This window comes from Micromonospora sp. NPDC049151 (assembly GCF_040648395.1).
Classification (GTDB): domain Bacteria; phylum Actinomycetota; class Actinomycetes; order Mycobacteriales; family Micromonosporaceae; genus Micromonospora.
The window spans coordinates 1-112,534 of the sequence record NZ_JBEZDP010000017.1 but is presented as its reverse complement, the minus strand read 5'-3'; the positions used below and the strand labels follow the sequence as shown (position 1 = coordinate 112,534).

The window sequence follows — 112,534 nt, the reverse complement described above, 5'->3', positions numbered from 1 at the left end:
CCGATTGTGCGATCGGAACCCGACGGTGATGCTGCTGCGCGGGGGACCGGTCGGGGGGTCGGCCGGACGCGGAGGGAGCGGACATGGCGGGGGACGCCGGCTCAAGTGGAGCGCGGGAAGTGGTGCTGGTGCTCGCGGTGGCGGCAGCCGGTCTGGCGCTCGCCGCGGTGGCCGCGTTCGGGCCGTGGCAGCCGTCCGACGGCGGCTCGCCGGATCGCGGCGCCGCCCGCAGCTTCACGCCCGGGATGAGCGCCCCGCAGACTCAGTAGACGCCCAGAAAAGGGGCGATGCCGGAACGGCCGGCCGCCTACGATGCGGCGGTGGACCCGTCGGTGACCGTTCGCAAAGCCCGGGCCGAGGACGCCGCCGGTATGGCGCGCGTCCACGTGCGGTGCTGGCGGGAGACGTATCGCGGGCTCATGCCGGACACGGTGCTCGACGATCCGGGCCTCCCGGCCTTTCGGGAGCGGTTCTGGACCGCCGCGTTGACCGACGAGCGCTATCGCGAGAATCGGGCAGCGGTGGCCGAGCGGGCAGGCGAGCTGGTCGGGATCGCGATGGCGGGCCCACCGCTCGACGCCCAGGCGGCGTGGGCGCGGCAGTTGTACGTCCTCTATGTGCACGCGACCGATCACGGCACCGGCGTCGGTCCGGCGTTGTTGCGGGCCGTCCTCGACCCGGCCGAGCCGGCGGCGCTGTGGGTCGCCGATCCCAACCCTCGTGCCCAGGCGTTCTACCGCCGGCACGGCTTCGTCGCCGACGGGACGACGCAGGTCCAGGACGGTGTGCGCGAGATCCGGATGGTCCGCGAGGCACAGCCGTCGGCCCCGTGACCGGACGCGCGTCAGGGTGCAGTCGCCCTGTCGCTCAGCAGGTCGGCGAGCGTGGTCCGGTCCACTACCAGCGCGATCGCCCCGTCCACCGCCAGCCACACGTCCCGAAGGCCGGTCGCCACGCCGTGGTAGCCGGCCCGGTCGGCGGGGATGCCCCGCACGCTCGTGATCGCGCCGCCGACCGCGCGCAGCACGTCACCGACGCTGATCTCGGCCGGCGGGCGGGTCAGGGCGTACCCGCCCTCGGTGCCGCGGTGGCTGTGCAGCAGGCCGGCCCGCCGCAGGTCGAGCAGGATCCCCTGAAGGAAGCTGAGCGGGATGTCCTGGCTCTCGGCCAGGCTCGCCGCCTTGACCAGCTCGCCGCCGCCGGCCGCCGGGTCGGCGGCGGACCCGGCGGCGTCGGCGACGGCGAGCATGGCCCGGAGCGCGTAGTCGGCGCGCGCGGAGATGTACACGGCGTCAGTTGCCGGCCTGGTCCAGCACGCCCCAGCGGCGGCGGATCGCCTTGTCGGCGGCACCGAACGCGGTGTCCACGAGCAGGCCCACCACCAGGATGACGATCATGATGGCCATCAGTCGCGGCGCCTCGCTCAGCTCGCGTGCGTAGGTGAGCTGGGCGCCGATCGAGGTGCGGGTGGCGATGACGACCAGCAGCTCACCTGCCATCAGGCTGCGCCACGCGAACGCCCAGCCCTGCTTGAGCCCGGCCACGATGGCTGGTAGCGCGGCCGGCGCGATCACGTACCGGTAGAGGTTGAGCCCTCGGGCGCCGAGGTTGCGGCCGGCGCGGACCAGCAGCGGCGGCACGTAGTCCACGCCGTGGATGACGCCGTTGGCTACCGACGGCGCGGCGCCGAGCACCACCACGAAGAAGATCGCCTGCTCGCTGAGCTGGAAGAGCAGGATGGCCAGCGGGAACCAGGCGATCGACGGCATCGTCTGCAACGCGGTGATCATCGAGCCGAGCGCGGCCCGGAGCACCTTGACCCGGGCCACCGCCAGGCCGAGCAGCAGGCCGACCGCCACTGCGGCGGCGAAGCCGACCGCCGCCCGCCGGGCGGTGGTGGCCAGGCCCTCCCAGAGCGCCGAGCTGAACATGTAGTCGCCGAGGTCGCCGAAGACGACTGCCGGGCCGGGCAGCGCCCACGGCTCCTTCCACCCGGACCAGACCACCGCCTGCCAGATCGCGACGGCCAGGGCGAGCGCGGCGAACTTGGGCCAGGTGGCCGACCACAGGCGGCGTACCCGGGACGGTCCCTTCTCCCGGCCGGCGATCTCCAGCGCGTCGAGGCCGGAGATCTCCGCGTCGGTACGCGCCGACCCGGCGAGGGTGTCACTGGCCATGCCGGCCCACCTCCTTGCGCAGCCGGTCGGTGACCTCGGCGGCGATGGCCGAGACCTCCGGCGAGTCGATCCGCCGGGGGCGCGGCACGGCGACCTCGGTGGAGTAGATGATCCGGCCGGGCCGGCTGGAGAGCAGCACGATGCGGTCGGCGAGCCGGGCCGCCTCGCGGACGTTGTGCGTGACGAACAGGACGGTGAGCTCGCGCTCGGTCCAGATCCGCTCCAGCTCGTCGTGCAGGATGTCGCGGGTCATCGCGTCCAGCGCGCCGAACGGCTCGTCCATCAGCAGCACCGGGGTCTCCAGCGCGAGCGTGCGGGCCAGCGCGACCCGCTGCCGCATGCCGCCGGAGAGCTGGTGCGGCCGCTTGCGGCCGAACTCGGACAGGTGGACCGTGCGCAGCAGCTCGGCCACCCGTTCCTTGCGCTGGTCGCGGGGGAGCCCGCGCAGCTTCAACGGCACCTCGACGTTGCCCTCGACGGTCAGCCAGGGGAACAGCGCCGGCTCCTGGAACATCAGGCCCGGGTTGACGCCCTCGCCCAGTTCGATCGCGCCGCCGCTGGCCCGGTCCAGCCCGGCGACGAGGTTGAGCAACGTGCTCTTGCCGCAGCCGGACGCGCCGACCATGCAGACGAACTCGCCCGGCGCGATGTCCAGCGACAGCCCGTCCAGCGCCAGGACCGCCTGCTCGCCCTGGCCGTACACCTTCGTCACGCCGCGCAGCGCGACCGAGCCGGTCGCGCTGCGCGGGGTCGTGTCCGTCGACGTCACGGCTGGCTGACCTCGGCCTTGCCCTGCGCCTTGAGTACCTCGTTGAGGTACTTCAGGTCGTAGAGGCCGTTGAGGTCGACCGGCTGGGTCAGCCCGACCGCGACGGCGTGGTCCAGGCCGGCCTTCAGCGAGGCCGGGATCGGGTCGTTCGTGAATTCCAGCGTCGGCCAGGCCTGCTTGATCAGCTTGAGGTCCAGCGGCTTGCCGGTGATCTTGCCGATGTGGTCGGAGATGGCCTGCTGCGCCTCGTCCGGCTTGGTGTTGACGAACTCGTTCGCCGCGACCTGGCCCTCGACCAGCTTCTTCACCACGTCCGGGTGCGCCTTGAGGAACTTGGTGCTGACCAGCAGGTTGGTGATGACGAACTTCTTGTCCGGCCAGAGGTCACGCTCGTCGACGAGCACCTTGCCGCCGGCGTTGACCAGCCGGGAGACGAACGGCTCGGGCACCCACGCGCCGTCGATGGCGCCGCTGCCGAAGGTCTCGATCGTCTGCGCGTTCTCCTGCGGGACGATCTTGACGTCGCCGCCGCCCTCCTTGGTGGTCTCCAGGCCCTTCTCCTTGAGCCAGTAGCGCAGCGCCACGTCCTGGGTGTTGCCGAGCTGCGGGGTGGCGATCTTCTTGCCGCGCAGCTGCTCCACCGATGTGATGCCGGGCTTGACCACGAGCGCGACGCCACCCGACGCGGCACCGGAGATGACGCGGACCGCCTCGCCCTTGGACTTGGAGAAGGCGTTCACCGTCGGGTTCGGGCCGATGTACGTGGCGTCGAGCGCGCCGGAGAAGACGGCCTCGATGGCGGCCGGGCCCGCGTTGAACGTCTTGGTGTCCAGCTCGACGTCGCTGCCGAGCTTCTCCTTGAAGATCCCCTTCTCCACGCCGACCACTGCCGGTGCGTGCGTGATGTTGGGGAAGTAACCCAGGCGCAGCGTCACCGGGCCGGATCCGGCGCCGGCGTCGCTGTCCTCGCCGCAGGCGGCGGTGGTGCCGAGCGTGGCCGCGCCGAGGGCGGCCAGGGCCGCCACGGTGGCCAGGCGGCGCAGGGGAAGCCGTCTCATCGAATGTCCAATCCGCAGTATTCCTATTTAGTTGGTAGGAAGACTGGGGCAGCTCTCGGGCGGCGTCAAGCCCCGTTTCCCGGCCGGGCCCCGCGACCTGGGATTTCCCGATAATTCCCACCTGTTCGGTGGAGAAGGCGTGGCCGGTCGGCCAGCCGCCGGCACCGCCGTACGGTGGGCCACGGCACACCGGCGGTGGAGCCGGTACCGAGGCGCTAGTGTCGATCTCGTGCCGACGCGGAGAGCGAAGATCCCAGCGACGAAGTATCCGGTCGAACGGTTCACCCTCGACAACGGCCTGCGCGTGGTGCTCACGCCGGACCGCAGCGCCCCGGTCATCGGGGTCGCGGTGGTCTACGACGTCGGCATCCGCTCCGAGCCGGAGGGACGCACCGGTTTCGCGCACCTCTTCGAGCACCTGATGTTCCAGGGCTCGGAGAACCTGGAGAAGCTGGCCCACTTCCGGCACGTCCAGGGCGCGGGCGGGACGTTCAACGGCTCCACCCACCTGGACTACACCGACTACTTCGAGACGCTGCCGGCGAACGCCCTGGAACGGGCGCTGTTCCTGGAGGCCGACCGGATGCGCGGCCCCCGGCTGACCGAGGAGAACCTGCGCAACCAGGTCGACGTGGTCAAGGAGGAGATCCGGGTCAACGTGCTGAACCGGCCGTACGGCGGGTTCCCCTGGCTGACGCTGCCCCCGGTCATGTTCGACACCTTCCCCAACGCGCACGACGGCTACGGCTCCTTCGTCGACCTGGAGTCGGCCACCGTGGCCGACGCCGCCGACTTCTTCCGCCGCTACTACGCCAGCGGCAACGCGGTGCTCGCGGTCAGCGGCGACATCGACGTGGCCGAGGCGACCGAGCTCATCGAGCGGCACTTCGGGGACGTGCCGGCCCGGCCCGCCCCGCGGCGGCCCGACTTCGCCGAGCCCGACCTGACCGCCGAGCGGCGCAGCACGTACACCGACGCGCTGGCCCCGATCCCGGCGGTGGCCGGCGCGTGGCGGGTGCCCGACCCGATCAGCGACTTCGCCGGTTACCTGCCCTACGTGGTGCTGGCCGAGGTGCTCACCGACGGCGACGCCTCCCGGCTGGTCGAGCGGCTGGTGCAGCGCGACCGGTCGGTGACCAGCCTCGGCGGGTACGTCGGGTTCATGGGCGACCCGTTCGACGTGCGCGACCCCACCGCGCTGCTGCTCCAGGCGCACCTGCCGCCCGGCGGCGACGTGGACAAGGTGCTGCGCACCATGGACGAGGAACTGGACCGGCTGGCGACCGACGGGCTGACCGACGGGGAGCTGGCGCGTACCCAGGCCCGGATGGCCACCCACCTGCTGCGCGACACGGACGCGGTGCTCGGCCGCGCGTTGCGGATGGCGGTGCTGGAACAGCAACGCGGCGAACCCGGCCTGCTCAACGACCTGCCCCGGCTGGTCGGCGAGGTGACCGAGGAGCAGGTCCGCGCCGCCGCCGCCACCCTGCGGCCCGAGCGCCGCGCGTCCGTCGAGGTCGTCGCCGGAGGTTCCCGATGAGTACGCCGACCACCACGACCACCACCGTCCGGCCGCTGCCGGCGCTGGGCCCGAACCGCCGCCTCAAGGTGCCGAAGCAGGCCGAGCGCACGCTCCGCAACGGCCTCACCGTGATCGCGGTACGCCGCTCCTCCGTACCGCTGGCCGAGCTGCGACTGTGGATGCCGTTCGGGCGTACCCACCTGGCCCGTGGCGCGATGCTGGCGCAGACCATGCTCTCCGGCACCGAGGCGCACAGCGCCACCGAGCTGGCCGCCGAGTTGCAGAAGGTCGGCGGCGGGCTGACCGCCGGTCTCGACCCGGACCGGCTGATGCTCTCCGGCGCGGCCCTGGTCACCGGGCTGGACCGGATGCTGGAGCTGCTGGCCGAGGTGCTCACCGGCGCCACCTACCCGGCCGACTGGGTGGAGACCGAACGGGATCGGCTGGTCGACCGCATCCAGGTCGCCCAGAGCCAGCCGTCCCACCTGGCCCGCACCGCGCTGCTCAAGCGGGTGTACGGGCGGCACCCGTACGCGGTGCAGACGCCCGACCCGGACCAGGTCCGGGCGGTCCGCCCGGCCGCGTTGCGCCGGCTGCACGCCGAGCGGGTGCACCCGGCCGGCGCGGTGCTTGTGCTCGTCGGCGACGTGGCGCCGGAGCGGGCGCTGGACGCGGCCGAGAAGGCGCTCGCCGGGTGGCGCGGTGACGGCCACGTCGCCGAGCTGCCGCCCGCGCCGCCGCTGGAACCCGGGCCACTGCTGCTCGTCGACCGGCCCGGCTCGGTGCAGTCCTCGGTACGCCTCGCGCTCCCGGCGGTGCCCCGTACGCACCCGGACCACGCCGCGTTGCAGCTCGCCAACCTGATCTTCGGCGGCTACTTCTCCTCCCGCTGGGTGGAGAACATCCGCGAGGACAAGGGCTACACGTACGGGCCGCACTCGCTGGTGGAGCACTCGGTGGCCGGTTCGCTGCTCGTCGCCGGCGCCGAGGTGGCCACCGAGGTGACAGCGGCGGCGCTGGTGGAGACGACCTACGAGCTGGGCCGCCTGGCCACTGTGCCGCCGAAGCCCGACGAGCTGGAGCAGGCCCGCCAGTACGCGCTCGGCACGCTCCAGCTCGGCATGTCCACCCAGGCCGGTCTCGCGTCGCTGACCAGCGCGTACGCCGGCAACGGGCTGCGGCTGGACTTCCTCGCCGAGTACGCCGCCCGGCTGGCCGCCGCGACTGTGGACGACGTGGCCGAGGTGGCGTCCCGCTACCTGGCGCCGGCGCGCGCGGTCACCGTCGTGCTCGGCGACGCGGCGCGGGTGGCCGGCTCGCTCGCCGCGCTGACACCGGTGCGTACGGAATCGGCATGAGCGGCGAATCCGCGCCGCCGCTGGCCCGGTCGACGCTCGACCGGGCCGCGCACCGGCGTGCCGACCCGGCCTGGCTGACCGAGGCGTGGGAGCGGGCCCGGGTGCTGGTGCTCGACTCCGCCGCCGAGGGGCGGGCGCTGGTCCGGGGCGCGGCGGCCCCGCCGGAGCTGGTCCTGGTGGCTCCCGGTGAGCTGCCCGAGGTGCCCCGGTCGGTGCCGATGTTCCTCGGTGTCGAGCCGGACGGCGTACCGGTCTTCGCCGTGGACGGGCCGCTGCCGGCGCTGCCGGACACCCGTCCGGCTCACCTGCGCGAGGTCGGCCATCTGATGACCGACCGGGACGCGGGCCTGTTCACCACCGCGCTGGCGCTGCTCAACTGGCACCTGCGGCACGGCTACTCGTCGACCACCGGCAAAGCGACCCGCGCCGACGAGGCCGGCTGGTCGCGGATCGACCCGGGCGGCGACCGGGTCTGGCCGCGTACCGACCCGGCCATGATCGTGCTGGTGCACGACGGGGTGGACGGCCCGGACGGCCGCTGCCTGCTCGGCAACAACGCGGCCTGGCCGCGCACCCCGGGCATGCGCCGCTACTCCTGCCTGGCCGGATACGTCGAGCCCGGCGAGTCGGCCGAGGCCGCCGTGCTGCGCGAGGTGCGCGAGGAGGTCGGCGTCCCGGTCGACGAGATCGCGTACGTGGGCAGCCAGTCCTGGCCGTTCCCCGGCTCGCTGATGCTCGGCTTCCTGGCCCGCGCCGACGCGGACGCGCCGATCCGGGTCGACCTGGCCGAGATCGCGCACGCGCGCTGGTTCACCCGCCGGGAGATCGGCGCGGCGCTCGCGGACGAGCCGGTGCCGGTGGGCGGGGGAGACCGGCTGGTGCTGCCGCCGCCGTCGTCGATCGCGTTGTTCCTGGTGCACCGCTGGCTCGACGGGCACTGCTGACCACCCGGCCGGCCGGACGCGGCCCCGACCCGGGTCGCCGTTGCCGCGACGGCCACGGGTCGGGAACACGTGCCGTCGCGGCCGGATGTGGCGGGATGACGGCGGGGGAGGCCGGTCCGGCCGCGACGGACGTCAGCGTCCGGTCATCCACCGTCCCAGCGGTACGGGTGCCCGGCGGCGGGCTCCTCGATCGGCAGCACCTTGACCCGGTGCCGGCCGGTGCGTACCGCCCCGACGGCGGACAGCGCGCGGGCGAGCAGGAGGGCGGCGTCCCGATCCTCGGCGTGGACGACCTGGCGGCGGGGTTCCGGCGTGCTCTTCTCGTCCCGCAGCCGGCGACCGCCGGCCCAGGCGGCGGCGATGTCGGCGTCGGCGGCGGTACGGATCTCGGTGCGGACGATCAGGAACCGCATGGTGTCCCCCGGACAATCGGCGGTTACACGCTGGAACTTCCACGTCACTCCCGCGTCATGTTACGCCGATGTGTCTGCCCGGCAAGGGGAACGCGCCACCTCGACCGATCGGGGGATCCCAGGTCAGTGCCGTTGTCGAGGGCGGACAGGTGAGGGGGCCGCCGGTTCGCGCCGACGGCCCCCGTGGTTCGCCGGATCAGTCCAGATCGAACTGACCGCTCTTGGTGCCGGCGAGGAAGCCGAGCCAGCCGGCCCGGTCGAACAGCAGGACCGGCCCGTTCGGGTCCTTGCTGTCCCGCAGCGCCACAGTCGCCGGCCCGGGGTCGAGCGGCGCGACCTCCACGCAGTTGGAGGTCTGGCTACGGGTGCTCTTGCGCCAGGCGGCACCGGCGAGCCGTGCCGAGAGGGCGGTCGTGCTGGTGTGGATCTCGTTCATGGTGCTTGCTCCTGGTGAGGTGCTCCGATGGGGACGAGCGACGCCCGCGCGCGGGCGGCGTCCCGGTCGGATCACCGCTCCGTGGTGAGGCGTCCCGAGTCCCGGCGACGTTGGGTCGGCGCCGTTGCCGGCCCGTACGCCACCGTGGACTCGACTGCCGTGCCGGTCAGCCGTCCCGTCGCCTCGATCAACCAGGAGAGGGTGTCCGATGCGGAGAGCGCCGACGAGCATAGCCACTCGAACACCACTTTATAGCGATTTAGAGTGTTTATCTCGGTCGACATGACGTCGGTGAACCCACCTTCGATGGCGAGCGTCTCCGGATCGAGGGGATCGGCGAATCGGTAGACCGAGAACGCGGTCGGCGGAAGGTACCAGTCACCGACCCGGGTGTCCCGTAGCAGCAGACGCAGCGTCACGTTCGGCAGCAGCGCCATCTCGCACAGGTGGACGAGCTGCTCGTGCAGCACCTCCGGCGGCCCGGCCCGGCGGCCGAGCGCGGCCTCCTCCAGCACCGCCGTGTAGCGGGGCACGTCGGGGGAGCGGGTCAGCAGCGACTGGCGGGCCTGCCGGGCGCGTACCTCGGTCTCGGGATCCTCGCTCTCCGGGTCGCCGGCCTCGGCGGCCACCTGCGCGGCGGACAGGATCCGGTGCCGGGCGTACCCGGGCGTCTGCAACAGCCCCGGCACCAGCACCGGGTTGTACTCGGAGATCTCCGCGCAACCGCCCTCCAGCTCGGCGAAGGCGCGCTGCTGCTGGGTCATCACCGGGAAGTTGCGCAGCCAGCCGCGCATGTCGCCGGCCTCGTGGGTGATCCCGGTCAGCTCGGCGCGCTGCTCCTCGTCGGCGCCGTAGAGCGTCAGCAACGCGTCCACGTCGTCCGGGTCGGGACGGCTGCGGCCGTTCTCCAGACGGGACAGCTTGGATGCGGAGGCCCAGCCGATCCGCTCGATGACCTGGTCACCGGTCAGACCGGCCTGTTCGCGGAGCCGGCGCAGCTCGGTGCCGAGCCGGCGACGGCGCAGAATCGGGCCTGGTACGGCAGGAGGCACGGCGTCCTCTTTCCCGTCGACCGTCGCTTGACGCGACGGTAACTGTATGAAATTCGCCCCCCACGGTCAGTATGGACGGCGCGACCGGCGTCGGAGGTTCCGGCGAGGGCGTGTCACGTGACAAAACGAGGACTGTGGAGGGCGTCTTCACCTGCGCCCGCCCCCGACGCGCCCTGGTGGCGCACCCCTCCGGAGGGAACCGATGCGCACCGTCCTGCGCCGCCCCGACTTCCGTCTCCTCTTCGCCGCGCTCGTCGCGAGCATGGCGGCGGAGTCGGTCCTGCTGCTCGCCCTGGCCGTCTGGGTAAAGGACCTGACCGGTTCGGACAGCATGGCCGGGGCGACCATCTTCGCGGTCATCGCGCCGATGGCGCTCGCCCCGCTGGTCGGCTGGGTGGTCGACCGCTGTCGCAGGCGACCGTTCTTCATCGCCGCCAACCTGGTCGCGGCGGTGCTGCTCGGTCCGTTGCTGGCCGTCCGGGACCGGTCCGACGTCTGGGTGATTTACGTGGTCGCCGCGCTCTACGGGCTGTCGTACATCACCCTCACCGCCGTGCTCAACGGACTCATCCGGCATCTGGTTCCGGCTGAGCTGCTGGCCGACGCGAACGGACTGCTGCAGACCGTCCGGCAGGGCCTGCGGCTGATCGGGCCGCTGGCCGGGGCGGGCGTGTACGCCGCCGTGGGCGGGTGGCTGCTGGTCCTGCTCGCCATGACCGGCTTCGTCACCGCGGCGGGGGTGGTCGCGCGGCTGCGCGTGGAGGAGGGCACACCGTCGCGGCCGGCCCGCCGGGGGCCGTCCGAGCTGAGCGCGGGGCTGCGCCACCTGACCGGCGAGCCGGCGCTGCGCCGGGCGCTGCTCGGGTACGGGCTCGGCTCGCTGGTGATGGGCTTCACCGAGTCGCTGATCTTCGCGTACGTCGATCTGGGCCTGGGCCGCGACGCCGCGTTCGTCGGCGTGCTCGTCATGGTGCAGGGCGTCGGCGGGCTGGCCGGCGGCCTGTTCTCGGCCGCCGTGGTCCGCCGGTTCGGCGAGGTCGGCGCGCTCGCCGCGGGCGTGACGTTCTTCGGACCGGCCGCGCTGGCGCTCGCGTACCCCCGGTTGTGGCTCGGGGTGGTGGCGCTGCTGCTTGCGGGCCTCTCGCTGCCGCTGACCATGGTGGGGTTGCACACGCTGATCCAGCGGCGGACGCCGCCGCGGCTGCTCGGCCGGGTCACCGCGGCGTCGGAGGCCCTGGTCAGCGGGCCGCAGGCGCTCTCCATCGGCACCGGCGCGCTGCTCGTCGGCGTGTTCGACTACCGGCTGCTGTTCGCGGTGGTGGGGATCGTCACCACGGCGGCCGGCCTCTACCTGTGGCGGGGGCGCGGGCTGACCACGCCGGTCGCGGCGCCGGTCCGGATCCCGGCGCCCCGGCGGCCGGCCGGCGACGGGGTGCTCAGCCGCGGCGGGTCCTGAAACGGCGACGAGCGGCCGCACCCGAACCGGGTACGGCCGCTCGCGGCGTCGTGGGAGGTCAGCCGGGCAGCGCGGCCAGGTGCTGCTTGACCTGGGTGATCGAGGGGTTGGTCAGGGCGCTGCCGTCGGTGAAGCGCAGCGTCGGGACGGTCTGGTTGCCGCCGTTGACGCTCATCACGAAGTCCGCGGCGGCGGGGTCCTGCTCGATGTCGACCACCTCGTACGCGATGCCCTCCCGGTCGAGCTGCGACTTCAGCCGGTGGCAGTAGCCGCACCACGGGGTGGAATACATCGTCAGCATGGTCTGCTCCTCCAAGGGGTGACTCGCGCCCGGTCCGATCAGGCCAGGCTAACCGCTGCAACGTCGGACGATGCTGGGATGATTCCCTGCTGTGGGCGTTGACTCAGGTGCGGAACGGGTGCTGACCGGACTGGATCCGGAGCAGCGGTCCGCGGTGACCGCCCCGGCTGGCCCGGTCTGCATCCTGGCGGGCGCCGGCACCGGTAAGACCCGGGCGGTGACGTCGCGGATCGCGTACCGGGCGTTGACCGGCGACATCGCCGGCCGGCACGTGCTGGCGGTCACGTTCACCGCCCGCGCCGCCGCCGAGATGCGGAGCCGTCTCACTGTGCTCGGGGTGCGGGGTGTGCAGGCGCGCACCTTCCATGCGGCCGCGCTGCGGCAGGTCCGCTACTTCGCGCCCCGGCTGCTGGCCGGGCGGGCCATGCCGGAGCTGCTGGACAGCAAGGTGCGGGTGGTCACGCTCGCCGCCGCCAAGGTCGGCCTGCGCGCCGACCGGGCCGCCGCGCGGGACCTGGCCGCCGAGATCGAGTGGGCCAAGTCGTCGCTTGTCGAGCCGGGGGAGTATGTCGTCGCCGCCGCCAAGGCGCTGCGCGAGACGCCGTACGAGCCGGCCCGGGTCGCCGACGTGTTCGACGCGTACGAGCGGCTCAAACGCGGCAACGGGGTGATCGACTTCGAGGACATGCTGCGCGCCGCCGTCTGGGGCATCGAGGAGCACCCGGACGTCGCCGAGCAGGTGCGCAGCCAGTACCGGCACTTCGTGGTCGACGAGTACCAGGACGTCAACCCGCTCCAGCAGCGGCTGCTGGAGGCGTGGCTGGGCGGCCGGGACGACCTGACGGTGGTCGGCGACGCCAGCCAGACGATCTACTCGTTCACCGGCGCCACCTCGTCGTACCTGGTCGACTTCCCGCGACTGCACCGGGGCGCGACAGTGGTCCGGCTGGTCCGCGACTACCGCTCCACCCCGCAGGTCGTCGGGCTCGCCAACGCGGTGATCTCGCAGGCCCGGGGCGCCGAGGCGCGGCTGCGGCTGGAGCTGCACGGCCAGCGCCGGCCCGGCCCGGAGCCGGACCTGCGGATCTTCACCGACGAGCCGGCCGAGGCCAACGCGGTCGCGGCCCGCTGCCGGGCACTCGTGGCGGGTGGCACCCCGGCGCGGGAGATCGCGGTGCTGTTCCGCACCAACGCCCAGTCCGAGGCGTACGAGAAGGCGCTCTCCGAGGCCGGGGTGCCGTACGTGCTCCAGGGCGCGGAGCGGTTCTTCGAACGGCCCGAGGTGCGGCAGGCGATGATCGCGTTGCGCGCCGCCACCCGGTCGACTGACGCGGGGACCCCGCTGCCGGCCGCCGTGGTCGAGGCGCTCACCGCCGTCGGCTGGGCGCCAGACGCGCCCCCGCCCGGCGGCGCCGCCCGCGAACGGTGGGAGGCGCTCGCCGCGCTGGTCCAGCTCGCCGAGGAGCACGCGGCGCAGGCCGAGGAGGAGCCCGGCCTGACCGGGTTCACCGAGGAACTCGCCCGGCGGGCCGCCCAGCAGCACGTGCCCACCGTCGAGGGGGTGACACTCGCGTCGCTGCACTCGGCGAAGGGGCTGGAGTGGGACGCGGTGTTCCTGGTCGGGCTGGCCGAGGGCACGCTGCCCACCACGTACGCGAAGACCATGGAGCAGGTCGAGGAGGAACGGCGGCTGCTCTACGTCGGGATCACCCGGGCCCGGGAGTGGCTCTGGCTGTCGTACGCCACGTCGCGCTCGCCGGGTGGCCGGGCCCGGCGGCCGTCGCGGTTCCTGCCCCAGCTCGACCGCTCCGGCGGCGGTGAGCGGGCCGGCGGCGCGGGCCCGGCACGGCGGGCCGAGCGGCGCCGGCCGCAGGTGGTCTCCTGCCGGATCTGCGGCGCCACGCTGCTCGCCGGCGCGGACCGCAAACTGGGCCGTTGCCCGACCTGCCCCTCGGACATCGACGAGGAGCTGTACGAGCGGCTGCGCGAGTGGCGGCAGCGGGTGGCGGGCGCGCAGAAGGTGCCGGCGTACGTGGTCTTCACCGACGCCACGCTCACCGCGCTGGCCGAGCGGAAGCCCGGCCGCACCGAGGAACTGGTGGCGATCGCCGGGATCGGGCCCCGAAAAGTCGGGCTTTACGGGGATACGGTGCTCGCCCTGGTGGCGGGCGCCACGGTGGACGACGTCTGCCCACAGAAAACTTCTGAAAACTAGCCGTAAATCGTTTGCCCTCCCCCGAGGGCGAGGAATAGCCTCATGACACACCTCGCGAGCGGCGCCGTTCTGGCTGCTCAAAGGGGATGAGTCCACGGTCGGCACGAGGAGAGTAGGGAGGTGGCACCAATGAAGATCTTCACTTATGAGCGTCTTGCGGCGATGCCGTCTGCCGTCGCTCCGCTGTCGGCTGTCCGGGTGGCCCCGGCTGCTCGACCGTCGGCTCCGCAGGTGCACCAGGTTCAGGTTCAGGCCGAGCTGATCCTGACCGTTGCGCCGATCGCCGGAGTCGAGGGGACCAGTGGCTTCGCGGGCAAGGGCATCGATGGCGCCAAGAAGCGCACGGATGTCCGCGGCGTTCCACCTCGAGGTAGACCGGTCTGATCCATCAGACCACCGGCTCACCTCGAGGCCGCGGAACCCGCATACCGGGATCCGCGGCCTCAGTTTTTTGTCCCGCCGAAGTACGTCGGAATGCGATCCACGAGATCGAAGTGAGAGAGAGGTGACCGGAGGATGAGTCTGGCGTTGGCCCCCCTCGACGTGAGCGTCGACGTGGAGGCGAACCTGCCCTGCCGGAAGTTCGACCCCGACCTGTGGTTCTCCGACTCGCCCGCCGAGCTCGAGCTGGCCAAGTCGCTCTGCGGGGACTGCCCGCTGCGCGTCGAGTGCCTGGCCGGGGCGGTGGAGCGAGCCGAGCCCTGGGGCGTCTGGGGCGGCGAGATCTTCGAGCGTGGCGCGGTCGTCCCGCGCAAGCGGCCCCGTGGCCGTCCGCGCAAGGAGGACCTCGCCCGTGACGCGCAGCTCCGGGTCGAGGCGGAGGAGCGACTGGCGGCCAGCGGGCTGTCCGAGTCGCGGAACTCCGTCCGGCTGGCAGCCTGACAAACCTACGTTCCGAAACCGACCGATGCCGGTGTCCCTCCACCGGCCGACCTGAGAGAGAAATTCTGATGCTGAACATGCCGAACGGATTCGAGATGCAACTACTCCACGAAGCGTTGTCCAGGGCCCGAATGCGCCGGCCTCAGGCCGGTCGCACCACCACGAGCACTGAGGCAACCCGTTCCGCCCGTACCGTCGCCATGCGGAGTCGCAGTCAGTCGGCCCGCGACCTGGGCGTTCTGTAGAACGATCGTGAGAAGGGGCGGTGACCGACAGGTCACCGCCCCTTCGCTGTGCTCACTCGGCGGCCGCGCTCTCGCTCGCCGGCCCGCTTTGGTCAGGCCACCGGCGCGAAGCCTGGTAGCCAGCGTTCCAGGATCGACCGGTAGGGGGCCTTCGCCTCCAGCTGGCAGAGCACCCCGATCGAACCCAGCGTGACCCGGTGGATCATCAGGTACGACGGGGGCAGGTTGAGCTGGCGGCTCAGCTGGTAGGCGGGGGAGCGGGGACTGGCCAGCCGGGTCGCCTCGGCGCGCAGCCAGGCCCGGGTGAAGCGGAACTCGTCGGCGGCGATCGGCTCCAGCATCGGGCGGAGGAAGTCGAGCACCGCCGGGGCGTCGATCGACTCGGTACGGCTGACGAAGCCCTCGGCGCGCAGCCCTTCCACCACCGCGTCGGCGTCCTCGCGCAGCGCCAGCGCCGCGATCCGGCCGATCGGCTCCGGCGTGCCCTGCGGCATCCGGGCCACCGCCCCGAAGTCGATCACGCCGAGCCGCCCGTCCGGGAGCAGCCGGAAGTTGCCCGGGTGCGGGTCGGCGTGCAGCAGCCCGGCCCGCTCCGGCGCGGACAGGTGCAGCTCGGCCATCAGCCGGCCGGCCTCGTTCCGCTGCTCCTCGGTGCCCTCGCGGATGATCTGGGACAGCGGGATGCCCTCCACCCACTCGGTGATCAGCACCCGGGGTGCGGCGTCGAGCACCTCCGGGATGAAGATGTCCGGATCGTCGGCGTACGCGGCGGCGAACGCCCGCTGCGACTCCGCCTCCAGCTCGTAGTCCAGCTCCTCGGTGATGCGTTCGCGCAGCTCGGCCAGGAGCGGCTTCACGTCCAGCCCCGGCTGGATGGCCCGGAACATGCCGCCGAGCCGGGAGAGCTGCTTGAGGTCGGCGAGCAGGGCGTCACCGGCGCCCGGGTACTGGATCTTCACGGCCACGTCCCGGTGCAGGGGGCCGCCGTCCGGCCCGTACCCCGGGTCGCGCCAGACCGCGCGGTGCACCTGCCCGATGCTCGCCGCGGCGGCCGGAGTGTCGTCGAAGGAGACGAACCGGTCGCGCCAGTCCGGGCCGAGTTGCTCGGCCAGCACCCTGTGTACCGTCGCCGCCGGCAGCGGCGGCGCGGCCTCCTGGAGTTTGGTGAGCGCCTGCCGGTAGGGCGCGGCGACCTCCTCGGGCAACGCCGCCTCGAACACCGAAAGGGCCTGGCCGAACTTCATCGCCCCGCCCTTGAGCTGCCCGAGCACGCTGAACAACTGCTCGGCGGTGCGCTGCTGGATCTCGGCGGAGATGACGTCGGACGCGAGGCCGGTCACCCGCTTGCCCATGCCGAGGACGGTTCGACCGGCGAACCCGAGCGGCAGGGCGGCGAGTTTGGCGGTGCGGGACACGGCCCGGCGCGGGATGTCGGTCACCCGGCCATTGTTACCGACTCGGGGCCTCCGCTGCTGCCGTGCGGCGGGTAGCGACCGGCGTCGACCGGATCGGGCGACGCCGGCAGCAGCCGCAGGAGGGGTGCGGCGGCCACCGTCGGTGACGGACGCGACCCGGACCGCGGATCTCCACCGCGCCGCCGAGCGTCTCCGGCTGGGCGCCGTCGAGCTGGGCCAGCACCTCCGCCGTCGCGAAGGCCGCCCCGGCCAGCCCGGTGGCGACGGCGCAGGCCCGCTCGCCCCGGTCGGCGGCGAGCTGGGCGGCGAGCGCGGGCCAGTCCGGATCCCGGTCGCCGCGATGCAGGTCGAGGCAGCGCAGGCAGGGCCCGACGGGCGGGCGGACCAGCGGACCGATCACCGGTACGCCGCCGCGCAGGTCGAGCAGCAGGTGGGGCTGGCGTCGGCGGGCGTACCCGGTGGCGAGCAGTTCCGCCGGACGGTCCACGCCGAGCTGCACCACCAGGTCCGGCCGGGTGCCCCGCAACGGGGCGGTGACCGTGCCGGGCGCGCACCGCTCCAGCGTCGCGCGTACCGCCGGGGCCAGCGGCCGGCCCAGCTCCGCGGTGGTCAGGCCGGTCCCGGCCAGGTCACCGGCGCCCACCGGGCCGGCCAGATCGGGTACGACGTGCCCGACGCCGGCGTGGGCCAGCGCGACGGCGACCGCCGCGCCGAGTCGTCCCGTGCCGGTGACCAGCACCCGCGCGCCCCGGCGGCGGCGCAGCAGCCGGGCCGGGGTGCCGGGCAGGTCGGGTGACGCGAGCGCCAGCGCGGCGGCCTCGGCGGCCAGCCGGGCCCGGGCCGAGCCGGTGAGGTCACGGGGGAGCAGCGCCTGCGCCGGCACCACCAGTCCGGCCTCCCGGAGCGTGTCGAGCAGGGCGCGGGCCTCGTCGGGGGGGATCCGGACGGCGCCCGCCTCGGCCAGCACGGCGCGTTCGCTGCGGGTGCCGTCGAGCAGGTCGAGCAGGCGGGCGGTCCCGGGCGAGGACATCTCCAGCAGCACCGCCCGGCCGGGCTGCTCGCCGAGCTGGAGCGTGTGCCGGTCGCGCCAGAGCCGGGTCAGGCCGGGTAGCAGAATGGGACGGACGAGCGGTGTCGGGTCGGTCACGCAACTGATGGTGACCGTCTCCACGCGCTCCGTCGCTCGTTGTCCACAGGTGCGGCGTGCCGTGGCCAGTGCTGTCCACAGGATCTCGCCGGTTTTCCACAACCAGCCGGTAACCGTGTCGGCTACGCGACGGGGGAGGGCGGCCACCGGCCGCCCTCCCCCGTGTGTGTCCTACGGGTCAGACCTTGGCCTTGCCCAGGATGCGGTTCACTGTTGTGCCGCACACCGGGCACTTGCCCTTGGCCATGTTCATGCCGGTCTTCGAGACCTCCACGTGCCCCTCGAAGTCCCGCTTCTCCTTGCACTTCACGCAGTAACCGTTGTAGGTCTGGGCCTGGTCGGCCACGGTAGCCTCCTCGTCTCGTCCGCCGGAGGTGTCCGGCGGGTCTCCCTGCGGCGGCCCACGCGTGGCACCGGCGCCGGGGGTTCTCCGCGGCCAGTCACCTGACCGTGGTTGGCGGACCCTACCCAGGTCTGGGCGGTTCCATGTCAGCTGTACGCCGACTCTGTGAGCAAGTCGACGTCGAGAGTGTGCATGCCGAGTAACGTCGGATAAGTCAGTTTCGCGCGGACACGCCGGATGAATGCACCCAGATCCGCTTCGCGCCGCCCCGCCGGCCGTCACCCGTCGTAGATCACTTAACGTGAACAGGGCCGGTCAGGTGATGGTCAGCTACCGTCGCAAAGAATTTTTTCCGGACTCCGGACAATCAACCATCATTTTCCGGGCGCGTGTCGTCGTGTTGACTCTTGCGGAGCCCTGGTCAGTACGCATTACCTTTCCCTCGTGACAGTCAACCGAGGCTGCGCGGACCGGTAATGGCCGTGACGCGGAAGCCCGTCGTCGAGGTGCGGCGCAGCCAGCGCCGGCGGCGCACGGTGTCCGCGTACCGGGACGGGGAGCGCGTCGTCGTGCTGATCCCCGACCAGTTCTCCCGGGCCGAGGAGAGCGAGTGGGTCGACCGGATGCTCGCCCGGCTCGCCGCCCGCGAGGGCCGCCTGGCCCGCTCGGACGCCGAACTGCTCGCCCGCGCCGCCCGCCTGATCGACAGCTACCTGACCGAGTACGGTTCGGCCGCCGCCCCGGCGAGCGTCCGCTGGGTCACCAACCAGAACGGCCGCTGGGGCTCCTGCACGCCCGCCGACCGCACCATCCGGATCTCGCACCGCGTCCAGGACATGCCCGACTGGGTGATCGACTACGTGCTGCTGCACGAGCTGGCTCATCTCATCGTGCCCAGCCACAACGCCGAGTTCTGGGCGCTCGTCGCCCGTTACCCGAGGTCGGAGCGGGCCCGCGGCTACCTGGAGGGCGTTGCCGCCACCGCCGCCGTCCCCTGACCATCCCGCCTTTGCGGTCGATCATGAAGTTGGCCCGGCGTTTCGTCCGCTTCGTCACCGCCAACCTCATGATCGTGCACGGAAGCGGGTCGGGGCGGGGGTTAAGGTCGGCGGATGTCGCGACGTGTGGTGGTGGCGCTGCTCGGCCCGGTGACCTGGTCACCGCCCGGAATCGATCCGACGCGATGGCGTGCCGCGCTCGCCGAGGACGTGGTGGACCTGCTGGCCACCCTGAACGAGGTGGAGACAGCGGTGGCGGTCACGGCCCGGGACCGATGGCTGGCCGACGCCGTGGTCTGGCCCGGCACCCAGGTGTACGAGGTGACCGAGCCGACGCCGAACGCGGTGTTCGCGGCGATCATCGGCGACCAGGCGGTCCACGAGGACGGCGCAGCCGGCTACGACCAGGTGGCGGTGGTGGCGGCGGACACGCCGGACCTGCCCGGGCTGACGCTCGGCAAGCTGCTGCGGCCGCTCACCACCCGGCCGGTGGCGGTGGCCCCGGCCGAGGGAAGCGGAACCGGGCTGCTGGGGGTGGCGGCGCGACTGCCCGTACCGGCGTGGCTGCCGGCGCTGGATCTGGACACGACCGCCCCGACCGAGGTGCGGCGGGCGGCACCGAGCCCGGGGGACGTGGCGGTCACCGCCGGCTGGCACCGGCTGCGCGGCCCCGCCGACCTGGCCGCCCTCGATCCGGCGGTCGAGGGCTGGGAGGCCACCCGGGCCCTGCTGTCCGGCCGCCCCGTCTGACCGCCGCCCGCCCCGCCCGCCGCCCGCTCCGCCCGCTCCCCGCCCCGTCGATCTTGGAGTTGTGGCACCTGACAGAAGCCGCCTTCGGGACATCCTGGGCGCCACAGCTCCAAGATCGACGGTGAGATGGGCGGGGTGGGGTGGCGGGCGGGGCGGGGGGTGGGACGTGGACGGGGCCCGCACGGTGATCCGTGCGGGCCCCGTCGCGTACTGCGTCAGCGCTTGTCGTCGTCCTCGCCGGGGGCCTTCTCCTCCGGGGCGCCGGGGGCGGAGAAGTCGAAGTTCGCCAGCTCGTCGTCGAGATCGGTGCTGGTCGTGGCGAACGCCTCCGGGGCGGCGAAGTCGTCGTCGGAGGGCAGCAGGTCCGGGTGGCCCCAGACCGCGTCCCGCCCGGCGATGCCGCGGTGCTCGGTCAGCGCCGCCCACAGCACCGACGCCTCGCGCAGCCGGCGGGGCCGCAGTTCGAGGCCGACCAGCGCGGCGAACGTCTGCTCGGCCGGGCCACCCGCGGCGCGGCGGCGGCGGAACGCCTCGCCGAGGCGTACCACGTTGGGCAGGCGGTCACCGGCGGCGCTGTCGACGACGTGGCAGACCCAGCCCTCGACCAGCGCGAGCACTGTCTCCAGCCGGGCCAGCGACGCCTTCTGCGCGGGCGTGTCCTCCGGCGTGAAGATGCCCTCCAGCGCGATCGCCTGCATCGACTCCGGGTCGGTCGGGTCGACCCGGCCCATCGCCTCCTCGATCGCCTCCCGGTTGACCCGGATGCCGGCGGCGTAGTTCTCCACCGCCGTCAGCACGTGCCCGCGCAGCCACGGCACGTGCTGGAACAGGCGCTGGTGAGCGGCCTCGCGCAGGGCCACGTAGAGGCGTACCTCGTCCTCGGGCAGCTCCAGGCCCTCGCCGTACACCTTGATGTTGGCGGGAACGAGCGCGGCGGTGCCGGCGGGGCCCAGCGGCAGGCCGATGTCACCGGCGGAGAGCACCTCGGCGGCGAGCGAGCCGAGCGCCTGGCCGAGCTGGCCGCCGAAGAGGGCGCCGCCGAGCGTGGCGACCATCGACTGCATCGGGCCGAGCTGGGCGCGGGCCTCCGGTGGCACCAGGTCGCCCATCGCGCCGACCATCCGGCTGGCCACCGGGTCGCAGAGCTTGCGCCACACGTCGAGCGTCTTGAAGATCCACTCGTTGCGGTTCCAGGCGACCGAGGTGCGGATGCCGGAGGGCCACGAGGTCGCCGGCTCCAGCCAGAGGTCGGCGATGCGCAGCGCCTCCTCGACCGCGTTGCGTTCGAACGGCGACACCGCCGGGTCGCCGGCGGCGGCGAGCTGACTGGCGGCCACCTGACGGGCGAGGTCCCAGTTGACCGGCCCGCTGCCCGGCGCCGAGAGCAGGTGCTGCAACTGCGACATGAACTGCTGCATCGCCGCGGGGTCGTTGGGGTCTGGTGGTTGACCACCCGGGAGCGCGAAGCCGAACGGAATATCAGGCACGACGTCTACGGTACGCGGGGCCCGCCGCAGGTCGGGCCACTCGGCGTTGCGCTGAGGGCGAAGTCCGCCGGTCACCGCGCCGGATGGCGGGGGTCGGATCGGTACGCTCTGGCGCATGAGACGTCGCGGCGTGACCGTCCTCCTCGGTGCCCTGCTCACCGCCCTGCTCAGCATCGGTGTGCTGAGCGTGCCGCTGCCGTACGTGGTGCTCGGCCCCGGTCCGACGGTGAACACGCTGGGCCGCGAGGACGGCAAGGAGGTCATCCAGGTGACCGGCCGCGCGACGTCCACCTCCGCCGGTCAGCTCCGGCTCACCACTGTCGGTGTGCAGCCGACGGTGCGGCTCCGGTCGGCGCTGGCCGGATGGTTCTCCTCGGACGAGGCGGTGGTGCCGCGGGAACTGGTCTACCCGCCGGGGGAGTCGCAGGAGGAGGTCGAGAAGCGCAACGCGGAGGACTTCCAGAACTCGCAGACCAGCGCCGAGACGGCGGCGCTGCGCCAACTGGGCTACCCGGTCAAGGTGCTGGTCAAGGCGGTCACGCCGGGCGGCCCGTCGGTCGACGTGCTGCGGCCCGACGACGTGCTCACCTCGGTCGACGGGGTGCAGGTGACGAGCGCGGCCAAGCTCACCGAGCTGATCCGGTCCAAGCCGGCGGGCACCGCGCTGAAGATCGGCTACACCCGGGGCGACACCCCGGGCACCGCCACTGTGACCAGCCGCGAACAGGACGGCCGGCCGCGCATCGGCGTGGAGATCGACCAGCAGCAGCCGCACCCGTTCAACCTCAAGATCGACCTGGGTGACATCGGCGGTCCCAGTGCCGGGCTGATGTTCTCGCTCGGCATCATCGACAAGCTGGAGCCGGCCGACCTCACCGGCGGGAAGATCATCGCCGGTACCGGCACCATCGACGACGAGGGTCGGGTCGGCCCGATCGGCGGCATCGCGCAGAAGCTGGTCGGCGCCAAGGACGCGGGCGCGAAGGCGTTCCTGGTGCCCGCCGACAACTGCGCCGAGGCGGTCCGCAACCCTCAGCCGGACCTGCCGCTGCTGAAGGTCGCCACGCTCGACGAGGCGTTGAAGGCGCTCGAAACGTTGCGGTCCGGGGGCCAGCCGACGCGCTGTTGAGGCGGGCCGGCCGGCGGCCACCGGGCGGATCGTGACGTGACCTTGACCCGACGTGCTCAGGAACACCCCGTACTCTTGGTGCCTGGTCGGAGCCGATCACATCGAGCGTGCGGAGCCAAACAGTGGTCATGCGTAGCAGTCCCTTACCGAGGATGAGCCGGCGCGGACGCGTCACCATCGGTGTCCTGATCGGGGTGTTCGTCTTGTTCACCCTCCTCGGGTGGGGCGTCAACGCCTGGACCGACTGGCTCTGGTTCGACGAGGTCCGCTACACCCAGGTCTTCACCGGCGTGCTCGCCACCCGGCTGCTGCTGTTCCTGGTGGTCGGCGTCGGCATGGCGCTGATCGTCGGCGGCAACTTCTGGCTGGCGTACCGGCTGCGGCCCCGGATGCGTCCGCACTCGGCCGAGCAGGCGACGCTGGAGCGCTACCGGATGCTGCTGAGCCCGCGGCTCGGCACCTGGATCGCGCTCGCCGCCGCCGTCGTCGGGCTGTTCGCCGGCCTCTCCGCGCAGAGCCGGTGGGCCCAGTGGCTGCTGTTCCGCAACGGCGGCGACTTCGGGGTGAAGGACCCGGAGTTCGGCGTCGACGTCGGCTTCTACGTCTTCCAGCTCCCGTTCTGGCGCTACCTGCTCGGCGTCGGCTTCACCGTCGTGGTGCTGTCGCTGCTTGGCGCGCTCGCCGTGCACTACATCTTCGGCGGGGTGCGGCTCCAGGGCGTCGGCGACCGGATGACGAACTCCGCCCGCGCCCACCTCAGCTCGCTGGTCGCCGTGTTCGTGCTGCTCAAGGCCGTCGCCTACGTGCTGGACCGGCGGGCCATGCTGCTGGAGTACAACGAGGGCGCCAAGCTCTACGGCGCCGGCTACGCCGACGTGAACGCGCTGCTGCCGGCGAAGGAGATCCTCGCCTGGATCTCGATCGTGGTGGCCCTGGCGATCATCGTGTTCTCCAACGCGGTCATGCGGAACCTGGTCTGGCCGGGCATCTCGCTCGCCCTGCTCGGCGTGTCCGCGGTGGCGATCGGCGGCATCTACCCGTGGGCGGTGCAGACGTTCGAGGTCAAGCCGAGCGCCCGGGACAAGGAGGCGCCGTACATCGAACGCAGCATCAAGGCCACCCGGTCCGCGTTCGGCCTCGACGGCACGAAGACCACGCCGTACGCGGCCAGCAACCTCGTACCACCCGCCAGCCTGGCCACCGACACCTCGGTGGTGTCGAACATCAGGCTGCTCGACCCGCAGCTCGTCTCCGAGACGTACACGCAGCTCCAGCAGGTCCGTGGCTTCTACGACTTCGGCTCGAAGCTGGACATCGACAGGTACTCGGTGAATGACAAGACCTCCGACTACGTGGTCGGCGTCCGTGAGATCAACTACGGCGAGCTGACCGACCAGCAGAACAACTGGATCAACCGCCACACCGTCTACACCCACGGGTACGGCCTGGTGGCCGCCCCGGCGAACCAGGTGGTCTGCGGCGGCCAGCCGTACTTCGTCTCCGGCTTCCTCGGCGAGAAGGCGCAGGAGGCGTGCTCCGCGCCGACCGAGGAGATCCCGGCCCAGCAGCCGCGGATCTACTACGGCGAGCGGATGGAGGCGAACGACTACGCGATCGTCGGGCAGAACGGCGACCGCAACGTCGAGTTCGACCGCCCCACCTCCACCGGCGGTGAGCAGTACTACACCTACACCGGCGAGGGCGGCGTCAAGATCGGTTCGTTCCCGCGCCGGCTGCTCTACGCGATCAAGGAGCAGGAGTCGAACTTCCTGCTCTCCGAGGCGGTGAACGAGAACTCGAAGCTGCTGTACGTGCGCAACCCGCGCGACCGGGTGGAGAAGGTCGCGCCGTTCCTCACGCTCGACGGCGACCCGTACCCGGCGGTCGTGAACGGGCGCGTCCTGTGGATCATCGACGGCTACACCACCGCGGCGACCTACCCGTACGCCGAGCGGGTCAACCTCCAGGCCGAGACGGCCGACGAGCTGACCGGCCGGGGCACGTTCCAGCTCGCCCGGGAGAACGTCAACTACATCCGCAACTCGGTGAAGGCGACTGTCGACGCGTACGACGGCACGGTCAAGCTCTACTCGTACGACGACGCGGACCCGGTGCTCAAGGCGTGGAACAAGGCGTTCGGCGGTGACGTGGTGCTGCCCAAGGGCGACATCCCGGCCGAGCTGGCCGAGCACTTCCGCTACCCGGCCGACCTGTTCAAGGTGCAGCGCAACCTGCTCACCAAGTTCCACGTCACCGACCCCGGCGACTTCTACTCCGGCCAGGACTTCTGGCAGGTGCCGAACGTGCCGGACGCGCCGGACAGCGGGCAGAAGCAGCCGCCGTACTACCTGTTCACCCAGTTCCCCGGGCAGGAGGGGCCGCGCTTCCAGTTGACCTCGGCGGTCACCCCGAACGGGCGGCAGAACCTGGCCGCGCTGGTCTCCGGGTCGTACGTCGACGGGCAGCCGAGACTTGAGGTGCTGGAGCTACCGGACCAGACCCGGATCTCCGGGCCGACACAGGTGCACCAGCAGATGACGAACAACGGCGACATCCGGCAGCAGCTCAACCTGCTGTCGTCCAACCAGGCACAGGTGCAGTACGGCAACCTGCTCTCGCTGCCGTTCGCCGACGGCATGCTCTACGTCGAGCCGGTGTACGTGAAGAGCAGCAGCCAGGATGCGTACCCACTGCTGCAGAAGGTGCTGCTCTCCTACGGTGACGGCGGCTCGTACGTGGTGCTCGCCAACAACCTCAGCGACGGCATCAAGCAGCTCGTCGAGCAGGGCAAGCGGGCGCCGAACAACAACCCGCCGCCCAGCACCGACGACAGGCCCACGCCCGACAGCCCCACGCCGTCGCCGACCGCGGGTGACACCAACACGCCGCCGGTGAGCGGGGAACTGGCCCAGGCGGCCGCCCGGGTGCAGACCGCGATCGGTGAGGTCAAGGCCGCGCAGGCGTCCGGCGACTTCGAGCGGTACGGGCGGGCGCTGAAGGCGCTGGACGAGGCGATGAGCGCGTTCCAGCAGGCCCAGGCCGCGTCGAACGGCTCGGGCAACCCGGCGCCGTCGGGCAGTGTCTCGCCACCGGCGCCGACGTCACCCGCGCCGTCACCGGGCGGCTGACGCCCCGGCCGACAGCACGAGCCGACACCACGAGCCCGTGGTCCGGGACCGCAACGGTCACCCGGGCCACGGGCTCGTCTCGTCTCGTCCGTCGAGCGGGACGCCCGGCCGCGTCGCCACCGGGTACCCGTTTTGCGCCTCACCGGGTCGGTGCGCTACGGTTGTCGAGCCGACGCGGGGTGGAGCAGCTCGGTAGCTCGCTGGGCTCATAACCCAGAGGTCGCAGGTTCAAATCCTGTCCCCGCTACTCGTGACGAAGGCCCCGGAGTTCTCTCCGGGGCCTTCGTCGTTCCGCCCGGCAAGCGCCACCAGCCGGCCGCGTCGCCTTTCCGCCGGCCGCGCGCCGGATCGGGGGACCCGGCTGATCTCGAGGATCGGAGTGCGATAAGCTGTACGAGCCGACGCGGGGTGGAGCAGCTCGGTAGCTCGCTGGGCTCATAACCCAGAGGTCGCAGGTTCAAATCCTGTCCCCGCTACCAAAGTTCAGGCCCGGAATCCACGGATTCCGGGCCTGAACTCATTCCGGGGCCGTCTCGGTGAGGACGAGCAGTTCCGCACGGGCCAGCCGGAGCTGTTCGTCAGTGACATAGGCGGTGCCGATGGCGATGGCGAGCCCCTCCGCGGCGTACCGGACGGCCCAGACCCGGCCCGGTGGCAGGCCGTCGGCCTCGAAGGCACGGTTCCAGCGTGCCGGGTCCTCGGGGTCCACCGCCAGCACGTGCTCCATGCTGTCGACCCCGAGTTGGGCGAGCAGGCCGGTGGCGCTGCCCAGTTCCGCCAGGTACGCGCTGTCTCCGGTGAGGGCGCGCACGTAACCACGGGTGAAGGCGCCCGGCCGCTCGTCGCCGCTGTCGACGTGGGCGTTCACCTCTTCCCAGACGCGTGTGACCACCTGCTCGACCAGGGCGGCGAGCAGGTCCTCCCGGGAGGGGAAGTGGTGCATCAGGCCGCTCTTCGTGACGCCCGCCTCCCGGGCGACGGCGGCCAGGCTGACGTTGGCGCCGTGGCGGGTGATCATCCGTTCGGCGGCGTCCAGCACCGCTCGCCGGGTGCGCGCACGATCGCGGATGGGACGACGTTCAGTGGTCGACACGTGCACCTTCAGGAGACACGGGCTCGGAGGGAATGATCTTCCAGGCCACTACCGAGGCGACCACCAGGATCACGGCGGCGACGAAGGTGGCGGACTGCATCGCCTGGGCGAACGCGTCCTGCGCCGCGGCCACGACGCCGGGTGCCGGTGCCCCGTACACGGCCGCCGCCAGGGAGTCCTCCGCCAGTGCCCGATCGGCGGCGGTGGCCTCGGCGGGGAGGGCCAGCGACGAACGGTAGAGCAGCCCGTGCAACGAGCCGAGGACCGCGATGCCGAGCGCGCCCCCCAGCTCGTACGCCGTCTCGGCCACCGCCGAAGCGGCGCCCGCGCGCCGCTCCGGGACGGCGCCGACGACGGCGTCGGTGGAGAGGGTCATGGCGACACCGATGCCGAGCCCGATGACGGCGAGGCCGATGCCCAGCCCCCAGTAGGTCCGGAGGTCGACGCTGAGCCCCATGACGGTGAGCCCGGCGGCGGCGACCAGCAGTCCCAGCCCGATCGCGCGGCCCGCACCGAGCCGCGACAGCAGGACGCCGATCAGCGCCACGACGAGCACCGCGGCGAGTGTGCCGGGCAGCTCGGCGACGCCTGCCTTGAGCGGGCCGAAGCCGCGAACCAGTTGCAGGTACTGGGAGAAGAAGAACAGCAGCCCCAGGAACCCGAAGATGGCCAGCACGTTGGCGGCGAGCGCACCCGAGAACGCCGGCACCCGGAACAGTGAGACGTCGAGCAGGGGCACCGCCAGGCGGTTCTGCCGCCGTACGAACCACCATCCGGCCAGCAGCCCGACGGCGGTGGCCGTCACGGTGAGCGCGTCGACCCCGTCACTGAAGAGGCGCTTGAGGGCGAAGACCAGCGGGACGATCGTGGCGATGGACAGCGCCGAGGAGCCGACGTCGATCCGGGCCGGCGCCTCACCCTTCGACTCCGGCAGCAGCAGCCATCCCGCCACCAGCGCCAGCACCATCACCGGCACGTTGATCAGGAAGACCGATCCCCACCAGAAGCGCTCCAGCAGCATGCCGCCCACCAGCGGGCCGAGCGCGGCGCCGGCGGTGGCCCCGGCCGACCAGAGCGCGATGGCCCGGGCCCGCTGGGCGCGATCGACGAACATCGACCGGACGATGGAGAGCGTCGACGGCATCAGCGTGGCGCCGGCCAGGCCGAGGAGGGCGCGGGCCGCGATCAGCACCTCCGGGGTGGTGGCGAAGGCCGCCAGCACGGACGCCGAGCCGAACCCCACGGTGCCGATCATCAGCAGCCGCTTGCGACCGATCCGGTCGGCGAGGTTGCCCATCGTGATCAGGAGCCCGGCGAGCACGAAGGCGTAGATGTCCCCGATCCACAGGATCTGGGTGGCGGTGGGCCCGATGTCCTCCGTCAGCGACGGGACCGCGAGGTAGAGGACGGTCCCGTCGACGGCCAGGAGGAGGACCACGAGAACGAGCACCACGAGGGCCGCCCACTCCCGCTTTCCGGCAAGGGCCCGTGCGGAGGTCGAGGGCAGGGAGGAAGTCACCAGGGAACCCTAACAGTCCAAATGGACGGTTAATCGTGAGTCGGGCCACGCGGACTGTGCCGGCGACCCCGCACCGTGTCCGGCGACATCCGCCCTGTCCGCCGTGCCCCGGTTGCGGGTCTCGGCGAGGATGAGGGCATGTCTGCATGGAACAAGTGGTGGGGCCGCCTGGGCGCGGTCCTCGGTACGGTCGTGCTCTCGGTCTTCGTGCCGGTCGCGGCCTGGGCGTCGAGCGGTACCGGCGAGATCGTGGTGGAGGCGGCCCGCCGCCGCTCCCGTGGTGGGTTCGGCATCATCGGCCTGCTCTGCTGCCTCGTGGTGGTCGGCGGCATCGTGCTGCTGGTGGTGCTGCTCACCCGCGGCCGCCGCAACCGGCCCCCGCGCTGACGCCCCTGCCCACCCCGCCCACGCCGGGCGGGGTGGGTCACCCGGCGAGAGCGGTGTTGGCCTGGGCCATGAAGCGGGAGGTGGCGGTGCGGGCGCCGACCCGCTTGGCGCGGATGCTCTCGGCCGCCTCGATCAGCAGCGTGCGCACCGCCGCGTGCCCCTTGGGCGGCGGTGCGGGCGACGGCCCGGCCAGATCCGCCAGCTCCGCGCCGAGCGCGGCCATGCGCCTCTCGGCCCGGCCGGTCACCTCCTCGGCGACGAACGAGCGCACCTGCTTGCTGGCGTTCAGGCCGCGTTCCAGGCCGAGGAGACGGCCGGCCGCCACGTTCGTGGTCAGGAAGTCGAGCACGTCCACCACCGCCCCCGGGTGGCGGGTGCCCCGGAAACCGGCCCAGTACATCGACGCGCGCGGCCACTGCGCGGCGGGCGTGCCCGGGAAGGCGACCGCGCCCAGCTCGTCGTCGGTCAGGCCCTGCAGCTCCGGCAACTGGTGCGACCAGGCGAAGGAGGCGGCGGTGTGCCCGGTGACCACGAGCTGGCGGGCCAGCTCGCCGCTGTCGGCCTGCTCGACCAGGGCGGCGCTCGGTGTGGCCCGGTCGAAGCGCGCCACCTCCCAGAACTCGAACCAGGCGAGCAGTTCGGCGGAGCTGAACCCGAGCTGCCGCCCCTGGTACAGCTCGCTGCCCTGGCCGCGCAGCCACAACCAGAACGCCCGGTAGTCGCCGGAGGCGTCCATGGTGCCGGCCACCCGGTTGCCGGAGGCGCGCGTGACCCGGGCGGCCCAGGACGCGTACTCCTTCCAGGACATCCCGGTACGCGGCTCGGGCTGGCTTAGCCGGCGCAGCAGCCGGCGGTTGAACACCAGCGCCGCGCTCGTCTGCGCGGCCGGCACACCGACCGTCCGCTCGTCCACCTGGCCGTAGCGGGCCAGTTGCTCCGGCACCTCGCGCAGGTCGAGGCGCTTGTCGGCGACGTACCGGGTGAGATCGAGCAGGATGTCCCGGCCGGCGTACTCGGCGAGCAGGGTGTCGTCGATCTGGAACAGGTCCGGCGGGTTCCCGCCGGTGGCCTGGGTGGCGATCCGGTCGTAGTAGCCGCCCAGCCCCTGCCAGGTGACCCGGAAGCTGACTCGCGGGTTCTGCTGCGAGTACAGCCGCAGCGCCTGCTCGGTGGCCGCGGCCCGGCGGGCGCCGCCCCACCAGAACACAGACAGCTCGATCGGGCCGTCGTCGGCGGCCACCTCGTCCGGGCCGCACCCGGCGAGCACCGGCAGCCCGGCGGCCAGCGGCAGCCCGGTGAGCGCGCCGAGGAACCGTCGCCGGTCGAGCCCGGGACGGGGTACGGACTGCGGAGCGCGCACGGGGTCTCTCCCGAAGGTGGGGTGAACGGATCATTTCACCGGCCCCCGCCCGGGTGTCAACGCCGGGCGGGACGGCGGTGGGCGCGCCGGGCGGTCCACGCCGGTCATGGTGTACTAGCGCCGTGGAACTTCTGCACTCGGGCAAGGTCCGGGACGTCTACGCCGACGGCGACGACCTGATCCTGGTCGCCACCGACCGCGTCTCCATCTACGACGTGGTGCTGCCGACCCCGATCCCGGACAAGGGCCGCCTGCTCACCGCGCTGTCGCTGTGGTGGTTCGAGCAGCTGTCCGACCTGGTGCCGAACCACGTGATCTCCGCGACGGACGTGCCGGCGGAGTTCGCCGGCCGGGCGATCCGCTGCCGGCGGCTGGAGATGGTGCCGGTCGAGTGCGTGGCCCGGGGCTACCTGACCGGCGGCGGCTTCGCCGAGTACCAGCGCACCGGCTCGGTCTCCGGGGTGCCGCTGCCCCGCGGCCTGGTCGAGGCGTCGATCCTGCCCGAGCCGATCTTCACGCCGTCGACGAAGGCGCCGAAGGGCGAGCACGACGAGCCGATCACCTACGAGCAGGTGGTGGACAAGGTCGGGCCGGAGGTCGCGGAGCGGCTGCGGCAGATCACCATCGACGTCTACCGGCGTGGCGCGGAGATCGCCGCCGAGCGGGGCATCCTGATCGCGGACACGAAGCTGGAGCTGGGCTGGGCGCCGGACGGCACGCTGGTCCTCGGCGACGAGGTGCTCACCTCCGACTCGTCACGGTTCTGGCCGGCCGAGTCGTACCAGCCGGGCCGCGCCCAGTTCTCCTACGACAAGCAGTACGTGCGGGACTGGGCCACGGCGAGCGGCTGGGACAGGCAGCCGCCCGCGCCGGAGGTGCCGGCCGAGGTGATCGAGGCGACCCGGGCCCGCTACGTCGAGGTGTACGAGAAGCTCACCGGCAACCGCTGGGACTGACGCTCAGTCGGCCCAGTCGAGCGTGCGCTGGACCGCCTTGCGCCACTGGCGCAGCTCGCGCTCCCGGTGCGCCGGGTCCATCGTCGACTCCCACTGCGCGTCCGAGCGCCACTTCTCGCGCAGCGTGGCCAGGTCGGGCCAGAACCCCACGGCCAGACCGGCGGCGTACGCGGCACCGAGGCAGGTCGTCTCGGTGATCCGGGACCGGACCACCGGCACGTCCAGCACGTCGGCGAGGAACTGCATGAGCAGTTCGTTGCCGGTCATCCCGCCGTCGACCCGCAGCCGCCGCAACGCCACGTCGGAGTCGGCGTTCATCGCGTCCACCACCTCGCGGGTCTGGAAGGCTGACGCCTCCAGCACCGCGCGGGCCAGGTGCCCCTTGGTGATGTAGCCGGTCAGCCCGGCGACCACGCCCCGGGCGTCGCTGCGCCAGTGCGGCGCGAACAGGCCGGAGAAGGCCGGCACCACGTAGCAGCCGCCGTTGTCGTCGACGGTGCGGGCCAGCTCCTCGACCTCCGGTGCGGTGGAGATCAGGCCGAGGTTGTCGCGCAGCCACTGCACCAGCGAGCCGGTGACCGCGATCGCGCCCTCCAGCGCGTACGCGGCGGGCTGACCCTCGATCCGGTACGCCACAGTGGTGAGCAGGCCGTGCCGGGACGGCACCGGGCTGGCGCCGGTGTTGAGCAGCAGGAAGCTGCCGGTGCCGTAGGTGCACTTGGCCTCGCCGGGCTGGAAGCAGGTCTGCCCGAACAGCGCCGCCTGCTGGTCGCCGAGCGCGCTCGCCACCGGCACTCCGGCCAGCACCCCCTGGGCGGTGCCGTACACCTCGGCGGAGCTGCGGATCTCGGGCAGCACGGCGGCCGGGATCCGCAGCGCGTCGAGCAGTTCCGGGGCCCAGTCGAGCGTCTCCAGGTCCATCAGCATCGTGCGGCTGGCGTTCGTCACGTCGGTGACGTGCCGGCCGGTCAGCTTCCAGATCAGCCAGCTGTCCATGGTGCCGAACAGCACCTCGCCGCGTTCGGCGCGCTCGCGCAGCCCGTCGACGTGGTCGAGCAGCCAGCGCAGCTTCGGGCCGGCGAAGTAGGTGGCCGGGATCAGGCCGGTGCGGGTCCGCAGCCGCTCCTCGTCGTACGTCTCGGTCAGCTCGCGCAGCAGCGGGCCGGTGCGGGTGTCCTGCCAGACGATCGCGTTGGCCACCGGGCGGCCGGTCGCCCGGTCCCACACCACTGTGGTCTCCCGCTGGTTGGTGATGCCGACCGCGGCCAGCGCCCCGGTGCCGATGTCGGCGCTCGCCAGCGCCTCGCGCACCACGTGCTCGACGTTCGTCCAGATCTCCTCGGCGTCGTGCTCGACCCAGCCGGGCCGGGGGAAGATCTGCCGGTGCTCGCGCTGGGCCACGGCGACGATCTCACCGGCCCGGTCGAAGACGATGCAGCGCGAGGACGTGGTGCCCTGGTCGATGGCGGCGACGAACTCTGCGGTCACGGCAGCACCGTACCCGCCGTGACCGCCCACCGTCTCCCTCCGGCGACCCGTACGATCATCAGACGTGCGTGACATTGCCGTGTTCAGCGGGACCGCCCACCCGGACCTCGCCGCCGAGATCTGCGCCCACCTCCACGTTCCACTGCACCCGGTACGGGTGTCCCGGTTCGCGAACGACTGCCTGGAGGTGCAGTTGCAGGCGAACTGCCGGGAGCGCGACGTCTTCCTCATCCAGCCGCTGGTGCCACCGGTGCAGGAGCACCTGGTCGAGCTGCTGCTCATGATCGACGCGGCCCGGGGCGCGTCGGCCGCGCGGATCACAGTGGTGCTGCCGCACTACGCGTACGCCCGGTCGGACAAGAAGGACGCGCCGCGCATCTCCATCGGCGGCCGGCTCGTCGCCGACCTGCTCACCTCCGCGGGCGCGGACCGGGTGCTGGCCATGACGCTGCACTCGCCGCAGGTGCACGGCTTCTTCAGCGTCCCGGTGGACCACCTGCACGCGCTGCGCGAGCTGGCCGCCCACTTCAAGGGGTACGACCTGAGCAACGCGGTGGTGGTCTCGCCGGACCTCGGCAACGCCAAGGAGGCCGCCGCGTTCGCCCGGATGCTCGGCACGCCCGTCGCGGCCGGGGCCAAGCAGCGTTACAGCGACGACCGGGTGCAGATCAGCACGATCATCGGCGACGTGACGGACCGGGACGTGATCGTGCTGGACGACGAGATCGCCAAGGGCAGCACCGTGATCGAGCTGATCTCGCACCTGCACGAGCGGCGGGTCCGTTCGATCCGGCTGGCCTGCACGCACGGCCTGTTCTCCAGCGGGGCGCTGGAGCGGCTGAGCGCACAGGAGGGCGTACTGGAGATCGTCTGCACGAACACGGTGCCGATCCCGGTCGAGAAGCGGGTGCCGAAGCTTGAGGTGCTGTCGGTGGCGCCGGCACTGGCCGAGGCGATGCGGCGGATCCACAACGGGGAGTCGGTGAGCGCCCTGTTCGCCTGACGGGCCGGGGTCAGCCCTCCAACGGGCCGGTGACGGGCTGCCGGGTGGTGAGCGCGGCGGTGATCCGGACGACGGTGCCGGCGTCGCCGCTGTCCACCTCCATCGAGTCGCTCAGCTCCCGGGCCAGCCAGAGACCCCAGCCGCCGGCGGTGTCCGGCGCGGGCCGGTCCCGGTCGCGCAGTCGCCGTTCGCTGATCCCGGGCCCGTGGTCGGCGACCTCGCAGACCAGGTCGTCGCCGCGCTGCCAGAGCCGCAGCCAGCCCTGCCCGCCGCCGTGCCGGACCGCGTTGGTGATCAGTTCGTTGACCGCCAGCACGAAGTCGTCCAGCCGTTGGCCGGACAGGCCCGCGCCGTGCGCGTGTGCGGTGACCGAGTGCCGCAGCCCGGTCACCTGCGCCTGGTCGAAGGCCGTGGCGAGAAGCAGGGAAGGTTCGATGGGCACAACCGTACGCGGTGCGGGGAGTTCTGCGTCTGTCATGACCCCGTCCCGACGATGGTTCTCGACGACTTTCGCGGCATTTCCACCGTACGTCAGGGTTTCTCGGGCCGCACCGGCCGGGGTGCCCTGGACGGGCTGTGACAGGGTGGCGCACATGCCGTCGTCCTCCGGCCTCGAGGGCCCGTTCTGGCGATCGATAGCGGTGTTCCGCTTCGCCGCGCTCGCGTACGTCGGACTTGTCGTGCTGCGCGACGCGGGCCGCTACGCGCACCCGGTCGCCGCGGGCGGTGTCCTGCTGGCGATGCTGGCCTGGAGCGGCGTGACGGCGGCCGGCTACGGCCGTCCGGCCGGGCGGCGCTGGCCGCTGCTGCTGACCGACCTCGGCGTGGTGCTGGCGCTCATCCTGGTCACCCCGTGGGTGATCGGGAGCGCGGCGCTGGTCGCCGGGGTGCCGATGCTGACCGCCGCCTGGCTGGCCGGGCCGGTGCTCGCCTGGGCGGTCGCCTGCGGGCGGCGTGGCGGCGCGGTGGCCGCGATCGTGCTCGGTGGCGCCGACCTCGCCACCCGGGACCGGATCAGCCCGTCCGCGCTGACCGGTGCGATCCTGATGCTGCTGGCCGGTGTGGTGGTCGGGCACGTGGCGCGGCTGGCGGTGGAGGCGGAGGAGCGGTTGCAGCGGGCGGTGGAGCTGGAGGCGGCCACCCGGGAACGGGAACGGCTGGCCCGCGACATCCACGACTCGGTGCTCCAGGTGCTGGCGCTGGTCCGTCGACGCGGCGCGGAGCTGGACGGCGAGGCGGCCGAGCTGGCGCGGCTGGCCGGCGAACAGGAGGAGGCGCTGCGGGCGCTGATCGGCCGGGCGGGGGCGGCGCCGGACCCGGCCGGGGCCGAGCAGGACCTGCGTGACCTGATCGACAGGTACGCCTCGGCCACGGTCGGGGTGGCCGCGCCCGCCACACCCGTGCCGCTGCCGGCGCGTACCGCCGGTGAGCTGGCCGCGGCGGTCGGCGCGGCGCTCGACAACGTGGCCCGGTACGCCGGCGGGCGGGCCTGGGTGCTGATCGAGGACGAGGAGGAGACGGTGACCGTCTCGGTACGCGACGAGGGACCGGGCATCCCGGAGGGGCGGCTGGCGGAGGCCGCCGCGCAGGGGCGACTCGGGGTGGCGCAGTCCATCCGGGGCCGGGTGGCGGACCTGGGCGGGGAGGTGCGGATCGCCTCCGCGCCCGGCGCCGGCACCGAGATCGAGCTGGTCGTGCCGAGGAGTCGCGGATGAGCGTCCGGGTGATGGTGGTCGACGACCACCCGATGTGGCGTGAGGGCGTGGCCCGCGACCTCACCGAGGCGGGCCATCAGGTGGTGGCGACAAGCGGTGAGGGGCGGCAGGCGGTACGGGTGGCCGCGGCGGCCCGCCCCGACCTGGTCGTGCTCGACCTCCAGTTGCCGGACATCTCCGGCGTCGAGGTGATCCGGGGCCTGCGCGCCGCGCTGCCCGACGTGCGGGTGCTCATGCTCTCGGCCAGCGGGGAGCCGCAGGGCGTGCTCGACGCGGTGAAGGCCGGCGCCACCGGCTACCTGGTCAAGTCGGCCGCCCCGGCGGAGTTCCTGGACGCGGTGCGCCGCACGGCTGCCGGTGAGCCGGTGTTCACGCCCGGCCTGGCCGGGCTGGTGCTGGGGGAGTACCGGCGGCTGGCCGCCGCGCCGCCCGACCCGGACGACGACGCACCCCGGCTCACCGAACGGGAGACCGAGGTGCTGCGCCTGGTGGCCAAGGGGCTGTCCTACAAGCAGATCGCCGACCGGCTGGGCCTGTCCCACCGGACCGTGCAGAACCACGTGCAGAACACGCTGGGCAAGCTCCAGTTGCACAACCGGGTCGAGCTGACCCGGTACGCCATCGAGCGGGGCCTGGACGGCTGAGCGGTCAGCGCACCTCCGGCGGCCGGGTCTCGTGCACCGCCAGCTCCTCCGCGCTGGCCCCGCCGCCGGCCGCCCCGGCGTCGTAGGCGACGTTGTCGGTCTCCTGGTCGGTGTGCGCGCCCTCGTCCGGCTCGACCAGCCGGCCCACCTGGTGGTCGGCGACGGTGCCGAGCTGCCCGTGGTCGTACACGGAGACCGGGGAGTTCGGGTCCGAGACCGGGCCCGGGTCGATCACGTCGGCGTCGAGCTGGGCCTGCGCGGCGGCCTCCTCGCTGTCCGCCTCGGCGGCGATGTCCGGGTCGACCGGGCCGGCGAGCGGATCGTCCGCGGGGCGCTCGTACCGCTCGCGCTGGAGCTTGTAGTCCAGCGACTCGCCGTCGAGCTGCTCCTCCGCCGTGGTGCCGAACTGGTCCACGGCGACCGGCGTGCGGTCACCGGGGAGCTGGGCCGGCTCGGGGCCGTCCGCCTCGCGCCCGGTCAGCACGTCGTCGTTCGCGGTGGAGTCGTCGTCGGCGGTGTCGGGCAGGCCCGCCGCCTCGGGATCGGACACGGGGGTGGGGTACTCGTCGTCGCGCATGCTCGGCATCTACCCACTGCGCTCCCCGCACTAACCGCGACCGGCCGGGTGGATCGGGAGTAACGGGGCGAAAAGGTGCCTCAGTTGCGGAACGTCGCCTCGTCCTCGGCGTACAGCACGCACCACACCACCTTGCCGTCGGGCAGCGCGGTGCTGCCCCAGCGCCGGGCCACCGTGTCGATCAGCAGCAGCCCCCGCCCACCCACCGAGTCCGCCGGCGCCGGCCCCCGGTACGCGGGCCGCCCGGTCGAGTGGTCCCGGACGGCCAGGTGCAGCGCGCCGCCGCGCGGGGCCAGCCGCAGCGTCATCGGCGTGACGGCGTGCGCCACCACGTTGTTGACCATCTCGGTGACCGCGATGCAGGCCGGCTCCGCCAGCTCCGGCAGCCCCCACCTGGCGCACCCGGCGGTCACCAGCACCCGCGCCTCGCGGGCGGCCTCGACCACCGGGGGCAGGTCGGCGTCGAGCGGCTCGGGCGGCGCATCCGGCGGCGGCGCGGCCGGATCGAGCAGCAGCTCGGCGGCGGGCCAGTCGGCGACCGCCCGGCAGACCTCGTCCAGCGCGTCGCGTGCGCCCGGATCGGGAATCCGCACTCCGGACAGGTCCACCAGCAGCACCCCGGGTCGCCGCCACAGCCGGGCGAGCAACGCGTCCCGCACGGTCTCCACCTCGGACCGGTCGAGCACTCCGGTCAGCCGGACCGTCGGGGAGGAGTCGTCGGTCTCCACCAGGCAACGCGCATCCGTCGGCATGATCGCCCCATTGTGCACGTCGGCCCGCGCCCGCGCACCGGTCCGGTCGACGGGACTCACGGCCGACCGGACCGCGACCGGCGGCTGAGCGCCGCCACCGTGCCGACGGCGGTGCCGGCGGCCAGCCCGACGGCCGCTGTCAACCGCAGCACCTGACCGCGTCGGCCGGACCACCCGTCGGTCCGCTCCGCGTCCGAGTCCGGCGTGAACACGGCGCCGGTGGAGCCGGCGCGGAGGCCGGGGCCGAACTGGGTGCGCGCGGTGTACCAGCCCAGCACCCGCTCGGCCACCGCCGGGGCGAGCCGCCACTGGAGCCCGATCAGCCGGGCCGCGCCGCCCGCGTACGCCTCCCGCCGGGGCCGGCGCAGCAGCTTGACGATCGTCTCGGCGACCATGTCCGGCGGGTACACCGGCGGCGGCGCGGTCAGCTCCCGGCCGGAGTGGTTGGCCGCGTGCCGGAAGAACGGCGTGTCGATGGTGGCGGGCAGCACCGTGCAGACCGAGATGTTCCCCCGGCCGGTCACCCGCAACTCCTGCCGTACGGTGTCGGCCAGCCCGCGGATCGCGTGCTTCGTCGCGTTGTACGCCGACTGGTACGGCATCGCCACCTCGGCCAGCACCGAGGCGTTGTTGACGAGCACCCCGCCGCCGGCCGCCTCCAGCCAGGGCAGCGCGGCCCGCGTCCCGTACACGGCGCCGAGCAGGTTCACGTCCACCACCCGGCGGAACTCGGCCACCGGGATCTCGTCGAACAGCCCCACGGTTCCCACGGCGGCGTTGTTGATCCAGGCGTCGATCCGGCCGAACTCGGCCACGGCCCGCTCGGCCAGCCGCTGGACCGCCTCCGGGTCGGTCACGTCGGTGGGCACCACCAGGGCCCGCCCGCCCAGTTCCCGGCAGAGCAGGGCGACCCGGCGCAGCGCGGACTCGGTCCGGGCGGCCAGCACCACGTCGGCGCCCCGGCGGGCCAGCGCGTACGCGGTGGACGCGCCGATCCCGCTGGAGGCACCGGTGACGACGACAGTGGCGTCGGAGAGACTGCGGGTGAGCGGCATTCCTCGTCGGTACCCCCGGCCCGGGCCGTCATGCCGACCGATTTCGCCCGGGATCGGGTTCGGTCGGCTGTCCCGTCGGCGGGACGCGGTGGCCGGGTGACCCCCCGATCTGTCAGGTTTGGGCGCACCGGACCTGGGTTAATGGGACGCTCTGACCGGAGACCCCGCTCGCGAGAACGCATGGAGGTGCACCATGCGCGTCGGCCTTGTATGCGCGCACGCCGGCTCGTCCACCGACGGTCCCGCCGTCGGGACGCAGGAGCACATTGCGCGCGTGGCGGCGGAACTCGCCGCCCGGGGCCATGACGTCCGCGTCTACGAGCGCCGTGCCGCGTCCGCCCAGCCCGCCCTGACCGAACTCGACGGCTACCGGGTGGAACGTGTCCCGGTCGGCCCGCCCGACACGCTCTCCACCGCCGAACTGGTCCCCTTCGTCGCCGAGTACGGCCGCTGGCTGGCCGGGCAGTGGGCCGGTGACTGGACCCCCGACGTGGTGCACGGGCACTACTGGATCGGCGGGCTGGCCGCCGCCCACGCGGTACGCGCCACCGACATCCCGGTGGTGCAGACCTTCCACTCGCTCGGCGTGGAGCAGTTGCGCCACCTCGGCCGTGACTACACCGGGCCGGGGGAGCGCATCCCACTGGAGCGGGCGCTGACCCGGGCCGTGGACGTGGCGGTGGCCCAGTGCAACGACGAGGTCGACGAGCTGACCCGGATGGGCCTGCAACGCACGTCGGTGGCGATGGTGCCGACCGGCGTGGACACCGGCCGCTTCCACCCGGACGGCGAGGCGGCGCCCCGCGACCGGCGGCCCCGGATCCTCTCCGTCGCCGGGCTCGCGCCCGGGCACGGCCAGGACGACCTGATCCGGGCGATGCGGCTGGTCGGTGACGCCGAACTGGTGATCGCCGGTGGCCCGCCGCCCGAGCGGCTGGACGGGCACGCCGAAGCGCGCCGCCTGCGCGAGCTGGCCGAACGCGCGGGCGTGGCGGAGCAGGTGAAGCTGGTCGGCGCGGTGCCGCACGACCAGATGGCCACCTGGTACCGCTCCGCCGACGTGGTGGCCTGCACGCCGCACTACGCGTCGGCCGGGCGGGTGTCGCTGGAGGCGATGGCCTGCGGCGTGCCGGTGGTCGGCTACGCCATGGGCGGCATCGCCGACGCGGTGGTGGACGAGGTGACCGGCAAACTGGTGCCGCCGGGTGACGTCCGCACGCTCGGGGTGACGCTGCGCCGGCTGCTGTCGGACAACGCCGGGCGGTTCGCGTACGGGCACGCCGCCGTGGACCGGGTCCGGTGCAGCTACACCTGGGAACGGACCGCCGCCGCGCTGGAGCGCCTCTACGAGCGGGTGATCGGGCGTCGCCGTCCGGCCACCCCGATCGAGCCGACGCCGGTCGAGGTGACCGCGCCGGTCGAGGTGGCCGCGCCGGTCGAGGTGGCTGTCTCGGAACGGGGACCGGTCGAGGCGGCCTGAACCGGCACCATCCCGGCGCCCACGATCGCCTTCTGGCGGGCGCTGGCGTGGTGGTGCTGCGGTTCGGCGTACCGGGTCAGGCCGACCACCGCCGCGAGCGTCACCAGGAAGCCGAGCCCGGCCAGCCACTCCCGGCCGGGCCAGATCTTGTCGTTGAGCAGCAGCAGCCCGACGACCGCCGCGGGCACCGCGCCGGCCGCGTCCATCGCGGCGACCGCCGCCGTGGTCGACCCGCGTTGCATGGCCAGCCCGAGCAGGAGCTGACCGATCACCGAGTGGACGACGAGCAGGTAGAGCAGCGGGTCGCGGAAGAACGCCTCCGCCGATCCGGCCGAGGCGAGCGGGCGGGCCGCCACCGCCGCGGCGGAGAACGCCATCCCGGCGAGCGAGCCGAGCACCACGGACCCGAGCGCGCCGTGCAGCCGGGCGGCGAAGAAGCCCGAGCCGGCGATCGCCACCACGGCCACCGCCAGGCCGACCAGCCCGGCGGTGCCGAGCTGCCGTGACGGCGCCGGCTGGGCCGACAGCACGAGCGCGGTGATGCCGGCGAACAACAGCACCAGCAGGACCACCTCGGCGGCCGGCAGCCGCCACTTGAGCACCAGCACGCCGAGTACGGCGGTCACCCCGAGCCCGGCCGCCACGCTGGCCTGGACCAGGAACAACGGCAGGTCCCGGCGGGCCAGGAAGGCCAGCACGAAGCCGACCACCTGGCAGGCCAGGCCGATCAGGTACGTCCGGTGCCCGGCGAGGCGCAGCAGCAGCCCCGGGTCGAACGTGTGGTGCACAGTGGTCCGCGCGGCGGCGACCGACTGAAGGAGGTTGGCGAAGCCGTACGCGATGATCATCGCCGCCAGGAAGCACCAACCAGAGGAAACCACCTGGCGAGGATAGAGGCTCCCCCCGGGTCAGCGCTCGGCTGGACGGCCGAGCCGGGCCAGGATGTCGTCGTGCAACGCGCCGTTGCTGGCCACGGCGCTGATGTCGGCCGAGTCGGTGCCGGCCGGCGCGGGCCGCCCGGCCAGGTCGGTGATCCTTCCGCCGGCCTCGGTGACGATCGGCACCAGCGCGGCGATGTCCCAGAGCGACAGTTCCGGCTCCACCATCACGTCCAGTGCGCCCTCGGCCAGCAGCATGTAACCGTAGAAGTCGCCGTACGCGCGGCTGCGCCAGGTGTCGCGCATGAGTTGGAGCACCGCGTCCAGCCGGCCGGCCTGTTCCCAACCGGTCAGCGACGAGTAGCAGAAGCTCGCGTCGTCGAGCGCGGTGACGCCGGAGACCCGGATCGGCGTGCCGTCGGCCGGGCCGGTGCCCGCGAACGCGCCCGCGCCGAGCGCGCCCCACCAGCGGCGGCCCAGCGCCGGGGCGGAGACCAGGCCGAGCACCGGCCGGTCGTGTTCCAGCAGCGCGATGAGCGTGGCCCAGACCGGTACGCCCCGGACGAAGTTCTTCGTGCCGTCGATCGGGTCGACCACCCAGCGCCGCCCGTCCGGTCCGGCCGGCGGCTGCTCGCCGTACTCCTCGCCGAGCAGGCCGTCGGCGGGACGGTGGGCGGCCAGCAGCGCGCGGATCTCCCGCTCGACGGCGGTGTCCGCGTCGGAGACCGGGGTCAGGTCCGGCTTGGACTCCACGCGCAGGTCGAGTGCGCGGAACCGGGCCGAGGAGACGGCATCCGCCGCGTCGGCGAGCAGGTGGGCGAGGGCGAGATCGTCGGCGTACCCGGTCATGTCCGACACGCTAGTGGCGGCGGCCCGGCCCGCGACGGCGGGTCGCCGCCGGTCCGCCGATCAGGACCCGGCGAGCGGGTCGCCGGGGTTGCGCTCCGGTTCGCGCGGGTCGCCCTCGCCGCTGCGCGAGGCCAGCAACCGGCGGTACGAGGCGAGCCGGCGCGCGTCCGCCTTGCCGGCGGCCACCCAGGCGTCGAGCGCGCAGTCCGCCTCGTCGGCGGTGTGCGGGCAGTTGGCCGGGCAGTCCACTGTCGCCTCGACCAGGTCGGGGAAGCCGTGCAGCAGGCTCTCGGCGGACACGTGGGCCAGCCCGAAGCTGCGTACCCCAGGGGTGTCGACGATCCAGCCGGTGTCGCCGTCGGCGCCGCGCTCGGCGGGCAGGCGCAGCGCCACCGCGCTGGTCGACGTGTGGCGGCCCCGGCCGATCGCGCTGACCGTGCCGACCGCCCGTTCGGCGTCCGGGACGAGGCGGTTGACGAGCGTCGACTTGCCCACCCCGGAGTGCCCGACCATGACCGAGACCCGGCCGGTGAGCAGCGCCCGCAGCGCGGCCAGGTCGGAGTCCGGGCGGATCAGCACGTACGGCAGCTCCAGCTCGGTGTAGTAGCCGAGCACCGCCTCCGGGCCGCCCAGGTCGGCCTTGGTGAGGCAGAGCAGCGGCTCGATGTCGGCGTCGTACGCGGCCACCAGGCAGCGGTCGATGAACCCGGTGCGCGGCGGCGGGTCGGCGAGCGCGCTGACGATCACCAGCTGGTCGGCGTTCGCCACCACCACCCGTTCCAGCCGCCCCTCGGCGGTGGTCTCGTCGTCGTCGGCGGTACGCCGCAGCACCGAGGTCCGTTCGGCGATGCGCACGATGCGGGCCAGCGCGCCGGGTGCCCCGGAGGTGTCCCCGACCAGCCCGACCCGGTCGCCCACCACCACCGACTTGCGGCCCAGCTCGCGGGCGCGCATGGCGGTCACGAGCGGCGCGTCCGGCCCGGCACCGGACAGCACGCACGTGTAGCGGCCCCGGTCGACGGCGATGACGAAGCCCTCGACGGCGTCGGCGTGCCGGGGCCGGGTGCGCGTACGCGGGCGCGACGACCGGCCCGGTCGGACCCGTACGTCGTCCTCGTCGTACTCGCGCCGCTTCGTCGCCAGGACGTCCCCCCGCTGTCAGTTCTTGCCGGTCACCATCCCCGACCATAGTGCCGGGAACTCCGGCATGGTCTTCGAGGTGCACGCCACGTCGTCGACCTCGATGCCGGGGACGGCGAGCCCGGCCACCGCCGCCGCGTGCGCCATCCGGTGGTCGGCGTACGTCTGGAACGTCCCGCCGCGCAGCGGCCGGGGCCGGATCTCCAGCCCGTCGTGGGTCTCGGTGATGTCCGCGCCGAGCGCGGTGAACTCCTTCGCCAGCGCGGTCACCCGGTCGGACTCGTGGCCGCGGATGTGGCCGATGCCGGTGAGCCGGGACGGGCCGTCGGCCAGCAGCGTGAGCGCGGTCAGCACCGGGGTCAGCTCGCCGACGTCGGAGAGGTCGGCGTCGAGCCCGCGTACCGTGCCGGTGCCCCGCACGGTCAGGCCGTCGGTGCCGAGCGTCACCTCGCCGCCCATCCGGTGCAGCAGCTCCCGCAGCCGCTCGACCGGCTGGAGGCTGCTGCGCGGCCAGCCCTGCAGCGTCACCTCGCCGCCGGTGACCAGCGCGGCGGCGAAGAACGGCGCGGCGCCGGACAGGTCGGGCTCGATCTCCCAGCCACGCCCGGACAGCGTGCCCGGCTCGACCGTCCAGACGTCCGGCGTGGTGTCGTCCACCGCGGCGCCGGCGGCGCGCAGCATCTGCACCGTCATCCGCACGTGCGGCGCGGACGGGACCGGGGGACCCTCGTGCCGGACCACCACGCCCCTGTCGAACCGGGGCGCGGCCAGCAGCAGCCCGGAGACGAGCTGGCTGGACGCGGAGGCGTCGATGACCACCTCGCCGCCGGCCACCCGGCCGGCGCCGAGCACGGCGAGCGGCAGGCTGCCCGTCGGCGGTGCGTCGATGCGGACGCCGAGCGCCCGCAGCGCGCCGATCAGCGGCCCGAGCGGGCGGGTTCGGGCGTGCGGGTCGCCGTCGAACGTGACCCGGCCGGCGGCCAGCCCGGCCACCGGGGGCAGGAAGCGCATCACCGTGCCGGCCAGGCCGACCTCGACGTGTGCCGGTCCGGCCAGCGGGTTGGGGCGGACCAGCCAGCGGTCGTCGTCCGAGATCGACACGTGGGCGCCGAGCGCGCGCAGCCCGCCGGCCATCAGCTCGGTGTCCCGGGCGCGCAGTGGCAGGGCGAGTGTCGACGGCCCGCCGGCGAGCGCGGCGAGCACCAGGGCCCGGGCGGTCATGGACTTGGAGCCGGGCAGGCGCAGCGTCGCGGCGACCGGGTCGCTCGCGGTCGGCGCGGTCCACTGCTGCGGCGGACGCGTCGCGGTCGGATTGCTCACCGTTACATTCTGCCAAGCTCCCGGCCCGGTGGCACCGTTCGTCGCCCCCGCTCCCGTTGGGCGGGACAGCCGGGACGTCCGAATGCGGCTAGCGTGGGCGCCATGTGCGGGAGGTACGCCACGACCCGGAGCGCCGCCGATCTGAGCGCGATCTTCGAGTCTGCCGACGAGACCGGCGGGGTGACGCCGGACTTCAACGTGGCGCCGACCGATCCGGTGCCGCTGGTCCGGCTCGCCCCGGAGGGGCACCGCCTGCTCTCCCTCGGCCGCTGGGGCCTGCTCCCGCAGTGGTCGCGCAGCGCCGCCGGGGCCGCCCGCATGATCAACGCACGGGCCGAGACGGTCGCCACCAGCCGGGCGTACGCGCCGTCCTTCGCCCGCCGCCGCTGCCTGGTCCCCGCCGACGGGTGGTACGAGTGGGTGCGCCTCGCCGACGGCGGACGCCAGCCCTACTTCATGACCCCGCGGGACGGCTCGGTCCTGGCCCTCGCCGGCATCTGGTCGGTGTGGGAGCCGGCCGGGGCGGCCCGGCTCACGTTCAGCGTGCTCACCACCGCCGCGGTCGGCGAGCTGGCCGAGGTGCACGACCGGATGCCGCTGCTGCTGCCGCCGGAGCGCTGGGCGGCCTGGCTGGGCCCGGCCGAGGAGCCGGCTGAGCTGCTCGCGCCGCCGCATGCCGGCCTGCTCGCCGGCCTGGAGATCAGGCCCGTGTCCCGGGCCGTGGGCGACGTCCGCAACGACGGCCCGGAACTGATCGTGCCGGTGGTTCCGGCGGGCACCGGGACGGCCGCCGGAGCGACCCTGTTCTGATCACGCTCTGCCACATTCACGCGGCCCTTTCTGTCGGGGTTGGGTGGGAAAGTCGCCCAGACGTTCAGTCACTTTCATCGAAGACCCTTGTCCTTACGCATGCGAATGCGATAGAACACAGCGCCGGTGATGGGCGTCTGTTCGCACGGGGCGGATGACATCCATCGATCTTTTAGAGATCTTCGCCGGTTCCCACGGGGGAGGTGGGTGTATTGACACGGGCACGCATGCCCCGTCCGCACGAGGTAGCCGCCGCGCGGCGCGATCCGCGACTGCTGCGGGCGCTTGACGAACGACGCCAGGACGACGCCTGGCGCACCAGGGGCACCTGTCAGAACGTCGATCCGGAGACGTTCTTCCCGGCGCCGAACGAGCCGGCCGACGCCGCCGTGGCGCTCTGCCGCACCTGCGACGTCCAGGGCTCCTGCCTGGCCTGGGCGCTGGAGGTGGGCGACTGCCACGGCGTCTGGGGCGGCACCACGCCGCGTGAGCGGCGGGCCATGCTGGTGGCCTGGCGCAGCGAGGTGCAGCCGGATCCGGACGCGCTCGACGACGCCGGCCCGCCGGTGCGCGACCGTCTGCTCACGCTGGTTCCGCTGAGCTGATCCCGACGTCGCCCGTGGCCCGCCGCAGTGGGCCACGGGCGACGTCGGCGTTTCCGCGCCCGGCCGCCGGTGGGCCGCCCGGCCCGCGCAGAATGAGCCGGTGCGGCACGACGACGAGATCGACACCCCGAGAGGCCCCGCCCGGCTGCGGTTCGATCCGCCTACCGGCGGCGCGACGGTGCTGGTGCTCGGGCACGGCGCCGGCGGTGACGTGGACGCGCCGGACCTCACCGCGGTACGCGACGCGGCGCTCGCCGCCGGGGCGGGGGTGGCCCTGGTGACCCAGCCGTACCGGGTGGCCGGACGCCGCGCGCCCGCCCCCGCCGGGCACCTCGACGAGGCGTGGACGGCGGTCCTGGCCGAGCTGCGCCGTCGCGCCCCACTGGTGCGCCACTGGGTGGTCGGGGGCCGGTCCAGTGGTGCCCGGGTGGCCTGCCGTACCGCCGCCGCCGTCGGGGCGGCCGGAGTCGTGGCGCTGGCCTTCCCGCTGCACCCGCCGGGGCGACCGGAGCGTTCCCGGGCCGGGGAACTGCGCACCGGGCTGCCCACGCTCGTCGTGAACGGCGACCGGGACCCGTTCGGCGTACCCGAGCCGGGCCCCGGCATCGAGGTGGTGGTCCGGCCGGGAGAGCGCCACGACCTGCGCGGAGATCCGTCCGGCACGGCCGCCGTGGTGCGGGACTGGCTGCGCGTACACGGGTGGTCGTCCTGACCGGCGGCGCGTGCCGTGACCGTCCGACGCGGCGGGTCGTTGCACCGGTTGGTGCCGGCCGCCCGGTTCGGGCGCGCCGGGGCCACCCTCCCAGGCCCTTCCTGGTCCCAGCCTCGGTCGCGGCCGAGGCCGGGACCAGGATCGGGTGGGGTGGAGGAATGCCGCACCCCGCACCTCGCGTTACCTCCCTTGGACGACGACAGAGCCAGGCGAGGGGGGTGACCGGTGCCGATCGAGACACGGAGCCGGGAACGGGACGAACGGGACGAGCGCCAGCTCCGGCGGCTGCTCGACGCGCCGGAGTGGCCCGCGGCGGCGTCGGTCGTGAGCACCGGCACACACTCCGGAAGTGAATCTGCCGGTAAGTGGGTACGCGTATCCTCGGCGGGAAAGCATCCGACGCGAGGGGATGTGCGGTTGACCACCGAGAAGACGGACGAGCGCAGGGCCCGCTTCGAGCGGGACGCGATGCCCTTCGTCGATCAGCTCTACGCTGCCGGGCTGCGGATGACCCGCAATCCGGCGGACGCGGAGGACCTGGTTCAGGAGACGTACCTGAAGGCGTACGCCGCCTTCCACCAGTTCGAGCAGGGCACGAACCTGAAGGCCTGGCTCTACCGGATCCTGACCAACACCTACATCAACACCTACCGCAAGCGGCAGCGCCAGCCCATCCAGGCGCCGACCGAGGAGATCACCGACTGGCAGCTCGCCGAGGCCGAGTCGCACACGTCCAGCGGCCTGCGTTCGGCCGAGACGGAGGCGCTCGACCGGCTGCCGGACAGCGACGTCAAGGAGGCCCTCCAGCAGCTGCCGGAGGAGTTCCGCATGGCCGTCTACCTGACCGACGTCGAGGGCTTCTCGTACAAGGAGGTCGCCGACATCATGGGTACGCCGATCGGCACCGTGATGTCCCGTCTGCACCGTGGCCGACGTAATCTGCGGAAGCTGCTGGAGCAGTACGCGGCGGAGCGGGGTTTCAGCGCCGCCTCGTCGAAGAAGGGTTCGACCGCCGCCGCCGGCCGGGAGGTGTGACCGTGAGCTGTGGACAACCGCACGAGACGGACTGCCGCGAGGTCCTCGCCGAGGTCTACCTCTACCTCGACCTGGAGTGCGCCGAGGAGCGCCGGGTGCTGATCCGGCACCACCTGGACGAGTGCGGGCCGTGCCTGCGCGAGTACGGCATCGAGCAGGAGGTCAAGGCGCTCGTGGCCCGGTGCTGCGGCAACGAGGCGGCGCCGGAGAAGCTGCGGGAGCGGCTGCGCCTGCGGCTGACCGAGCTGGTGGTCTTCGAGACCACCGAGTCCCGCGAACTGGCCGACTGACAAGCCACGAACGGCCCGGGTCCGTGATCGGACCCGGGCCGTTCCGCGTTTCCGGCTTCTGCCGCGCTGATCCGATGATCAGGAGTTGGGCCGCTTGCCGTGGTTGGCGCTGCTCTTCTTACGGGCCTTCTTCTTCCGGGCCTTCTTCGCCATGCTCTGCCTCCTTGTGCTGGTCACGGTTCCGTCCGCGGCTGGGCGCGGCGGAGGTCGCGGTGTGTGGCCCCCGGGCTCGCCGGTGGCCGACCCGCACGATGCTAGTGCGGTGGCCGCCCGCCGGGACGCGGTGGGGCGGATCGCGCGCCCGGTGGTGCGCGGCCCGGCGTGACCGGCGTCATGATTGGATACCGTTCGCAGGATTGTCGGGGAGCTGTCGGAGAGGGAGGGCCACAAAATGGCCGAGGAGATCCGCGCCGAGATGGTGGCCAACGTCTGGAAGGTCGTCGTGTCGGCCGGCGACACGGTGTCCGAGGGCGACACCCTCGTCATCCTGGAGTCGATGAAGATGGAGATCCCGGTCGTCGCCGAGTCCGACGGCGTGGTGCGGAGGCTCGCGGTCAACGAGGGTGACGTGGTGCAGGACGGCGACCTGATCGCGGAGATCGGTTGACCGGCCTGCGGGTGCGCCGCGCCGACCCGGCGGACCTGCCGGCAGTGGCCCGGCTGACGGTGGCCGCGTACGAGGCGGACGGCCAGCTCAAGGACGAGAGCGGGTACGCGCCGGTGCTCGCCGACGTGGCCACCCGCGCCGAGAGTGGCGAGGTTCTGGTGGCCGTCGACGACGCCACCGGCCACGTACTCGGCGCGGTGACGTTCGTGCTGCCCGGCAGCCCGTACGCCGACCTCGCCGAACCGGGCGAGGCCGAGTTCCGGATGCTCGCGGTGGATCCGGTCGCACAGGGCCGGGGCGCGGGCGCGGCGCTCGCGTCCGCGTGCGTGGCGCGCGCGACGGAGTTGGGCTGCACGGCGTTGGTGATCTGCGTACGCGCCGGGATGGCGGCGAGCGCGCACCGCCTCTACGAGCGGCTGGGTTTCGTCAGGTACCCGGAGAAGGACTGGATGCCGATGCCCGGCATCGAGCTGCGCGGCCTGCGGCTGGACCTGACCGCGGCCCGCTGAGCGCGGCTCAGGCGTCGCCTTCCGCGCCGGTCTCGCCGATCTTGGCGAGCAGCTCGTCGGCGACCTGGAGCGCGATCCGCTTGCGCTCATCGTCGGTGATGCCGGGCGCGCGTACCGCGAACCAACTGCTGTGCACCGCGAACAGCGTGAGCGCGGCGCGGAGCTGGGCGGCGGGGGAGTCGTCGCCCCGGCACAGCTCGTGCGCCAGGCGCATTATCCGGTCCCGCATCTGCTGGCCCGCGACAAGGCTCTTGAGCACCGTCTGGTTCTGCTCGAAGAAGCGCATCACCTGGGGCAGGTCGCCGGCGAACATGCTGTCGGCGTACCTGCCGATCAGGGCGCGCCGGGTGGCCAGCGTGGGTGGTTGGTCGGCGGCCCAGGCGATCAGCTCGTCCATCCGGCGCAGCCGGTCGTCGACCAGGCTGGTGACGATCTCGTCCTTGCTCTTGAAGTGGTAGTAGAGCGCCGCCTTCGTCACGCCGAGCCGCTCGGCGATCTCCCGCAGGGACGTCTTCTCGTAGCCCTGCTCGGTGAAGAGTTCCAAGGCGACGGCCTGGATCCGCTGCCGTGTGCCCCCTGTGGTCTCCCTCACCAGCCGACATCCTTCCAATCCGCTTGACGTGCGCCCGCCATCAGCTTACCGTCCGGCTAGTAAGTCAACTAGCCGGGCGGCAAGTAAGTCGATCATCCGATCTTCGGGGGAGCCTACCGATGAGTCAACCAGCCCAGGTGACCACGAGACCCAACGTCCGTATCGTCCTGTTCGGCCTGATGATCGCGATGATGCTCGCGATGCTCGACAACATGATCGTCAGCACCGCGTTGCCGCGGATCGTCTTCGAGTTCGGCGGCGCTGACCACTTCACCTGGGTGGTCACCGCGTACGTGCTGGGCACCACGGTCTCCACACCGATCTGGGGCAAGCTCGGCGACCTCTACGGCCGCAAGACGGTCTTCCTCACCGCGGTCGTCGTGTTCCTGGTCGGCTCCGCCCTCTGCGGCATGTCCGGCTCCGGCGTCTTCGGCGGCACGGAGACCGGCATGACCGAGCTGATCGCGTTCCGTGCCGTGCAGGGCCTCGGCGCGGGCGGCCTGATGGTCGGCGTCATGGCCATCATCGGTGACCTGGTCCCGCCCCGCGAGCGTGGCCGCTACCAGGGCATGATCGCCGGCATCATGGCCATCGCCATGGTCGCCGGCCCGCTCGTCGGCGGCTTCATCACCGACAACCTCTCCTGGCGCTGGGCGTTCTACGTCAACCTGCCGCTGGGCGGCGTGGCGCTGCTGGTCCTCGCCACCACCATGCACCTGCCGAAGTACCGCACCGAACACAAGATCGACTGGCTGGGCGCGGCGCTGCTGTCCGTCGGCATCACCGCCATCGTGCTGGTGACCACGTGGGGCGGCAACGAGTACGACTGGGTCTCGCCGCAGATCCTCGGCCTCGCCGTGCTGGCGCTGCTCGCGCTCGGCGCGTTCGCGCTGGTCGAGCGACGTGTGCCGGAGCCGATCCTGCCGCTGAGCCTGTTCGCCAACCGCAACTTCGCGCTGATCTCGGTGATCGGTTTCCTGCTCGGCTTCGCCATGTTCGGCGCGATGAACTTCCTGCCGCTCTACCAGCAGACCGTCCAGGGGGCCTCGGCCACGAACAGCGGCCTGCTGCTGCTCCCGCTGATGTTCGGCATGCTCGTGGTGTCGCTCGTGGTCGGCCGGACCATCACCAAGACCGGCCGTTACCGCCTCTTCCCGATCGTCGGCGGTGTGGTGATGGCCGCCGGGATGGGCCTGCTCAGCCTGCTGGACGTGGACACGAGCAAGGCGCAGTCCTCGCTCTACATGATCGTGCTCGGTGTCGGCATGGGCTTCCTCATGCAGACCTCGATGCTCATCGCGCAGAACAGCGTGGAACAGAAGGACCTCGGCGCGGCCAGCGGTGCGGCCACCTTCTTCCGGTCCATCGGCGGCTCGTTCGGCGTCTCCCTCTTCGGTGCGATCTTCGCCAACCGCCTTGCCGACTCGGCGGCCGGTCCCGCGTTCTCGGGCTCGGGCGGCGGCGAGGGCGGCGCGATGAATCTGGAGGCGCTCAGGAAGCTCACCGGCCCGGTGCGCGAAGCGGTGCTCGGCGGCCTGTCCGACGCCATCTCGCACGTCTTCTTCTGGGCGGTCCTGTTCACAGTGGCCGTACCCGTGCTCGCCTGGTTCATCAAGGAGGTGCCGCTGCGCGCGACGAACGACGTGCCGCCGGCCGGCGCCACACCTGAGGACGAGGCCGAGGCCGCGCTCGGCCGGGCCCCCGTCGCCTGACGCACGGTCGCGGCCCCGCCGCCCCTCCAGGGGTACGCGGGGCCGCGCCGCGTCTGCCGCTCCGCGTGGTCAGCCGCGGCGGAACAGGGCGGCGAGGCGTCGCCAGAGACGCCGCAGCGGTCCGCCCTCGGCGTCGGCGATCAGCCCGTCGGCAGTGGCGCGTGCCGCCGGGTCGAGTGCCGGGGTGGCTCGCGCCAGGTACGCCAGCGACACCGCCACCGGGCTACGCCGGGCGGACCCGGCCGCCACCTCGGCGATCCGCCCGGCCACCAGCGCGGCCACGTCGGTGCGCGTGTCCGGGTGCATCCAGGCGGCGGTGACCAGGGCGAACAGTGCCGCCTCGGCGGCCGGGCCGAGATCGCCGGCGGCCAGTTCCCGCAGCACCCGGCGGCGGGTGGACCGTTCCCACTGCTCGTCGGTGCGGTGGTGCAGCAGGCCGAGGCAGGCCCAGACCTGCGCGCAGCGCGTCCACAGTGCTGGGTCCTGCCCGCCGAGCACCCGGCCCAGCGCGGTCGCCGGCGCCTCCGGCGGGTGTGCCAGCAGGGCGAGCAGGTCGGCGAGGTGCAGCGTGGCCAGCCCGACGGCGGCGTCGTACGCGGCCGGTGGGTGCGGCCAGGCCGGGTGCGCGAGCTGCTGGAGCCGCCGTACCGCCTCGGCCGAGGGGGCGGGACCGTCAGGGGCCGGGGCGTCGTCGCCGGCCGGGGTCACCTGCCCGAGCCAGGGGCGGCCCCGGCAGCACTCGGCCAGGTCACCGTGCTCGTGCGTGTCGTCCGGGTGGTCGCGGACGAAGTCGGCGAGCGCCACCAGGTGGTCCACGTCCCCGTCGCGCAGGTAGCGCAGCCGGTGCGCGGTGTGCACCGCGCAGTCGAAGGACGGATCCTTCGCCAGCGCCCGGTCGACCCAGCCCAGTGCCGCGTCGAGCCGGCCGTGGTCGGCCAGCGTGCCGGCGATGTCCGCGTAGACAGCGAGGTCGTCCGGGTCGAGCGCGACAGCGCGTTCCAGTGCGGCGAGCGCCTCGCCGGTCCGGCCGGCGCTGCGGTACGCGTACCCGAGCCACACCTCGCCGAGTTTGGTGGGCTGTGCGCGTACCCCCCGGGTGGCCCAGGTGACGGCGAGGGTGACCTCGCCGAGGCGCCGGGCCAGCGCGGACGCCGCGCCGAGCAGCAGCGGATGGGCCGGATAGACGGTGATCGCGTGGCGGGCCAGCGTGAGGTACGGCTCCAGCGGCTCGCGCAGCCGGCGCGGCGCGGGGTCGGGCGCCGCCGCGCAGACCTGCATGAGGATCCGGGCGGTGCGCTCGGGATCGAGGCGTTCCGGCAGGTCGGCGGCGGTAACCCAGGGCACGGCGGCCCACGGGGCGGCGGGCGCGTAGCCGGTGGCGGCGGCGAGCAGGTCGAGCCCTTCGGCGGGGCGGCCGGCGGCGGCGAGCAGGTGCGCGCGGGCCACCACGGCGCCGACGAACGCCTGCTGACCGAGCGGGAAGAGGTCGAGGTCGCCGCCGCTGGCCGCGTTCAGCCGGGCGAGCGTCTCGTGCGCCTCGGGCAGCGTGGGGGAGCGGACCAGCGCGGCGGCCACGTGGTCGGCGGCGTGCCGCAGGTCGCCCTCGTCCAGCGCCAGCCGGGCCAGCGCGAGTTCCTCCTCCGCCGAGAGCGCGGCGTCGTCGTCGGGCACGTCGTCCTCTCGCGGGTCGGGTCGGTCAGCCGGGCAAGCCTAGGGGATCTTCCGCCGATTTAGTGATCCACTGCGCACTAGTGCTCGTTGCGTTGATTGAGCCTGTCAAAACGTGCAAGACTGAGCATCGAACGCGCGGGAAACGCGCAGAAGGAGGTTCTGGAGTGACGCGAGCAGGGGCCGGTATGGCCGCCGACATCGACGAGCAGCCGGCCGGTTACGAGCGTCTGCTCTCCACCGAACACGCGGCAGCCATCGCCGAGGTGGCGGCCGTCGTCGCCGAACGCCGCCCCCGGCACGTGGTCTTCACCGCCCGGGGCACCTCCGACCACGCCGCGCTCTACGCGGCCTACCTGACCGAGATCCGCCTCGGACTGCCCGCCGGACTGGCCTCACCGAGCGCGATCACCGTCTTCGGTGCCCGGCCCGACCTCTCCGACGCGCTCGTCGTCGGCGTCAGCCAGAGCGGCGGCTCGCCCGACCTCGCCGAGGTGCTGCGGGTCGCCCGCGCCTCCGGCGCGCTCACCCTCGCGGTCACAAACAACCCCGGCTCGCCGCTGGTGGAGACCGCCGAGCTGAGCGTGGACATCGCCGCCGGCCACGAGCGCGCCGTCGCCGCCACCAAGACGTACACCGCCGAGCTGCTCGCGCTGCTCATGCTGATCGAGGGCGTACGCGCCGGCGACGGCGTGCTGCCCGCCGAGGAACGCGCCGCCCTGAGCCGCCTGCCCGGGCTGGCCGCGCAGACGCTCGCCGACGACACCCCGGCCCGGCTCGCCCCGCGCTACCGGTTCGCCGCCCAGCTCGTCACCACCGGCCGGGGCTACGCGTACCCGACCGCCCGGGAGGCGGCGCTGAAGCTGATGGAGACCTCGTACCTCCCGGCGCTCGCCTTCTCCGGCGCCGACCTGCTGCACGGCCCGCTCGCCATGACCGACCCGGACGTCCCGGTGCTCGCCGTGGTCGGCTCCGGCCCCGGCGGCACGTCGATGCGCGAGGTGCTGCCCCGGCTCGGCGAGCGCCGCGCCGACGTGGTGGTGGTCGGCTCCGCCGACGTCGGCGAGACCCGGATGGCCGTGCCCGAGGTCGACGAGCGGTACGCGCCGCTGCTCGACATCCTGCCGCTGCAACGGCTCGCGCTGTCCCTGGCGCTGGCCCGGGGCGAGGACCCGGACGCGCCGCGCGGCTTGAAGAAGGTCACGGCGACGATGTGACGTCCGGCGTGGCACGCTGTGTGGCGTGTCCACCCTCCGTGATCTCGCCGAGGAGCACACCGCGCTCCGTCCGGCCGACATCGATCACCTGCACCGGATCGCCGGCGACTGGCAGCTGCTGTCCGACCTGTCCTTCGCCGACCTGCTGCTCTGGGTGCCGGTGGACGGTGACGGCACGTTCCTCTGCGTGGCCCAGGTCCGTCCCACCACCGCGCCGACCGCCTACCTGGACGACCAGGTCGGGCGCATCGTCGGCGGGGCCGAGGTGGCCCACCTGGAGGTGGCCCACCGGCAGGGACGGATTTGGCGCGAGGGCGACCCGGTCTGGTACGGCGACGTCCCGGCCCGCCACGAGGCGATCCCGGTCCGGCTGCGCACCGGCGACGGTGAAGCCGGCGAGGTGATCGCCGTGGTGGGCCGGGACACCAACCTGTCCACCGCCCGCACGCCCAGCCAGCTCGAACTGAACTACCTCACCACTGCCGACGACCTCGCCCAGATGATCGCCGACGGCACGTTCCCGCCGCCCCGGCACCCGGGCGAGACCACCTCGGCGCCCCGGGTCGGCGACGGCCTGGTGCGGCTCGACGCCAACGGCAAGGTCACCTACGCGAGCCCGAACGCGCAGTCCGCGTACCGCCGCCTCGGCTACGCCTCCCACCTCGTCGGGGAGGACCTGGCCAAGCTGCACCGCCGGCTCGCGGGCGACCCCCTGGAAGGCACCGACGCGGGCAACGCCGTACTCGCCGCGCTGCGCGGCGAGGCGCCACCCCGCCGCGAGATCGACGCCCGCGGCGCCACCATGCTCACCCGCGCGCTGCCGCTGATGCCCGCCGGAGTGCCGATCGGCGCGCTGGTGCTGGTCCGCGACATCACCGAGGTACGCCGCCGCGACCGCGCCCTGATCACCAAGGACGCCACCATCCGGGAGATCCACCACCGGGTGAAGAACAACCTCCAGACCGTCGCCGCGCTGCTGCGCCTCCAGGCCCGGCGGGTCGCCATGCCCGAGGCGCGGGTGGCGCTCGAAGAATCGGTACGCCGGGTCGCCTCGATCGCGCTGGTGCACGAGACGCTCTCCATGTCCAGCGACGAGGCGGTCGAGTTCGACGGCATCGTGGACCGGGTCGCGAGCGCCGCCACCGAGGTCGCCGCCACCGAGGTGAGCGTCGGCATGCGCCGTCGCGGCACCTTCGGCGTCCTGCCCGCCGAGATCGCCACCTCGCTGGTGATGGTGCTCAACGAGTTGCTGCTCAACGCCGTCGAGCACGGCTTCCCGCCAGCCGACGAGGAGGCCGGTGCCCCGTCGCCCGCGGACGCGGCCCGGCCCGAGGCCGTGGTCTACGCGCCCCGGCCCGAGGTGGTGGTCTCCGCGCCCCGGCCCGAGGTGGTGGTCTCCACGCACCGGGCCCGCAAGCAACTGCACGTCACTGTCACCGACAACGGCCGGGGACTGCCCGAGCAGTTCGACGCCGAACGCGGCGGCAACCTGGGCCTCCAGATCGTCCGGGCGCTCGTCACCGGCGAGCTGCGCGGCACCATCACGTTGCGCAACGGCGCCGACGGCGGCACCGAGGCGGCAATCGTCGTACCGCTGGCCCGCGGCACCACCGACCGTCTCACCGGACGAGCAGGGCCACCGTGATTCCCGGGCGCTGCCACACCTGCCGCACGGTGTAGCCCGCGCGCAGCGCGTCGCCCTTCGCACCCGGCACCGCCGCCAGCGGGTCCGCGCGCCGGCCGGTGACCACCAGCCAGACCCGGTCCGTCCCGGCCAGGCAGCGCGCCGGGTCGTCGCACTCCACGGCCCAGAGACTCGCGTCCCGGCGCTGGTCGCGGACCACGAGCACGTCGCGCGGCAACCTCGGCCCCAGGTGGTACGCCATGCCCAGATCCGGGAACAGCCAGCCGTCGCGGGACGCGTAGACGATCGCGTCGCCCGGCCGCTGCTCGGCGCGGATGACCCCGGCGGCGCCCGCGTAGTCGACAGGTGCGCTGCGCGGCCACTCGTGGGTGCGGCGCAGGGCCGCCTGATCCGGCAGCCCGAGCAGCCCGGCCAGGACCACCACTGCCAGTCCGGCCGCGATCCGCCCTCCGGGCGGCGTCCGTCCCCGCTCTGCTGCCGTGGGTGTCGCCGTGCGTTCCGTTTCGGCGGGCGTCGCCGTCGGTGCGGGAGCGGCCCGAGCGGCGGCCAGCGCGGCGCCGGCCAGCACGCAGGCGAACGGCACCGTGAACACCAGATACCGGGTCACCCACAGCGGCACCACCGTCCCGACGGCGAAGACCAGCAGCACCGGCAACAGCACGGCGGCGGCCGGCAGCAGCGCCCGGCGGCCCATCCGGGCCGAGCCGAGCGCCGCGAGCGCGAGCACGAACCCGCCGACGACGCCGCTCTGCGCCAGCGCGCCGGGCAACGCCGCCAGGTCGGGCAGGCGAGCCGGATCGACCCAGTCGAGTTGCCGTCCACGCTGTCCTCCGGCGACGAGAGCCAGCGGGGTGACCAGCAGGACGGCCGGCAGCAGCGCCACCATCCACCAGGCGAGCACCATCGGCTTCCGCCGTGTGCCGTCAGAATCCGTGCGAGCATCGGCCGGGCGTGGCGGGTCGAGGCCCGCGGCGGACGAGCCGCGCGCGGCGACCAGCAGCACCACCAGGGCGTGCGCGGCGAGCAGCGTGAGCGCCAGCAGGTGGAACAGGCCGAGCGCGGCGACCGCTGCCGCGTACTCGGCCCAGCGCCACCGTCCCGGCCGGCGCAGCGCCTCGACCAGCAGCAGTGTGGACAGCACGGCGAGCAGCGTCGCGAGGGCGTACGGGCGGGCCTCCTGCCCGTACCGCGAGGTGACCGGCAGCACCGCGAACAGCAGTCCGGCCAGCAGCCCGGCGCGGCGGCCGACGAGCACCGCGCCGAGGCGGGCGGTGAGCGCGGCGGCCACTGTCATGGCCAGCGCCGACGGCAGCCGCAGTGCCGTCGGCGACGTGCCTGCCAGCGCGGTCCAGCCGTGCGTGAGCAGGTAGTACGGCCCGGTGGCGGCGTCGATGGTGCGGGTCATCCGGAACAGGTCCGGTACCGGCCGGGTCGCCGCGCTCCAAGTGGCCAGCTCGTCCCGCCACGGTTGGGCGTGCCCGATGCCGGCCAGCGTCACCACGAGCGTGAGCAGCCCGGGCACCACCCACACCACCACCGGCCCCGGCCGGCCGGGCGCGAACCTCCTCACCCCCGCAGCCTCACACGCCCAAGCCCCCCACCCACCCCTCTCCACCGATTCCACCCACCTCCACCCCGTCGATCATGAGGTTGACCGCGCTCACTGTCCCTTTTGTCCCCGCCAACCTCATGATCAACGCGTCGGCGGCGGGCCGGGGAGGGGAGGTGGGGGTGTTGACCAAGGAGATTGCGGGGCTCGGATGGCGGGTTGGGGACGTTAACTCCTTGATCACCGGGGCGGGGCGGGGCGGGAGAGAGGGCGGGGTGGGGGTGGGTGGTGGGGGTGGCCCGTGATGTGGGATCACAGTGCGGAGCTGTGGTCGTGCGGGGCGTGGTGTGGCAGCATGAGGCACATGACCGCCGCTGTCGTCCGCCGCTTCGTGGCTCGCCGCCACGTCGATTACGGCCGCGTGCGCAGCGCGATCTGTCCGGCCCACTGACGACGCCCGACCTTTCCGTCTCGGGCGCGTACTCGCGCCGGCCGTCATCGACATCGCCGTCCACGGCCCTCTCCAGGGCCGGCCGCCGCGTCCGCGCTCCAGGCACCGCAGCAGACCATGGAGGACGCCGCGATGGCGGTCAGCAGCACCCCGACCCGTCCCGACAGCCCGGCGCCCGCCGCCCGTGCGCCCCGCCGGCCACGCGGCGAGGGGCAGTGGGCGCTCGGGCACCGTGAGCCGCTCAACCCCAACGAGCGGATCAAGAAGGACGACGACCCGCTGAACGTGCGGGACCGGATCGAGAACATCTACGCCCACCGCGGTTTCGCCTCGATCGACCCGCAGGACCTGCGCGGCCGGTTCCGTTGGTGGGGCCTCTACACCCAGCGCAAGGCCGGCATCGACGGCGGGCGGACCGCCGTGCTGGAGCCGCACGAGCTGGAGGACGAGTTCTTCATGCTGCGGGTCCGGGTGGACGGCGGCCAGCTCAACCTGGCCCAGCTCCGGGTGATCGCGGACATCTCCCGCGAGTTCGCCCGGGACACCGCCGACATCACCGACCGGCAGAACATCCAGTACCACTGGATCCGGGTCGAGGACATGCCGGAGATCTGGCGCCGGCTGGAGGCGGTCGGCCTGCAGACCACCGAGGCGTGCGGCGACTGCCCCCGGATCGTGCTCGGCAGCCCGGTCGCCGGTGTGGCCCGGGACGAGGTGCTCGACCCGACCCCGGCGATCGACGAGATCGTCCGCCGGTACGTCGGCGACAAGGCGTTCTCCAACTTGCCCCGCAAGTTCAAGACCTCGATCTCCTGGCTGGTCGACACGCCGTACGAGGCGAACGACATCGCATTCCTCGGCGTGGAGCACCCGGAGCACGGTCCCGGCTTCGACGTCTGGGTGGGCGGCGGGCTGTCGACAAACCCGATGCTCGCCAAGCGGCTCGGCGTCTGGGTGCCGCGCAACGAGGTGCCGGACGTGTGGGCCGGGGTGGTCGGCATCTTCCGCGACTACGGCTACCGCCGGCTGCGTAACCGGGCCCGGCTGAAGTTCCTGGTCGCCGACTGGGGCGTGGAGCACTTCCGGGAGGTGCTGGAGAAGGAATACCTGGGCCGCACGCTGCTCGACGGTCCGGCCGCCGACCTGCCGGCCAAGCCGGTGGACCACATCGGCGTGCACGCCCAGCGCGACGGCGCGAACTACGTGGGCGCCGCCCCGGTGGTGGGCCGCGTGTCCGGCACCCAGCTGGCGCAACTCGCCGACGTGGTCGAGGCGCACGGCAGCGACCGGGTGCGGCTCACGCCGTACCAGAAGCTGCTCGTGCTGGACGTGGCGCCGGAGCGGACCGACTCGCTGGTCACGGCGTTGCGTGGGATCGGCCTGGAGGCCCGGCCGTCGGCGTGGCGGCGCGGCACGATGGCCTGCACCGGCATCGAGTTCTGCAAGCTCGCCATCGTCGAGACCAAGCGGCGCGGCGAGGAACTGGTCGCGCGCCTGGAGGAGCGGCTGCGCGACTTCGACGCGGACATCTCCATCCACCTCAACGGCTGCCCGAACGCCTGCGCCCGCACCCAGGTCGCCGACATCGGGCTCAAGGGCCAGCTCGTGGTCGGCCCGGACGGCCGGCAGGTCGAGGGCTTCCAGGTGCACCTCGGCGGCGGCCTCGGCATGGCGCAGGGGCAGACGGCCGGCTTCGGCCGCAAGCTGCGCGGCCTGAAGACCACCGCCGAGGAGCTTCCGGAGTACGTGGAACGGCTCGCCCGCCGCTACCTGGCCGGCCGGACCGAGGGTGAGACGTTCGCCAACTGGGTGATCAGAGCCGACGAGGAGGAGCTCCGATGAGCGATGCCCGATCCGCGCCTCTCTACTGCCCGTACTGCGGGGAGGAGGACCTGCGGCCGCACGAGGCCGGGCACGGCGCCTGGGAGTGCCACGCCTGTGCGCGGGTCTTCGCGGTCAAGTTCACCGGCCTGCTGAGCCGGGCGGTGACCCGGTGACCGGCCTCGTCTCCGCCGCCGGCCTCGGCCTGATCGGCCCGGGTGGGCCGGCCCGCCGCGACCCGGAGGAGCTGCGCGCGCTGGCCGAGGAGGCCGGCCGGGAACTGGCGGACGCGCCCGCGCTGGAGATCGCGCGCTGGGCGGTGGAGACGTTCGGCGAGCGGTTCTGCGTGACCAGCTCGATGGCCGACGGCGTGCTGGCGCACCTGGTCTCCCGGGTCGCGCCCGGCGTCGACGTGGTGTTCCTGGACACCGGGCTGCACTTCCCGGAGACGCTGCGGGTCCGCGACGAGGTGGCCCGGCGGATGCCGGTGCGGGTGCGTTCGATCCGGCCCCGGATGACCGTGGGCCAGCAGGACGGCCAGTACGGCCCGCGTCTGTTCAACAGGTCCCCGGACGACTGCTGCCAGCTGCGCAAGGTGGAGCCGCTGGAGCGGGCGCTGTCCGGGTACGACGCCTGGGCCGCCGGGCTGCGCCGGGACGAGTCGCCGACCCGGGCGAACACGCCCGTGGTGGGCTTCGACGCGCGGCGCGGCAAGGTCAAGGTGAACCCGATAGCGGCCTGGACGCAGCGGGAGGTGGACGCCTACGTGGCCCGGTACGACATTCCGGTGAACGAGCTGTTCGCCCGCGGCTACGGCTCGATCGGCTGCTGGCCGTGCACGCGGCGGACCAGGGCGGGGGAGGACACGCGGGCCGGGCGCTGGGCGATGTTCGAGAAGACCGAGTGCGGCCTGCACACCTGAGCGCCGGGCCACCGGTGGTGCTGGTGGCCCACGGCAGCCGTGACCCGCGCGCGGCCGAGGCGACCCGGGCGCTGGCGCTCGCCGTGGCGGCCACCTGGCCCGGGCGTCCGGTGCTGCCGAGCTGGCTCGACCACACCGATCCCGGGCCGGCCGAGGTGCTGCGCGGGCTGTCCGCCGCCGGTCACTCCCGGGCGGTCCTGGTGCCGCTGCTGCTGACCGCCGCGTACCACCGGAAGGTGGACATCCCGGCGGCGGTCGCGGCGGCCGGCGCGGACATCGAGGTACGGGTGACCGACGTGCTGGGGCCGACCGGCGGCGGGGTGGACGGCGGGTTGCTGGACGGGCTGCGCCGCCGCCTGGCGGAGGCGACCGGTGACGGTCCGAGTGGGCTGGACGCGGTGGTGCTGGCGGCGGCCGGTACCCGGGATCCGGCGGCGCGAGCCTCGGTGGGCCGGGTCGCCGCGGCGTTCGGCGCCGGGCTGGGTGTGCCCTGCCGCGTCTCGTACGCCTCGGCGGCGCCCCCGGAGGTCGGCGGCGCGGTGGCGCGCCTGCGCGCGGCGGGCGCCCGCCGGGTCGCGGTGGCCGCCTACTTCCTGGCCCCGGGCCGGTTCCACGACGGGGTACGCGCGGCGGCCCGGTCGGCCGGCGCGGTGGCGGTGGCCGACCCGCTGACCGACCTGCCGGAGCTGGCCGACCTGGTCCGGCGGCGGGTGGACGCGGTGGCGGGCTGACCCGGTCCGGGCAGCAGAACGCCCCGGCCGGAATCCCGGCCGGGGCGCCTCACGTGGTACGGGTCAGGCGGAGTGAGCGCGCAGCACACGGAGGCCGCCGCGGCGCTTCACCGCGCGACGCTCCTCCTCGCTCATCCCGCCCCAGACACCGGCGTCCTGACCGGACTCCAGCGCCCACTGCAGGCACTGGTCGGTCACGGGGCAGCGCCGGCAGACGGCCTTCGCCTGTTCCACCTGAAGGAGGGCCGGGCCGGACGTCCCGATCGGGAAGAACAGCTCCGGGTCCTCGTCGCGGCAGACCGAATCGTGGCGCCAGTCCATGGCGGCAACACTCCTCATTCTTAGTGGGTGGCCAGATAACGCTTCGTTGCTATTCCTATATGCGTCCGCAATGCCGAATGGTGACGGTCAGCATCCATCAATTCGGCGCTGCGTGAGCAGGCTGTGGGCTCGTGAACCTGCTGGAACAGCTCAACCGAACGAGCATATCCAGGCAATGTCCCGGCAACACGAGTTCGCTTGTGAATACTTTCACGAACTACAGCGATGTCAAGGGTGACGCTCAGAAAAACTCCGAACAGTGAGCGGGCTCACCACCCATTTGTCCGGGTTTGCCAGTGCCCTGGTTACCCGGCGTGCCACAGTCGATAATCAATGTAGTACGGTCCGCGTGACGTTGCTGACATTTCCGGCACCCTTCCTCGGCGTGGCGGCCACCGCACCCGCGCGGCGGGGGGTCCGCGTCAACCGACTGGGATACCCGAGACCTAGCAGATTACTCTCAGTGCGGCCGGAACGGACGTGAACCGGACTTTCTCCCGCTCGCCGAGGTAGTCCCCGTCCAGTTGGAACGGCAGCGGACGGTCCGAGACGAGCGTGAACTCGGCCACGTCGTGCAGCCGCAGCACCTGCTTGCCGTGCGGATCCGGTCGCTTCGAGAAGAACTGCGCCGCCGTACGGGCCGTGCTGGCCACCCGCAGCCGCCGCAACGCGAGCACGTCGAGCCCGAGGTCGAAGGACGCCTCCGGGTTCGGATTGATCTCCCGGTCGCCCAGGTACGTCCACGGCGCGGTGTTCTGGATGATCGTGGTGGCCAGCTCCGTCGCGGGCGGCTCACCCGGACGCTCCAGTGTGATCGACGGGTGGCGGCGGTCCGAGCCGACGAAGTACTGACTCGCGGTGGAGCGGAAGTAGAGCGCCGGCGTGGAGACGCGCCCCTTCTTGCGGGCCTGTTCCACCCGGCGGATGACCGCCGCGTCCAGCCCGAAGCCGGCGCAGAACGTGAAGTAGCGGTCGTCGGCCCGCCCCAGCCCGATCGTGCGGGACCGGCCGAGCCGCAGCCCTTCCAGGATCATGCTGGTGCCGTCGGGCCACTCCCGGGGCAGCCCGAGCGCGCGGGCGAAGACGTTCGTCGAACCGCCCGGCACGGTGGCCAGCGCGGGCAGCCGCTCGGCCGAGGTCTGCCCGGTACGGAACGTCGGCGGCTCCGCCGCCATCAGGCCGTTCACCACCTCGTTGACGGTGCCGTCACCGCCGAGCGTGACGACCAGGTCGACGCCCTCCTGGGCGGCCTCCCGGGCCAGATCCATGGCGTGGCCCCGTCGGCGGGTGTAACGCACCGACAGGTCGACTTCACTGCGCAACGCCCGGACCAGCACGTCCCGGCTGCGCTCGCTGGTGGTGGTGGCCTTCGGATTGACCACCAGGACGGCCCGCATGGGCGGCACAATACCGCGCCTACCCACCGGTATCGTGGCGGCCGTGACGATCGACTCCGAACCGCTCCCCGGCACGCTGCGCGCGGCGGTGCTCCTGCTACGTGCCCAGGCGGTGGCGCTGGGGCTGATCGCGGTGTGGCTCATCTGGTCCGACCTCACCGCCGACACCACGGATCTGACCTCGGCGCTGCTGGTGACCGTCTTCGCCGCCGGCGGCGCGGTGGCGCTCTGGGCGCTCGGCGGCGCGCTGTCCCGCCGCCGGGCCGGGGCCCGCGCACCGGCCATCGTGCTCCAGCTCATGCTGCTGCCGGTCGGCTGGTTCATGATCGAGGGCGGCATGGGCTGGCTCGGGGTGCCGCTGATCGCGCTCGGGATCGGCATGGTCGGGCTGCTGGTGAGCGGTCCGACCAACCGCGCGCTGGGCTTCGGCGAGCCGGCCCGCTGAACGCGACCCACCCCGGTCCGGCCTCCGCCGGCCGGTGCGGGCCGGACCGAGCCAGTCAGTAGCCGCCGGCGCGGCGGGTCAGCAGCGAGATGGTGGCCCGGCCGCCTGATGCGTGGGCGTTCGCCCCGGTGGTCAGTGCCGTCAGCACCTTCCAGGCGAAGGACGACTCGGACGGGAGCGTGGCGCCCCGGACCGTCGGCACCGTCACCTCGACGGTGAGCGCGTCCTCGGTGACCGCGAACCGGCACTCCAGCTCGGCGTCGCGGGTGGCGATCGCGAGCAGCATGGCGCACGCCTCGTCGACGGCGATGCGCAGATCCTCGATCTCGTCGAGGGCGAACTGGAGCCGGGCCGCGAGGCCGGCCGTGGCGGTGCGGAGCACGCCGAGGTAACCACCGTCGGCGGGCACGGTGAGATGGACGACGTCGTCGTCGGTCGCCGGGTGCCCGGTCAGTTGAGTCACGGCTCCTCCCCCCGGTGCGGGACTCTACCCGGTCAGCGGACGGGCCGCGTGGGCACGGCCGTCGCGTGCGTGGCGAGCTCGCGCAACGCCGGCCCGGCCAGGCGGTACGGGGTCCACTCGTCCATCGGCGTGGCGCCGATCGCGGCGTAGAAACGGGCCGCCGGGTTCCAGTGGATCATCCACCACTCCAGCCGCTGGTAGCCGCGCTCGACGCAGATCGCGGCGAGCGTGGCGAGCAGCATCCGGCCCGCGCCGGTGCCCCGGGCGTCCGGGCGGACGTAGAGGTCCTCCAGGTAGATGCCGTGCACGCCGGCCCAGGTGGAGAAGTTGAGGAACCAGAGCGCGAAACCGACCGGCCGGCCCGACGCGTCGACGGCGACGTGGCCGTACAGCGCCGGGGCGGGGCCGAACAGGGCCGCGTCGAGCTGCGCCGTGGTGAGGTGGCACTGCTCCGGGGCGCGCTCGTACTCGGCGAGTTCGTGCACCATGGCGACGACGGCCGGTACGTCCTCGGGACGTACCGGCCGGATCGTCGGAGTGCCGTCGGGCGACGTCACGCCTGCTTGGTCTCCCAGAAGATCTTCGAGATCTCGTCGATCTTCGCCAGCAGCTCGTCGGCCTTGGCCGGGTCGGTGGCGCCCTTGGCGCCGGCCGCGCCGGCCAGCTTGGTGGCCTCGTTGAACAGCTGGTGCAGGTGGGGGTACTTCTCGAAGTGCGGTGCCTTGAAGTAGTCGGTCCAGAGCACCCACAGGTGGTGCTTGACCAGCTCCGCCCGCTGCTCCTTGATCAGGATGGCGCGGGTGCGGAACTCCGGGTCGGTGTTGGCCTGGTACTTCTCGCAGATCATTTTGACCGACTCGGCCTCGATCCGGGCCTGGGCCGGGTCGTATACGCCGCAGGGCAGGTCGCAGTGAGCGCTGGCCGTCACCCGGGGCGTGAGGATGCGGGGAAGGCGCATCAGGGTCCTCCATGGGTTGTTTGCGATGATCCAAGACGACATTACTCCTGGAGACGCCCTCAGGGGCCGGGAGGTGACGTGACGAGCACCGACGGGCATCCGGCGCTGCGCGGCCCGCTGGTTCCGGTGCTGGTGACCGGCCCCTCCATGGCCCCCACGCTGCGTCACGGCGACGCGGTGCTGGTCCGCACCGGCGGCCGGCCGGTACGCCCCGGCGACGTGGTGGTGGCGGTGTTCCGCAGCCGTCCCGACCTGCTCGTCGTCAAGCGGGCGGTGGAACCGCGCGACGGCGGTTGGTGGTTGCGCGGCGACAACGAGTTCGTCACCGACGACTCCCGGGCGTACGGGGTGGCCGACGTCCGGGGCCGGGTGGTGGCCCGCTGGTGGCCACGTCCGGGACGGGTCAGGGGACGGTAACGACCGAAGCGGATATGACCCCGCTCACATACTGGGCGCGGGTGCGTGACTATGCTCGAAAAGTGCCCGGGTGACCCCCGCACCGCCGCGCCGCCGGTCGCTGACCAGCGCTGACCACTGCCGGCCGGTCCGTCTGCTCGACAGATCCTGGAGTCACCATGTCTTCGTCCACCCCGGACCCCGCCGATCCCGTCTTCCGCCTGCACGTCGGCGGCAAGATGGCGGTCGCCTCCACCGTGCCGCTGACCAGCCGCGAGGACCTCTCCCTCGCGTACACCCCGGGTGTGGCCCGGGTGTGTGAGGCGATCGCCGCCGACCCCGCGCTCGTCGACACCTACACCTGGGTGTCGCACACCGTCGCCGTGGTCACCGACGGCTCCGCCGTACTCGGTCTGGGCAACATCGGCCCGCGCGCCGCGCTGCCCGTGATGGAGGGCAAGGCGGTGCTGTTCAAGCAGTTCGGCGGCGTGGACGCGGTGCCGGTCTGCCTGGACACCCAGGACGTGGACGAGATCGTGGCCACCGTCAGGGCGCTCGCGCCGTCGTTCGGCGGCATCAACCTGGAGGACATCAGCGCCCCGCGCTGCTTCGAGGTGGAGCGCCGGCTCGACGAGGCGCTGGACATCCCGGTCTTCCACGACGACCAGCACGGCACCGCGATCGTGGTGCTCGCCGCGCTGCGCAACGCCGCGACGCTGCTCAACCGCAAGCTCGGCGACCTGCGGGTGGCGGTCAGCGGCGCGGGCGCGGCCGGGGTGGCGGTCACCAAGATGCTGATCGCCGGCGGCGTCGACCCGGAGCGGGTGGTGGTGTGCGACTCGCGCGGCATCATCGGCCGGCACCGCGAGCTGACCGGCACCAAGGCCGAGCTGGCCGAGATCACCAACGCCGAGGGCCGGCAGGGCGACATCACCGAGGCGCTGCGCGACGCGGACGTGCTCGTGGGCGTCTCCGGCGGCCAGATCCCGGAGGCGGCGGTGGCCGGCATGGCCCCCGGCGGCATCGTGTTCGCGCTGGCGAATCCCACCCCCGAGGTGCACCCCGAGGTGGCCGCCCGGCACGTGGCGGTGGTCGCCACCGGGCGCAGCGACTACCCGAACCAGATCAACAACGTGCTCGCGTTCCCCGGCGTGTTCCGGGGTGCGCTGGACGCCGGGGCCACCCGGATCACCGACTCGATGAAGGTGGCCGCCGCCGACGCCATCGCCGGCGTGGTGGCCGAGTCGCTGACCGCCGACGCGATCGTGCCCTCGCCGCTGGACCCGCGAGTCGCCCCGGCGGTCGCCGAGGCGGTCGCCGAGGCCGCCCGCCGCGACCGGGTCGCCCGCCGCTGAGATGTAAGGAAGGGGCCCTTCCTAACGCCACCGGTAGAGGAAGGGCCCCTTCTTAACTGCTGCTCAGCTTGTTACCGTGCCGATCATGCGTGCTGCCTTCGCCTCGGCCTTCGACACCGACAACCCGCTCGCCGCGCTCGCCGTCGGCGACCGTCCCGAGCCGACCCACCCGCAGGACGACTGGGTCACCGTGCGGGTCCGGGCCAGCTCGCTCAACCACCACGACCTCTGGTCGCTGCGCGGCGTGGGCCTGACCGCCGACCAGCTCCCGATGATCCTCGGCTGCGACGCGGTCGGCACCGACCCGGACGGCAACGAGGTGGTCATCTACCCGGTGGTGCCCACCCCCGGCGACCCGCGCGGGGTCTCCATCCTCTCCGAGCACTACCAGGGCACGTTCGCCGAGCTCGTCGCCGTACCCCGGATGAACCTGCTGCCGCTGCCCGACGGCCTGTCGGCGACCGACGCGGCGTGCCTGCCCACGGCCTGGCTCACCGCCTGGCGGATGCTGACCACGAAGGGCCGGGTCGCCGACGGCGAGTCGGTGCTGGTCCAGGGCGCCGGCGGTGGCGTGGCCACCGCGGCTGTCGCGCTCGGCGTCGCGCTCGGCAAGCGGGTGTACGCGACCAGCCGCGACGCCGCCAAGCGGGAGCGGATCACCGAGCTGGGCGCGACCGCGCTGGAGCCCGGCGCGCGGCTGCCGGAACGGGTCGACGTGGTGATCGAGACGGTCGGCGCGGCCACCTTCGACCACTCGCTGAAGTCGGCGGCCCCGATGGCCCGGATCGTCGTCTCCGGCGCCACCGCCGGGCACGAGCCGAAGGTCAACCTCCGCCGGGTCTTCGCCATGCAGCTGGAGATCCTCGGCACCTCGATGGGCACGCCGGGCGAGCTGACCGAGCTGCTCGCGTTCTGCGCCGAGCACGAGGTGCGCCCGGTGGTCGACCGGGTGGTGCCGTTCAGCGAGATCTCCGAGGCGTTCGCCCGGCTGCACTCCGGTGAGGTCTTCGGCAAGGTGGTAGTCGACCACACCGCCTGAGCCGTGTGGCGCGTTGACAAGGGGCCCTTTCTCTACCGGAGACGTTAAGAAGGGGCCCTTCCTTACAGGCGGTCGTCGAGGGTGGCCAGGCCGCCCCGGGAGGCGTCGGCGGGCAGGCGCCTCTTCGCCGCCGGGTCGCCGTACAGCGTCCAGCGGAGGAACTCGACAGAGGTGTCGGCTACCACGCCGAGCGCCTTGCCGTCGCCGAGCAGTGCCCGGCCGTGGTCGCCCCGGGGCAGGCTGAGCATCGCCTTCGGCCACGGCACCGCGTCGTACACGGCCTTGCCGGCGGCGTACGACACCACCTCGTCGGCCTCGCCGTGCACGAACAACTGCGGCGCGGCGGCGCCGGCGAAGGCGGTACCCACGCCGAGGGCGGTGCCGGCGAAGACGATGCCCGCGTCCAGCCGCTCGTCCCGGCTCGCGGTGAACAACCCGATGGTGGTCACGCCGCCGGCGCTGTGCCCGGTCGCGGCCACCCGCTCCGGGTCCAGCCGGCCGCGCAGCGGGTCGCCCGCCTTCTCGCCGAGCGCGAGCACCCGGGTCAGCACGTACGACACGTCGGCCGGCTGGTTGAGCACGTCCAGCGGGTTGCCGTCGGTGCCCCGGGAGGTGTGCGGGAAACGTGGCGCGGCGACCACGAAACCGGCCGCCACCCAGCGGGTCAGCAGCGACTGGTAGTCCTCCGGCCGGGCACCCAGCCCGTGGCTGAACAGCACCACCGGGAACCGCCCCTCCGCCGCCGGGGCGGAACGCTCGACCGCGCCGCCGGCAGCGCCCGCCGCCGGGTACCAGAGCGTCACCGGCAGCGGCCGGTCGCCGTCGCGGTTCAGCTTCACCTGGCGTACGCCGACCGCGAAGCTCTTCGTGGGCGCCTTGCCGGCCGGCACCCGCGGGGCGGCTGTGCTCGTCGTCGGTGGGGCGTCGGGAGCGGGCCGCTCGGCGGGAGCGGTGGGCTGCTCCGAGCAGCCGGTGAGAGCGGCGGAGAGCAGGGCGGCGGTGACGAGGGCGGCGGGACGACGGCGCATGAACTCGATTGTGCCTCGCGATCGGCGGCGGCCAGGCCCGGTCAGCGCGTCGGGTGACCACCCGCTGACCCCCGGAGACGGGCCAGGTCGGCGGCGTCCTTGGCCCGGCGGGGGCGCTCCGGCATCCAGACCGGGAACATCTCCTTGAACTCGATCTGGGCGCCGACGCTGATCACCGGTGCGGTGAGCGCGCCGATCCGCCCGGGCGGGCCGCTCAGCATCCCGTCGGGCAGGAGGGTGCCGGCCCACGGTCCGGCGCCGACGACGACCCGGCCGTCCGCGTCCCGGTCCAGGTACGCGAAGCTCAGCTCGACGGCGCCGCGCAGCAGGTCGAGCTGCGTCTCGGTGGGCATCCGGGGGTCGGGCCGCCAGCCGAGCGCGCCGAGCCGGTCGGCCAGCGGTGCGGCGACGCGCCGCCAGCAGTACCAGTCGACGTCGACGTGCGGCCGGGTCACCTCGCCGAGGTGGAAGTCCATCGCCCAGCCGCCGCGCAGCCACACCTCGATCCCGGCGGCGTCGGCGACATCGACGACCTCCCGGATCGCCCCCAGTTGCCGTCCCTCCAGCCCGTCCACCCCGCGCACGCTACCCACCCCGCCCACACCTCGCCGCCCCTCGCCGCCCGCCCAGACCCCGTCGATCATGAAGTTGGCGGCGACAAACCGGACAGCGAACGCCGTCAACTTCATGATCGACGGGCCAAGGGGCGGGTGGGCGGGAGGGAGCGGGTCGTGAAGGTGGTGGTGTCCGGTGCTGTCGCGTCGGCGGGGAGGCGGTGCAGGGCCTCGCGGTCGGCGTAGAGCGTCCAGCGCAGGAAGTCGGTGGTGGTGGCGAGCACCTGGGTGAACCCGGTTCGGCCCGGCGTCAGGTACTCGCCGTGGCCCTGACCGGTCAGGCTTAGGAAGGCGGCCGGGCCGAGGCAGCGGGCGTACGCGGCCCGGCCGATCGACTCCGGCACGATCCGGTCGGCGCTCCCGTGCACGAACAGCATCGGCGCGAGCGGCCGGGAGAGGCCGGCGACCATCCGGCCACCGGCGATCACGATTCCGGCCCGCAACGGGGACGGCTGCCCGGAGGCGAACATGCCGAGCGTCGTGTGACCGCCGGCCGAGTGCCCGGCGGCGGCGAACCGGTCCACCGCCATGTGCGCCCCGAGCGGATCGCCGGGGCGGTCACCCAGCCGGACCAGGTGACGGACCAGCCGCCAGGCGTCGGCGGGCTGGTTGCGGACGTCGTCGCGGGTGTAGGCGCGGGCGCGCTGGTTCGTACGCGGATAGGTGGGCGCGACCACCACGAACCCGGCGGCGGCCCAGCGGCTGGTCAGCGCCGCGTGCAGGGCGGGCAGGCTGCGCAGGCCGTGGCTGTAGAGGACCACCGGGAACCGTCCGGCCGCGAACGGCGCGCCCGGCCGGACCTGCGGTCCGCGCTCCGGAACGGGGCTCGCCGGTGTGGCCGGGCCGGATCCGGAGGGGACCGCGACGACCGACTGGCGAGCCGGGAGGGCCACCGCGCGAGGCCCGCCCGAGCCGGGCCCGGCCGGGCGGGGAATGGCCGGGCCGGGATCAGCCGGGCGGGAACCGCCCGGGCCGGTTCCCGTCGGGAGTGCGGCTGAGCGCGACGGTGCGGCCGGGTACCAGACGGTGACCGGCAGCGGACGCCTGCCGTCCGGGTCGAGCGTGAACTGCCGCATCCCGACCGCGTACGGGCGCTCCGGCGCGGGTCCGAGGGCGGCCGGCGCCGGCCCGGACGTGGTCACGGCCGGGCCGCAACCGGCCAGCAGCGCCGTCATCAGCGCGGCGACCAGCCGCTGCCCCCTCACACCTGCACGGTAGGCAGCCGAGCGGGCGGCACGCGCCAGCCGTCCGGACCGGTCGGCGCCGCCACCCGGGCGGCTCCCGCCTCCACCGGGCGGCCGGGTCTGCCCGGTCCCGCCACCCGGATCCGCAGGTGGCGGCCCGGCGGGACGGTCCGCCCGGTTCGGCTTCGCTAGGGTCAGCCGCATGGCTGAGAACTACACCGACCCGAGTGGCAACACCGCGCAGTTCCGCGCATTCGTCGATTCTCCCGAGCTGGCCACGCCGGCGTCGGCGCCGTCCCGCCTGCCGCTGATCGCCGGCGTCGCAGTCGCCGCCGTGGTGGTCGTCGCCCTGCTCGCCTGGATCGCCCTGGGCTGATCCGGGCCGCGCGGAGGACCGGGCGCACGCGGTCAGACGCCGAGCACCTCGCGGGTCTCGCGGGCGATCTCCCGCTCCTCGTCGGTGCCGACCACCAGCACCGCCACCTCCGCGCCGTCGGGGGAGACGACCCGGTCGCCCTGACCGTCGTTGCGTGCCGGGTCGACGGTGACGCCCAGCCGCTCCAGCCCGGCCAGCGACGCGGCCCGGACCGGTGCGGCGTGCTCGCCGACCCCGGCGGTGAACGCGATCGCGTCGACCCGGCCGAGCAGCGCGTAGTACGCGCCCACGTAGCCGGTGATCCGGCGGCAGTAGACGTCGAAGGCCAGCGTCGCGTCCGGGTCACCGGCGTCGCGGCGGGCCAGCACCTCCCGCATGTCGTTGACGCCGGTCAGCCCGAGCAGGCCGCTGCGGTGGTTGAGCAGGTCGTCGATGTCGTCGACGACCATGCCGCCCTCGCGGCGCAGGTGGAAGATGACAGTCGGGTCGAGGTCGCCGCTGCGGGTGCCCATCACCAGGCCCTCCAGCGGTGACATGCCCATCGAGGTGGCCACGCTGCGCCCGCCCTGTACGGCACACGCGCTCGCCCCGTTGCCCAGGTGCAGCGTGATGGTGTTGATCTCGTCGTACGGGCGGTCGAGCAGGTCGCCGACGCGACGCGAGACGTACGCGTGCGAGGTGCCGTGGAAGCCGTAGCGGCGTACGCCGTAACGCTCGGCGGTGTCCTTGTCGATCGCGTACGTGGCTGCGGCCTCGGGCAGCGTGTGGTGGAACGCGGTGTCGAAGACCGCGACCTGCGGGGTGTCCGGCAGCGCCTCCAGCGCGACCCGGATGCCGGCGAGGTTGGCCGGGTTGTGCAGCGGCGCCAGCGGCACCAGATCCTCGATCGCGGCGACGACGGCGTCGTCGACGCGTACCGGCGCGCTGAACTTCCGCCCGCCGTGCACCACCCGGTGACCGACACCGGCCAGCCCGGTCAGGTCGAGCCGGCCGATGATCTCCCGGACCGCGCTCTCGTGGTCGGCCGGCCCGCCGCCGGGTTCGCCGATCCGCTCGACCGTGCCCTTGTCCAGGACGTCGTCGCCGTCGTACAGCCGGTACTTGACCGACGAGGACCCGCTGTTGAGGACCAGGATGCGGCTCATTCCGACGCCTCCGCGGCGGCCTGGATGGCGGTGATCGCCACCGTGTTGACGATGTCCGGAACGGTAGCGCCCCGGGACAGGTCGTTGACGGGCCGGCGCAGGCCCTGCATGACCGGCCCGACGGCCACCGCTCCGGCGGACCGCTGCACCGCCTTGTACGTGTTGTTGCCGGTGTTCAGGTCCGGGAAGATGAACACGGTGGCCCGCCCGGCGACCGGGCTGTCCGGCAGCTTGGTGGCCGCCACCTGCGGGTCGATCGCCGCGTCGTACTGGATCGGGCCCTCGACGAGCAGGTCGGGCCGGCGTTCCCGGACGAGCTTGGTGGCCGCCGCGACCTTCTCCACGTCGGCGCCGGAGCCGGAGCTGCCGGTGGAGTACGACAGCATCGCCACCCGCGGCTCGATGCCGAACCGGGCCGCCGTGTCGGCAGACGAGATGGCGATGTCGGCGAGCTGGTCGGCGTCCGGGTCGGGGTTGACCGCGCAGTCGCCGTACACCAGCACCCGGTCGGCGAGCAGCATGAAGAAGACGCTGGAGGCGACGGAGACGCCGGGCACGGTCCGGATGATCTCGAACGCGGGCCGGATGGTGGCGGCAGTGGTGTGGGTGGCGCCGGAGACCATCCCGTCGGCGTGGCCGGTCTGCACCATCATCGTGCCGAAGTAGTTGGGCTGCGCCACGATGTCGTGCGCCAGCTCCACTGTGACGCCCCGGTGGGCGCGCAACTTCGCGTACGCCTGCGCGAACTCGTCCCGCCACGGGCTGCTCGCCGGGTCGACGACCTGGGCGTCACCGAGGTCGACGCCCAGTTCCCGGGTCCGCCGGGCGATCTCGTCCGGGCGGCCGAGAAGGGTGATCTCGGCGACGCCCCGGCGCAGCAGCACCTCGGTCGCGCGCAGGATCCGCTCGTCGGCGCCCTCGGGCAGCACGAGCCGGCGGCGCCGGGCGCGGGCCCTGTCGATCAGGTCGTTCTCGAACATCAGTGGGGTGACCCGCGCGGAACGGCTGACCCGCAGCCGGCGGGCCAGGTCGTCGGTGTCCACGCAGCGTTCGAACGCGCCGAGCGCGGCCTCGACCTTGCGCGGGTTGGCGGTGCTGGGGCGGCCCTCGATCCGGCTGGACGCGGACACCGTGTCGTAGCTGTCGCTCGGCACCGACAGCACTGGGAGCCCGGTGTTCATCCGCTCGACGAGGCGCATGGCGCGCGGGTCGGGCTGCTCGCCGAGCGTGAGCACCAGCCCGGCCAGCGACACCTGCCCGGCCACGTGCGCGGCCCCGGCGGCCACCAGCAGGTCGGCACGGTCGCCCGGGGTGATCACCAGCGCCCCGTCGGTGAGGTGGTCCAGCAGCGTCGGCACGTGCGCCGCGCCGACCACGTAGTCGAGCACGTCGCGGTCCAGCGCGGTCGCGTCGCCGGTGAGCACGGTGCCGCGCAGCGCCGCCGCCACCTCGGCCACCGTCGGGGCCGACACGGTCGGCACCTCCGGGATCGCGTACGCGGGCACCGGCAGCTCGGGCAGCGTCATCGGCTCCGGCACGCGGTTGGCCAGCGCCGCGATCACCGTCGCGCCGAGGTCGACCAGATCGTGGTACGCGCCACGCAGCGCCGCCGCGATCGTCTCGGGCGTCTGCCCGAACCCGTCCACCACGGGCACCACGACGCTGCCGAACTCGGTCGCCAGCCGGGCGTTGAAGGCCAGCTCGCGCGGGCCGGTGCCGTCGCCGTAGGCGAAGTCGCTGCCGACCACCACTATCGCCGGGCAGCGCCGCTCGACCTCCCGGTAGCGGGTGACGATCCGGGAGATCAGCTCCTCCCGGCGGCCGTCCGCGACGAGCGCGCTCGCCTCGGCGTACGTGGCGCCGTGCAGCTCGTCGACCGGCAGGTCCATCCGGTAGCGCTCGGTGAGCAGGGCGAGGATGGGGTCGGGCCCCTCACCTGAGACGAGCGGCCGGAACGCGCCTATCCGTTCCACCTGTCGGGACAACAGCTCGGCCAGGCCGAGCGCCACCGTCGATTTTCCCCCGCCCGAACCAACGCCGGTCAGGTACACGCTGCGCGCCACGGCCCCCAACCTACAAGATCGAGGTGAGTGCTGCCCGTTCTGCCTGGTCACACCGGCTAGCCAGGGAAGAAGGTGGAAATTTCTCGCATCTACACTGAGGCCGTGGAAGGCCCGACCGCGCTGATTCCCGTCGTACCGGAATCGCCCCCCGTCTTCGTCGACCCCAGCGGGCGGCGACGCCGGTGGCTGCGTCGTCTCGCCTACTGTGCCGGCGCGGCGGGTGCGGTCTACACGATCATGGTCGGGGTCAGTTTCGCCGGCGGGCCGATCACCCCGGCCACCGTGATCCCGTTCGTCGAGGAGACCACCGAGCAGCGGCTGCCGTCGTCGAAGCCGACCACGTCGCCGGCACCGACGGTGACGCGCCCCACGCCGGACACGCCTGCGGACATCCGTACCGCCCCGGCGCGGACCCCGGTCACCTCCGTCACGCCCGGCGGCACGGTCCCGCCGAGCCCCCGGTCCGCACGGCCGACCCGGAGCGCCCCGAGCGCGCCCACGGTCACCCGCCCGGCGCCGGGCACCACCGCGCCGCCCACCGCCCCCACCGCCGAGGTGCCGCCGCCAGTGGTCGATCCGCCGCCCGCCGTCGACCCGCCCGCCGAACCCGTCGCGCCGGCCGCGCCAGCCGATGACTGACCAGGCGCCCGCCCGACAGTCGACAGCTGACCAGCCCACCGTTCCGCTCGACCCCCGCCGCGTGCACGCCGTCCGCCGGCACCGGGCCGGAGCGCGGCCGGACGACGAGCCCACTGTCGTCCTGGACGCCCGGCGGATCGCCGGCCCGCGCCGCTCCCGCGGCCGGCGTCTGCTGCCCCGGCCGAGCTGGACCCTTGTCGTCATGGTCATGGTGGTCCTGGCCGGCCTGCTGTTCGTCGAGGCGTACACGAACGCCGCGTTCGTGCCCGACAACCGGGTGAAGCCCGGCAGCCAGCGGGAGGTCCCCAGCTCGGTGATCGGGGGCGGCCCGATCGTCAACGTCAGCCCCGAGGGGCGGACCCAGTCACACCGCCTGCCGGCGCGTACCGTCGCGCTCACCTTCGACGACGGGCCCGACCCGCGCTGGACGCCCGAGGTGCTGCGCGTCCTGGACAAGTACCAGGTGAAGGGCACCTTCTTCGTCCTCGGCTCGCAGGTCGTCCGCAACCCGGACGTGACCCGACGGCTGGTGGCCGAGGGCCACGAACTGGGCGTGCACACGTTCACCCACCCCGACCTCGCCACGCTGCCGGACTGGCGGCGGGAACTGGAGTACGCGCAGACCCAGCTCGCCATCGCCAGCACCACAGGTGTCCGCTCGTCGCTGCTGCGCTTCCCGTACTCGTCCCGCGCGGACGCCTACACCGACCGGGACTGGCCGATGCTGCGGCAGGCCGGCCGGCTGGGCTACCTCACGGTGGTGAACGACGTCGACAGCCGGGACTGGGAACTTCCCCCGGTCGAGGAGATGGTCGCCAACGCCACGCCGGCCGGCACCGCCGGCACCGTCGCGCTCTGGCACGACTCGGGCGGCGACCGGTCCGGCACCGTGGCCGCGCTGGACCGGTACATCCCGATGATGCTGGAACGCGGCTACCGCTTCACCACGGTCAGCGAGGGGCTCAACCAGACGTTCGCGGCAGCGGGCGTACCCGGGCCGGTCGGCGGGCAGGCGGCGGCCCCGCTCGGCGAGCGGTGGCGGGGACACGTCCTGGTCGGCGCGGTTCGCGTGGCCGACGGCATGTTCGGGGTGCTCGGCGCCTTCTTCCTGCTGGTAGGCGTGCTCACCGTCGGCCGGGCGCTGCTGCTGTTCGTCCTCGCCCCACGGCACGCGCGCCGCCGCCGTCGCCGCGACTGGTCGTGGGGTCCACCGGTCACCGAGCCGGTCTCGGTGATCGTGCCCGCGTACAACGAGCGGGAGGGCATCGTCGCGGCGGTCCGCTCGCTGGCCATGGGTGACCACCCCGGCGGCATCGAGGTGGTGGTGGTCGACGACGGCTCGACCGACGGCACCGCCGACCTCGTGGCGGCGTTGCGCCTGCCGAACGTCCGGGTCGTGCGCAAGCCCAACGGCGGCAAGCCGAGCGCGTTGAACACGGGCGTCGCGCTGGCCCGGCACGACCTGATCGTCATGGTCGACGGCGACACGATCTTCGAGCCGGACTCGGTCCGCCGGCTGGTCCAGCCGTTCGCCGACCCCCGGGTCGGCGTGGTCGCCGGCAACGTCAAGGTCGGCAACCGCCGCGGCCTGATCGCCAGGTGGCAGCACATCGAGTACGTCATCGGCTTCAACCTCGACCGCCGCCTCTACGAGACGCTGCGCTGCATGCCCACCGTCCCCGGCGCGATCGGCGCGTTCCGGCGCCAGGCGCTGGAACAGGTGGGCGGCATGACCGACGACACGCTGGCCGAGGACACCGACGTCACCATCGCCGCCGGCCGGGCCGGCTGGCACATCGTGTACGAGGAGAGCGCCCGCGCCTGGACCGAGGCGCCGACCACGATCGGCCAGCTGTGGAAGCAGCGCTACCGATGGAGCTACGGCACCATGCAGGCGATGTGGAAGCACCGGCGCTCGGTGATCGAGAGCGGCCCGTCGGGCCGGTTCGGCCGCCGGTGCCTGTCGTTCCTGAGCCTGTTCGGCGTGCTGCTGCCGCTGGCCGCCCCGGTGATCGATCTGCTCGCGATCTACGGGCTGATCTTCCTGGACCGCGGCGACACGATGGTGGCCTGGCTGGCCATGCTCGCGCTCCAGTTCCTCACCGCGGTGCTGGCCTTCCGGCTGGACCGGGAGAAGCTCGGCGTGCTCTGGGTGCTGCCCCTGCAGCAGTTCGTCTACCGCCAGGTGATGTACCTGGTGCTGCTCCAGGCGGTCGGCACCGCGCTCACCGGCGGCCGGCTGGGCTGGCAGAAGCTGCGGCGTACCGGAGGACTCCGGGTCGCCGGGCGGGGCGCGGCCGGCTGAGACCGGTCAGTCGTCGTCCGGGTCGTCGAGGCGGGCCAGCCAGGTGGCGAACCGCTCGACCGGGGTCTCGAACTCCGGGTTCAGGTCGACGAAGTCACGCAGCCGCTCGCCGAGCCACTCCAGGCTGACCTGCTCGTCGCCCCGGCGCTCGACCAGCTCCTCGATGCCACGGTCGGTGAAGTACACGGTGTTCCTCTCGTCGTACGGCAGCGGCCCGCCCCGGGTCGGGACGGGCCGCTGCCGGTGGTGTCACGGGCGGGGGAGAGCCGCCTCGATCAGTGCGTTCTGCTCGACCTCGTGCATCTTCGCCGAGCCGACCGCCGGAGCGGCGGCGGCCGGCCGGGAGATGCGGCGCAGCCGCACCTCGGGCAGGTGCTCCAGCAGGTTGAGCGCGACGAACGACCAGGCGCCCTGGTTGGCCGGCTCCTCCTGGACCCAGGCGAAGTCCTCGGCGTTCGGGTACTGCGCCAGCGCGGCCCGGACCTCCTCGACGGGCAGCGGGTAGAGCTGCTCCATCCGGATGATCGCGGTGTCGGTGACGCCCCGCTCCTGCCGGGCCTGGAACAGGTCGTAGTAGACCTTGCCCGAGCAGAGCAGCACCCGCTTCACCTGCTCCGGCGCCGGAGCCGCGGGGTCGGCCAGCACCGGGGAGAACGTGCCGGTGGTGAAGTCCTCCACCGGCGACACGCAGAGCTTGTGCCGCAGCAGCGACTTCGGCGTGAACACCACGAGCGGCTTGCGCTTGGGCGACATGGCCTGGCGCCGCAGCAGGTGGAAGTAGCTCGCCGGGGTGCTCGGGATGGCCACCCGCATGTTGTCCTCGGCGCAGAGCTGGAGGAACCGCTCCGGACGGCCGGAGGTGTGGTCCGGGCCCTGGCCCTCGTGGCCGTGCGGCAGCAGCAGCGTCACCGCGGAGCGCTGGCCCCACTTGACCTCGCCGGAGGAGATGAACTCGTCGATCACCGACTGGGCGCCGTTGACGAAGTCACCGAACTGGGCCTCCCAGGCCACCAGCGCGTTGATGTTCTCCACCGAGTAGCCGTACTCGAAGCCCATGGCCGCGTACTCGGAGAGCAGCGAGTCGTGGACGAAGAAGCGCGACCGCTCGCCGTCGGCGGTGAGCGACATCAGCGGCAGGTAGTCCTCGCCGGTCTTGGCGTCGACCACAGCGGCGTGCCGCTGGACGAACGTGCCGCGGCGCGAGTCCTGCCCGGCGAGCCGGACGGTCACCCCGTCGTTCAGCAGCGTGCCGAACGCGATGATCTCGGCGAAGCCCCAGTCGATGCCGCCCTCGACGGACATCTTGCGCCGCCGCTCCAGCAGCTGCTGGATCCGCTTGTGCGGGGTGAAGCCCTCCGGCAGGTTGACGTGCGCCTCGCCGATCGCCTTGATCACGTCGGCGTCGGTGGCGGTCTCGACCTGCGGCTCCGGCTCGTCCTGCCGCGCCGGGCGGCTGAGCTGGCGCGGCGTGGTGGCGGCGTCGCGGGTGGCCTTGAAGACCCGCTCCAGCTGCGACTGGTAGTCGTGCAGCAGCTCCTCCGCGTCCTCCACGGTGATGTCGCCGCGCCCGATCAGCTCCTCGGTGTAGAGCTTCCGGACCGACCGCTTCGAGTCGATGATCTGGTACATCTGCGGGTTGGTCATCGACGGGTCGTCGCCCTCGTTGTGCCCGCGCCGCCGGTAGCAGACCATGTCGATCACGACGTCCTTGTTGAACGCCTGCCGGTACTCGAACGCGAGCCGGGCCACCCGGACCACTGCCTCCGGGTCGTCGCCGTTGACGTGGAAGATCGGCGCCTGGATCATCCGGGCCACGTCGGTGCTGTAGAGGCTGGACCGGCTGTACTCCGGGGCGGTGGTGAAGCCGACCTGGTTGTTCACGACCACGTGCACGGTGCCGCCGGTGCGGTAGCCGCGCAGCTGGGAGAGGTTGAGCGTCTCGGCGACCACGCCCTGGCCGGCGAAGGCGGCGTCACCGTGTACCGCCAGCGGCAGCACGGTGTAGCCCTCCAGCTTGAGGTCGATGCGGTCCTGCTTGGCCCGGACGATGCCCTCCAGCACCGGGTCCACGGCCTCCAGGTGCGACGGGTTCGCCACCACCGACACCTTGACGGCGTACTCGCCGTCCGGCGTGCTGAACTTGCCGTTCTGGCCGAGGTGGTACTTCACGTCGCCCGAGCCCTGCGTGGACCGCGGGTCGAGGTGCCCCTCGAACTCGGAGAAGATCTTCTCGTACGGCTTGCCGACGATGTTCGCCAGCACGTTGAGCCGGCCGCGGTGGGCCATGCCGATGACGACCTCGTCCAGCCCGGCCTCGGCGGAGCACTCCAGCACCTCGCCGAGCAGCGGGATCAGCGACTCGCCGCCCTCCAGCGAGAAGCGCCGCTGGCCGACGTACTTGGTCTGGAGGAACGTCTCGAACGCCTCGGCGGCGTTGAGCCGGTTCAGCACGTGCTTCTGCTCGTCGGTGCTGGGCTTCTCGTACTTGCGCTCGACCCGCTCCTGGATCCAGCGCCGCTCCTCCGGGTCCTGGATGTGCATGTACTCGATGCCGACCCGGCGGCAGTACGAGTCGCGCAGCACGCCGAGGATCGAGCGCAGCTTCATCCGCTGCTGGCCGGCGAAGCCGTTCACCGGGAAGACCCGGTCGAGGTCCCAGAGCGTGAGCCCGTGCTGGAGCACGTCCAGGTCCGGGTGCTTGCGGATGGTGAACTCCAGCGGGTCGGTGTCGGCCATCAGGTGGCCGCGCACCCGGTACGCGTGGATCAGCTCGTGCACCCGAGCGGTCTTGTTGATCTGGCCTTCGCTGTCGACTGCGACGTCGCGCATCCAGCGCACCGGCTCGTACGGGATGCGCAGCGAGGTGAAGATGTCGTCGTAGAAGCCGCGCTCACCGAGCAGCAGCTCGTGCATGACCTTCAGGAACTCGCCGGACTGCGCGCCCTGGATGATCCGGTGGTCGTACGTGCTGGTCAGCGTGATGACCTTGCTGACCGCGTTCTCGGCCAGCGTGGCCTCGCTCATGCCCTGGTAGGGAGCCGGGTATTCCATCGCGCCGACGCCGATGATGGCGCTCTGCCCCTGCATCAGGCGCGGGATCGAGTGCACCGTGCCGATGCCGCCCGGGTTGGTCAGCGAGATCGTGGTGCCGGCGTAGTCGTCCATGGTCAGCTCGTTGCGGCGGGCACGCCGGACCACGTCCTCGTACGCCTGCCAGAACTGCCGGAAGTCCATCTGCTCGCAGCCCTTGATGGACGGCACCACCAGGTTGCGCGAGCCGTCCGGCTTGACCAGGTCGATCGCGATGCCCAGGTTGACGTGCTCCGGGCGGACCATCGCCGGCTTGCCGTCCACCTCGGCGAAGGAGTTGTTCATCTCCGGGTGCTCGACGACCGCGCGGACCAGCGCGTACCCGATCAGGTGGGTGAAGCTGACCTTGCCGCCGCGACCGCGGGCCAGGTGGTTGTTGATCACGATGCGGTTGTCGACGAGCAGCTTGGCCGGGACGGCGCGCACGCTGGTGGCGGTCGGGACCGACAGCGACGCGTCCATGTTCTGCACGATCTTGGCGGCGACGCCGCGCAGCGGCGTGGTGCCCGCGGCGCTCGCGGTGGGCGCCTTGGCGGCCGGCTTGGCCGGGACCGACTTCTTGGCCGGCTCGGGCGTCTTGGCGGGCGTCTTGGCGGCCGGCTTCGCGGCGGGCTTGGCCGGGGCGGGGGCGGCCTTCGGCTCGGACCTGGCCGGCTGCGCGGTGACGGTGGCCGCGGCCTCCTGCTGCTCGCCCGGCTCCGGCTTCGCGGCCGGCTTGGCCTGTCCCTCGGCGCGCGGGGTGGCGGCGCCCGGGGCCGGCCGGTAGTCGGCGAAGAAGTCGTGCCAGGCCGAATCGACGCTCGAGGGGTCGGCGAGATAGCGCTGGTACATCTCCTCGACGATCCACTCGTTCGGGCCGAAACCCGCCAATGGGTTCTCCTGCGAAGTCTGCTGGGTCGACACGGCCGCTAATCGCCTCTTTCACGCGGTTGTGAATGTCACGGTGGCCCCCGGTGACCCCCGGTTGCCGACGCTGGGTAAACCGATGCCAAGGCTACGCCGTGCGCTACGCGCAGGCATTCTCGCCTCCGGCTGGTGGTCCGTTTCACAGAAGATGCCAGAAGTTCGGCAAACGCTGCGTGACCCGCCGACTGCTGCTACACGACGGACCCCGGCCGATGACGTCGGTCACCGGCCGGGGTCCGCCCCGGACCGTCAGGTCAGGAGATGTCGCGCTTGCGGATCGTGGCCACGCCGATCGCGCCGGTCAGCACCGCGTACCCGATCAGCACCGCGGCGCCGGCCCAGCGCGGCGGGTTGCCGGGGATCTCGGTGCCGGCGACCATCAGGCTGGAGGCCAGGGACGGCACCAGCAGCTGGAGCTGGTTGATCCAGTCGCCGAAGCGCCCCGCCAGCAGGCCGATGGCGATCGCGGCCCCGATGGTGCCACCCAGGTAGAGCAGGATGCCGGTCACCGTCGCGCCGATCTGGCTGCGGATCAGCACGCCGAGGCCGACGCCGAGCACCGACCAGAGCAGGTAGGCCAGCCCGTTGAGCGCGATCGCCCCCCACACCTCTCCGCTGCCGAGCTGGCTGCCGATGTCCGACGCGCCCAGGATCATCGGCGCGAAGATCAGGTTGAGCACGGTGGTGACGAGCCAGAACAGCAGCGCCAGCACACCGGCCGCGACCAGCTTGGCCAGCATCACCGCGGTGCGGTGCGGCGCGGTGAGGAACGTGGTGGTCACCGTCTGGTGGAAGAACTCGCTCGTCACCACGACGATGCCGAGCAGCAGCACGATGAGCAGCCCGAAGAACTGACCGTTCGTGTAGAGGTTGGCGGCGATGCTGTCGGCGCTGGAGATCGCCTGCACCTGGTCGGCCTGGTCGGCCGGGATCTCGCCCAGGTTGTCGCTGGCCAGCGCGTCGGTCTGCAACCAGTTGAACAGCAGCGCCAGCACCCAGAGCGGCAGGCTGATCAGCCCGAAGATCCACCAGGTGCTGGTGGTGCGGATCTTGAGCAGTTCGGATCGGACAAGCGTCATCGGATCTCCGCCTTTCCGGCCGTCAGCTCCAGGAAGACCCCTTCGAGGTCAGGGCGCTCGGTGGTCAGCTCGTGCAGCTCGACCTTGGCGGCCAGCGCGACGCGGCCCACGGTCGGCGCGTCCACGCCGCTGACGAGCAGCGCGCCGTGCGGGTCGGTGTCGACGGTGGCCGACTGCTCGCGCAGCGCCGCGGCCAGATCGTCGGCCTGCGGGGTACGCACCCGCACCCGCACGCCGTGCGTCATCGAGGCCATCACCTGGTCGACCGGGCCCTGCCGGACCAGCTTGCCGGCCGCGATGATCACCACGTCGTCGGCGAGGAGCTGCATCTCGGAGAGCAGGTGGCTGGAGACCAGCACCGTGCGCCCCTCGGCGGCGAGCCCCTTGAGGAAGCCGCGCATCCAGCGGATGCCCTCCGGGTCCAGGCCGTTTGCCGGCTCGTCCAGGATCAGCACCTGCGGGTTGCCGAGCATCGCGGCGGCGATGCCGAGCCGCTGCTTCATGCCCAGCGAGTAGCCCTTGAACTTGCGCTTCGCCGCCGGAGTGAGCCCGACCAGGGCCAGCGCCTCGTCGGCGCGTTCCTTGGGCAGCCCGGCCGCCGCGCAGATCACCCGCAGGTGGTTGATGCCGGTGCGGCCCTTGTGCGCGCTGGACGCCTCCAGCACCGCGCCGACCGTACGCAGCGGGTCGGGCAGGTCGGCGTACCGGCTGCCGCCGATGGTGGCCGTGCCGGCGCTCGGCGTCACCAGGTTGAGCAGCATGCGCAGCGTGGTCGTCTTACCGGCGCCGTTGGGGCCGAGGAAGCCGGTGACCCGGCCCGGCTCGACCGTGAACGACAGGTTGTCCACCGCGCGGACGTTCTTGTACTGCTTGGTCAGGCCGGACACGGTGATCTGGCCGGTCCCGGCACTGGGGCGTGGCTGCCCGTCGGACATCATTCTCCTCTCCTGCCCCGGCGGGCTCGTCGCACGCCGATGGGGCGCCGTTGCGGGGGCGCCCGGCAACAGCCTTCCAACCCGGCGCAAGGGGGTCAATCAGGCGGGACGCGTACGCGCCGTCCCCCTCAGGGATGAGATCACCCGGCCGGCAGCGCCACCCAGGTGGCCCGGGCGCGGCCGAGCAGCGCGCCGTCCGAACCGTACAGGCTGGTGTGCACCTCGGCCCGGCGTCCCTCGGCGCCGACCGCGAGGCCTGTGACCACGCACTCCTCGCCCGGCTGTGGCAGCGCCGTGACCTGCGCGGCGATCCGCCCCAGCACGTACGGCCGGCCGGGCGCGAGCACCGCCCAGCCGCCCGGGCAGTCCAGCGCCGCCCACACGGTCGCGGGCACCACCTCGGCCGGCGCGTCGAACAGGGCGGCGGTGCGCCCGTCCGGCAGCCGCCCGGGGAAGATCCGCAGCCCGTCCGGGTGTGCCGGGCCGCAGACGTAGCAGCGGGGGAAGGGATGGTCGACCAGGCCGGGGTACGCCCGCGCGGCGTCGGTCGCCGTCGCCCGGTCCACCGGCGGCACCACCGCGTCGACCGGCCGGGCGCGGCGTACCTCGGCGACCAGGTGACCGTCCGGGTCGCGTACCTCGCCGTCGGCGGCGGCCAGCGGGGTGTCCAGCGGCGGCGGCCGGCGCAACGTGACCTCCACCGGGCCCCGGTCGTCGATCAGCGCGGCGAAGATCCCGGCGCTCCAGCCGCCGTTGCCCGAACCGTCCGGTCCCTGGAACCGGGCCTCGACCAGCATGCGCACCTCCGGGTTCACCTCCGCCGGCACTCTCGCCGGCGGTCCGCCCGGCAGCCTCGCACACCCCCGCACCGCACCGGCCGTCCCGGCTCGCACGACGCCGCCGGCCGGCGTTCACCGGATCGACACCCCTCACCCCGCCCGGTGGCAACCCACGGCACCTACACAGGAGCCATGGCCGTTCTGCACGCCGCTGGCGCACCGCTCACGACCAGCGGTTACACCCTGCTGATCGCCGACGACCCGACACTGGTCGCGGCCGCGCAACGCCTGCGCCACGAGGTGTTCGCCGGGGAACTCGGCGCCACAGTGCCGACCGCCGCCACCGGCCTCGACACCGACGAGTTCGACGCGCACTGCGACCACCTGGTGGTGCTGCGCGAGGAGACCGGCGAGGTCGTCGGCACGTACCGGCTGCTGCCGCCCGGTCGCACCGAACGCCGGTACGCCGACGGCGAGTTCGACCTGAGCCCGCTGGCCCCGCTCCGCGACCACCTGGTCGAGGCGGGCCGCTCCTGCGTGCACCCGGATCACCGCACCGGCGCCGTGATCAACCTCATGTGGGCCGGGATCTGCCGCTACCTGCACCTGCGCGGCACCCGCTGGCTCGGCGGCTGCGCCTCGGTGCCGGTGGCCGACGGCGGGACCGCCGCCGCGCAGGTGTGGGCCGAGGTCACCGCCCGGCACCTCGCCCCGCCGCTGTTGCGGGTCACCCCGCGCCGGCCCTGGTTCGCCGAGGCGTCGGCCGCCGACCCGGCCGCGCTCACCCCCGCGCGACGAGGGGCGCTCGTGCCGTCGCTGCTGCGGGGCTACCTGCGGCTGGGCGCGTGGGTGGCCGGCGAGCCCGCGTACGATCCGGACTTCGGCTGCGCCGACTTCTACGTGCTGTTCTCGCTGGATCGGATGAACCCCCGCTACCTGCGGCACTTCATCGGCGGGGACGGGTCGTGACCACCACCGCCGCCGATCCGGCCGGTCCGTACGCCGGGGAGGGGCTGTGGCGTCCCGCCTCGGGCTGCGGGCCGGACTGCCTGCCGCCGCCGGTCGCCCCGGACGTGTCGCGGCTGCGCCGGGCGGGGCGGCTGCTCGGCGTACTCGGCATGCTGCTGGCCGGGGCGGGCGTGGCAGTGCTGCTGCCGCTGCTGCCGCTGCTGCCGGCCGCCCGGGGCCGGGCCGCGTCGCGCGGCTGGGCACGGTGGACGCTGCGTACCCTCGGGGTGCGGCTGCTGGTCCGGGGCCGGACGCCGCGCGGGCGCGCCCTGCTGGTCGCCAACCACGTCTCCTGGCTGGACATCCTGGCGGTGCTCGCCGTGTCGCCGACCCGGATGGTCGCCAAGTGCGAGGTCCGGAGCTGGCCGCTGGTGGGCGCCCTGGCCGCCGCGGCGGGCACCGTCTTCGTGGACCGGTCCCGGCCGCGTGACCTGCCGGCCACCGTCGCGCGGGTGGCCGGCGCGCTGCGGTCCGGGCGGTCGGTGGCGGTGTTCCCGGAGGGTACGACCTGGTGTGGCGCCGCGACGGGCTGCCGCCCCAGCCGCGGGTTCCGCCCGGCCATGTTCGAGGCCGCCGTGGCGGCGGGTGCGCCGGTGGTGCCGCTGAGCCTCGCCTACCGGTACGCGGGCGACCCGAGCACGCTGCCCGCCTTCCTCGGTGCGGAGACGCTCTGGGCCTCGGTGCGCCGGGTGCTCGCCGCCCGGGACCTGACCGTGTCGGTGACTGTGGGCGCGGCGCTGCACCCGGCCGAGGGCGCGGACCGCAGGGTGCTGGCCCGGATCGCGGAGGCCGCGGTCCACTCGACCCCTCGCTCCGTGCTCGCGGACCGGCTCGACCTGGCGGCCTGACCCGCTGGGGCGTCGGGACGCGACACAGACGCGATAGTGTCTTGTTCAGTCGCGATGTATCGCGTTATGCTCCTCGCAACACCTGGCGGGGCCGTGGGTCGGCCCGCCGACGAGGGGAGCGCGTCATGGCCAGCTGGACCGTCGAGAGCCCGCAGCGGATCACCGTGGACGAGCCGATCACCCGGCTCGACGCCGAACTGGTCAGCGGCCGGCTGAACGTGGTCGGCGCCGACGGTCCGGCCCGGGTCGACGTGACCCGGGTCAGCAACCGGCCCCTCCTCGTCGAGGTCCGCGACGGGCGGCTGACCATCCGGCACAAGCGCAAGCCCGGCCTGTTCGGCATCTTCTCCTGGTTCGGCAACCGGATCCGGGCCGAGGTGTCGGTCGCCGTGCCGCCGGACGTGCTCGCCAACCTGTCTGTGGTCAGCGGCGCGCTCGTCGCCTCCGGGCTGCGGCGGGAGACCCGGGTCGACGTCACCTCCGGCCAGGTCACGCTGCGCGGACTGCGCGGGCGCACCAGCGCGAAGGTCATCTCCGGCCCGGTCGAGGCGCTCGGCATCGGCGGCGACCTGGACCTGGAGACGGTCTCCGGCGAGCTGATCCTCGCCGACAGCGCGCCCGAGCGGGTCCGCGCCCACGCCGTCTCCGGCTCGATCACCTGCGACCTGGACAACCCGCGCGGCAGCGAGATCCGGCTCAGCGCCATCTCCGGCAGCATCACCGTGCGGGTCCGCGAGGACAGCGACCTCACCGTGCACCTGCACACCACCTCCGGCAAGATCACCAGCGGCTTCCCGCAGGTGGACGGCGGCGGGCGCGGGCTCGGCTCGATCAAGGACAGCCACGGCGTGCTCGGTGGCGGTGCGGGTAGGCTCTGGGCCTCCGCGACCTCCGGCAGCATCGCGCTGCTCGCCCGCCCGGTCGCGCCCGCCGACCACGTGGAGGACGTGCCGTGACCGCCGTGTTCAGCCACGGCCGCCTCCGGCTCTACCTGCTGAAGCTGCTCGACGACGGCCCGAAGCACGGCTACGAGCTGATCCGCCTGCTGGAGGAGCGCTTCCTCGGCCTGTACGCGCCCAGCGCCGGCACCATCTACCCGCGGCTGCAACGGCTGGAGGCGGAAGGGCTGGTCCGGCACACCGCCGCCGGCGGGCGCAAGGTCTACGAGATCACCGAGGCGGGCCGCGCCGAACTGAGCCGCCGCGCCGACGAGCTGGCGACGCTGGAGAGCGACATCGGCGCCGCCGTCGAGGATCTCTCCGCGCTGGCCGGGGAGATCCGCACCGAGGTACGCGGATCGGTGCGCGACCTGAAGCGGGAACTGCGCGAGGCGACCCGGCAGACCCGGCAGGGCGGCTGGGCGCCGTCCGCCACCGCCCGCCCGGCGAACGGCGGGGGCGCGGCCCGTCCGGACGACCCGCCGCTGCTCGCCGACTTCGACGAGCGGCTGGCCGCGTTCACGGTCGAGGTCGGGGCGCTGGTCCGGGCCCGGGGCCTGAGCGACAACCAGCTCCGTACCGCGATCCGGCTGCTCGACGGCGCGCTGGACGGGCTGCGGCGGCTGCTCCGCTGATCTCACAGGTTGTTTCCAGCCGGCGCCCAGCGCGACCGCAGCCGAGGCGCGGATGATGGGTGCCATGGCGGCTACCCAGACCGAGGCACGACTTCTCGTCGTCGAGGACGATCCCAACATCCTCGAACTGCTCTCCGCGAGCCTGCGCTTCGCGGGCTTCGACGTGGCCACCGCGACCAGCGGCAGCGCCGCGCTGAACGCCGCCAAGGACCACCGGCCCGACCTGGTGGTGCTCGACGTGATGCTGCCCGACCTGGACGGCTTCGAGGTCATCCGGATGATGCGCGAGGGCGGCACGCGTACCCCGGTGGTCTTCCTGACCGCGCGCGACGCCACCGACGACAAGATCCGCGGGCTCACCCTGGGCGGCGACGACTACGTCACCAAGCCGTTCAGCCTGGAGGAGCTGACCGCGCGGATCCGGGCCGTGCTGCGGCGCACCGCGACCGGCGAGCAGGCCCCGTCCCGCCTCACCTTCGCCGACCTGGAGCTGGACGAGGAGACGCACGAGGTGCACCGGGCCGGTCAGCGGGTGCAGCTCTCGCCGACCGAGTTCAAGCTGCTGCGTTACCTGATGCTCAACGCCAACCGGGTGCTCAGCAAGGCGCAGATCCTCGACCACGTCTGGAACTACGACTTCCGCGGTGACGACAACATCGTCGAGTCGTACATCTCCTACCTGCGGCGCAAGGTCGACAACACCCAGCCCCGGCTGATCCACACGCTCCGGGGAGTGGGTTACGTGCTCCGCAAGCCGGCGGCGTGAACCTCGTCCACGACGCCAAGGGCTGGCTGCGCGGGATTCCGCTGCGGCTCAAGCTGGTCACCGCCGTGCTGGCGCTGGTGGCCGGCGCGTTGCTGGTGATCAGTGTCTCCACCGCCTACTTCCTGCACAACTACCTGGTCGACCGGATCGACGGCGAGCTGAGCGACCAGTTCAACAAGGATGTGGTGGTCAACCAGGCCAACGCCAACAACCTGCCCACCGACTACCTCTTCAGCGAGTGGGACCGCCGCACCCAGCGCGTGGCGATCCTCCGCGACAGTTCGCTGGTGCCGGACGACCTGCCCGCGGGGCTCAGGGACGCGAACTGGTACCTCGACCACGCCGGCGGAGCGGCCTTCACCGACGACGGCGCGGACATGCGGGTGCGGTGGCGCCTGATGGTGCGGCAGGTCGACGAGAACACCTACCTGGCGATCGGGCAGAACCTCGACGACGTCGACCTCTCGGTCCGGCAGCTGCTCTGGATCGACGTGCTCGTCGGTGGCGCGGTCCTGATCATCCTGGCCTCGGTGGGTGCGGGAATCGTCCGGGCCAGCTTGAAACCGCTCGTGGAGATAGAGCGTACGGCGGCCGCCATCGCCGGCGGCGATCTGACCCGGCGGGTGCCCGACCCGGAGATGGGGCGGCCCTGCCCCACCTCTGAGCTGGGCCGACTGTCCCGGGCGCTGAACGCCATGCTCGCGCAGATCGAGGCCGCGTTCACCGCGCGGGCCGCCTCCGAGGCGGCGGCGCGCAGCGCCGAGATGGGCGCGCGGGACGCCGCCGCGTACGCGCAGGCGTCGGAGGCACGGGCCCGCCGCTCCGAGGAACGGATGCGGCAGTTCATCGCCGACGCCTCGCACGAGCTGCGGACGCCGCTGACCACCATCCGGGGCTTCGCCGAGCTGTACCGGCAGGGCGCGGTGCGCGCGCCGGAGCAGACCGCGGATCTGCTGCGCCGGATCGAGGACGAGGCGTCCCGGATGGGTCTGCTGGTGGAGGACCTGCTGCTGCTCGCGCGGATGGACCGGGAACGGCCGATCACGCTGGCCCCGGTCGAGTTGCCGGTGCTGGCGTCCGACGCGGTGCAGGCGGCCCGGGTGGTCGACCCGGAGCGGCGGATCGAGCTGGAGCGGGAGCCGGGCGGCGGCCCGATGGTGGTGCTCGGCGACGACGCCCGGCTGCGCCAGGTGATCGGCAACCTGATGACGAACGCGCTCACCCACACGCCGCCGGACGCCGCGGTGACGCTGCGGCTGCGGGAGGAGGCGGGCAACCTCGCCGTGGTGGAGGTGGCGGACACCGGTCCGGGCCTCACGCCGGAGCAGGCCGAGCGGGTGTTCGAGCGGTTCTACCGGGTGGACGCCGCCCGCACCCGCCGGGCCGGCGGGCCGATCAGCACGGGCCTCGGCCTGGCCATCGTCGCCGCGCTCGTCGCCGCTCACCACGGCACCGTCGAGGTGGCGGAGACGCCCGGGGGCGGAGCGACGTTCCGGGTGAAGTTGCCGCTGCTCGCCGAGGCGACCGATTCGGGCGAGTGACATTCAGAAAACTTCCAGGCAGATTCCAGGCTGGTGACAGTGCTACGGGGAAAGCTGGTGACATGACCGACCACGAGACCGATCCGCAGCGGTCGCCGGCCCCCGCCGACGCCGAGCCGTCGCACCACACCGCCGAGCTGCCCCGCGTCGAGAGCGGGACGTCGGACTCCTCCTCCACCACCCCGGCCCCCGCGTCGGTTCCGGCCGACTCCCCGGCCGCCGGAACCGCCACGCCCGCCGGGAACACCACGCCCGCCGGGCCGTACCCGCCGCAGCCGGCGACGCCGTCCGCCCCGCCGTACCCGGCCTCGGGGCAGCCGCAGCAACCCCATCCCTGGTACGGGGGACAGCACCAGCAGGGCGGCTGGAACCAGCAGGGCAACGCGGGCTACCCGTCCACGCAGCACGGTGGGCCGGTGCCGTCGTACCAGGCGCAGCCGTACCAGGGGCAGCAGGGCTACCAGCCGTACCAGCCGACGCCGCAGTGGGGCCCGCAGCAGCCGGCGCGGCCCAGCCGGGCCGGTAAGTTCGTCGGCGCGGGCGTGCTGGCGCTGGCGCTGATGTTCGGCTCCGGCGTCGCGGGTGGCGCGCTCGCCCTCGCGCTCGACGGGGGCGGCCCCACCCGCACCTACTCCGCCGCTCCGGTGATCAACAGCGCCGACCTGCCCAAGATCGCGGCCTCCGTCCAGGACAGCATCGTCACGATCATGACGGGCAGCGGTGAGGGCTCCGGGGTGATCCTCGGCGCCGACGGGTACGTGCTCACGAACAACCACGTGGTCGCCGGTGGCGGCGACACGGTCCGGGTGGTCTTCGCCGACGGCAAGAGCGCCTCCGCCAAGGTCGTCGGCACCGACCCGAAGACCGACCTCGCGGTGGTCCAGGCCGAGGGCGTGCGTGACCTGAAGGCGGCCAAGTTCGGCGACAGCGACGCCATGCAGGTCGGTGACCAGGTGCTCGCCCTGGGCAGCCCGCTCGGCCTCCAGGGTTCGGTCACCGCCGGCATCCTGAGCGCCCGCGACCGCACCATCCAGGCGGGCGGCGGCCAGCAGCAGAACCCGCAGCAGGGCGCCAGCTCGATCTCCGGGCTGCTGCAGACCGACGCCCCGATCAACCCGGGCAACTCCGGTGGCGCGCTGGTGAACACCCGGGGCGAGGTGATCGGCATCAACACCGCCATCGCCACCGCCGGACAGGGCAGCACCGGGAACATCGGCGTCGGCTTCGCCATCCCGAGCAACAAGGCCAAGGACGTGGCCGAGAAGCTCCAGCGCGGTGAGAAGATCAGCCACCCCTCGCTGGGGGTGAGCGTCAACGGCGCCGAGGACGGCGGGGCGCTGGTCGCCGCTGTCACGCCGGGCAGCCCCGCCGAGAAGGCCGGGATCCAGCGCGGCGACGTGATCACCAAGTTCGGCGACAAGGTGATCAACGACTCGAACGACCTGGTCGGCGCCGTGCAGGCCGGCAAGGTCGGTGACCGGGTCGAGGTGCAGTACAAGCGAAACGGATCCACCGAGAACGCAACCGTGACGCTCGCCGAGACGTCATAGTCCCGAGGACCTGCCTCCCTCCCGGGCGGCGGGCGACGGAGCCAAGGGGGTTGGCTCCGTCGCCCGCCGCCCCTCCTCGTTCCCTCTCGTCCGAGCCGCGACTCACGGTGACGTGGAGCCGGCGTCGAGGTCACCGACGCCGGCAGGGCCGGCCTCGCCCTTCCGAGGGCGGATCGCCCACGGCGGATGACGATCTGTCACCCGGTGCGGGTGAGGCCGGCTCACCCGCACCGGCGGCAGCCTGGCGGGTATGACCACCACCATGCCTGCCGTGCGTACCGACCAGGCGATCCAGCGTGACGTCCTCGCGGAACTGGACTGGGACGCGCAGACCCGGGCCACCGAGGTCGGCGTGACGGTCGCCGACGGCGTCGTCACGCTCACCGGCCAGGTGGACGGCTACGCCCGGCGGTGGGCCGCCGAACGCTGCGCCCACCGGGTACGTGGCGTGCGCGCGGTCGCCAGTGACCTGGCGGTCGTCCTGCCCGCCACGGAACGGCGTACCGACGCCGACATCGCGATCGCGGCGAGCCGGGCCCTGGAGTGGGACAGCTTCGTGCCCGCCGAGCGGCTGGACGTGACGGTGGCCGACGGCTGGGTGATGCTCCGCGGCGAGGTCGAGTTCGGCTTCCAGCGCCGTACCGCCGAGCGGGAGCTGCGCCGGCTGCGCGGCGTACGCGGCGTGACGAACCTCGTCGAGGTGCGGCCCCCTACCCCGCCGAGTGACGAGCAGAGGCGGCTCGACCTGCGCCGCCTGCTGGCGCGGCGTACCGGGACCGAGCGGATCGACGCCCGGGTCGACGGCGACACGGTCGTGCTCGACGGCGTGGCGAGTGCCTGGTGGCAGCGGGAGGACGCGGAACGGGCCGCCTGGGCGCTACCCGGCGTACGGGAGGTGCACGTCGGGATCGTGGTGTCCGGCTGACGCGGTCGTTTACCGCGAGCCGGGTCGGGAACCCGCGCGCAGCGGGGTACGCCGGGGACCGACGGGGAGGACTCGTAGCCGTGAACCAGCAGTCCCCGGAGCGCGGGTGGGCCGGGCCGTTGCGGATCGCCATGGTGGTGCCGCCCTGGCTGTCGGTGCCGCCGCCCGGCTACGGCGGGCTGGAGACCGTGGTGGCGGGTCTCGTCGACGCGCTTGTCGAACGGGGGCACCGCGTCACGTTGTTCGGCGCCGGGACCGACCACGGCACCGCCGCCGAGTTCGTCTCCACCTGCGCCGACCTCCAGTACGAGCGGATGGGCGAGTCGCTGCCCGAGCTGGCGCACCTGGCCCACGTCGACCGCCTGGTCGGCCCGGCCGACTTCGACCTGATCCACGACCACACCACGATCGGCCCGATGGTGGCCGGCCGCCGCCGGGTGCCCACAGTGGCCACCGTGCACGGCAACCCGGTCGGCGAGTACGGCACGGCGCTCGGCGCCACCGACCGGGGCGTGGGGCTGGTCGCGATCTCGCACGCCCAGCGCCGGGCGAACCCGGGGCTGCCCTGGGCCGGCACCGTGCACAACGCGATGCCGCTGCGGGACATCCCCCGCAAGCGCGGTCCGGGCGCGGGCCCGGTGCTCTGGCTGGCCCGGTTCAGCCCGGACAAGGGCCCGGACGTGGCCGTGGCGGCCTGCCGGGCGGCCGGGCTGCCGCTCACGCTCGCCGGCAAGAGCAGCGAACCGGCCGAGCGGCGCTACCTGGAGCAGGTGGTCCGGCCGCTGCTCGGCGACGACGTGACACTCGTGGTGAACGCGGACCGGGCGACCGCGCTGCGGCTGATGCTGGACGCCCGCTGCCTGATCATGCCGATCCAGTGGGCGGAGCCGTTCGGCATGGTGATGGTGGAGGCGATGGCGACCGGTACGCCGGTGGTGGCGCTGAGCCGGGGCGCGGTGCCGGAGCTGATCCGCGACGGGGTCACCGGTTTCGTCTGCGACCACCCCGGCGAGCTGCCGGCGGCGTTGCGGGCGGCGGCGGACCTGGATCCGGTGGACTGCGTCGCGCACGTGGCGGAGAACTTCTCGGTGGAGCGGATGGCCGCCGACTACGAGGCGGTCTACCGGGGCTTCCTGGCCGCGCGGGCGAGCACGGGGGCGGCCCGCGCGGTGGCGCCGGCCGTCGCCGGCTGACCCGTCAGGTCTGCCCGGCCACGAGTTCCGCGGCGGCGGCGTCGAGCCGCCGCGCGTACCCGGGACTGATGCTGCCCTCACGGCGGCGTTCGTCGATCTTGCCGCGGAGCCGGTCCACGGCGGCGGTCACCGCGTCCTCGCCGTTCGCGGCGACCGCGTTGCGCAGCAGGTTACGCAGGTCCACCCCGACGTCCTCGCGGATCTGGCCCTCGGTCAGCCCGGCCTCGATCAGTCCGTCCACCCGTTCGGCGGCGTCGGCCTGACCGGCGGCCGGCGGGCGGGTGCCCCCGGTCGGCGGCGGGGGTGTCGTGGTGGCCGGCGGGGTGGTGGCCGGGTCGTCGGTCACCGGCGGTTCGGCGGGCGACGGCTGCACCGGCCCGGCGGTCGGCAGCACCCGGGGTCCGGCCTGCCGGTCCGGCGTCAGCGCGGGCACCAGCAGCGCCGCGGCGGCGACCACTGTCACACCGACCGCTGCCAGCGTGAGGGTACGCCGCCGGCCCGGCCGCGCAACCGGCAGCGGCTGCGCGGCGGGGGACGGCTCCGGCACCGGCTGCGCCACGGGGATCCGGCCCGCAGCCGGCTGCGCGGCTGGATCGGGCGGCGGCGAGGTCAGCGCGGGCAGCGTCATGGTCGGCGCCAGCATGGTGGCCGCCTGCGGGTCGGCGGGCAGCAACTGGTCGCGCAGCACGGCGGCGACCCGGTGCGCGGTGGGCCGCCGCCGCGGGTCGCGGGCCAGGCAGCGCAGGCAGATCTCCGCGACCGGCCGGGGCAGTCCCGGTACGTCGTCCAGAGTGGGCTCCGGACTGTCCGCGAGCGCCGCGCTCAGTTCCTCCCAGGTCTCCGCCGGGTACGGCGGGTGCCCGGTCAGCGTCTCGAACAGCAGCACGCCGAGCGAGTACACGTCGGTGGCCGGCTGGGCGGGCGCACCGTCGAGCCGCTCCGGTGCCACGTACGCCGGAGTGCCGAACGTGCCGCCGTCCTCGTCGTCGTCGGGCGTGCCGATCCGGGTGGCGATGCCGAAGTCGAGCACCTTCGCGCCGGTGGCCGTCATCATCACGTTGGCCGGTGTCACGTCGCGGTGCACGATGCCGAGCCGGTGCGCCGCGGCCAGCGCCTCGGCCACCTGCGCGCCCGTCTCCACCGCCGCCGGCCAGGGCATCGGCCCCTCGGTGAGCCGGTGCTCCAGTTCCTCGCCGCTGAGCAGCTCCATCACCACGAACGAGGTGATCGAGCCGTCCGGGGCCACCGTTTCGCCGTAGTCGTGCACGGCGGTGACGTGCGGGTGGTCGAGCTGCGCGGCCGAGCGGGCCTCCTCGCGCACCATGTCGCGGAACCGGGCGTCGGCGGCGAGCGAGGGGGCGAGCACCTTCACCGCCACCACCCGGTCGAGCACCTCGTCGCGGGCACGCCAGATCACCGACATGCCACCGGCGCCGATCCGGTCGATGAGCCGGTACCGACGGGCCAGCAGACGGCCGGCCTGGAGTGTCGCCATCAGCTCGCACCTGCCTGGGCTCGGGAGCGCTATCAGGTTGCGGGAATGTGTCTGACCTGTCAACAGTCGTCCGGTTGACGATCGCGGTGCGTCACAAGCCGGGCCGGTTCGTGTGACGCTCCGGTGACCGGGCGGGGCGGCCAACCGGCCGGGTGTGGGCCGCGTGCCAGGATGAACGGCATGGCAGCAGGTCCGGTGGCGTTCGTGCTCGGCGGCGGGGGAGTGCTCGGCGCGGTCGAGGTGGGGATGCTGCGCGCCCTGTTCCGCGCCCGGATCAAACCCGACCTGGTGCTCGGCACGTCGATCGGCGCGGTGAACGGCGCCCTGGTCGCCGCCGACCCGACCGAGGCGGTCACCGACCGGCTGGTCCGGCTGTGGGCGTCGCCCGAGGCCAGCGAGGTGTACGGCGACTCGGTCGCCCGGCAGCTGCGCCGGTTCGCCGCCCGTACCCACCTGCACTCGCCCCGGCCGCTGTACCGCCTGCTGGAGAGCACACTGGGCGAGAACACCACCTTCGCCGACCTGGTTGTGCCGTTCCGCTGCTGCGCCGCGAACATCGAGCGCGCCGCCGAGCACTGGTTCCACACCGGACCGCTGGTGCCGGCGGTGCTCGCGTCCGCCTCGGTGCCGGGGCTGCTGCCGCCCACCCAGATCGACGGCCAGCACTACATCGACGGCGGGGTGGTCAACTCGATCCCGGTCGGCGAGGCGGTAACGCTCGGCGCGAAGCAGATCTTCGTACTCCAGGTGGGCCGGATCGAACGCGAGCTGAGCCCGCCGCGCCGCCCGTGGGAGATCGCCCAGGTGGCGTTCGAGATCGCCCGCCGGCACCGGTTCGCGCGGGAGATGGCGGCGCTGCCCGAGGACGTCGAGGTGCACGTGCTGCCCACCGGCGGGCTGGAGCCGCGCGACGACAGCCCGTGGGCGTACCGGGACACGGCGGCGGTGGGACGGCGGATCAGCCGGGCGTACACTGCCTCCCGCCGATACCTGGACACCGCGCTGGAGCGCTGAATGCCGCTGCCGCCCCGCTGGCTACGCCGGCTGGTGCTCGCCCCTGGAGTGGTGCTGCTGGCCTTCTTCGTGGTGACCACGCTGCCCGGCTGGGCGCTGCTGGCGCTGGCCGCGTCCCCGCTGGTGCCGGGGCGGCTGCGTCCGCTGCGGCTGCTCTGGATCGGTGCCGTCTACCTGGTCTGGGACGCCGCCGCGCTGCTCGCCCTGTTCGTGCTCTGGCTCGCCTCGGGCTTCGGCGTGTACAAGCGCGCGCCGGCCTTCCAGCGGGCCCACTACGTCCTGGCCGGCTGGTTCCTGCGGGTCATGTTCTGGCAGGCCCGGTGGACGCTGCGGCTGAGCATCGACGTGGTCGGCACCGACCCGGACACCGCCCTGCCCGGCCGCCCCGAGCTGGTGGTCTGCCGGCACGCCGGGCCGGGCGACTCGTTCATCCTGATCCACGCGCTGGTGAACTGGTTCAACCGTGAGCCCCGGATCGTGCTCAAGGAGACGCTCCAGTGGGATCCGGCCATCGACGTGCTGCTCAACCGGCTGCCCAACCGGTTCATCGCGGCCGGGCCGGACGGGCGCGAGTCGGTGACCCGGCAGGTCGGGCACCTGGCCACCGGCCTGGACGACGACGACGCCTTCGTGATCTTCCCGGAGGGCGGCAACTTCACCCCGTCGCGGCGGCTGCGCGCGATCGACCGGCTGCGCTCGCTCGGCCTGGAACGGATGGCGCGGCGGGCCGAGCGGATGCGGCACGTGCTCGCCCCGCAGCCGGGCGGGCTGCTCGCCGCGCTCGACGCCGCGCCGGACGCCGGAGTGATCTTCGTGGCGCACACCGGCCTGGACCAGATGCTCACCGTCGCGGACGTGTGGCGCGAGCTGCCGATGGACAAGCGGATCGTGATGCGGTTCTGGTCGGTGCCGCCGGAGGAGATCCCGGCCGGCAAGCAGGAACGCATCGACTGGCTTTTCGACTGGTGGGCCCGCATCGACAGGTGGATCGCGGACAACCGCGACGGCGCGGCCGACACCTGAGCCGAATCACCGGAGCTCCTGTTCAGCGCGGTGGCGGCGGGCGACGTAGGGTGCGCTGGTGGACCAGATCTGCGTGGTGACGACTGTGGTGGACGCCCGCGGGGTCGCGGACGTGCTGGCGGCCGCGGCCGTCGCCGGCCGGCTGGCGGCCTGTGCTCAGGTCGGCGGCCCGGTGGACAGCACCTACTGGTGGCAGTCGGCGATCCAGACCACTGTCGAGTGGCAGGTGCGGTTCAAGACCGCGCCGGACCGGGTGGACGCCCTGGTCGACCAGATCCGGGCCAACCACCCGTACGAGGTGCCGGAGATCCTGGTCAGCCGGGAGGGCAGCGGCAACCCCGGTTACACCGCCTGGGTACACGAGCAGACCCGGCCCTAGGTACTCCTACTCTGTCCCTCCACCCCGCCGCCCGCGAGGCTGGCCGGGTGGAGAACACCGGCTACCCCTGCCCCGGTTGCGGCGCCCCGGCCGACCTCGTCGCCGGATGCCGCGGCTGCGGCCGTCCGCCCTACCCGCCCGCCGCCGAGGTGATCCGGCTGGACCGGGAGATCGGCGAGCTGGTGCCGCGCGTCGAGGCGGCCCGGCTCGCGTACCAGGAGCTCTCCGGCCGGCTGGTCACGGCCCGGCAGCGGCGGGCGGCGCTCGCCGCCCGGGTCCGCCAGGAGATCCCCGCGCCGCACGCCGCCGGTCCCGCGCCGCACCCGGCGGTGACGCCGCCGCGCCCGGTTCCCCCCACCCCAGCGGTACGCCCCGGCGGCGCGGAGACCTCCACCCGCGCGGTCCAGGGCCTGCTGTTCGTCCTCGGTGGACTGCTGCTCGGCACCGCCGCTGTGGTGTTCACCGCCGTCGCCTGGACCACGTTCGGGGTGGCCGGCCGGGCGCTGATCCTGCTCGCCGTGACCGCGCTGGCCCTGGCCGCGCCGCTGGTCGCCCGGGCGCGCGGGCTGCGCGGCACCGCCGAGACGCTCGCCTCGGTGGCGTTGCTGCTCGTGGTCCTGGACGGGTACGCCGCCTGGTCGGTGGACCTGTTCGGGGTGACCGCCCTGCCCGGCAGCCGGTACGCGGCGCTTGTCGCGGCGGCCGGCACGGCGGTGGCGGCCGGGTACGGCCTGGCCAGCCGGCTGACCGCACCCTGGTTCGCGGCGTGGCTGCTCGCCCAGCCGGTGCTGCCGCTGGCCGCTGCCGCGTTCCGGCCCACCGCCGCCGGCTGGGCGCTGGTGCTGACCGCTGTGGCGCTCGGCAACCTCGCGGTGGTGCTCGCGCTGCGCCGCCGGACCCCTGAGGCGCGCGTGGCGCTGGTGGTCGGGCGGGTGCTGGGTTGGATCGGACACGGTGTGGCGCTGGTCCTGGCGGCCGGCTGCGCGCTGGTGCCGCTGGCTGTCGGTCGCGCGGCGGGCACGCCGCTGCTCGCCGGTGGCCCGCTGCTGGTGGTGGCGCTCGCAGTGGTCGCCGGCGCGCTCGCCGCCGGTGGCCGCCTCTGGCGCGCGACGACCACCGGGCTGCTGGTGCCGGTGCTCGCCCTCGCGCTGATCCGGCCGGTCGGCGAACTGCGGCCGGGGCTGCTGCTGCTCGCCGCCGGCCTGGTGGTGGCGGCGCTCGCCGGTGCGGTCCGGGCGCTGCCGGCGCCGGTCCGGACCGGCCCGCTCGTGGGCGCGCTCGCCGTGGCCGCCGGGCTGGGCCAGGTCGCGGTCGTGCTCACCGGCCTGGTCGGCGCGGCCACCGCGAGTGCCGGATTCCCGGCCTGGCAGGGCGGCCGGGACGTGCCGGTTCCGTCCTGGGGCTGGCAGCTTCCGGTGGCCCTGCTGCTGACCGCCGGGGCGGTGGCGCTGCTGACGCCGCGGGCCGTCCGGCCGCTCGCCGGCGTGGCGGCCGCCGGGCTGGTCGCCCTCGCGGTGCCGGCCGTGACGGCGACGCCGTGGCCGCTGGTGCTGGTCGTGGACCTCGCGGCGGCCACCGCGCTGCTGCTGGCGGCGGTGGTCCGGCCGCGCGGGGGACGGGTCGTCGTGCCGGCCGCCGCGTCGGCCGGGGCGGTGCTGCTCGGGCACGCGCTGCTGGTCGGCTGCGCCGCCCCGGCCGGTGCCGTCGCCGTGCTCGCCGTGACGGTGGTGCTCGGCGTGGCGCTCGCGGCACTGGGCCGGCGCGGGCGGGACGCGCAGCCCGTGGTCGGCGGCGTCGCGCTGGCGGTGGCGTTGCTTGCCGTACCGGCTGCGGTGGCCGTCGCGCTGCTCGGCCTGGGTGCGCCGGTCTGGTGGCAACTGCGGGGCGCTACCGCCGCCGTCGTGGTGCCGGTCGCCGCCGTCCTCGCCGTCCGTCGCCTGTGGACCGACCTGAGCGGGTACGCCTCGGCGGGGCTCGCCGTGGCGCTCGCCGGGGTCGGCCTCGGCCCGGTCGTCGCGCCGGGCGGGGAACCGGTGGCGCCGTACGCCACGGCGGGGGTACTGCTGGCGCTCGCCGCCGGGGCGGGTGCCCGGCCGGCGGTCGCGCCGCGGGTGGTGGGTGCCGCGCTGGCCGTGCTGGCGTTGCTGGACTCCGCGCGGCCGGTGCTGCTGGTGCTCGCGAACCTGCCGGTGCTGCCCTGGTCCGGGGCGCCCGCCGTCGCGGCGGCGTCCGCCGAGACCGCCCGTGCCGGGCTGGTGCTGCTGGCCCTGGGCGTCGCCGCCGCAGCCTTCGCCGCCACCGATCGCCGCGTCGCGTGGTGGCTCGCCGCGCTGCCGTTCGGCGCGGTGGCGCTTCCGGTGCTGCTGGCGGCGGCGGGTGCGCCCTGGCCGGTGGTGCCGGCGGTCGTGTTCGGGATCGGGCTGGCCGCGCTGCTGGCCGCCGCGCTCACCGGTGTGCGCCCGGTGGTGCTCGTGCCGCTCGGGGCGGTGCTGGCCGTACCCGGGTTCGGTGGCCTGCTCGCCACCCGGGCCCTGACGCTCACCGCGCTGGGTGTGCTGGTGGTGGCCGGGGTCGTGACCGGGGTGGCCGGGCGGTCGACGCCGGTCCGGATCGCGGGCTGGCTGGGCGCCGTGGCGGCGGCCACCGGGTTCGCCGTCACCGCGTCGATCGCGGCCGGGCAGCCGATGCGTACCGGGGCGTTCGCCGTCCTGGCCGTCGCGGCGGTGACGTCGCACGCGGCGCCGCTGCTGCGCGCGGGCCGGTCCCGTCGGCCGGCAGCGGCCGGGCCCGTCGTGCCCGCTCTGGCGCCGGGTGCGGCTGGGCCGGTGACGTCGGGTGCTGTGGGCGGGCCGGCCCTGCCGGCGAACGGGCCGGGCGGAGTCGGCGCGAAGCGGGCCGGTGCGTGGGTGCTGGAGGCGGCGGCGCAGGCCGTGGCGCTGCTCGCGCTGCTGCTCGCCAGCGGCTCGTTGCGGCACGCGGCGGCCGTCTGCGTGCTGTGGGGCGTCGCCGTCGCGCTCCGGGTGCTGCGCCGGGGCGAGTCGCCGGCCGGGCGGCGCGTGCTCGCGGCGGTGGCCGCGAGCAGCGAGCTGGTCGGCGCCTGGCTGCTGCTGGCCGCGCGCGGGGTGACGGTGCCGGAGGCGTACACGCTGTCGGCGGCGGCGCTCGCCCTGGGCGCCGGGTTGCTGGCGTTGCGGCGCCGGCCCGGGCTGACCAGTTGGCTGGCGCTCGGCCCGGGACTCGTCGCGGCGTTCCTGCCGAGCCTCGTGTCGGTGCTGGTCTCCGGTGAGCCGCAGCCGTGGCGGCGGCTGGCGCTCGGCGCGGCGGCGCTGGCGGTCGTGCTCGGCGGGGCGGCCCGGCGCTGGCAGGCGCCGGTGGTGCTGGGCGCGGCCACGCTGGTGCCGCTGGCCCTGCACGAGCTGGCCCGGGGCTGGGACCTGATGCCCCGCTGGATCTTCCTGGGGGTGGGTGGGCTGCTGCTGATCGGGCTGGCCGCCACCTACGAGCGGCGCCGGCGCGATCTGGTCCGGCTGCGCGACGCCGTCGCCCGGCTCGGCTGACGAACGCGGCGAGCCCTCTCACCCGCGATGGTGGGAGGGCTCGCCGCGTCGGGATCGATCGGTGTCGTCGGTCTCACCGGATCGGCGAACCGCCGTCGACCGGGATGGTGTGGCCGTGGATGAAGGACGCGTCGTCGCTGGCGAGGAAGCAGACCGCGCGGGCGATCTCGTGCGGCTCGCCGTACCGGCCGGCGGGCGCCTGCATGGTCAGGTCGTAGAACGGGAAGTCGCTGGTGATCTCCGCGCCCTCGAAGGCGGCGGTCTTGATCACGCCGGGGCCGATGCCGACCGCGCGGATGCCCTTGTGGCCGTAGTCGTAGGCGATCTGCTTGGTCAGCCCGATGACGCCGTGCTTGGCGGTGGTGTACTCCGCGCCGACCTCGCTGGCGACCAGGCCGGACGCCGAGGACACGTTGATCACGACGCCCTTGCCGCGCTCCAGCATGTGCGGCAGCGTGGCCTTGGTGGCGAGGAAGACGCCCTTCAGGTCGACCTCCATGACGCGGTCCCACTGGCTGTTCTCGATCTCCAGCAGCGGCACGTACGCGCCGAACACGCCCGCGTTGTTCACCAGCACGTCGATGCGCCCGTACGCGTCGAGAGCGGCGCTCACCATGGCGCGTACCGAGTCCTCGTCGATGACGTCGGCGGCCACCGCCACCGCGTCCCCGCCGGCCTCCTTGATCCGCGCGACGGTCGCCTCGGCGCGCTCCAGGGAGAGGTCGGAGACGACGACCTTCGCGCCCTCGGCGGCCAGCTCGACGCACATGGACATGCCGAGTCCGGAGCCGACCTGATCGGGGCTGAAGCCGCCGCCTGTCACGAGCACAACCTTGTCTGTCAATCCACGCACCGCGCTGTCTCCCGTCTGTCGATGACCCTGCGGCCCGCACCTGGCCGTTCGGGTGAGCAACACTCATCTTTTCGTCCAGACTAGCTGGTCAGAGCGGGTGCGCCCACCGGCGAGCGGGCTCGCTGCGATGTGACGAAGATCGTTTGCGCTGGTCCGGCCCGGCGGGGTAGGGACAGCACCACCATCGGGCCGGGGGTCTGCGGGATTACCCACGGCGACGAAAATCGCCAGAATCGGTGACGGAGAGTCGCGTACGAGAGCGTGGCTCGCGGCATCGGGGGCGACATGACTTCTTCCACGTTGACGGAACCCGCGGCACGGCGGGGCAGCGACTACGCGCGGCTGTCCCGCCGGATCGCCGAGGCGGGGCTGTTCGAGCGGCGGCCCGGCCGGTACGCGCTCCGGATCGCGCTGACGCTCGGCGTGTTTGTGGCCGGCTGGGTGGTGGTGGCGCTCGTCGGCGACTCGTGGTGGCAGATCCTCCTGGCGGTGGTCATGGCGGCGGCCACCACACAGGTGGCCTTCCTCGGCCACGACGCCGGGCACCGGCAGATGTTCCGCCGGCGCGGGCCGAGCGAGGCGGCCGGACTGGTCGCCGGCAACCTGGCGGTCGGTCTCAGCTACGGCTGGTGGGTGGACAAACACAACCGCCACCACGCCAACCCGAACCACACCGACGAGGACCCGGACGTCGGCGCGGGCGCGCTGGTCTGGACGTACGAGCAGGCGACGGCCACGCGCGGCCTGAGCCGGTGGATGGCCCGCCGCCAGGCGTGGCTGTTCTTCCCGCTGCTGCTGCTGGAAGGGCTGGCGCTGCACGTGGCCAGCGTGCAGGCGCTCGTCGGCCGCGAGCCGGACGGGCGGTGGCGGGTGCCGATGCGGCACCGGGCCGTGGAGGCGCTGCTGCTCGCCGCGCACGCCGCCGGCTATCTCGGGCTGCTGTTCGCGGTCATGTCACCGGCCAAGGCGCTGCTGTTCGTCGCCGTGCACCAGGGGCTGTGGGGCCTCTACATGGGCTGCTCGTTCGCCCCGAACCACAAGGGCATGCCGATGCCGACCGCCGACGACGAGCTGGACTACCTGCGTAAGCAGGTGCTGACCTCGCGCAACGTACGCGGCGGCCGGTTCGTCGACCTGGCGCTGGGCGGGCTCAACTACCAGATCGAGCACCACCTGTTCCCGAACATGCCGCGCGCCAACCTGCGCCGGGCCCGGCCGCTGGTGATGGCGTACTGCGCCGAGCAGGGCGTCCCGTACGCGGAGACCGGGCTGGTCGAGTCGTACCGGCAGGCGTTGGCGCACCTGCACGACGTGGGCCGGCCGCTGCGCGCGGCCTGAGCCGACCGGCTGCCGGTAGGGTCGTCGGGTGGTGGAGGGCGCGCCGCGGTGGTGGCGCGCGGCGCGGCGGGGCGAACGGGCCCGGCCGCGTCACTGACGACATCGTGCGGAGCTGCGGCATGAGATTCGAGATCAGCAAGGTGCTCGACGCCATCGAGGGGCGGGTCTGCACCGACCCGTCGCTGGCCCGGGCCGTGGTCGACCTGGCCGAGGTCATCCGGTGGCAGAACCTGGACGGCGGCCGTCCGGCCAGCCTGCTGCGGCTCGGCATGGTGATCGACGCGCTGTCCCGGCAGATCGGCGAGGACAGCGTCCCGGTCTACGCGATCGTGCACCGGGCGCTGCTGTCCGACGCCGACCTGACCTCCAACGAGCGGATGGTGGTGCGCCGCTGGGCCGACGACGGCCTGGTGGAGGTGCTCGACCAGCCCGGTGACCGGATGCTGGAGGTGGCCGACCTGCTCGGCCTGCCGGTGCTCACCCGGGCGCGGCTGGACGGGCTCGTCGGGCGGTACCCGTGGGTCGGGCAGGCGGGCCGCGTGCTCGCCCCGGTGCCCGGCGCCGGCGGGCCGGTCTTCATCGCGCACGTCGGCGGCGGCCAGGACCCGGCCACCGGCAGCCGCTCCCCGGCCGGGGTCAAGCTGCTCTCCCGGAAGTGGCGCTGCCCGGAGCCGGGGTGCGCGCTGTTCGGCGGCGGCGGGGGCGGGGGCGCGTTCGCCGACCTGGCCGCCGTGGACCGGGTGCCGGCCGAGCAGCCGCCGCCCACGCTGCGTACCGGGGCGCCGACCTGCCCCCGGCACGGCGCACGGCTCTCCGACGCCGGCCCGCGCCCGCGTACCGTGGTGCTCGCGGCGCGCATCGGCGGGCTGGTCCGCAAGCGGTTCGTGCTGACCGAGACCGAGCCGGTGGCGATCGGCCGGGCGCCCGACGGCCCGGGCGGGGTGACGCTCGGCCAGTGGCTCAACGACGAGGCCCGCCGCTGGATCAGCCGCAGCCACATCCGGCTGGAGCTGCGGGTGGGCGAGGTGGTGGTCACCGACACCAGCACCAACGGCTCCGGCGTACGCCCCGGCGGCTCGATGGCCGAGCACGAGCGGATCGCGCTGGCGCCGCAGCAGTCCCGGGTGCTGGCCGAGGGCGACCTGATCGAGCTGTACCCGGGCGTGCAGATCGGCCGCGCCGACGACATGAGCAGCGACGCGAAGTACACGCCGAACTCGGTGATGGCCGAGGCGCCGACCATGGCGATGCGGCTGCCGCGTCAGTGACCGGCACGCGCGAAGGCGCCGGGACCGTCGCGGTCCCGGCGCCTTCTCGTGTACGGAGTGAGGCGTACGCCCTCAGCCGGCCAGCACGGCGGCGAGCTGCGCCACCGCGTGGTCGATCTCGTCCTCGGTGATCACCAGCGGCGGGGCGAGCCGGATGGTCGAGCCGTGCGTGTCCTTCGCGAGCACACCGCGCTCCATCAGCCGCTCGCACGCCTGCCGGCCCGTCATCAGCGCCGGGTCGATGTCCAGCCCGGCCCACAGGCCGCGACCGCGTACCGCCACCAGGCCCTTGCCGATCAGGCCGCGCAGGCCGGCGTGCAGCCGCTCGCCCAGCTCGGCCGAGCGGCGCTGGAACTCGCCGGTGGCCAGCAGCCGGACCACCTCGGTCGCTACCGCGCAGGCCAGCGGGTTGCCGCCGAACGTCGAGCCGTGCTGGCCCGGCTGAAGCACACCCAGCACGTCGCGGTTCGCCGCCACCGCCGACACCGGCACGATGCCGCCGCCGAGCGCCTTGCCCAGCAGGTACATGTCCGGCTCGACGCCCTCGTGCTCGCAGGCGAACGTCGCCCCGGTACGCCCCAGCCCCGACTGGATCTCGTCGGCGACGAACAGCACGTCGCGCTCGGTGCAGACCCGGCGCACACCCGGCAGGTAGCCCTCCGGCGGCACCACGACACCCTGCTCACCCTGGATCGGCTCCAGCAGCACGGCCACCGTGTTCTCGTCGATCGCCTCGGTCAGCGCGTCCAGGTCGCCGTAGGGGACCACAGTGAAACCCGGGGTGTACGGCCCGAAGTCGGCGCGCGCGTCCTCGTCGGTGGAGAAGCTGACGATCGTGGTCGTACGGCCGTGGAAGTTGCCCTCCGCCACCACGATGTTGGCCTGGCCCGGCGTGACGCCCTTGACCTGGTAGCCCCACTTGCGGGCCACCTTGATGCCGGTCTCCACCGCCTCGGCGCCGGTGTTCATCGGCAGCACCAGGTCCTTGCCGCAGAGCGCGGCCAGCTCGCGGCAGAAGTCGGCGAACTGGTCGTGGATGAACGCGCGGCTGGTCAGCGTGAGCCGGTCGAGCTGCGCGTGCGCGGCCTCGATCAGCTTCGGGTGCCGGTGGCCGAAGTTCAGCGCCGAGTATCCCGCCAGGCAGTCGAGGTAGCGGCGGCCGTCCACGTCGGTCAGCCAGGCGCCCTCGGCCGACGAGATCACCACGGGCAGCGGGTGGTAGTTGTGCGCCGTGTGACGCTCCGCGTCCCGGACCGCGGACGGAGTCCGCAGCATGTCGTCGATGATCACTTGCTCGCCTTTCCCTGACGGAGTCGCAACGTGCAGCACTTCGGTCCGCCGCCGGCCTTGCGCAGCTCGGACAGGTCGATCCCGATGGTCTCGTAGCCCCGGTCGCGCAGCTTCGCGGCCAGGTCGGTGGCCTGCGCGGGCAGCACCACGTGCCGGCCGTCGCTGACCGCGTTCAGGCCCAGCACCTCGGCGTCGGCCATGGTGGCGTGGATCGCGTCCGGGAACAGCCGGCGCAGCACCGCCCGGCTGCCGGGGGAGAACGCCTCCGGCAGGTACGCCACGGTGCGCTCGTCGAGCACCGTGAGCGCGGTGTCCAGGTGGTAGAAGCGGGGGTCCACCAGCTGCATGGTCACCACCGGGTAGCCGAAGACCTCCTGGAGCTGCGCGTGGGAGGCGTGCGCGGTGCGGAACCCGGTGCCGGCGAGCAGGTGGTCGCCGGCCAGCAGGACGTCGCCCTCGCCCTCGTTGACGTGCTTCGGGTCGTACATCTCGAAGCCGGCGCCCTCGAACCAGGCCCGGTACGCGGGCGCCTCGTCGGCGCGCTGCGGGTCGCGGAACTGCACCGCCATGGCCCTGCCGTCGATCACGGTGCCGCCGTTCGCGGCGAAGACCATGTCCGGCAGGCCGGCGACCGGCTCGATCAGCTCGACCTCGTGGCCCAGGTCCAGGTACGTCCGGCGAAGCCGCTCCCACTGCCGGATCGCCAGGTCGGCGTCGACCGGGGCGGTGGGGTCCATCCACGGGTTGATCGCGTAGTCGACGGCGAAGTACGTCGGCCGGCACATCAGAAAGCGCTGGCGGATGGCGTCCATCGTCATGTCGTGCTCCCAGGGTCGGGCGCGCCCGGCCACCGTCGGCCCACGGGCTGGCGCCGTGGTCCAACGTTATGCGGCCCCGGTAGACGACATCCACCGCGAGAAGTTGCGTTCGGCGGCGAATCGTTGCGTTGAATCGGTCACCAGTGAGCAATCATTGCGCCGACGCCGGACACACTTCGGGGGCGGCGAACCGCCGCCCCCGAAAGAGGTGTCGCCCGGCTGGTGAACCACCAGATCTGATCGGGCTGGCCGGCCCTGCCGGCGATCGGAAAGGTGCCCGTCAGAACCAGGCGCCAAACTGTGAGTCGAGCCACTCGCGGAAGCGGCCCACCCAGTCGCCGTCGGTGGTCGGCCAGTCGAACTGGCCGGTCATCGCCACGATGCCGAGCACCACCGCGGAAAGGCCCACCGCGATGCCGATCAGCGCGTCGGTCTTGCCGGCCACGTGCCGCCGACGGGTGGCGATCAGGCCCAGCACCGCCAGCACCGCGCCGGCCGCGCCGAGCCCGATGCCGTACCCGGCGAGCGTGCCGGAGAGCACGAACAACGCCCCGACCACCGAGACGATCAGGCCGAGCGTGGCGAGCAGGCTGGCCCGGGGACGCTTTGTGGTGTACGGCTCCGGCCGGTCCACCCGGCCGTCGCGGTCGGCATCCGTACCGTCGGGGCGGCCGTCCCGGTCGAGGTCGGTGTGGTCCGGGCGGCCGTCGCGGTCCAGGTCGACGGTGGGCTCGGCGACGGGGGCTCCGACGGCGGGCGTCGCACCGGCGGTCCGGGCGTCGGTCACCGGAACCGTCCGGGTGTCGGCGTCGACCCGGCGGCCGGTGACCGCTCGCGCCGCCGCGCCCCGGTCCGCGGCCCGGCGCCGGGCCTCGGCGTCCGGCTCGTCGTCGGCCGCCGCGTTCCGGCCGTGGGCCGTCGTGGCCGCTCCCCGGAGGTCGGTCGTGCGGTCGTCGGCCGGCGTCGCCGCGTCGAGATCGCGCGCGTCCCGGTCGGCCACCGCGTCTCGGGCACGCTCGTTCTCGGTCGCGGTGGCGGCGCTGCGGTACGTGGTCCGCTCCTCGTCGCGGTCGGTGACCACCGGCCGGCCGGCCGGCTGCTCGGCGGTCCGGTCGCGCTCGTCGACCACGCCGTCGCCGTTGGTATCGGTACTGGTCGCCGGAGGGTTCCGGCGGGACAGGATCTTCACGATGGCACCTCCTGATCCAGGCGCGGAGGCCGCGCATGACAGAAAGGAAGTACCCAGGTGTGCCGAAATCGACACCCGTCGGCTGCTCCGCACGCTCAGGCGACCAGCACCGGAGCGTGCGGAGATCGGCGCCGGTCAGGACACGGTGCGTGACCACTGCTGGTTGGTGCCCGCGCCGCAGGTGTACTGCTGCACGTCCGCGCCGTCGCCGGTGCCGGCGTTCACCACGTCCAGGCACTTGCCGCTGTGCCGCGCCCGCAGCTGGAACCAGCCGCCCAGCGCGGCCCACTGCCACTGCTGGTTGGCGCCGCTGCCGCAGGTGTACTGGATGATGTTGGCGCCGTCGGCGGTGGACGCGTTCGCGACGTCGAGACACTTGCCGCTTCCGGCGTTGACCAGGCGGAACCAGCCACCTCCGGCGTCCTGGAACTCCCACCGCTGATTGCCGCCGCCGTTCCAGCTCCACTGCTTGACCTCGGCGTTGTTCGCCGTGGAGCCGTTGATCACATCGAGCACCCGGCCGCTGTGCCGGGCCGTGACGCGGTAGTACGCGGGCGAGTTCCCGGTGACGGTGCCCGCCGCCGTGTCGATGGTGATCGACGGATACCAGGTCAGGCTCATGCTGGTGGCGGTCGGGAAGGTGATCGGCAGCCACACGTACTGGGAGTCGTTGGCCGGGCCGCCCCACGCGCCCGCCCACCTGTCACCCAGGTAGAGGTAGCTGGTGCCGGACGTGCCCTGGATCGGCAGCACGAAGGCCGGCTGGGAGTTGAAGGTGGTGCCGTTGCCCACGTCGGTCCAGCCGCTCCACGGCCCCGCGATGCTCGGCGCGGTGGCGTACCGGGCCTGGTTCGGGCTCCAGCCCGTCGCCCCCGACGTCAGCAGGAAGTACGTCGAGCCCCGCTTGAACATCGCGGGCGCCTCGCGGTGGGCACCGTCCCAGAAGTTGCCCACCAGGGCGGCCACGTTCAGGTAGTCCGGCGTGAGCCGGTAGATGTTCAGGTCGTAGTTGTCGTCGGCCGCCGAGATCATGTACGCGGTGCCGTTGTCGTTGTAGAGCGTGATGTCGCGGGACATGTGCTGCCCCAGCGGCCGGAAGCTGCCGTGGTAGGTGTAGTTCCCGTCCACAGTCGCCGAGGAGGCGACGGCGGCCCGCGCCTCGTTGTAGTCGGACCCGTTCTCCTTGTGCATCCACATCACGAACCGGCCGGTGCCCGCGTTGTAGACGACCTTCGGCCGCTCGATGTTGGCGACCCGCAGTTCGGCGGCCGACGACTGGGTGAGCACGTTGTTGCGGAACTCCCAGGTACGCAGGTCCGTGGAACGGTAGACCGACACCGCCCGGAACGTGTTGTCCGGGTTGCGGTTCTCGCCGAACCAGTAGTAGTAGTCGCCGACCTCGAGCACGCCGCCGCCGTGGGCGTGCACCACCGCGCCGCTCGTGTCGGTGAACTGGGTGCCGTTCGTGACCGTCACCGGCGCGGCGAGCGCACCCGCCGCCGGCCCCAGCACTGTCGCCGCCAGGGCCACCGTGAGCGCCAGCCCCGCCGCCAGGAGGCGGCCCCTGCCGCCGTGCCGTCGCATGGCGGTCACCGCCCGCAGACCGGCGTGATCGCGGCGGGCGTCGTGCCCGCCGCCACGAGCAGGCCGAACGTCGCCGAACCGCCGGGTGCCAGCGTCCCGTTCCAGGAGGCGTTGCGCACCGCGACGTCCTGCCCGGCGCCCTCGACCACGCCGCCCCAGACCGACCGGATGTGCTCGTCACCGGACCACCGCCACGACACGAGCCAGCCCGGGACCGGCTCGGCGCCGTCGTTGCGCACCGTCACTGTCGCGACGAAGCCACCGTCCCACCGGCTGTCGATGGTGGCCGTCGCGGAACAGAGCGACAGCGTGCGCGCCGGGCCGCCGATCACGTACGGATCCCGCGTGCCCTTGGTGTCGCCGAACCGGAACCAGTACTCGGTACCGGGGGTCAGGCCGCCGAGCGTCACCTTCCCCGACCGTTCCGGCCCGGTGACCGCCTCGGCCACCGGATCGCGCCACGCGGTGGCGTCCTCGCGGCTGGCGAAGAGGCTGATGAGGAGCGGCGGGTCGTAGCCGCAGGGCGGGCTGAGCACCATCCAGTAGGTGATGGTGATGCTGGTCGTGGTGGCACCGGTCACCTGGCCGGTGACCGGCAGCGCCGGCGGGCAGGCGTACGTGGGCGTGGGGGTTGGCGTCGCCGCGGTGGCAGGCGTCATCGCTGTGGTGGCGGGGGACCGGCCGGCGTCCGCCGAGGCGGCCAGGCCGGTCAGGGCGAGCGCGGCGGCCAGGGCCGCGCCGAGCGTACGGAGCATGTGTCTCTCCCGAACTGGGGGCGCCGGGGGCGGTCGGCGCCGCGGTGGTGGACCGCGATGTCGCCGCCGCGTGATCGGCTGGTGCCCAGCCGTCCCCGAGGGGCGGCGCGGCGGCACGGTGGACCGCCGGAGACGACTGCCCGGCACCGGGGCGGCGCATCACCCCGCGCTTGTCCCTCCGGCGAGATCGAGCGGCTCGCACTGGCTCCCGAGCGCTACCGCAGCCAGTCTTTCAGTCGACGAGCATCGATTCAATGCCGTCCCACGACCCGACGTCGCCGACGGTGCGACCCGCTGGCTACGCTTGGCGGTCGTGCCAGAGGGACACAGCATCCACCGCCTCGCCGCCCGGCACGCCGAGTTGTTCGCGGGCGACAAGGTGCACGCCGACAGCCCGCAGGGCCGCTTCGCCGAGGGCGCGGCCCGCCTGAGCGGCACCGTCCTGGACGGTACCGAGGCGTACGGCAAGCACCTGCTGCACCACTACGCGGGCGAGTTGACGCTGCACGTACACCTGGGTCTGTACGGGAAGTTCGCCGACGGGCCGGGGGAGCCGCCGGCCCCGGTCGGGCAGCTGCGGCTGCGCCTGCACAGCGACCGGAACTGGCTGGAGCTGCGCGGCCCGACCGCCTGCGAGCTGCTGACCCCGCCGGAGGTGGCGGCGCTGCGCGACCGGCTCGGGCCGGACCCGCTGCGCGCCGACGCCGACCCGGACCGGGCGTACGCGCGGATCCGGCGCAGCCCCACCCCGCTCGCGGCGCTGCTGCTCGACCAGTCGGTGGTGGCCGGCACCGGCCTGATCTTCGTGACCGAGGCGCTGTTCCGGGCCGGGCTGCCGCCGCTGCTGCCCGGGCGGGAACTGACGCCGGCCGGCTGGACCGAACTCTGGGCAGACCTGGTCGCGCTGATGACCCGGGCTGTCGAGCGGGGGCGGATCGACACGGTGCGCGACGCCGACCTGCCGGAGGTGACAGGCCGCGCGCCGCGCGTCGACAGGCACGGTGGCGAGGTGTACGTCTACCGCCGCCCCGGCGCGCCCTGCCACGTCTGCGGCACCCCGGTCAGCCGGGGCACACTGGCCGGCCGCAACCTCTACTGGTGCCCTGCCTGCCAGGCGGGCTGACCGCGCGCCGCACCGGCTGTCGCGTCGGCCGCGTCGCGCCCTCCCGGGTGCGGCGGCGCTGTCACGTCTCGTCGAGCAGCCACCGGGCGACCTCGACGTTGCCGGGGAAGACCTGGTCGCCGCCGATGCTCCAGGCCACCGTCTGACCGATCGCCCAGCCGCGTACCCGCTCCCGGTCCAGGCCCAGGCCGGCGCTGAGCCGGTCGAGCCGGTGCCGCACCGCCGCCGGGGAGTGCCCCAGCTCCGCGCCGCGCACGAGCGGCACCACGGCGAACTCCCGCTCGCCGACCAGCGGCTTCGGGTCGATCACCAGCCACGGCTCGCGTGCGGCGGCCAGGATGTTGCCGGCGTGCAGGTCCTGGTTGACAAGCACCTGCTCGCCCTGGCCCGGCGCCAGCTCGGCGAGCAGCCCGAGCGCGGCGTCGAGCAGGCGCCGCTCGTACGGGCGGCCGGCCCGTCGCCAGTTGCCAGGCATCCGCTCCGCCCACCCGGCCGCCTCCTCGGCCAGCGAGGTGAACGGCGCGCCGGCCGGCACCGCGAGCCCCGGCAGCAGGCCGACCGCGACGTCGAGCGCGGCGTCGGCCGCCAGCGCGTGCAACGGCGTACCGGGGTCGCACCGTTCCACGAGCAGCGCGCGCCGGTCGGCGTCGTGGGCGAGCAGCCGGATCGCGCCCCGACCGGCCCAGTGTGCCAGCGCTGTCGCCTCGTGGACGCTGTCGTCGTCCGGGTACTGGAGCTTCAGCACCGCCCGCGTGCCGTCGGGAAGCGTCGCGGGCAGCGCCAGCGAGGCGAACGCGTACGCGAACGGCGGGCCGACCGTCAGCTCCCACCGCGCGACGCAGTGGGCCAGCCGGCCGGGCAGCTCCGCGAGCCACGCCCGGCCGGCCTCCGTCCGCTCGACCCAGCGCAGCCCTTCGGGAATGTCGTACCGCATCGGCACATCCTGGCCGGTACGGCGACGATCCGCTGTCCCGGCCCGGCCTCGTGCGGCCCGCCTCGCCGGTGCGCGTCAGCGCAGTCGGCGGATGTCCCCGTACGCCCGGTAGAAGCCGCCACGGCCCGACTCGCGGACCTCGGTGACCAGGTAGCGCGCGCCCGGCTCACGGATGCCCTTGGGGAACTGCACCGACCAGTCCCGCCGGTAGCCGTCGGCGAGGACGTGCACGCGCAGCCGGCCGCCCTGCTCGACGCACTGCACCAGCACGCCGTCACGGTCGTCGGTGGTCACCTCGACCGAGGTCCAGGCGGCCGTCTCCGGCATCCGGGCCGGTGCCTTGACGTCGACCACGTCGGGCACGCTGCCCCCCTCGGCCGCCCGGATCGCCGCCTCGCTCGCGTCGATGCAGGCCAGGTGGCCGCTCGTGGTGACCACGTAGAGCCGGTTGTCGTGGTACTGCATCGAGTATGCCGAGCCGCAGCCGGTGCCGAGCTTCCACAACCGGTTGCCGGCCTGGTCGAAGCAGTAGATCGAGGAGGCGCTGTCGCCCGCGAACACGTACCGGCCGCCCTCGGCTGTGGCGCAGGAGAAGACCGCCGAGTCGCAGCGGTAGACCTGCTCGGCCCGGCCGTCCTTGCGCAGGCGCACCACCTCGCGGGTGCCGGTGCCGGCGAAGACCGCGTCGCGCTCCTGCCAGCCGAACAGCACCGCGCCGGTGCCGGTGTGCCACAGCTCCCGCCCGGTGCGCCAGTCGTAACCGGTGACGCCCTGCGAGTGGCCGTGGTAGAGCGCGTCGGCGTCGCAGCGGACCATCCACGCCGACCGGCCCCGCCCCGGCCGGCGCCAGAGGAACTCGTCCTCGTGGTCGATCGCCGAGATGCCGCCGTCGCGGTCGGACACGCCCAGCACGCCGTCGTGGATGTCCAGCCAGTAGATGTCGATCTCGGGCGCGATCGCGTACGCCGCGCGGGGCACCTTGCCGGACAGGTCGTAGACGTTGCCGTCGTCGCAGCCGGCGTAGACCCAGGCGTCGTCGGCGACGATGCACTTCACCCCGTCGGGCAGCCGGACCTGGTTGACCAGGCGGGCGTCGTGGTCGAGCGTGGTGATCACGCCGTGTTCGTTGCCGACCATGCAGTGCCTGTCGTCGACGAAGATGCCGAAGGCGGGGGCGCCCGAGGCGTACCGCCAGAGGACCGGGGCGGTGCGGGCGGTCGAGCGGGTGCTGACGATCTGCCGGCGCGAGACAGTGCGCTTCTGGCGTACGCCGGGCACCGCCGGGGCGTACCCCTTGCGGATCTTCTCGCCGATCTTCTTCGCCGCGGCGGCGCGGGCGCGGGAGTTGTCCGGGTAGGTGCTGGTCTTCACCTGGCCCTGGTCGCCGATCCGCCCGAAGCGCACTGTCATCGCGGTGTCGTCGACCACCACCTCGTAGAACTTGTGGGCTCCACCGTCCACTTCGGACAGTTCGAGGTAGGTCGTCTCCTGGGACATGTGGGGTTACCTCCGAGGGGAGTGCCGGACCGGCGACGCGCACACGCTAACCCCCGGCACCGACAAACCCGGGTCTCGGTGTTAAGAACTCCTAACGTTGGAGTTGGCGCCAGCAGATGAGGGCGCAGGCGAGGCTGAGGAAGGCTTCGTGGATGTCGTCGCGGATTTCCCAGCGGATG

General features: G+C 73.4%; 106 protein-coding genes, 2 tRNA genes and 1 pseudogene. 58 read left to right on the top strand and 51 right to left on the bottom strand.

What is annotated here, in order from left to right; genetic code table 11:
• The first annotated feature begins 83 nt into the window (after positions 1 to 83).
• Both AB0B20_RS20295 and AB0B20_RS20290 read left to right on the top strand, forming a co-directional pair.
• Entirely contained in the window at positions 84 to 269 is a 186-nt protein-coding gene (locus tag AB0B20_RS20295) for a hypothetical protein (protein ID WP_357472430.1), read from the top strand.
• Between the two features lie 63 nt (positions 270 to 332).
• A complete protein-coding gene (locus AB0B20_RS20290; protein WP_357472425.1) occupies positions 333 to 833 on the top strand; it encodes a GNAT family N-acetyltransferase in 501 nt (166 codons plus the stop codon).
• Positions 834 to 844: 11 nt separating this feature from the next.
• On the opposite strand, the gene AB0B20_RS20285 is transcribed toward AB0B20_RS20290, so the two are convergent.
• From AB0B20_RS20285 to AB0B20_RS20270, 4 genes are read right to left on the bottom strand one after another with little or no spacing between them, the layout of a single operon-like run.
• The gene (locus AB0B20_RS20285; protein ID WP_357472422.1) at positions 845 to 1,288 is read right to left on the bottom strand and encodes an Rrf2 family transcriptional regulator; all 444 of its coding nucleotides are present in this window, start codon (positions 1,286 to 1,288) and stop codon (positions 845 to 847) included.
• 4 nt (positions 1,289 to 1,292) lie between these two features.
• Complete coding sequence (locus AB0B20_RS20280) at positions 1,293 to 2,177, bottom strand: ABC transporter permease (protein WP_357472419.1); 885 nt, start codon at positions 2,175 to 2,177, stop codon at positions 1,293 to 1,295.
• Positions 2,167 to 2,946 (bottom strand): ABC transporter ATP-binding protein, encoded by a 780-nt coding sequence (locus AB0B20_RS20275; RefSeq protein ID WP_357383627.1) that lies wholly within the window; start codon positions 2,944 to 2,946, stop codon positions 2,167 to 2,169. Before AB0B20_RS20275 ends, AB0B20_RS20280 begins: the two co-directional genes overlap by 11 nt.
• The gene (locus AB0B20_RS20270) at positions 2,943 to 4,004 is read right to left on the bottom strand and encodes an ABC transporter substrate-binding protein (protein WP_357383629.1); all 1,062 of its coding nucleotides are present in this window, start codon (positions 4,002 to 4,004) and stop codon (positions 2,943 to 2,945) included. The genes AB0B20_RS20275 and AB0B20_RS20270 overlap by 4 nt, the downstream gene beginning before the upstream one ends.
• A 229-nt stretch (positions 4,005 to 4,233) precedes the next feature.
• Here AB0B20_RS20270 and AB0B20_RS20265 point away from each other — a divergent pair, with 229 nt between their 5' ends.
• From AB0B20_RS20265 to nudC, 3 genes are read left to right on the top strand one after another with little or no spacing between them, the layout of a single operon-like run.
• Positions 4,234 to 5,544 (top strand): pitrilysin family protein, encoded by a 1,311-nt coding sequence (locus AB0B20_RS20265; protein WP_357472416.1) that lies wholly within the window; start codon positions 4,234 to 4,236, stop codon positions 5,542 to 5,544.
• Positions 5,541 to 6,884: a pitrilysin family protein gene (locus AB0B20_RS20260; protein WP_357472413.1), complete on the top strand. Its 1,344-nt coding sequence runs from the start codon at positions 5,541 to 5,543 to the stop codon at positions 6,882 to 6,884. The genes AB0B20_RS20265 and AB0B20_RS20260 overlap by 4 nt, the downstream gene beginning before the upstream one ends.
• Positions 6,881 to 7,828: an NAD(+) diphosphatase gene (nudC, locus tag AB0B20_RS20255; RefSeq protein WP_357472411.1), complete on the top strand. Its 948-nt coding sequence runs from the start codon at positions 6,881 to 6,883 to the stop codon at positions 7,826 to 7,828. The genes AB0B20_RS20260 and nudC overlap by 4 nt, the downstream gene beginning before the upstream one ends.
• A gap of 143 nt (positions 7,829 to 7,971) precedes the next feature.
• On the opposite strand, the gene AB0B20_RS20250 is transcribed toward nudC, so the two are convergent.
• The 3 genes from AB0B20_RS20250 to AB0B20_RS20240 all read right to left on the bottom strand — a co-directional run bounded on the left by AB0B20_RS20250 (position 7,972) and on the right by AB0B20_RS20240 (position 9,729).
• A complete protein-coding gene (locus AB0B20_RS20250) occupies positions 7,972 to 8,241 on the bottom strand; it encodes a hypothetical protein (protein ID WP_357383637.1) in 270 nt (89 codons plus the stop codon).
• Positions 8,242 to 8,437: 196 nt separating this feature from the next.
• Positions 8,438 to 8,677 (bottom strand): DUF397 domain-containing protein, encoded by a 240-nt coding sequence (locus AB0B20_RS20245; RefSeq protein ID WP_357472408.1) that lies wholly within the window; start codon positions 8,675 to 8,677, stop codon positions 8,438 to 8,440.
• A 71-nt stretch (positions 8,678 to 8,748) separates the two neighbouring features.
• Positions 8,749 to 9,729 (bottom strand): helix-turn-helix transcriptional regulator, encoded by a 981-nt coding sequence (locus tag AB0B20_RS20240; protein WP_357472405.1) that lies wholly within the window; start codon positions 9,727 to 9,729, stop codon positions 8,749 to 8,751.
• A 202-nt stretch (positions 9,730 to 9,931) separates the two neighbouring features.
• On the opposite strand from AB0B20_RS20240, the gene AB0B20_RS20235 reads away from it, so the two are divergent.
• A complete protein-coding gene (locus tag AB0B20_RS20235; RefSeq protein ID WP_357472402.1) occupies positions 9,932 to 11,185 on the top strand; it encodes an MFS transporter in 1,254 nt (417 codons plus the stop codon).
• Positions 11,186 to 11,243: 58 nt separating this feature from the next.
• Here AB0B20_RS20235 and AB0B20_RS20230 read toward each other — a convergent pair whose 3' ends face one another.
• The gene (locus tag AB0B20_RS20230; RefSeq protein ID WP_357383645.1) at positions 11,244 to 11,486 is read right to left on the bottom strand and encodes a mycoredoxin; all 243 of its coding nucleotides are present in this window, start codon (positions 11,484 to 11,486) and stop codon (positions 11,244 to 11,246) included.
• Positions 11,487 to 11,577: 91 nt separating this feature from the next.
• Here AB0B20_RS20230 and AB0B20_RS20225 point away from each other — a divergent pair, with 91 nt between their 5' ends.
• The 3 genes from AB0B20_RS20225 (at position 11,578) to AB0B20_RS20215 (ending at position 14,583) form a co-directional block, all read left to right on the top strand.
• Entirely contained in the window at positions 11,578 to 13,701 is a 2,124-nt protein-coding gene (locus tag AB0B20_RS20225) for an ATP-dependent DNA helicase UvrD2 (RefSeq protein WP_357472399.1), read from the top strand.
• A 129-nt stretch (positions 13,702 to 13,830) separates the two neighbouring features.
• Complete coding sequence (locus AB0B20_RS20220; protein WP_357383649.1) at positions 13,831 to 14,085, top strand: hypothetical protein; 255 nt, start codon at positions 13,831 to 13,833, stop codon at positions 14,083 to 14,085.
• Between the two features lie 132 nt (positions 14,086 to 14,217).
• Positions 14,218 to 14,583 (top strand): WhiB family transcriptional regulator, encoded by a 366-nt coding sequence (locus tag AB0B20_RS20215; RefSeq protein ID WP_357383651.1) that lies wholly within the window; start codon positions 14,218 to 14,220, stop codon positions 14,581 to 14,583.
• Between the two features lie 337 nt (positions 14,584 to 14,920).
• Here AB0B20_RS20215 and AB0B20_RS20210 read toward each other — a convergent pair whose 3' ends face one another.
• From AB0B20_RS20210 to AB0B20_RS20200, 3 genes are all read right to left on the bottom strand, one after another.
• A complete protein-coding gene (locus tag AB0B20_RS20210; protein WP_357472395.1) occupies positions 14,921 to 16,267 on the bottom strand; it encodes an AarF/ABC1/UbiB kinase family protein in 1,347 nt (448 codons plus the stop codon).
• A 10-nt stretch (positions 16,268 to 16,277) separates the two neighbouring features.
• A complete protein-coding gene (locus AB0B20_RS20205) occupies positions 16,278 to 17,390 on the bottom strand; it encodes a hypothetical protein (RefSeq protein WP_357472393.1) in 1,113 nt (370 codons plus the stop codon).
• A 178-nt stretch (positions 17,391 to 17,568) separates the two neighbouring features.
• On the bottom strand, positions 17,569 to 17,736 hold the full coding sequence (locus AB0B20_RS20200; protein WP_007464795.1) for a DUF5679 domain-containing protein: 168 nt from the start codon (positions 17,734 to 17,736) through the stop codon (positions 17,569 to 17,571).
• Between the two features lie 473 nt (positions 17,737 to 18,209).
• Here AB0B20_RS20200 and AB0B20_RS20195 point away from each other — a divergent pair, with 473 nt between their 5' ends.
• Positions 18,210 to 18,731, top strand: a complete 522-nt coding sequence (locus AB0B20_RS20195; RefSeq protein ID WP_357383657.1) for a M48 family metallopeptidase — start codon at positions 18,210 to 18,212, stop codon at positions 18,729 to 18,731.
• 114 nt (positions 18,732 to 18,845) lie between these two features.
• Positions 18,846 to 19,481 carry a hypothetical protein gene (locus AB0B20_RS20190; RefSeq protein WP_357383659.1) on the top strand — a complete coding sequence of 212 codons (636 nt, stop codon included), beginning with the start codon at positions 18,846 to 18,848 and terminating at the stop codon, positions 19,479 to 19,481.
• Positions 19,482 to 19,696: 215 nt separating this feature from the next.
• On the opposite strand, the gene AB0B20_RS20185 is transcribed toward AB0B20_RS20190, so the two are convergent.
• The gene (locus AB0B20_RS20185) at positions 19,697 to 20,968 is read right to left on the bottom strand and encodes a zinc-dependent metalloprotease (protein WP_357472390.1); all 1,272 of its coding nucleotides are present in this window, start codon (positions 20,966 to 20,968) and stop codon (positions 19,697 to 19,699) included.
• Positions 20,969 to 21,083: 115 nt separating this feature from the next.
• Between AB0B20_RS20185 and AB0B20_RS20180 the strand changes: the two genes are divergently transcribed.
• The 4 genes from AB0B20_RS20180 to AB0B20_RS20165 all read left to right on the top strand — a co-directional run bounded on the left by AB0B20_RS20180 (position 21,084) and on the right by AB0B20_RS20165 (position 25,704).
• Entirely contained in the window at positions 21,084 to 22,097 is a 1,014-nt protein-coding gene (locus tag AB0B20_RS20180; RefSeq protein WP_357383663.1) for a PDZ domain-containing protein, read from the top strand.
• Between the two features lie 128 nt (positions 22,098 to 22,225).
• A complete protein-coding gene (locus AB0B20_RS20175; RefSeq protein ID WP_357472387.1) occupies positions 22,226 to 25,225 on the top strand; it encodes a UPF0182 family protein in 3,000 nt (999 codons plus the stop codon).
• Between the two features lie 173 nt (positions 25,226 to 25,398).
• Positions 25,399 to 25,472, top strand: a tRNA-Met gene (locus tag AB0B20_RS20170).
• Between the two features lie 155 nt (positions 25,473 to 25,627).
• Positions 25,628 to 25,704 (top strand) — tRNA-Met (locus AB0B20_RS20165).
• 38 nt (positions 25,705 to 25,742) lie between these two features.
• On the opposite strand, the gene AB0B20_RS20160 is transcribed toward AB0B20_RS20165, so the two are convergent.
• Positions 25,743 to 26,318, bottom strand: coding sequence for a TetR/AcrR family transcriptional regulator (locus AB0B20_RS20160; RefSeq protein WP_357383667.1), 576 nt, complete (start codon positions 26,316 to 26,318; stop codon positions 25,743 to 25,745).
• Positions 26,305 to 27,837 (bottom strand): MFS transporter, encoded by a 1,533-nt coding sequence (locus AB0B20_RS20155; RefSeq protein WP_357472384.1) that lies wholly within the window; start codon positions 27,835 to 27,837, stop codon positions 26,305 to 26,307. Before AB0B20_RS20155 ends, AB0B20_RS20160 begins: the two co-directional genes overlap by 14 nt.
• Before the next feature lie 138 nt (positions 27,838 to 27,975).
• Here AB0B20_RS20155 and AB0B20_RS20150 point away from each other — a divergent pair, with 138 nt between their 5' ends.
• Positions 27,976 to 28,224: a hypothetical protein gene (locus AB0B20_RS20150; protein WP_013475255.1), complete on the top strand. Its 249-nt coding sequence runs from the start codon at positions 27,976 to 27,978 to the stop codon at positions 28,222 to 28,224.
• 37 nt (positions 28,225 to 28,261) lie between these two features.
• Here AB0B20_RS20150 and AB0B20_RS20145 read toward each other — a convergent pair whose 3' ends face one another.
• Complete coding sequence (locus AB0B20_RS20145) at positions 28,262 to 29,584, bottom strand: extracellular solute-binding protein (protein ID WP_357472381.1); 1,323 nt, start codon at positions 29,582 to 29,584, stop codon at positions 28,262 to 28,264.
• 122 nt (positions 29,585 to 29,706) lie between these two features.
• Between AB0B20_RS20145 and AB0B20_RS20140 the strand changes: the two genes are divergently transcribed.
• The gene (locus AB0B20_RS20140) at positions 29,707 to 30,540 is read left to right on the top strand and encodes a phosphoribosylaminoimidazolesuccinocarboxamide synthase (RefSeq protein ID WP_357383674.1); all 834 of its coding nucleotides are present in this window, start codon (positions 29,707 to 29,709) and stop codon (positions 30,538 to 30,540) included.
• A gap of 3 nt (positions 30,541 to 30,543) precedes the next feature.
• Here the strand turns inward: AB0B20_RS20140 and glpK are convergent, their stop codons facing one another.
• Positions 30,544 to 32,028, bottom strand: coding sequence for a glycerol kinase GlpK (glpK, locus tag AB0B20_RS20135; protein WP_357383676.1), 1,485 nt, complete (start codon positions 32,026 to 32,028; stop codon positions 30,544 to 30,546).
• A gap of 64 nt (positions 32,029 to 32,092) precedes the next feature.
• Between glpK and AB0B20_RS20130 the strand changes: the two genes are divergently transcribed.
• Positions 32,093 to 33,031, top strand: a complete 939-nt coding sequence (locus AB0B20_RS20130; protein WP_357383678.1) for a ribose-phosphate pyrophosphokinase — start codon at positions 32,093 to 32,095, stop codon at positions 33,029 to 33,031.
• Between the two features lie 10 nt (positions 33,032 to 33,041).
• On the opposite strand, the gene AB0B20_RS20125 is transcribed toward AB0B20_RS20130, so the two are convergent.
• Positions 33,042 to 33,509, bottom strand: coding sequence for an ATP-binding protein (locus tag AB0B20_RS20125; protein ID WP_357383680.1), 468 nt, complete (start codon positions 33,507 to 33,509; stop codon positions 33,042 to 33,044).
• Between the two features lie 115 nt (positions 33,510 to 33,624).
• Here AB0B20_RS20125 and AB0B20_RS20120 point away from each other — a divergent pair, with 115 nt between their 5' ends.
• On the top strand, positions 33,625 to 34,746 hold the full coding sequence (locus AB0B20_RS20120) for a DUF5931 domain-containing protein (RefSeq protein WP_357472377.1): 1,122 nt from the start codon (positions 33,625 to 33,627) through the stop codon (positions 34,744 to 34,746).
• Positions 34,743 to 35,390 (top strand): response regulator transcription factor, encoded by a 648-nt coding sequence (locus AB0B20_RS20115; RefSeq protein ID WP_357383684.1) that lies wholly within the window; start codon positions 34,743 to 34,745, stop codon positions 35,388 to 35,390. The genes AB0B20_RS20120 and AB0B20_RS20115 overlap by 4 nt, the downstream gene beginning before the upstream one ends.
• Positions 35,391 to 35,394: 4 nt before the next feature.
• Here AB0B20_RS20115 and AB0B20_RS20110 read toward each other — a convergent pair whose 3' ends face one another.
• The 3 genes from AB0B20_RS20110 to AB0B20_RS20100 form a co-directional block, all read right to left on the bottom strand.
• Entirely contained in the window at positions 35,395 to 35,967 is a 573-nt protein-coding gene (locus AB0B20_RS20110) for a DUF5709 domain-containing protein (RefSeq protein WP_357472374.1), read from the bottom strand.
• An 80-nt stretch (positions 35,968 to 36,047) separates the two neighbouring features.
• On the bottom strand, positions 36,048 to 36,719 hold the full coding sequence (locus AB0B20_RS20105; protein WP_357472371.1) for an ATP-binding protein: 672 nt from the start codon (positions 36,717 to 36,719) through the stop codon (positions 36,048 to 36,050).
• A gap of 56 nt (positions 36,720 to 36,775) precedes the next feature.
• Positions 36,776 to 37,774 (bottom strand): SDR family oxidoreductase, encoded by a 999-nt coding sequence (locus AB0B20_RS20100; RefSeq protein ID WP_357383689.1) that lies wholly within the window; start codon positions 37,772 to 37,774, stop codon positions 36,776 to 36,778.
• 193 nt (positions 37,775 to 37,967) lie between these two features.
• On the opposite strand from AB0B20_RS20100, the gene AB0B20_RS20095 reads away from it, so the two are divergent.
• On the top strand, positions 37,968 to 39,254 hold the full coding sequence (locus AB0B20_RS20095) for a glycosyltransferase (RefSeq protein ID WP_357472368.1): 1,287 nt from the start codon (positions 37,968 to 37,970) through the stop codon (positions 39,252 to 39,254).
• 20 nt (positions 39,255 to 39,274) lie between these two features.
• Here AB0B20_RS20095 and AB0B20_RS20090 read toward each other — a convergent pair.
• The 4 genes and pseudogenes from AB0B20_RS20090 to aroA form a co-directional block, all read right to left on the bottom strand.
• Positions 39,275 to 40,102: pseudogene (locus tag AB0B20_RS20090) on the bottom strand (hypothetical protein); the annotation flags it as partial.
• A 60-nt stretch (positions 40,103 to 40,162) separates the two neighbouring features.
• Positions 40,163 to 40,981, bottom strand: coding sequence for a histidinol-phosphatase (gene hisN / locus AB0B20_RS20085; protein WP_357472365.1), 819 nt, complete (start codon positions 40,979 to 40,981; stop codon positions 40,163 to 40,165).
• A gap of 60 nt (positions 40,982 to 41,041) precedes the next feature.
• Complete coding sequence (gene rsgA / locus AB0B20_RS20080) at positions 41,042 to 41,977, bottom strand: ribosome small subunit-dependent GTPase A (protein WP_357472362.1); 936 nt, start codon at positions 41,975 to 41,977, stop codon at positions 41,042 to 41,044.
• 162 nt (positions 41,978 to 42,139) lie between these two features.
• Positions 42,140 to 43,441 carry a 3-phosphoshikimate 1-carboxyvinyltransferase gene (gene aroA / locus AB0B20_RS20075; RefSeq protein WP_357472359.1) on the bottom strand — a complete coding sequence of 434 codons (1,302 nt, stop codon included), beginning with the start codon at positions 43,439 to 43,441 and terminating at the stop codon, positions 42,140 to 42,142.
• Positions 43,442 to 43,543: 102 nt separating this feature from the next.
• On the opposite strand from aroA, the gene AB0B20_RS20070 reads away from it, so the two are divergent.
• From AB0B20_RS20070 to AB0B20_RS20040, 7 genes are all read left to right on the top strand, one after another.
• Positions 43,544 to 44,251 carry an SOS response-associated peptidase gene (locus AB0B20_RS20070; RefSeq protein ID WP_357472356.1) on the top strand — a complete coding sequence of 236 codons (708 nt, stop codon included), beginning with the start codon at positions 43,544 to 43,546 and terminating at the stop codon, positions 44,249 to 44,251.
• A gap of 212 nt (positions 44,252 to 44,463) precedes the next feature.
• Positions 44,464 to 44,856: a WhiB family transcriptional regulator gene (locus AB0B20_RS20065; protein WP_354871564.1), complete on the top strand. Its 393-nt coding sequence runs from the start codon at positions 44,464 to 44,466 to the stop codon at positions 44,854 to 44,856.
• A 100-nt stretch (positions 44,857 to 44,956) separates the two neighbouring features.
• Positions 44,957 to 45,568 (top strand): alpha/beta family hydrolase, encoded by a 612-nt coding sequence (locus tag AB0B20_RS20060; protein WP_357472353.1) that lies wholly within the window; start codon positions 44,957 to 44,959, stop codon positions 45,566 to 45,568.
• Between the two features lie 225 nt (positions 45,569 to 45,793).
• Entirely contained in the window at positions 45,794 to 46,603 is an 810-nt protein-coding gene (locus tag AB0B20_RS20055; protein WP_357383704.1) for a sigma-70 family RNA polymerase sigma factor, read from the top strand.
• Positions 46,604 to 46,605: 2 nt separating this feature from the next.
• The gene (rsrA, locus tag AB0B20_RS20050) at positions 46,606 to 46,893 is read left to right on the top strand and encodes a mycothiol system anti-sigma-R factor (RefSeq protein WP_026267729.1); all 288 of its coding nucleotides are present in this window, start codon (positions 46,606 to 46,608) and stop codon (positions 46,891 to 46,893) included.
• A 391-nt stretch (positions 46,894 to 47,284) separates the two neighbouring features.
• On the top strand, positions 47,285 to 47,500 hold the full coding sequence (locus AB0B20_RS20045) for a biotin/lipoyl-binding carrier protein (RefSeq protein ID WP_357383706.1): 216 nt from the start codon (positions 47,285 to 47,287) through the stop codon (positions 47,498 to 47,500).
• The gene (locus tag AB0B20_RS20040) at positions 47,497 to 48,009 is read left to right on the top strand and encodes a GNAT family N-acetyltransferase (protein ID WP_357472350.1); all 513 of its coding nucleotides are present in this window, start codon (positions 47,497 to 47,499) and stop codon (positions 48,007 to 48,009) included. Before AB0B20_RS20045 ends, AB0B20_RS20040 begins: the two co-directional genes overlap by 4 nt.
• Positions 48,010 to 48,016: 7 nt before the next feature.
• Here the strand turns inward: AB0B20_RS20040 and AB0B20_RS20035 are convergent, their stop codons facing one another.
• Positions 48,017 to 48,601 (bottom strand): helix-turn-helix domain-containing protein, encoded by a 585-nt coding sequence (locus tag AB0B20_RS20035; protein ID WP_357383711.1) that lies wholly within the window; start codon positions 48,599 to 48,601, stop codon positions 48,017 to 48,019.
• A gap of 119 nt (positions 48,602 to 48,720) precedes the next feature.
• Between AB0B20_RS20035 and AB0B20_RS20030 the strand changes: the two genes are divergently transcribed.
• Positions 48,721 to 50,313 (top strand): MDR family MFS transporter, encoded by a 1,593-nt coding sequence (locus AB0B20_RS20030; protein WP_357472347.1) that lies wholly within the window; start codon positions 48,721 to 48,723, stop codon positions 50,311 to 50,313.
• Between the two features lie 69 nt (positions 50,314 to 50,382).
• Here AB0B20_RS20030 and AB0B20_RS20025 read toward each other — a convergent pair whose 3' ends face one another.
• Complete coding sequence (locus AB0B20_RS20025) at positions 50,383 to 51,984, bottom strand: tetratricopeptide repeat protein (RefSeq protein ID WP_357472344.1); 1,602 nt, start codon at positions 51,982 to 51,984, stop codon at positions 50,383 to 50,385.
• Positions 51,985 to 52,169: 185 nt separating this feature from the next.
• On the opposite strand from AB0B20_RS20025, the gene AB0B20_RS20020 reads away from it, so the two are divergent.
• Positions 52,170 to 53,198 (top strand): SIS domain-containing protein, encoded by a 1,029-nt coding sequence (locus AB0B20_RS20020; protein WP_357383921.1) that lies wholly within the window; start codon positions 52,170 to 52,172, stop codon positions 53,196 to 53,198.
• A 25-nt stretch (positions 53,199 to 53,223) separates the two neighbouring features.
• Positions 53,224 to 54,843, top strand: coding sequence for a histidine kinase N-terminal domain-containing protein (locus AB0B20_RS20015; RefSeq protein WP_357472341.1), 1,620 nt, complete (start codon positions 53,224 to 53,226; stop codon positions 54,841 to 54,843).
• On the opposite strand, the gene AB0B20_RS20010 is transcribed toward AB0B20_RS20015, so the two are convergent.
• A complete protein-coding gene (locus AB0B20_RS20010) occupies positions 54,818 to 56,413 on the bottom strand; it encodes a glycosyltransferase family 39 protein (protein WP_357472338.1) in 1,596 nt (531 codons plus the stop codon). The genes AB0B20_RS20015 and AB0B20_RS20010 overlap by 26 nt on opposite strands.
• A gap of 562 nt (positions 56,414 to 56,975) precedes the next feature.
• Here AB0B20_RS20010 and AB0B20_RS20005 point away from each other — a divergent pair.
• Genes AB0B20_RS20005 through AB0B20_RS19990 form a run of 4 tightly spaced genes read left to right on the top strand, consistent with a single transcriptional unit; the run spans position 56,976 to position 60,317 of the window.
• The gene (locus tag AB0B20_RS20005; protein WP_357472335.1) at positions 56,976 to 58,685 is read left to right on the top strand and encodes a nitrite/sulfite reductase; all 1,710 of its coding nucleotides are present in this window, start codon (positions 56,976 to 56,978) and stop codon (positions 58,683 to 58,685) included.
• A complete protein-coding gene (locus tag AB0B20_RS20000; RefSeq protein ID WP_013288361.1) occupies positions 58,682 to 58,840 on the top strand; it encodes a hypothetical protein in 159 nt (52 codons plus the stop codon). Before AB0B20_RS20005 ends, AB0B20_RS20000 begins: the two co-directional genes overlap by 4 nt.
• Positions 58,837 to 59,586, top strand: a complete 750-nt coding sequence (locus AB0B20_RS19995; protein ID WP_357472332.1) for a phosphoadenylyl-sulfate reductase — start codon at positions 58,837 to 58,839, stop codon at positions 59,584 to 59,586. Before AB0B20_RS20000 ends, AB0B20_RS19995 begins: the two co-directional genes overlap by 4 nt.
• On the top strand, positions 59,568 to 60,317 hold the full coding sequence (locus tag AB0B20_RS19990; protein WP_357472330.1) for a CbiX/SirB N-terminal domain-containing protein: 750 nt from the start codon (positions 59,568 to 59,570) through the stop codon (positions 60,315 to 60,317). Before AB0B20_RS19995 ends, AB0B20_RS19990 begins: the two co-directional genes overlap by 19 nt.
• Before the next feature lie 63 nt (positions 60,318 to 60,380).
• Here AB0B20_RS19990 and AB0B20_RS19985 read toward each other — a convergent pair whose 3' ends face one another.
• Both AB0B20_RS19985 and AB0B20_RS19980 read right to left on the bottom strand, forming a co-directional pair.
• Positions 60,381 to 60,638, bottom strand: a complete 258-nt coding sequence (locus AB0B20_RS19985) for a WhiB family transcriptional regulator (protein ID WP_013288358.1) — start codon at positions 60,636 to 60,638, stop codon at positions 60,381 to 60,383.
• A 446-nt stretch (positions 60,639 to 61,084) separates the two neighbouring features.
• Positions 61,085 to 62,035, bottom strand: coding sequence for a diacylglycerol kinase family protein (locus tag AB0B20_RS19980; RefSeq protein WP_357472327.1), 951 nt, complete (start codon positions 62,033 to 62,035; stop codon positions 61,085 to 61,087).
• 43 nt (positions 62,036 to 62,078) lie between these two features.
• On the opposite strand from AB0B20_RS19980, the gene AB0B20_RS19975 reads away from it, so the two are divergent.
• A complete protein-coding gene (locus AB0B20_RS19975; protein WP_357472324.1) occupies positions 62,079 to 62,480 on the top strand; it encodes a hypothetical protein in 402 nt (133 codons plus the stop codon).
• A gap of 55 nt (positions 62,481 to 62,535) precedes the next feature.
• Here AB0B20_RS19975 and AB0B20_RS19970 read toward each other — a convergent pair whose 3' ends face one another.
• Genes AB0B20_RS19970 through sodN form a run of 3 tightly spaced genes read right to left on the bottom strand, consistent with a single transcriptional unit; the run spans position 62,536 to position 63,901 of the window.
• A complete protein-coding gene (locus AB0B20_RS19970) occupies positions 62,536 to 62,943 on the bottom strand; it encodes an ATP-binding protein (RefSeq protein ID WP_357472321.1) in 408 nt (135 codons plus the stop codon).
• 32 nt (positions 62,944 to 62,975) lie between these two features.
• Positions 62,976 to 63,500 carry a GNAT family N-acetyltransferase gene (locus AB0B20_RS19965; RefSeq protein ID WP_357383734.1) on the bottom strand — a complete coding sequence of 175 codons (525 nt, stop codon included), beginning with the start codon at positions 63,498 to 63,500 and terminating at the stop codon, positions 62,976 to 62,978.
• Positions 63,497 to 63,901, bottom strand: coding sequence for a superoxide dismutase, Ni (gene sodN, locus AB0B20_RS19960; RefSeq protein WP_128138300.1), 405 nt, complete (start codon positions 63,899 to 63,901; stop codon positions 63,497 to 63,499). Before sodN ends, AB0B20_RS19965 begins: the two co-directional genes overlap by 4 nt.
• 78 nt (positions 63,902 to 63,979) lie before the next feature.
• Between sodN and AB0B20_RS19955 the strand changes: the two genes are divergently transcribed.
• The 3 genes from AB0B20_RS19955 to AB0B20_RS19945 all read left to right on the top strand — a co-directional run bounded on the left by AB0B20_RS19955 (position 63,980) and on the right by AB0B20_RS19945 (position 66,691).
• Positions 63,980 to 64,318: a S24/S26 family peptidase gene (locus AB0B20_RS19955; RefSeq protein ID WP_357383736.1), complete on the top strand. Its 339-nt coding sequence runs from the start codon at positions 63,980 to 63,982 to the stop codon at positions 64,316 to 64,318.
• A gap of 158 nt (positions 64,319 to 64,476) precedes the next feature.
• The gene (locus AB0B20_RS19950; RefSeq protein ID WP_357472318.1) at positions 64,477 to 65,652 is read left to right on the top strand and encodes an NADP-dependent malic enzyme; all 1,176 of its coding nucleotides are present in this window, start codon (positions 64,477 to 64,479) and stop codon (positions 65,650 to 65,652) included.
• A gap of 85 nt (positions 65,653 to 65,737) precedes the next feature.
• Positions 65,738 to 66,691 carry a zinc-binding dehydrogenase gene (locus AB0B20_RS19945; protein WP_357383740.1) on the top strand — a complete coding sequence of 318 codons (954 nt, stop codon included), beginning with the start codon at positions 65,738 to 65,740 and terminating at the stop codon, positions 66,689 to 66,691.
• 62 nt (positions 66,692 to 66,753) lie between these two features.
• Here AB0B20_RS19945 and AB0B20_RS19940 read toward each other — a convergent pair whose 3' ends face one another.
• Genes AB0B20_RS19940 through AB0B20_RS19930 form a run of 3 tightly spaced genes read right to left on the bottom strand, consistent with a single transcriptional unit; the run spans position 66,754 to position 69,538 of the window.
• Complete coding sequence (locus tag AB0B20_RS19940; RefSeq protein ID WP_357472316.1) at positions 66,754 to 67,719, bottom strand: chlorophyllase; 966 nt, start codon at positions 67,717 to 67,719, stop codon at positions 66,754 to 66,756.
• 41 nt (positions 67,720 to 67,760) lie between these two features.
• Positions 67,761 to 68,408 (bottom strand): aminoglycoside adenylyltransferase, encoded by a 648-nt coding sequence (locus tag AB0B20_RS19935; protein ID WP_357472313.1) that lies wholly within the window; start codon positions 68,406 to 68,408, stop codon positions 67,761 to 67,763.
• Complete coding sequence (locus tag AB0B20_RS19930) at positions 68,405 to 69,538, bottom strand: alpha/beta hydrolase (protein ID WP_357472309.1); 1,134 nt, start codon at positions 69,536 to 69,538, stop codon at positions 68,405 to 68,407. Before AB0B20_RS19930 ends, AB0B20_RS19935 begins: the two co-directional genes overlap by 4 nt.
• Positions 69,539 to 69,719: 181 nt before the next feature.
• Between AB0B20_RS19930 and AB0B20_RS19925 the strand changes: the two genes are divergently transcribed.
• Positions 69,720 to 69,893, top strand: coding sequence for a hypothetical protein (locus AB0B20_RS19925; RefSeq protein ID WP_357472307.1), 174 nt, complete (start codon positions 69,720 to 69,722; stop codon positions 69,891 to 69,893).
• A 32-nt stretch (positions 69,894 to 69,925) separates the two neighbouring features.
• Here the strand turns inward: AB0B20_RS19925 and AB0B20_RS19920 are convergent, their stop codons facing one another.
• Positions 69,926 to 71,038, bottom strand: coding sequence for an acetate kinase (locus AB0B20_RS19920; protein WP_357472304.1), 1,113 nt, complete (start codon positions 71,036 to 71,038; stop codon positions 69,926 to 69,928).
• Positions 71,035 to 73,110 carry a phosphate acetyltransferase gene (gene pta / locus AB0B20_RS19915; RefSeq protein WP_357472301.1) on the bottom strand — a complete coding sequence of 692 codons (2,076 nt, stop codon included), beginning with the start codon at positions 73,108 to 73,110 and terminating at the stop codon, positions 71,035 to 71,037. The genes AB0B20_RS19920 and pta overlap by 4 nt, the downstream gene beginning before the upstream one ends.
• A 93-nt stretch (positions 73,111 to 73,203) precedes the next feature.
• Between pta and AB0B20_RS19910 the strand changes: the two genes are divergently transcribed.
• Positions 73,204 to 73,740 carry a hypothetical protein gene (locus tag AB0B20_RS19910; protein ID WP_357383752.1) on the top strand — a complete coding sequence of 179 codons (537 nt, stop codon included), beginning with the start codon at positions 73,204 to 73,206 and terminating at the stop codon, positions 73,738 to 73,740.
• On the top strand, positions 73,733 to 76,045 hold the full coding sequence (locus tag AB0B20_RS19905; RefSeq protein WP_357472298.1) for a bifunctional polysaccharide deacetylase/glycosyltransferase family 2 protein: 2,313 nt from the start codon (positions 73,733 to 73,735) through the stop codon (positions 76,043 to 76,045). Before AB0B20_RS19910 ends, AB0B20_RS19905 begins: the two co-directional genes overlap by 8 nt.
• Before the next feature lie 6 nt (positions 76,046 to 76,051).
• On the opposite strand, the gene AB0B20_RS19900 is transcribed toward AB0B20_RS19905, so the two are convergent.
• The 5 genes from AB0B20_RS19900 to AB0B20_RS19880 all read right to left on the bottom strand — a co-directional run bounded on the left by AB0B20_RS19900 (position 76,052) and on the right by AB0B20_RS19880 (position 82,852).
• Positions 76,052 to 76,231, bottom strand: coding sequence for a DUF6104 family protein (locus AB0B20_RS19900; protein ID WP_357383756.1), 180 nt, complete (start codon positions 76,229 to 76,231; stop codon positions 76,052 to 76,054).
• Between the two features lie 63 nt (positions 76,232 to 76,294).
• Positions 76,295 to 80,038, bottom strand: a complete 3,744-nt coding sequence (locus AB0B20_RS19895) for a multifunctional oxoglutarate decarboxylase/oxoglutarate dehydrogenase thiamine pyrophosphate-binding subunit/dihydrolipoyllysine-residue succinyltransferase subunit (protein ID WP_357383758.1) — start codon at positions 80,036 to 80,038, stop codon at positions 76,295 to 76,297.
• Between the two features lie 257 nt (positions 80,039 to 80,295).
• Complete coding sequence (locus tag AB0B20_RS19890) at positions 80,296 to 81,120, bottom strand: ABC transporter permease (RefSeq protein WP_357472295.1); 825 nt, start codon at positions 81,118 to 81,120, stop codon at positions 80,296 to 80,298.
• Positions 81,117 to 82,055, bottom strand: a complete 939-nt coding sequence (locus AB0B20_RS19885; RefSeq protein ID WP_357472457.1) for an ABC transporter ATP-binding protein — start codon at positions 82,053 to 82,055, stop codon at positions 81,117 to 81,119. Before AB0B20_RS19885 ends, AB0B20_RS19890 begins: the two co-directional genes overlap by 4 nt.
• 140 nt (positions 82,056 to 82,195) lie before the next feature.
• Entirely contained in the window at positions 82,196 to 82,852 is a 657-nt protein-coding gene (locus AB0B20_RS19880) for a hypothetical protein (protein WP_357472453.1), read from the bottom strand.
• A gap of 174 nt (positions 82,853 to 83,026) precedes the next feature.
• On the opposite strand from AB0B20_RS19880, the gene AB0B20_RS19875 reads away from it, so the two are divergent.
• From AB0B20_RS19875 to AB0B20_RS19835, 9 genes are all read left to right on the top strand, one after another.
• A complete protein-coding gene (locus AB0B20_RS19875) occupies positions 83,027 to 83,803 on the top strand; it encodes a GNAT family N-acyltransferase (protein ID WP_357472292.1) in 777 nt (258 codons plus the stop codon).
• Entirely contained in the window at positions 83,800 to 84,690 is an 891-nt protein-coding gene (locus tag AB0B20_RS19870; RefSeq protein WP_357472289.1) for a lysophospholipid acyltransferase family protein, read from the top strand. The genes AB0B20_RS19875 and AB0B20_RS19870 overlap by 4 nt, the downstream gene beginning before the upstream one ends.
• Before the next feature lie 125 nt (positions 84,691 to 84,815).
• Positions 84,816 to 85,646, top strand: coding sequence for a DUF4097 family beta strand repeat-containing protein (locus AB0B20_RS19865; protein ID WP_357383769.1), 831 nt, complete (start codon positions 84,816 to 84,818; stop codon positions 85,644 to 85,646).
• Positions 85,643 to 86,263 (top strand): PadR family transcriptional regulator, encoded by a 621-nt coding sequence (locus AB0B20_RS19860; protein WP_357383771.1) that lies wholly within the window; start codon positions 85,643 to 85,645, stop codon positions 86,261 to 86,263. The genes AB0B20_RS19865 and AB0B20_RS19860 overlap by 4 nt, the downstream gene beginning before the upstream one ends.
• Before the next feature lie 64 nt (positions 86,264 to 86,327).
• The gene (locus AB0B20_RS19855) at positions 86,328 to 87,029 is read left to right on the top strand and encodes a response regulator transcription factor (RefSeq protein ID WP_357383773.1); all 702 of its coding nucleotides are present in this window, start codon (positions 86,328 to 86,330) and stop codon (positions 87,027 to 87,029) included.
• Positions 87,026 to 88,570, top strand: coding sequence for an ATP-binding protein (locus tag AB0B20_RS19850; protein WP_357472286.1), 1,545 nt, complete (start codon positions 87,026 to 87,028; stop codon positions 88,568 to 88,570). The genes AB0B20_RS19855 and AB0B20_RS19850 overlap by 4 nt, the downstream gene beginning before the upstream one ends.
• Before the next feature lie 62 nt (positions 88,571 to 88,632).
• On the top strand, positions 88,633 to 90,120 hold the full coding sequence (locus AB0B20_RS19845) for a trypsin-like peptidase domain-containing protein (protein WP_357472283.1): 1,488 nt from the start codon (positions 88,633 to 88,635) through the stop codon (positions 90,118 to 90,120).
• 250 nt (positions 90,121 to 90,370) lie between these two features.
• Entirely contained in the window at positions 90,371 to 91,045 is a 675-nt protein-coding gene (locus AB0B20_RS19840) for a BON domain-containing protein (RefSeq protein WP_357383779.1), read from the top strand.
• Positions 91,046 to 91,176: 131 nt separating this feature from the next.
• Positions 91,177 to 92,238 (top strand): glycosyltransferase family 4 protein, encoded by a 1,062-nt coding sequence (locus tag AB0B20_RS19835; protein WP_357472450.1) that lies wholly within the window; start codon positions 91,177 to 91,179, stop codon positions 92,236 to 92,238.
• A gap of 4 nt (positions 92,239 to 92,242) precedes the next feature.
• On the opposite strand, the gene AB0B20_RS19830 is transcribed toward AB0B20_RS19835, so the two are convergent.
• Positions 92,243 to 93,733, bottom strand: a complete 1,491-nt coding sequence (locus AB0B20_RS19830; protein ID WP_357383781.1) for a protein kinase — start codon at positions 93,731 to 93,733, stop codon at positions 92,243 to 92,245.
• Positions 93,734 to 93,913: 180 nt separating this feature from the next.
• Between AB0B20_RS19830 and AB0B20_RS19825 the strand changes: the two genes are divergently transcribed.
• The 4 genes from AB0B20_RS19825 to AB0B20_RS19810 are packed head-to-tail and all read left to right on the top strand — an operon-like array spanning position 93,914 to position 99,706.
• A complete protein-coding gene (locus AB0B20_RS19825; protein ID WP_357383783.1) occupies positions 93,914 to 94,747 on the top strand; it encodes a patatin-like phospholipase family protein in 834 nt (277 codons plus the stop codon).
• Positions 94,748 to 95,770 (top strand): 1-acyl-sn-glycerol-3-phosphate acyltransferase, encoded by a 1,023-nt coding sequence (locus tag AB0B20_RS19820; RefSeq protein ID WP_357472280.1) that lies wholly within the window; start codon positions 94,748 to 94,750, stop codon positions 95,768 to 95,770. It abuts the gene before it with no gap.
• A 58-nt stretch (positions 95,771 to 95,828) separates the two neighbouring features.
• Entirely contained in the window at positions 95,829 to 96,149 is a 321-nt protein-coding gene (gene cutA / locus AB0B20_RS19815) for a divalent-cation tolerance protein CutA (protein ID WP_357383787.1), read from the top strand.
• A gap of 47 nt (positions 96,150 to 96,196) precedes the next feature.
• Positions 96,197 to 99,706, top strand: a complete 3,510-nt coding sequence (locus tag AB0B20_RS19810) for a hypothetical protein (protein ID WP_357472277.1) — start codon at positions 96,197 to 96,199, stop codon at positions 99,704 to 99,706.
• A gap of 73 nt (positions 99,707 to 99,779) precedes the next feature.
• Here AB0B20_RS19810 and AB0B20_RS19805 read toward each other — a convergent pair whose 3' ends face one another.
• On the bottom strand, positions 99,780 to 100,559 hold the full coding sequence (locus AB0B20_RS19805) for a glucose 1-dehydrogenase (protein ID WP_357383791.1): 780 nt from the start codon (positions 100,557 to 100,559) through the stop codon (positions 99,780 to 99,782).
• A gap of 285 nt (positions 100,560 to 100,844) precedes the next feature.
• Between AB0B20_RS19805 and AB0B20_RS19800 the strand changes: the two genes are divergently transcribed.
• Positions 100,845 to 101,897 (top strand): acyl-CoA desaturase, encoded by a 1,053-nt coding sequence (locus AB0B20_RS19800; RefSeq protein WP_357383793.1) that lies wholly within the window; start codon positions 100,845 to 100,847, stop codon positions 101,895 to 101,897.
• Positions 101,898 to 102,016: 119 nt separating this feature from the next.
• Complete coding sequence (locus tag AB0B20_RS19795) at positions 102,017 to 103,165, top strand: FHA domain-containing protein (protein ID WP_357383795.1); 1,149 nt, start codon at positions 102,017 to 102,019, stop codon at positions 103,163 to 103,165.
• A 72-nt stretch (positions 103,166 to 103,237) separates the two neighbouring features.
• On the opposite strand, the gene rocD is transcribed toward AB0B20_RS19795, so the two are convergent.
• The 5 genes from rocD to AB0B20_RS19770 form a co-directional block, all read right to left on the bottom strand.
• Positions 103,238 to 104,452 (bottom strand): ornithine--oxo-acid transaminase, encoded by a 1,215-nt coding sequence (gene rocD, locus AB0B20_RS19790; protein WP_357383927.1) that lies wholly within the window; start codon positions 104,450 to 104,452, stop codon positions 103,238 to 103,240.
• On the bottom strand, positions 104,452 to 105,267 hold the full coding sequence (gene ddaH, locus AB0B20_RS19785) for a dimethylargininase (RefSeq protein WP_357383929.1): 816 nt from the start codon (positions 105,265 to 105,267) through the stop codon (positions 104,452 to 104,454). Before ddaH ends, rocD begins: the two co-directional genes overlap by 1 nt.
• A gap of 286 nt (positions 105,268 to 105,553) precedes the next feature.
• On the bottom strand, positions 105,554 to 106,462 hold the full coding sequence (locus tag AB0B20_RS19780) for a thrombospondin (RefSeq protein ID WP_357383797.1): 909 nt from the start codon (positions 106,460 to 106,462) through the stop codon (positions 105,554 to 105,556).
• A gap of 135 nt (positions 106,463 to 106,597) precedes the next feature.
• Positions 106,598 to 108,046 (bottom strand): RICIN domain-containing protein, encoded by a 1,449-nt coding sequence (locus AB0B20_RS19775; RefSeq protein WP_357383799.1) that lies wholly within the window; start codon positions 108,044 to 108,046, stop codon positions 106,598 to 106,600.
• Between the two features lie 5 nt (positions 108,047 to 108,051).
• Complete coding sequence (locus tag AB0B20_RS19770) at positions 108,052 to 108,801, bottom strand: cellulose binding domain-containing protein (RefSeq protein ID WP_357383801.1); 750 nt, start codon at positions 108,799 to 108,801, stop codon at positions 108,052 to 108,054.
• Positions 108,802 to 109,114: 313 nt separating this feature from the next.
• Between AB0B20_RS19770 and AB0B20_RS19765 the strand changes: the two genes are divergently transcribed.
• Entirely contained in the window at positions 109,115 to 109,924 is an 810-nt protein-coding gene (locus AB0B20_RS19765; protein ID WP_357472273.1) for a DNA-formamidopyrimidine glycosylase family protein, read from the top strand.
• Between the two features lie 61 nt (positions 109,925 to 109,985).
• On the opposite strand, the gene AB0B20_RS19760 is transcribed toward AB0B20_RS19765, so the two are convergent.
• Together AB0B20_RS19760 and AB0B20_RS19755 are read right to left on the bottom strand one after the other, a co-directional pair.
• Positions 109,986 to 110,858 (bottom strand): aminoglycoside phosphotransferase family protein, encoded by an 873-nt coding sequence (locus AB0B20_RS19760; RefSeq protein WP_357472270.1) that lies wholly within the window; start codon positions 110,856 to 110,858, stop codon positions 109,986 to 109,988.
• Positions 110,859 to 110,933: 75 nt separating this feature from the next.
• Complete coding sequence (locus tag AB0B20_RS19755) at positions 110,934 to 112,355, bottom strand: WGR domain-containing protein (RefSeq protein ID WP_357383807.1); 1,422 nt, start codon at positions 112,353 to 112,355, stop codon at positions 110,934 to 110,936.
• Positions 112,356 to 112,534: the final 179 nt, after the last annotated feature.

Coding starts and splice junctions, on each gene's coding strand:
- AB0B20_RS20295 (WP_357472430.1), top strand. CDS start 84: ATGGCGGGGGACGCCGGCTCAAGTGGAGCGCGGGAAGTGGTGCTGGTG.
- AB0B20_RS20280 (WP_357472419.1), bottom strand. CDS start 2,177: ATGGCCAGTGACACCCTCGCCGGGTCGGCGCGTACCGACGCGGAGATC.
- AB0B20_RS20270 (WP_357383629.1), bottom strand. CDS start 4,004: ATGAGACGGCTTCCCCTGCGCCGCCTGGCCACCGTGGCGGCCCTGGCC.
- AB0B20_RS20260 (WP_357472413.1), top strand. CDS start 5,541: ATGAGTACGCCGACCACCACGACCACCACCGTCCGGCCGCTGCCGGCG.
- nudC (WP_357472411.1), top strand. CDS start 6,881: ATGAGCGGCGAATCCGCGCCGCCGCTGGCCCGGTCGACGCTCGACCGG.
- AB0B20_RS20250 (WP_357383637.1), bottom strand. CDS start 8,241: ATGCGGTTCCTGATCGTCCGCACCGAGATCCGTACCGCCGCCGACGCC.
- AB0B20_RS20245 (WP_357472408.1), bottom strand. CDS start 8,677: ATGAACGAGATCCACACCAGCACGACCGCCCTCTCGGCACGGCTCGCC.
- AB0B20_RS20235 (WP_357472402.1), top strand. CDS start 9,932: ATGCGCACCGTCCTGCGCCGCCCCGACTTCCGTCTCCTCTTCGCCGCG.
- AB0B20_RS20230 (WP_357383645.1), bottom strand. CDS start 11,486: ATGCTGACGATGTATTCCACCCCGTGGTGCGGCTACTGCCACCGGCTG.
- AB0B20_RS20220 (WP_357383649.1), top strand. CDS start 13,831: ATGAAGATCTTCACTTATGAGCGTCTTGCGGCGATGCCGTCTGCCGTC.
- AB0B20_RS20215 (WP_357383651.1), top strand. CDS start 14,218: ATGAGTCTGGCGTTGGCCCCCCTCGACGTGAGCGTCGACGTGGAGGCG.
- AB0B20_RS20195 (WP_357383657.1), top strand. CDS start 18,210: ATGGCCGTGACGCGGAAGCCCGTCGTCGAGGTGCGGCGCAGCCAGCGC.
- AB0B20_RS20190 (WP_357383659.1), top strand. CDS start 18,846: ATGTCGCGACGTGTGGTGGTGGCGCTGCTCGGCCCGGTGACCTGGTCA.
- AB0B20_RS20180 (WP_357383663.1), top strand. CDS start 21,084: ATGAGACGTCGCGGCGTGACCGTCCTCCTCGGTGCCCTGCTCACCGCC.
- AB0B20_RS20175 (WP_357472387.1), top strand. CDS start 22,226: ATGCGTAGCAGTCCCTTACCGAGGATGAGCCGGCGCGGACGCGTCACC.
- AB0B20_RS20150 (WP_013475255.1), top strand. CDS start 27,976: ATGTCTGCATGGAACAAGTGGTGGGGCCGCCTGGGCGCGGTCCTCGGT.
- AB0B20_RS20125 (WP_357383680.1), bottom strand. CDS start 33,509: ATGACAGACGCAGAACTCCCCGCACCGCGTACGGTTGTGCCCATCGAA.
- AB0B20_RS20120 (WP_357472377.1), top strand. CDS start 33,625: ATGCCGTCGTCCTCCGGCCTCGAGGGCCCGTTCTGGCGATCGATAGCG.
- AB0B20_RS20115 (WP_357383684.1), top strand. CDS start 34,743: ATGAGCGTCCGGGTGATGGTGGTCGACGACCACCCGATGTGGCGTGAG.
- AB0B20_RS20110 (WP_357472374.1), bottom strand. CDS start 35,967: ATGCGCGACGACGAGTACCCCACCCCCGTGTCCGATCCCGAGGCGGCG.
- AB0B20_RS20105 (WP_357472371.1), bottom strand. CDS start 36,719: ATGCCGACGGATGCGCGTTGCCTGGTGGAGACCGACGACTCCTCCCCG.
- AB0B20_RS20100 (WP_357383689.1), bottom strand. CDS start 37,774: ATGCCGCTCACCCGCAGTCTCTCCGACGCCACTGTCGTCGTCACCGGT.
- AB0B20_RS20095 (WP_357472368.1), top strand. CDS start 37,968: ATGCGCGTCGGCCTTGTATGCGCGCACGCCGGCTCGTCCACCGACGGT.
- hisN (WP_357472365.1), bottom strand. CDS start 40,981: ATGACCGGGTACGCCGACGATCTCGCCCTCGCCCACCTGCTCGCCGAC.
- AB0B20_RS20070 (WP_357472356.1), top strand. CDS start 43,544: ATGTGCGGGAGGTACGCCACGACCCGGAGCGCCGCCGATCTGAGCGCG.
- AB0B20_RS20045 (WP_357383706.1), top strand. CDS start 47,285: ATGGCCGAGGAGATCCGCGCCGAGATGGTGGCCAACGTCTGGAAGGTC.
- AB0B20_RS20030 (WP_357472347.1), top strand. CDS start 48,721: ATGAGTCAACCAGCCCAGGTGACCACGAGACCCAACGTCCGTATCGTC.
- AB0B20_RS20020 (WP_357383921.1), top strand. CDS start 52,170: ATGGCCGCCGACATCGACGAGCAGCCGGCCGGTTACGAGCGTCTGCTC.
- AB0B20_RS20005 (WP_357472335.1), top strand. CDS start 56,976: ATGGCGGTCAGCAGCACCCCGACCCGTCCCGACAGCCCGGCGCCCGCC.
- AB0B20_RS20000 (WP_013288361.1), top strand. CDS start 58,682: ATGAGCGATGCCCGATCCGCGCCTCTCTACTGCCCGTACTGCGGGGAG.
- AB0B20_RS19985 (WP_013288358.1), bottom strand. CDS start 60,638: ATGGACTGGCGCCACGATTCGGTCTGCCGCGACGAGGACCCGGAGCTG.
- AB0B20_RS19980 (WP_357472327.1), bottom strand. CDS start 62,035: ATGCGGGCCGTCCTGGTGGTCAATCCGAAGGCCACCACCACCAGCGAG.
- sodN (WP_128138300.1), bottom strand. CDS start 63,901: ATGCGCCTTCCCCGCATCCTCACGCCCCGGGTGACGGCCAGCGCTCAC.
- AB0B20_RS19950 (WP_357472318.1), top strand. CDS start 64,477: ATGTCTTCGTCCACCCCGGACCCCGCCGATCCCGTCTTCCGCCTGCAC.
- AB0B20_RS19945 (WP_357383740.1), top strand. CDS start 65,738: ATGCGTGCTGCCTTCGCCTCGGCCTTCGACACCGACAACCCGCTCGCC.
- AB0B20_RS19940 (WP_357472316.1), bottom strand. CDS start 67,719: ATGCGCCGTCGTCCCGCCGCCCTCGTCACCGCCGCCCTGCTCTCCGCC.
- AB0B20_RS19935 (WP_357472313.1), bottom strand. CDS start 68,408: ATGAAGTTGACGGCGTTCGCTGTCCGGTTTGTCGCCGCCAACTTCATG.
- AB0B20_RS19925 (WP_357472307.1), top strand. CDS start 69,720: ATGGCTGAGAACTACACCGACCCGAGTGGCAACACCGCGCAGTTCCGC.
- AB0B20_RS19920 (WP_357472304.1), bottom strand. CDS start 71,038: ATGAGCCGCATCCTGGTCCTCAACAGCGGGTCCTCGTCGGTCAAGTAC.
- AB0B20_RS19905 (WP_357472298.1), top strand. CDS start 73,733: ATGACTGACCAGGCGCCCGCCCGACAGTCGACAGCTGACCAGCCCACC.
- AB0B20_RS19890 (WP_357472295.1), bottom strand. CDS start 81,120: ATGACGCTTGTCCGATCCGAACTGCTCAAGATCCGCACCACCAGCACC.
- AB0B20_RS19885 (WP_357472457.1), bottom strand. CDS start 82,055: ATGTCCGACGGGCAGCCACGCCCCAGTGCCGGGACCGGCCAGATCACC.
- AB0B20_RS19880 (WP_357472453.1), bottom strand. CDS start 82,852: ATGCTGGTCGAGGCCCGGTTCCAGGGACCGGACGGTTCGGGCAACGGC.
- AB0B20_RS19875 (WP_357472292.1), top strand. CDS start 83,027: ATGGCCGTTCTGCACGCCGCTGGCGCACCGCTCACGACCAGCGGTTAC.
- AB0B20_RS19865 (WP_357383769.1), top strand. CDS start 84,816: ATGGCCAGCTGGACCGTCGAGAGCCCGCAGCGGATCACCGTGGACGAG.
- AB0B20_RS19855 (WP_357383773.1), top strand. CDS start 86,328: ATGGCGGCTACCCAGACCGAGGCACGACTTCTCGTCGTCGAGGACGAT.
- AB0B20_RS19845 (WP_357472283.1), top strand. CDS start 88,633: ATGACCGACCACGAGACCGATCCGCAGCGGTCGCCGGCCCCCGCCGAC.
- AB0B20_RS19840 (WP_357383779.1), top strand. CDS start 90,371: ATGACCACCACCATGCCTGCCGTGCGTACCGACCAGGCGATCCAGCGT.
- AB0B20_RS19835 (WP_357472450.1), top strand. CDS start 91,177: ATGGTGGTGCCGCCCTGGCTGTCGGTGCCGCCGCCCGGCTACGGCGGG.
- AB0B20_RS19830 (WP_357383781.1), bottom strand. CDS start 93,733: ATGGCGACACTCCAGGCCGGCCGTCTGCTGGCCCGTCGGTACCGGCTC.
- AB0B20_RS19825 (WP_357383783.1), top strand. CDS start 93,914: ATGGCAGCAGGTCCGGTGGCGTTCGTGCTCGGCGGCGGGGGAGTGCTC.
- AB0B20_RS19820 (WP_357472280.1), top strand. CDS start 94,748: ATGCCGCTGCCGCCCCGCTGGCTACGCCGGCTGGTGCTCGCCCCTGGA.
- AB0B20_RS19800 (WP_357383793.1), top strand. CDS start 100,845: ATGACTTCTTCCACGTTGACGGAACCCGCGGCACGGCGGGGCAGCGAC.
- AB0B20_RS19795 (WP_357383795.1), top strand. CDS start 102,017: ATGAGATTCGAGATCAGCAAGGTGCTCGACGCCATCGAGGGGCGGGTC.
- ddaH (WP_357383929.1), bottom strand. CDS start 105,267: ATGGACGCCATCCGCCAGCGCTTTCTGATGTGCCGGCCGACGTACTTC.
- AB0B20_RS19775 (WP_357383799.1), bottom strand. CDS start 108,046: ATGCGACGGCACGGCGGCAGGGGCCGCCTCCTGGCGGCGGGGCTGGCG.
- AB0B20_RS19770 (WP_357383801.1), bottom strand. CDS start 108,801: ATGCTCCGTACGCTCGGCGCGGCCCTGGCCGCCGCGCTCGCCCTGACC.
- AB0B20_RS19760 (WP_357472270.1), bottom strand. CDS start 110,858: ATGCGGTACGACATTCCCGAAGGGCTGCGCTGGGTCGAGCGGACGGAG.
- AB0B20_RS19755 (WP_357383807.1), bottom strand. CDS start 112,355: ATGTCCCAGGAGACGACCTACCTCGAACTGTCCGAAGTGGACGGTGGA.